The sequence below is a fragment of the Nitrospinota bacterium genome (genome assembly GCA_027619975.1).
In the GTDB taxonomy this organism is placed as follows: domain Bacteria; phylum Nitrospinota; class Nitrospinia; order Nitrospinales; family VA-1; genus JADFGI01.
Genome location: JAQCGX010000009.1, coordinates 1 through 94,376, shown reverse-complemented (window position 1 = coordinate 94,376; position 94,376 = coordinate 1). Strand labels below are relative to the sequence as shown.

86 protein-coding genes and 2 pseudogenes are annotated in these 94,376 nt (G+C 46.6%); 41 read left to right on the top strand and 47 right to left on the bottom strand.

Translation table 11 applies throughout. The annotated features are described in order from the left end of the window. Positions 1–50: 50 nt before the first annotated feature. From O3C58_04995 to O3C58_04960, 8 genes are all read right to left on the bottom strand, one after another. Positions 51–2,234, bottom strand: a complete 2,184-nt coding sequence (locus O3C58_04995) for a Na-translocating system protein MpsB (GenBank protein ID MDA0691220.1) — start codon at positions 2,232–2,234, stop codon at positions 51–53. Between the two features lie 514 nt (positions 2,235–2,748). Then, positions 2,749–2,931 carry a hypothetical protein gene (locus O3C58_04990; GenBank protein ID MDA0691219.1) on the bottom strand — a complete coding sequence of 61 codons (183 nt, stop codon included), beginning with the start codon at positions 2,929–2,931 and terminating at the stop codon, positions 2,749–2,751. Positions 2,932–2,959: 28 nt separating this feature from the next. Continuing rightward, on the bottom strand, positions 2,960–6,352 hold the full coding sequence (locus O3C58_04985; GenBank protein ID MDA0691218.1) for a UvrD-helicase domain-containing protein: 3,393 nt from the start codon (positions 6,350–6,352) through the stop codon (positions 2,960–2,962). Beyond that, positions 6,349–9,057 (bottom strand): PD-(D/E)XK nuclease family protein, encoded by a 2,709-nt coding sequence (locus tag O3C58_04980; protein MDA0691217.1) that lies wholly within the window; start codon positions 9,055–9,057, stop codon positions 6,349–6,351. Before O3C58_04980 ends, O3C58_04985 begins: the two co-directional genes overlap by 4 nt. A 57-nt stretch (positions 9,058–9,114) precedes the next feature. After that, positions 9,115–9,552, bottom strand: coding sequence for a molybdenum cofactor biosynthesis protein MoaE (locus tag O3C58_04975; protein MDA0691216.1), 438 nt, complete (start codon positions 9,550–9,552; stop codon positions 9,115–9,117). Positions 9,553–9,562: 10 nt separating this feature from the next. Then, a complete protein-coding gene (gene moaD, locus O3C58_04970) occupies positions 9,563–9,817 on the bottom strand; it encodes a molybdopterin converting factor subunit 1 (GenBank protein MDA0691215.1) in 255 nt (84 codons plus the stop codon). A gap of 13 nt (positions 9,818–9,830) precedes the next feature. Continuing rightward, positions 9,831–10,328, bottom strand: a complete 498-nt coding sequence (moaC, locus tag O3C58_04965) for a cyclic pyranopterin monophosphate synthase MoaC (protein ID MDA0691214.1) — start codon at positions 10,326–10,328, stop codon at positions 9,831–9,833. Positions 10,329–10,462: 134 nt separating this feature from the next. Further along, a complete protein-coding gene (locus tag O3C58_04960) occupies positions 10,463–10,819 on the bottom strand; it encodes a VOC family protein (GenBank protein ID MDA0691213.1) in 357 nt (118 codons plus the stop codon). 140 nt (positions 10,820–10,959) lie between these two features. On the opposite strand from O3C58_04960, the gene O3C58_04955 reads away from it, so the two are divergent. From O3C58_04955 to O3C58_04940, 4 genes are all read left to right on the top strand, one after another. Continuing rightward, a complete protein-coding gene (locus tag O3C58_04955) occupies positions 10,960–11,859 on the top strand; it encodes an EamA family transporter (GenBank protein ID MDA0691212.1) in 900 nt (299 codons plus the stop codon). A gap of 182 nt (positions 11,860–12,041) precedes the next feature. Next, positions 12,042–14,876, top strand: coding sequence for an insulinase family protein (locus tag O3C58_04950; protein MDA0691211.1), 2,835 nt, complete (start codon positions 12,042–12,044; stop codon positions 14,874–14,876). Continuing rightward, on the top strand, positions 14,873–16,420 hold the full coding sequence (locus O3C58_04945) for an AarF/ABC1/UbiB kinase family protein (protein MDA0691210.1): 1,548 nt from the start codon (positions 14,873–14,875) through the stop codon (positions 16,418–16,420). Before O3C58_04950 ends, O3C58_04945 begins: the two co-directional genes overlap by 4 nt. A 115-nt stretch (positions 16,421–16,535) precedes the next feature. Beyond that, on the top strand, positions 16,536–17,180 hold the full coding sequence (locus O3C58_04940) for a CDP-alcohol phosphatidyltransferase family protein (protein MDA0691209.1): 645 nt from the start codon (positions 16,536–16,538) through the stop codon (positions 17,178–17,180). A 139-nt stretch (positions 17,181–17,319) separates the two neighbouring features. Here O3C58_04940 and arsB read toward each other — a convergent pair whose 3' ends face one another. The 4 genes from arsB to O3C58_04920 form a co-directional block, all read right to left on the bottom strand. Next, positions 17,320–18,363 carry an ACR3 family arsenite efflux transporter gene (gene arsB / locus O3C58_04935; protein MDA0691208.1) on the bottom strand — a complete coding sequence of 348 codons (1,044 nt, stop codon included), beginning with the start codon at positions 18,361–18,363 and terminating at the stop codon, positions 17,320–17,322. 32 nt (positions 18,364–18,395) lie between these two features. Then, positions 18,396–18,887 carry an arsenate reductase ArsC gene (locus O3C58_04930; GenBank protein ID MDA0691207.1) on the bottom strand — a complete coding sequence of 164 codons (492 nt, stop codon included), beginning with the start codon at positions 18,885–18,887 and terminating at the stop codon, positions 18,396–18,398. Between the two features lie 159 nt (positions 18,888–19,046). Further along, a complete protein-coding gene (locus O3C58_04925) occupies positions 19,047–19,385 on the bottom strand; it encodes a metalloregulator ArsR/SmtB family transcription factor (GenBank protein ID MDA0691206.1) in 339 nt (112 codons plus the stop codon). A gap of 313 nt (positions 19,386–19,698) precedes the next feature. Further along, a complete protein-coding gene (locus tag O3C58_04920; protein ID MDA0691205.1) occupies positions 19,699–21,093 on the bottom strand; it encodes a class II fructose-bisphosphate aldolase in 1,395 nt (464 codons plus the stop codon). 552 nt (positions 21,094–21,645) lie between these two features. On the opposite strand from O3C58_04920, the gene O3C58_04915 reads away from it, so the two are divergent. From O3C58_04915 to O3C58_04895, 5 genes are all read left to right on the top strand, one after another. Further along, positions 21,646–23,640: a universal stress protein gene (locus O3C58_04915; GenBank protein ID MDA0691204.1), complete on the top strand. Its 1,995-nt coding sequence runs from the start codon at positions 21,646–21,648 to the stop codon at positions 23,638–23,640. Between the two features lie 343 nt (positions 23,641–23,983). Next, on the top strand, positions 23,984–24,121 hold the full coding sequence (locus O3C58_04910) for a hypothetical protein (protein MDA0691203.1): 138 nt from the start codon (positions 23,984–23,986) through the stop codon (positions 24,119–24,121). A 204-nt stretch (positions 24,122–24,325) separates the two neighbouring features. Continuing rightward, a complete protein-coding gene (locus O3C58_04905) occupies positions 24,326–25,372 on the top strand; it encodes a 3-oxoacyl-ACP synthase III (protein ID MDA0691202.1) in 1,047 nt (348 codons plus the stop codon). Then, positions 25,366–26,259 (top strand): alpha/beta fold hydrolase, encoded by an 894-nt coding sequence (locus O3C58_04900; GenBank protein ID MDA0691201.1) that lies wholly within the window; start codon positions 25,366–25,368, stop codon positions 26,257–26,259. Before O3C58_04905 ends, O3C58_04900 begins: the two co-directional genes overlap by 7 nt. Continuing rightward, entirely contained in the window at positions 26,256–26,570 is a 315-nt protein-coding gene (locus tag O3C58_04895) for a DUF2703 domain-containing protein (GenBank protein MDA0691200.1), read from the top strand. The genes O3C58_04900 and O3C58_04895 overlap by 4 nt, the downstream gene beginning before the upstream one ends. 21 nt (positions 26,571–26,591) lie before the next feature. Here O3C58_04895 and O3C58_04890 read toward each other — a convergent pair whose 3' ends face one another. The 3 genes and pseudogenes from O3C58_04890 to ahcY form a co-directional block, all read right to left on the bottom strand. Further along, positions 26,592–26,741 carry a plastocyanin/azurin family copper-binding protein gene (locus O3C58_04890; GenBank protein ID MDA0691199.1) on the bottom strand — a complete coding sequence of 50 codons (150 nt, stop codon included), beginning with the start codon at positions 26,739–26,741 and terminating at the stop codon, positions 26,592–26,594. Between the two features lie 115 nt (positions 26,742–26,856). Next, positions 26,857–27,587: pseudogene (locus O3C58_04885) on the bottom strand (formylglycine-generating enzyme family protein). 463 nt (positions 27,588–28,050) lie between these two features. Beyond that, a complete protein-coding gene (ahcY, locus tag O3C58_04880) occupies positions 28,051–29,358 on the bottom strand; it encodes an adenosylhomocysteinase (GenBank protein MDA0691198.1) in 1,308 nt (435 codons plus the stop codon). Positions 29,359–30,220: 862 nt separating this feature from the next. Between ahcY and flgB the strand changes: the two genes are divergently transcribed. The 3 genes from flgB to O3C58_04865 all read left to right on the top strand — a co-directional run bounded on the left by flgB (position 30,221) and on the right by O3C58_04865 (position 31,898). Further along, the gene (gene flgB, locus O3C58_04875) at positions 30,221–30,646 is read left to right on the top strand and encodes a flagellar basal body rod protein FlgB (protein ID MDA0691197.1); all 426 of its coding nucleotides are present in this window, start codon (positions 30,221–30,223) and stop codon (positions 30,644–30,646) included. Between the two features lie 102 nt (positions 30,647–30,748). Then, entirely contained in the window at positions 30,749–31,069 is a 321-nt protein-coding gene (gene fliE / locus O3C58_04870; protein MDA0691196.1) for a flagellar hook-basal body complex protein FliE, read from the top strand. A gap of 463 nt (positions 31,070–31,532) precedes the next feature. Then, positions 31,533–31,898 (top strand): hypothetical protein, encoded by a 366-nt coding sequence (locus tag O3C58_04865; protein ID MDA0691195.1) that lies wholly within the window; start codon positions 31,533–31,535, stop codon positions 31,896–31,898. Positions 31,899–32,642: 744 nt separating this feature from the next. On the opposite strand, the gene O3C58_04860 is transcribed toward O3C58_04865, so the two are convergent. Next, positions 32,643–33,077, bottom strand: coding sequence for a PCP reductase family protein (locus O3C58_04860; GenBank protein ID MDA0691194.1), 435 nt, complete (start codon positions 33,075–33,077; stop codon positions 32,643–32,645). Between the two features lie 8 nt (positions 33,078–33,085). Next, positions 33,086–33,976 (bottom strand): P-loop NTPase, encoded by an 891-nt coding sequence (locus O3C58_04855; GenBank protein ID MDA0691193.1) that lies wholly within the window; start codon positions 33,974–33,976, stop codon positions 33,086–33,088. Positions 33,977–34,211: 235 nt separating this feature from the next. On the opposite strand from O3C58_04855, the gene O3C58_04850 reads away from it, so the two are divergent. Further along, positions 34,212–36,347: a UvrD-helicase domain-containing protein gene (locus O3C58_04850; GenBank protein ID MDA0691192.1), complete on the top strand. Its 2,136-nt coding sequence runs from the start codon at positions 34,212–34,214 to the stop codon at positions 36,345–36,347. A gap of 674 nt (positions 36,348–37,021) precedes the next feature. Beyond that, the gene (truA, locus tag O3C58_04845; protein MDA0691191.1) at positions 37,022–37,768 is read left to right on the top strand and encodes a tRNA pseudouridine(38-40) synthase TruA; all 747 of its coding nucleotides are present in this window, start codon (positions 37,022–37,024) and stop codon (positions 37,766–37,768) included. Positions 37,769–37,819: 51 nt separating this feature from the next. On the opposite strand, the gene O3C58_04840 is transcribed toward truA, so the two are convergent. Next, positions 37,820–38,458 (bottom strand): hypothetical protein, encoded by a 639-nt coding sequence (locus O3C58_04840; protein ID MDA0691190.1) that lies wholly within the window; start codon positions 38,456–38,458, stop codon positions 37,820–37,822. Positions 38,459–38,566: 108 nt separating this feature from the next. Next, positions 38,567–39,334: a glycosyltransferase family 2 protein gene (locus O3C58_04835; GenBank protein MDA0691189.1), complete on the bottom strand. Its 768-nt coding sequence runs from the start codon at positions 39,332–39,334 to the stop codon at positions 38,567–38,569. 271 nt (positions 39,335–39,605) lie between these two features. Here O3C58_04835 and leuB point away from each other — a divergent pair, with 271 nt between their 5' ends. From leuB to O3C58_04790, 9 genes are all read left to right on the top strand, one after another. After that, positions 39,606–40,697, top strand: coding sequence for a 3-isopropylmalate dehydrogenase (leuB, locus tag O3C58_04830; GenBank protein ID MDA0691188.1), 1,092 nt, complete (start codon positions 39,606–39,608; stop codon positions 40,695–40,697). Further along, positions 40,687–41,709: an aspartate-semialdehyde dehydrogenase gene (locus O3C58_04825; GenBank protein ID MDA0691187.1), complete on the top strand. Its 1,023-nt coding sequence runs from the start codon at positions 40,687–40,689 to the stop codon at positions 41,707–41,709. The genes leuB and O3C58_04825 overlap by 11 nt, the downstream gene beginning before the upstream one ends. 158 nt (positions 41,710–41,867) lie before the next feature. Then, a complete protein-coding gene (locus O3C58_04820) occupies positions 41,868–42,440 on the top strand; it encodes a hypothetical protein (GenBank protein MDA0691186.1) in 573 nt (190 codons plus the stop codon). Continuing rightward, positions 42,412–44,163 carry a hypothetical protein gene (locus O3C58_04815; protein MDA0691185.1) on the top strand — a complete coding sequence of 584 codons (1,752 nt, stop codon included), beginning with the start codon at positions 42,412–42,414 and terminating at the stop codon, positions 44,161–44,163. Before O3C58_04820 ends, O3C58_04815 begins: the two co-directional genes overlap by 29 nt. Before the next feature lie 40 nt (positions 44,164–44,203). Further along, positions 44,204–45,046 (top strand): S-methyl-5'-thioadenosine phosphorylase, encoded by an 843-nt coding sequence (gene mtnP, locus O3C58_04810; protein ID MDA0691184.1) that lies wholly within the window; start codon positions 44,204–44,206, stop codon positions 45,044–45,046. Between the two features lie 2 nt (positions 45,047–45,048). Further along, on the top strand, positions 45,049–46,338 hold the full coding sequence (hemL, locus tag O3C58_04805; GenBank protein ID MDA0691183.1) for a glutamate-1-semialdehyde 2,1-aminomutase: 1,290 nt from the start codon (positions 45,049–45,051) through the stop codon (positions 46,336–46,338). 40 nt (positions 46,339–46,378) lie between these two features. Next, positions 46,379–47,668 (top strand): phosphopyruvate hydratase, encoded by a 1,290-nt coding sequence (gene eno, locus O3C58_04800; GenBank protein ID MDA0691182.1) that lies wholly within the window; start codon positions 46,379–46,381, stop codon positions 47,666–47,668. 23 nt (positions 47,669–47,691) lie between these two features. Further along, positions 47,692–47,997, top strand: a complete 306-nt coding sequence (locus O3C58_04795; protein MDA0691181.1) for a septum formation initiator family protein — start codon at positions 47,692–47,694, stop codon at positions 47,995–47,997. 584 nt (positions 47,998–48,581) lie between these two features. Beyond that, positions 48,582–48,866 carry an integration host factor subunit alpha gene (locus tag O3C58_04790; GenBank protein MDA0691180.1) on the top strand — a complete coding sequence of 95 codons (285 nt, stop codon included), beginning with the start codon at positions 48,582–48,584 and terminating at the stop codon, positions 48,864–48,866. 40 nt (positions 48,867–48,906) lie between these two features. On the opposite strand, the gene queA is transcribed toward O3C58_04790, so the two are convergent. Next, positions 48,907–49,953, bottom strand: coding sequence for a tRNA preQ1(34) S-adenosylmethionine ribosyltransferase-isomerase QueA (gene queA, locus O3C58_04785; protein MDA0691179.1), 1,047 nt, complete (start codon positions 49,951–49,953; stop codon positions 48,907–48,909). Positions 49,954–50,124: 171 nt separating this feature from the next. On the opposite strand from queA, the gene O3C58_04780 reads away from it, so the two are divergent. Next, positions 50,125–50,961 (top strand): cytochrome c family protein, encoded by an 837-nt coding sequence (locus tag O3C58_04780; protein MDA0691178.1) that lies wholly within the window; start codon positions 50,125–50,127, stop codon positions 50,959–50,961. A gap of 91 nt (positions 50,962–51,052) precedes the next feature. Then, positions 51,053–52,435 (top strand): nucleotide sugar dehydrogenase, encoded by a 1,383-nt coding sequence (locus tag O3C58_04775; GenBank protein ID MDA0691177.1) that lies wholly within the window; start codon positions 51,053–51,055, stop codon positions 52,433–52,435. A gap of 104 nt (positions 52,436–52,539) precedes the next feature. On the opposite strand, the gene O3C58_04770 is transcribed toward O3C58_04775, so the two are convergent. The 7 genes from O3C58_04770 to O3C58_04740 all read right to left on the bottom strand — a co-directional run bounded on the left by O3C58_04770 (position 52,540) and on the right by O3C58_04740 (position 57,399). Beyond that, entirely contained in the window at positions 52,540–52,788 is a 249-nt protein-coding gene (locus tag O3C58_04770; protein ID MDA0691176.1) for a hypothetical protein, read from the bottom strand. 24 nt (positions 52,789–52,812) lie between these two features. Then, the gene (locus O3C58_04765) at positions 52,813–53,196 is read right to left on the bottom strand and encodes a RidA family protein (protein MDA0691175.1); all 384 of its coding nucleotides are present in this window, start codon (positions 53,194–53,196) and stop codon (positions 52,813–52,815) included. A 23-nt stretch (positions 53,197–53,219) separates the two neighbouring features. After that, positions 53,220–53,978, bottom strand: a complete 759-nt coding sequence (recO, locus tag O3C58_04760) for a DNA repair protein RecO (GenBank protein MDA0691174.1) — start codon at positions 53,976–53,978, stop codon at positions 53,220–53,222. 1 nt (position 53,979) lies between these two features. Next, entirely contained in the window at positions 53,980–54,510 is a 531-nt protein-coding gene (locus tag O3C58_04755; GenBank protein MDA0691173.1) for a methylated-DNA--[protein]-cysteine S-methyltransferase, read from the bottom strand. A 1-nt stretch (position 54,511) separates the two neighbouring features. Next, on the bottom strand, positions 54,512–55,420 hold the full coding sequence (locus O3C58_04750; GenBank protein MDA0691172.1) for a hypothetical protein: 909 nt from the start codon (positions 55,418–55,420) through the stop codon (positions 54,512–54,514). A 215-nt stretch (positions 55,421–55,635) separates the two neighbouring features. Further along, positions 55,636–56,910, bottom strand: coding sequence for a TRAP transporter large permease subunit (locus O3C58_04745; protein MDA0691171.1), 1,275 nt, complete (start codon positions 56,908–56,910; stop codon positions 55,636–55,638). Then, the gene (locus tag O3C58_04740; protein ID MDA0691170.1) at positions 56,911–57,399 is read right to left on the bottom strand and encodes a TRAP transporter small permease; all 489 of its coding nucleotides are present in this window, start codon (positions 57,397–57,399) and stop codon (positions 56,911–56,913) included. A 166-nt stretch (positions 57,400–57,565) separates the two neighbouring features. Here O3C58_04740 and O3C58_04735 point away from each other — a divergent pair, with 166 nt between their 5' ends. The 4 genes from O3C58_04735 (at position 57,566) to O3C58_04720 (ending at position 62,420) form a co-directional block, all read left to right on the top strand. After that, positions 57,566–58,351: an SUMF1/EgtB/PvdO family nonheme iron enzyme gene (locus O3C58_04735; protein ID MDA0691169.1), complete on the top strand. Its 786-nt coding sequence runs from the start codon at positions 57,566–57,568 to the stop codon at positions 58,349–58,351. Between the two features lie 52 nt (positions 58,352–58,403). Then, entirely contained in the window at positions 58,404–59,321 is a 918-nt protein-coding gene (locus O3C58_04730; protein MDA0691168.1) for a hypothetical protein, read from the top strand. A gap of 21 nt (positions 59,322–59,342) precedes the next feature. Further along, complete coding sequence (gene sppA, locus O3C58_04725; protein MDA0691167.1) at positions 59,343–60,317, top strand: signal peptide peptidase SppA; 975 nt, start codon at positions 59,343–59,345, stop codon at positions 60,315–60,317. 150 nt (positions 60,318–60,467) lie between these two features. Further along, positions 60,468–62,420 (top strand): diguanylate cyclase, encoded by a 1,953-nt coding sequence (locus O3C58_04720; protein MDA0691166.1) that lies wholly within the window; start codon positions 60,468–60,470, stop codon positions 62,418–62,420. 44 nt (positions 62,421–62,464) lie between these two features. On the opposite strand, the gene O3C58_04715 is transcribed toward O3C58_04720, so the two are convergent. Genes O3C58_04715 through O3C58_04705 form a run of 3 tightly spaced genes read right to left on the bottom strand, consistent with a single transcriptional unit; the run spans position 62,465 to position 65,933 of the window. After that, positions 62,465–63,961, bottom strand: coding sequence for a carboxypeptidase M32 (locus tag O3C58_04715; GenBank protein ID MDA0691165.1), 1,497 nt, complete (start codon positions 63,959–63,961; stop codon positions 62,465–62,467). 34 nt (positions 63,962–63,995) lie between these two features. Continuing rightward, positions 63,996–65,543 (bottom strand): D-alanine--D-alanine ligase, encoded by a 1,548-nt coding sequence (locus O3C58_04710; GenBank protein ID MDA0691164.1) that lies wholly within the window; start codon positions 65,541–65,543, stop codon positions 63,996–63,998. A 45-nt stretch (positions 65,544–65,588) separates the two neighbouring features. Further along, on the bottom strand, positions 65,589–65,933 hold the full coding sequence (locus O3C58_04705) for a hypothetical protein (GenBank protein MDA0691163.1): 345 nt from the start codon (positions 65,931–65,933) through the stop codon (positions 65,589–65,591). A gap of 121 nt (positions 65,934–66,054) precedes the next feature. On the opposite strand from O3C58_04705, the gene O3C58_04700 reads away from it, so the two are divergent. Beyond that, positions 66,055–66,273 (top strand): hypothetical protein, encoded by a 219-nt coding sequence (locus O3C58_04700; GenBank protein MDA0691162.1) that lies wholly within the window; start codon positions 66,055–66,057, stop codon positions 66,271–66,273. Beyond that, positions 66,195–66,401: pseudogene (locus tag O3C58_04695) on the top strand (acetylpolyamine amidohydrolase). Before O3C58_04700 ends, O3C58_04695 begins: the two are co-directional and overlap by 79 nt. Before the next feature lie 447 nt (positions 66,402–66,848). On the opposite strand, the gene cynS reads toward O3C58_04695, so the two are convergent. The 4 genes from cynS to O3C58_04675 are packed head-to-tail and all read right to left on the bottom strand — an operon-like array spanning position 66,849 to position 70,605. After that, entirely contained in the window at positions 66,849–67,301 is a 453-nt protein-coding gene (cynS, locus tag O3C58_04690) for a cyanase (GenBank protein ID MDA0691161.1), read from the bottom strand. A gap of 38 nt (positions 67,302–67,339) precedes the next feature. After that, entirely contained in the window at positions 67,340–68,248 is a 909-nt protein-coding gene (locus O3C58_04685) for a nitrate ABC transporter ATP-binding protein (GenBank protein MDA0691160.1), read from the bottom strand. A 20-nt stretch (positions 68,249–68,268) separates the two neighbouring features. Further along, the gene (locus O3C58_04680; GenBank protein ID MDA0691159.1) at positions 68,269–69,174 is read right to left on the bottom strand and encodes an ABC transporter permease subunit; all 906 of its coding nucleotides are present in this window, start codon (positions 69,172–69,174) and stop codon (positions 68,269–68,271) included. A 24-nt stretch (positions 69,175–69,198) separates the two neighbouring features. Then, positions 69,199–70,605: an ABC transporter substrate-binding protein gene (locus O3C58_04675; protein ID MDA0691158.1), complete on the bottom strand. Its 1,407-nt coding sequence runs from the start codon at positions 70,603–70,605 to the stop codon at positions 69,199–69,201. Positions 70,606–71,113: 508 nt separating this feature from the next. Here O3C58_04675 and O3C58_04670 point away from each other — a divergent pair. The 5 genes from O3C58_04670 to O3C58_04650 all read left to right on the top strand — a co-directional run bounded on the left by O3C58_04670 (position 71,114) and on the right by O3C58_04650 (position 74,734). After that, a complete protein-coding gene (locus O3C58_04670; GenBank protein MDA0691157.1) occupies positions 71,114–71,794 on the top strand; it encodes an MOSC domain-containing protein in 681 nt (226 codons plus the stop codon). A 7-nt stretch (positions 71,795–71,801) separates the two neighbouring features. Then, positions 71,802–72,392, top strand: coding sequence for a hypothetical protein (locus O3C58_04665; protein ID MDA0691156.1), 591 nt, complete (start codon positions 71,802–71,804; stop codon positions 72,390–72,392). 75 nt (positions 72,393–72,467) lie between these two features. Beyond that, positions 72,468–73,862 (top strand): dihydrolipoyl dehydrogenase, encoded by a 1,395-nt coding sequence (lpdA, locus tag O3C58_04660; protein MDA0691155.1) that lies wholly within the window; start codon positions 72,468–72,470, stop codon positions 73,860–73,862. Positions 73,863–74,201: 339 nt separating this feature from the next. Continuing rightward, positions 74,202–74,417 carry a hypothetical protein gene (locus O3C58_04655; GenBank protein ID MDA0691154.1) on the top strand — a complete coding sequence of 72 codons (216 nt, stop codon included), beginning with the start codon at positions 74,202–74,204 and terminating at the stop codon, positions 74,415–74,417. Positions 74,418–74,443: 26 nt separating this feature from the next. Then, the gene (locus tag O3C58_04650; protein ID MDA0691153.1) at positions 74,444–74,734 is read left to right on the top strand and encodes a BolA family transcriptional regulator; all 291 of its coding nucleotides are present in this window, start codon (positions 74,444–74,446) and stop codon (positions 74,732–74,734) included. Positions 74,735–74,763: 29 nt separating this feature from the next. On the opposite strand, the gene O3C58_04645 is transcribed toward O3C58_04650, so the two are convergent. From O3C58_04645 to rlmN, 7 genes are all read right to left on the bottom strand, one after another. After that, positions 74,764–75,243 (bottom strand): hypothetical protein, encoded by a 480-nt coding sequence (locus O3C58_04645; protein ID MDA0691152.1) that lies wholly within the window; start codon positions 75,241–75,243, stop codon positions 74,764–74,766. Between the two features lie 141 nt (positions 75,244–75,384). Further along, positions 75,385–76,680 carry a c-type cytochrome gene (locus tag O3C58_04640; GenBank protein MDA0691151.1) on the bottom strand — a complete coding sequence of 432 codons (1,296 nt, stop codon included), beginning with the start codon at positions 76,678–76,680 and terminating at the stop codon, positions 75,385–75,387. A gap of 17 nt (positions 76,681–76,697) precedes the next feature. After that, positions 76,698–78,806 (bottom strand): cytochrome ubiquinol oxidase subunit I, encoded by a 2,109-nt coding sequence (locus O3C58_04635; GenBank protein ID MDA0691150.1) that lies wholly within the window; start codon positions 78,804–78,806, stop codon positions 76,698–76,700. 325 nt (positions 78,807–79,131) lie between these two features. Further along, a complete protein-coding gene (locus tag O3C58_04630; protein ID MDA0691149.1) occupies positions 79,132–79,347 on the bottom strand; it encodes a hypothetical protein in 216 nt (71 codons plus the stop codon). Next, positions 79,340–79,630 (bottom strand): lipid-A-disaccharide synthase N-terminal domain-containing protein, encoded by a 291-nt coding sequence (locus O3C58_04625; protein ID MDA0691148.1) that lies wholly within the window; start codon positions 79,628–79,630, stop codon positions 79,340–79,342. The genes O3C58_04630 and O3C58_04625 overlap by 8 nt, the downstream gene beginning before the upstream one ends. Further along, a complete protein-coding gene (locus tag O3C58_04620) occupies positions 79,631–80,365 on the bottom strand; it encodes a glycosyltransferase family 2 protein (GenBank protein MDA0691147.1) in 735 nt (244 codons plus the stop codon). It abuts the gene before it with no gap. A 30-nt stretch (positions 80,366–80,395) separates the two neighbouring features. Then, positions 80,396–81,430, bottom strand: a complete 1,035-nt coding sequence (gene rlmN / locus O3C58_04615; protein MDA0691146.1) for a 23S rRNA (adenine(2503)-C(2))-methyltransferase RlmN — start codon at positions 81,428–81,430, stop codon at positions 80,396–80,398. Positions 81,431–81,740: 310 nt separating this feature from the next. Here rlmN and O3C58_04610 point away from each other — a divergent pair, with 310 nt between their 5' ends. Next, positions 81,741–82,589: a DnaJ domain-containing protein gene (locus O3C58_04610; GenBank protein ID MDA0691145.1), complete on the top strand. Its 849-nt coding sequence runs from the start codon at positions 81,741–81,743 to the stop codon at positions 82,587–82,589. Positions 82,590–82,613: 24 nt separating this feature from the next. On the opposite strand, the gene O3C58_04605 is transcribed toward O3C58_04610, so the two are convergent. Continuing rightward, on the bottom strand, positions 82,614–83,396 hold the full coding sequence (locus O3C58_04605) for a hypothetical protein (GenBank protein MDA0691144.1): 783 nt from the start codon (positions 83,394–83,396) through the stop codon (positions 82,614–82,616). A 99-nt stretch (positions 83,397–83,495) separates the two neighbouring features. On the opposite strand from O3C58_04605, the gene rdgB reads away from it, so the two are divergent. Then, positions 83,496–84,056, top strand: coding sequence for an RdgB/HAM1 family non-canonical purine NTP pyrophosphatase (rdgB, locus tag O3C58_04600; GenBank protein ID MDA0691143.1), 561 nt, complete (start codon positions 83,496–83,498; stop codon positions 84,054–84,056). A gap of 2 nt (positions 84,057–84,058) precedes the next feature. On the opposite strand, the gene O3C58_04595 is transcribed toward rdgB, so the two are convergent. Next, a complete protein-coding gene (locus O3C58_04595) occupies positions 84,059–84,463 on the bottom strand; it encodes a nucleotidyltransferase substrate binding protein (protein MDA0691142.1) in 405 nt (134 codons plus the stop codon). A 219-nt stretch (positions 84,464–84,682) separates the two neighbouring features. On the opposite strand from O3C58_04595, the gene O3C58_04590 reads away from it, so the two are divergent. Continuing rightward, a complete protein-coding gene (locus O3C58_04590; protein MDA0691141.1) occupies positions 84,683–85,108 on the top strand; it encodes a DUF1566 domain-containing protein in 426 nt (141 codons plus the stop codon). A 39-nt stretch (positions 85,109–85,147) separates the two neighbouring features. Further along, positions 85,148–87,142: an acetate--CoA ligase gene (gene acs, locus O3C58_04585; protein MDA0691140.1), complete on the top strand. Its 1,995-nt coding sequence runs from the start codon at positions 85,148–85,150 to the stop codon at positions 87,140–87,142. Positions 87,143–87,384: 242 nt separating this feature from the next. Here the strand turns inward: acs and O3C58_04580 are convergent, their stop codons facing one another. Then, complete coding sequence (locus tag O3C58_04580) at positions 87,385–89,781, bottom strand: tetratricopeptide repeat protein (GenBank protein ID MDA0691139.1); 2,397 nt, start codon at positions 89,779–89,781, stop codon at positions 87,385–87,387. Positions 89,782–90,029: 248 nt separating this feature from the next. Here O3C58_04580 and O3C58_04575 point away from each other — a divergent pair, with 248 nt between their 5' ends. Then, complete coding sequence (locus O3C58_04575; protein MDA0691138.1) at positions 90,030–90,932, top strand: formylglycine-generating enzyme family protein; 903 nt, start codon at positions 90,030–90,032, stop codon at positions 90,930–90,932. A 340-nt stretch (positions 90,933–91,272) separates the two neighbouring features. Here O3C58_04575 and O3C58_04570 read toward each other — a convergent pair whose 3' ends face one another. The 3 genes from O3C58_04570 to fbp all read right to left on the bottom strand — a co-directional run bounded on the left by O3C58_04570 (position 91,273) and on the right by fbp (position 94,207). Then, entirely contained in the window at positions 91,273–91,701 is a 429-nt protein-coding gene (locus O3C58_04570) for a transcriptional repressor (protein ID MDA0691137.1), read from the bottom strand. Between the two features lie 106 nt (positions 91,702–91,807). Continuing rightward, entirely contained in the window at positions 91,808–93,091 is a 1,284-nt protein-coding gene (gene hisS / locus O3C58_04565; GenBank protein ID MDA0691136.1) for a histidine--tRNA ligase, read from the bottom strand. Between the two features lie 96 nt (positions 93,092–93,187). Beyond that, on the bottom strand, positions 93,188–94,207 hold the full coding sequence (gene fbp, locus O3C58_04560) for a class 1 fructose-bisphosphatase (GenBank protein ID MDA0691135.1): 1,020 nt from the start codon (positions 94,205–94,207) through the stop codon (positions 93,188–93,190). Positions 94,208–94,376 lie beyond the last annotated feature (169 nt).

The following is a 94,376-nucleotide window of genomic DNA, read 5'->3' as shown; positions in this document are numbered from 1 at the left end:
GCTCATCATGAATGAGTCTTTTATTCCGGGTTATTAGGGCGCGAAACCCTTCAGGGTTTTAGTGTTCCAGCCAGCGGGAGGGGTGCTCCCCCGCAAGCCCCGCAATCCAACGCCCCATAATAGGGATTGTTGTCTGTCTCACTTCCATGGCCACAGAGGCACACCAACCGCGCAAAATTTCTGGTGAGCCCCATGGCACGCAAACCATTTTCGATAAAAGTCGCCCGTTCCGAAAGAGAAAATCCCCGAGAAAGCCCGTCAGGAATCCCATCCGCATTCACTTCTCCGATCCTGGGATTTTGAGGATCAGATGGCGTGGAAATTGAGATCTGGGTTGGAACTCTATGCGTCAACCAACTCTGGATCGTAGAGGTCAGTTTACGAAATATTTTTTGAAATAAGGTCTTGCCCACCAAACCCAGGCTAAAAAAGAAACCAAACACATCAATTACCATCATCGACCCAATAGGATGATGCTTCAGATCGTGGAAAAGATGCTGTCCCAGTTGGCTCCAACGAGTACCCGAAGAATATTTTTCTAAGGCCGTCCATTCGCCCAACCGAGGAGTTTCCCTCACCGCATGGTTGGGAGTCAATAACACCGGACATAAATCGGCACGTTGATTGCTATCAAAAGCTTGATGGTTAATGGAAATGCCAAAAAATCCTGCAAATCCAAACGTTTCATAGGGACCTTGGGCTTCAATATGGCGACGAAATGATTCAGAACGTACATCAATACAAAAAACCAGTTGTGCATGGGGACGGATTTTCAATTCCGGTACCGTTCCACGATGCGCTGAAATATTTCTAAGTATCTTCTCTCGAAAGGAATCTTCGTACGCCTCAATCCATACCCTTCCATGCTGATCGGCAGGAAATTGATCTATCCATTGCAACAACATCTGGGCATCGGTAAGCGAGAGATTGTGAACTTCCCCTGGAGTTAACTCAAGAAACTGTGCCAAATGGAATAATCGCCAGGCATGCCGACATTTCATTTGTTTGGTTGGATCCCCAGATTGTCCTCCATGCCCCATTCGTTGGTGGTATTCTTCGGGTCGATCATTCCAATATGCAGTCAGGGTAGAAACCGTCCCATCAATTCCCCATTCTTGTTGGCACTTGATGTTGGTCAACTCCACTTCATAGAATAAACGCACGGCCAGATATTGTGTGGTGTCAATGGGGTGTTTTTGTTGCGCATGGTATGCTGGGTGTTCCCCAAGCCACCGTATGTATCGCGTCCAGCCTGGCAATAATGATAGTTGCCTTGAGAGATAATCTTTCCATTGTTCCTGGGGAATTTCGAGTTGGTGCAAGCTGGACCAAATCACGTCCTCTGGAGCGGCAGAAAGGCTATGAACCTTTTGGGCGAAATCTTTAACTCCGAGAAGCTGCCCCGAAAAATCTTTCTGCGCCAGGTTCCGCCATACTTGATAGAAACCTTCTTTTCGGCCAGGCATTTCCCAGCCAGCTAATCCTTCATCAAGGAACGCCGCGACCCATTTGATGAGTTGATTATTGATTTGCTCGACCACGCCACCCTCGGTCAAATCATCAATCCAATCGCTGATGGTCCGTTGAGGCGGCAAGGAAATGGGTGCAGACATTTGCGAATGCGAAACCTCAAAGTTTTGAGATGACGCATGAAAATCAGATAGCTCGAATGTGGCTAACACACTCTTCCATAAATTCGTCAGGCAGGCCTCTTCTGGATGCTCAAGGCACAGCTCATTTTCTTTGATGGTTTGTTCAATAATTCGTTTTCGGGATTCCTCGGAAAGATCTTGCCGAAACTGTTTTGTAGCTCCACCACCGCTTAACTCCCATTCCAGGAGGGATAGTGGCAATTCCTCGAAGCCAAAAAGCACGTGTAATTGCCAAACACCTTTGGGGGAAACCTTTCGACCTCCAACATCAATAGAAACTTGTTCATCCGGGCGAGGTCCAACCCTGGTAAAAGCACGCTCAAAACTTTCTTGGGTAATACGGCCATTTCGGTAAAATTGACGATACTCCCCATTCGCGAGATACCCATTTCCACCCAGGAGGTCCTTGCCTTTTCGAACAGCTTGATCAAACGGCAGATATTCCAATCCATGAATGGGATTTTGCGAGACCATGGTCCGCATGGGCCAAAACGGTGCAATTGGCTCACTGGCGTTCAATACAATTTGCCGGACCTGATCACGATCTTCAGGGGAAAGGGACTTCAATGAAATAGTACTCATATAGAGCGACTTATACCTGTCTTTAACATAAGGGCATCTCTAAAAATTGACAACGACGCCGAATCGCCAATTCAAAGACGCGTCTTTTGTTTTAGTAGGACAGGCTTTCCTGCCTGTCCGCACGGGCTGGAAAGCCCGTGCCACTGATTTAAGTAAATTTTGCACACGAGTCTATTTTCTGTGAAAACTAATTTTTAGAGATGCCCATAAAAAAGACCAACCACTTCACGGTTGGCTTATGCTGCGGTTGATCTCAAAAACTGAATGAGTCAAACACCCACAGCCTATGAAAAAAATGAAAATCAAGCCTGGAATGACTATCCCTTTCAGTTTGCAAAAAAGAAAGCAGAAGTTTAATCTTTACCTGGGGAAAACAATAATTTATACCATATAGCTTTTACTTTTCCAATCATCTTTCGGTCTCCCCTAATAAATTTGTTTTTTTGAAAGAATGATTTGCAACCCATTGATTTTAATTATACTTTTTATAAAAAAATAATTCGAATTAACGGAATCATTCAAAAACGATTTCCGGGGGAATCCGTGAGCCGGCAGAGCTCAAGATACCGGCAAAAGGTTGTTGTCCGCCTGCCAAATCACCGCGCCGCTCTTGGGTTTGGTGGGGATATTCGAGATTACCCTCCAGGTAGCGTTTGTTTCCTGCCATCAGTTTATTTAGTGAATCCTGTCCGGTCATGGTATTGAATCCATTTGAGTTAGTGGTTCTATACTATCGGAACCAGCCTTTTATGTAGTGGGTAATACAGCGCTTTTTTAATGGGCCGTGATTCATCCTTAAACTTTATCAGTTCTTCATACTGATCCAGCTGCGGTTTATAGCGTTTGATTTCTTCTTCTAAATAATGCTCCAGTCCCGCGCCCTGGTGTTCCCCGGTTTTGTAATCTATGATCCAGCGCACGCCATGTTCATCAATGAAGGTACGGTCGAGAATTTTATTGATATAATTATTTTTGCTAGTTCCTGTCAACGGGTATTCGGAATGACTGTCTTCGTGTTGTCTCAGTATCCATTGCCCCGTTTCATCTTCAAGCGTATTTTTAAGAGCCCTCATGCCTGTTCGGACTGTTTCCTTCATTTGAGCCGGAGACAGCCCCTCTTCAAGGAGGGCGGTTTCAAGCATGTGCTCTTGAGTGTTTGTGGTGGATGACGACCAACGACCCGTGTCGCCATCGGCTATGTCTTTGAAACACCGATGCAGAACATTTCCAAGACAGCGAGCCTGATTTCCGGCCCAGACATATTCTGGGTGCAGATCTTCATTATCTTCAGTTTCCGGTGCTGTTTCAATTTCAATATTCGGAAGAATTTGTGGTGTTTTATAAATACTTGGTAATCGATTCAGGGAGTGTGAAGGCTCTTTTTTTTCTTTGGAGACCTCTGGCACTGAGGCCTCATCGTCCGACCCTGAAAGACCCCGTGTCCATTCATCTTCTAGGTAGGGCCAAAGTTTGGATAGCAACGTATTTTTGGCAGGGCAGGGAGGGGCTCCATTTTTTTGCGCCACATGTCCAAACAGGTGCAGTTGTTTTTTTGTCCGCGTGACGGCAACGTAAAGGATACGCAGGGATTCGAACGCGTCTTTTTTACGGTCCATGCGGGCCAGGAAATCATAGATCTGAGAATTGGCGCCCCCGCTTTCTTCAATGGGGGCCAGGAGTAATTTGTCTCCATGAGAGATCCAGTAAACGAGTCTCTTTTCCTCGGCCTTAGATGTGTTTCCCAAACCGGGAAGGATTACATAATCGAATTCGAGACCTTTGGCTTTGTGCATTGTCATGATCTGCACCGGATTCGAGGAAGACACCGTAGGGCTGGCGTACAAATGTTCAAGGACTCGTTGAAATTGATGCAATTTGAAAAAATCACCTGTTTCAGTGACTTTTACCACCTCATCGAAAAATACGTTAATGTCCTCCCTCGTGGTTTTATCTACACAGGCGGGGCCTCCCAGTTGAATCCAGCATCCTTCCAATAAATCGCGAAAATTTGCATAAGGAAAAGACTTTAGTGTTGGCGTCATCACCTCGATGAATCGCGTCAGGCGGGTTTGTCCGTCCTGGCTTAAAGAGGATGTTCGCTCTTTGTCGTTGAGAAGTTGCCAAAGGGTGGATTTTTCGTCTGAATCGCAAAGTCGATGCAGGTCCTTGAGAGCAAGACCACACCAGGGCGCACGCAGAATGGACAGCCAGGAGATGCGGTCCCACGGGGAAAGTAGAGCACGCATTAAAGCCAAAAGATCCTGAATCGCCGGACGGGTAGTGAGAGGGTCTATCTCCTCAGCCTTGATGTCGATTCCAGTTTCCTTGAAGCGCCGAATGATCGCAGACAAATGGCTCCGCGCCCGGACAAGAATGGCAATGGTCTTTTCAGGGTCCCTGTTCTTAATCTCTTTAATCAAGTCGGCAATTTGATCGGCTTCCATCGTTTGCCGAGCCTCTTTATCTCCCATATCCTGAATAGGGTGAATGACGGTGCCGGGAAGCTCGTCCTCGTCGAGGGCGGCGGTGGATTCGGAATAGGAAACCGCTCCCAGATCCTGATCGTCAAAATTAGGAAACACGATTGAAAAGCAGGCGTTCACCCAGTCCACGACTTTTTTCTGCGATCTAAAATTGCATTTTAATTTGAGGGGGACGAGAATGATCTGGCCGATTAGTTTGTTCTGTTGGGTGCGCAGAAAGAGTCCGACCTCCGCGTCCCGGAACCTGTAAATGGATTGCATGGGATCGCCGACAATAAAAAGGGATCGGCCATCACCACGTTCCCAACCTGCGGTGAGCAATTTAATAAGTTCGTGTTGCTTGAAAGAGGTGTCCTGATATTCATCGACCAGGATGTGCTGAAATTTTGTGTCCAGATAAAGCAGTAAGTCCGTGGGGTTGTCCTCTTCTCCCAGAGCGTTCAACGCCGACAAGGAAATTTCCGTAAAATCCGTCTTTTGCTGTTCTGCAAATACTTTGCGTAAAATGTCTGCGATTTCCGGAAGCAGATTCAAAGTCGCATCCAATACGTTCCATTCCTCGTCGGTGAATTGAGGCGGAGGCAGGCATTGGATCTCTTTAAGTATTTCCGGCAGTTCTGGGATTTGAGAAAATAATTCGAGAAGTTCCAAAAAGTCATTCTTATTTTCCTGTGCCTCCGACCCTTTTTTCCCCGGTGGGAAACCCATTCCTATATTGATTGTTTTGCGGAACTCACCCTGTTGGGTTAAAAGAAGGTTCGCGAGAGCCTTCCAAGGAAGAATATTATCTATGGAAGGGGTGGGCAGAGCACTTAAACCCTGAAGGCAGGCATTTTGATGATTCGGAGATTTATCCGCCAGGTTGCGACCACTGTAATCAGCGAGATGTACAAGTTTCTCAACCGTCTGGGTGGAAATCGACTGCCACGCGTCATTGAGCACAGTTCCAATCAATCCCGCCAATGTGTGCTCCAGGGATGTCCTGGTAATCTCCATAGAAAATTCAGTGGCCTGGGATTTTTTGAAAAAAGGAATCATCCATTGATCCCGTTTCCTCAATAATTGTATGATCCGTTTTAGAAACGCCGACTTCAAATTATCAAGGTGGCTGTGGATGGTTCTTACCGACTTGCCGATGGCTGTCGTTGACTCGATCAGATTTAAAACCCTGTGCGCGGTTTCCTGGTAAAGCTCCTGGGCGTTTTCTTCAATGGACAGGCTCCCGCCTGTTTGTGAAAGAATGGGCATTTGCTTTGTCAGTGCTGAACAAAAGGAATCAATGGTCTGAATTTTTAATCGAGACGGATTTTCAAGCAGACGCCAGCCGTGGCGGTCGTTTTGCGCTAGAACCGTTCGTGCGAGGTGCCAGGTTTTTTTTCCGTGCGGAGTTTCTGGAGGAGAGTCGTTGCATGCCCGTTCCAAAGCGTCGAGGATTCTCAGTTTCATTTCGCCTGCGGCTTTGCGCGTAAACGTCATCGCCAGAATTTGTTCGGGCTGTTGCACGGTCCCCAGCAGTCCGAGATACCTTTGAATCAGGAGTTCTGTTTTTCCTGAACCCGCAGGGGCCTGAACAATGAACGACTGACTCAGATCAAGAGCCTGCTCACGGGCTTCCGCATCCGCGATGGGATTCATTCTTCGTCCTCCATATCATAGGAGCCCTGAGTTTTTTCACTGATCCGACAAAGAGTTTGCAGATCGCAATGCTTGCAGGTTGCCTGACCTTTCAATGGGCTCACTTCCGTCTGTCCCTCTATGAACTCATCGGCTAAAGCTTTTAAATTAAATCGCCAACTTTCCAACTGGTCATCCCAGGTGGAACACTGAGAAAAATTTTCAAAATTAACCCGTATCAATCCCTGATCTGAAAATGAGGTGTCTAAAGCCCCCTGCAACTTGTGGCTTCCCTTTTTCACTTGCGCAAAAGCGATAGCATCTGGTGAGGTTTGGAAAGCGTATAAGGGAAGCTGAGGCTCTTGAATCCTTTCTCCAAACCAACCCGCCGGCGCGACAGTGCCGGTTTTATAATCAATCAATAACACCTTGCCGTCTGCTGTTTTATCCGTGCGATCAATTCGCAAGCGGAATTTCAATCCAGAAATTTCGAGATGATCTTCTTTCTCCAGGTCAACCACCTCGAATGGAGACCGCTTCATTTCTACACTCAACCATTCCATAATCAGGTTGTGGACCCGTTCCAATTCCAATTGGTAAAACAAGCCCTGGCGTGAAACTTCGCTGGCATTCCTTTTCAGGGCTTGTTGAATTGAATCCTTGACAGACACTTCTAGGAGATTCTCCTGGTGCAATTTAAATAGAGCCTCTTGAGTGCGGGTTTGTTTCCAGAAGATTTCCAAAGCTTTGTGAACCAGAGTACCGCGTTCCTGATGGTCGAAATCCAATTCGGGGAATTCTTCCTGTTGAGCATTAAGCCGGTGGCGGGCAAAGGCGCGAAAGGGGCACTCCGCCTGATCTTTTATGAAACTGTATCCGCCTCCCGGTCCGGTTTCTTTATAGAGGTTTCTTTCGGATTCGGTGATGGACAGAATAGTGGGTTCTTCAAAAATCTGTAGGTTGGGTTCCAGTGGAAATTGATCTTTTAAACAATGAGAAACCAGTTCGCTGGAATCCTCCGTCGATTCGAGGGCCAGTGGAGGGAACGTTGTGAGTAAAGGGCTTATTTTCAACTCAACATTTTTTTCCTGGCCGGGATAACTGAAAACAATATTATTGGAAGATGCGACCAAGCGGCGCACAGAGTTTTCTGCAAACTCCAGTTCCCGCTGGGCAGTGGAATGTGGTAAGTCATGCCTTTTTCTAATTTCTATGGGAAGGAAAGGATTGGGTGAGGGCAGGGCGGGAAGGGCCTCTGCACTGCATCCCATGACCCATAGATGGTCAAAACGCATCCCCGATGATTCCAGCAGGCCCACCACTTGAATGGGATGATCGCTTGTTTTCGTTTGGAACTCCTTGGTCTTGAGCATTAACAGTAAAGTGTCAATGGCTTTGTGTCTTGAGACGGCTTCCAATATCGAGTCCAGAGTGGCGAATTCATCCAGACAGCTTTTCCAGGCTTCATAAACCTGAAACTCTCTGCTGGTTAAGGTTCTACCGGCTAGCGGCCAGCCGAAAGTTTTTAAAAATTCAGAAAAAAATTGTCCCCATTGGCTGGGCAATCGACTTTCATTTTCTTTGAGATGGTTTTTCCATCCTACAAGTAGATGGGCAAGAGGACTGGAATCACTTTTTTCAAACCATTCCATCACCTCAGAAAAATAAACTGTCAGGGATTTTCTTCGACATAGTTTGCGTTCCAGAGCATGAACCTCAGTGGACCGGGTTTGCCCCACATTTAAATAAGGGCTATTCAATATCGAGGTGAACGCTTGTAATGGCACGTCAGGAACATGAATGGAAAGAATTTGAGCGGCAATATTTATCATCGGTTGCTCCCAAAGCGTTGGACCCAGGGAGATATTGAATGGAAGTTCCTTGTCCATCCAGGGACAAACCGAAGCAGGGGCCAGCTCGGCGCTCAACTCTCTTTTGAGAAGAGATCGGTAGGATTGCAGGTCGATGACCACGACGCCGACTTTCTGTCCGGGTTGATAATTGGCGCGAACCCATCTGGCGCAGTGGACGGCCTCTTCTTTTTTATCCGCGTATTTGCGGACTGCAATACTTTTACCTGATGCCAGAGATTTTAAAGGTAGAGGGTTTGGGTCCTGAATTTCTGGGCTGAACCGGATTGTAACCTGCTGGTCTCTCAAAAAATCGAGCCATGCCTGAAACTGGGGAGTGATTTCTTCGAACCCGGCAAATAAAATTTCCGCTGGAATTTTAATTTCTCCTTTAAGCATGGCCTCGCAAACTTCGTCCATCGCCGATGCAGGGTCGAGAGCGCCCAATTGTTTTAGTCGGCTTTCATAAAGGGCTTTCCATTTATTGAATGCCTTGGATTCCTCGGTCGGGAAATAACCAGCCTTGTCAATTGGTAGTCGATGCTCCCGGATCAGGGTGTTGGCCTCGGTCGCCATTTTGGCGGTCTCCTTCAGGTGCAGGAGGTCTTGAATATTTTGTTTGGGGTCCTGTTGAACGATTTTTCCCCAGAGTCGTTCCGATTGCAGTTCCGTGAGGATGTATTTCTCCGGCCAGGACTGCATCCATACCTGTTTCAACCAGATGGTCAGGGGCAGGATCTCTGGAGTGGGCCATACGTGGTAGCCCAGGGCCTTTTGCTTTTCATTGTGTTCTAGAAGGAGCCAGCGGGCGAGACGGGAGTTGACAGTGAGTGTCAGAACGTCCTCGTCCTTGGGGAGTTTTTGGAATGGGCTCATCGACTAAAAAAAATGTTGAGGGTGAGGACGGGTGGATTCCCTGTGAAGCAGGAAAGATCAGGGAGTGTCCTGCACCCAGACCTCGCCGGTGGAGGTGGTCTCTCTTTTCCAGATGGGCGTGGTGCGTTTGAGTTCGGCAATTGCCCACTCGCAGGCTTCAAAAGCTTCCTTGCGATGTTCCCCGGCGGCGACGATCAAGACAATATTTTCGCCGATATCTATTTCACCGATGCGGTGAATGATGCTCATATCGATGATTTTATAATCTTCGATGGCTTTCACACGGATTTCTTCCAGTTTTTTTTCTGCCATTTTTGGGTAATGTTCAAAATTCAATTTGGTGATGTTTTCACCTTTGGACAGTTCGCGCCCTGTGCCAAGAAAAACGACGATGCCGCCGATGTTCTGGGAACTTTTTTTAATGGCTTCAATTTCGTCTGTGACGGAAAAATCTTCACGCTGAATTCTTACTTTTGATTCCATGACTGTGCTCATAATGGCTTCCTTATAGTGACCCGCCGGAAAATGGGGGGAGAAAGGCGACCTCATCTCCATCGTGAATGATTGTGTCCAGGGCGGCTACATCCTGATTGACGGAAACGAGAATTTTTTTCCCCCGAATCATTTCGCTGATTTGCGGCGCTGTTTTTGACAGGGTTTCTGATAACGCCTGAACCGTAGTTTCACTTCCAACATCCAATTGCTCTTCCTCTTTCCCGGCGATGGTTTTTAAACTTGCAAAATATTTCAAAGTAATCATTTTAAACTTTCGATTAAGCCCTGTTATAGTCTCCCGATTTTCCACCGGATTTATGGAGAAGACTGATATCAGTGAATACCATTCCTTTGTCCACGGCTTTGCACATATCGTAGATGGTGAGAGCGGCGAGAGAAACTGCCGTCAAAGCCTCCATTTCCACTCCGGTTTTTCCGGTAAGTTTTACGGTCGCTTGAATCGAAATGGAACACATCCCCGTATGGGGGTTCGGGTTTGGGTGGTCCTTAAAACTGATGTCAATATGCGTTAAGGCCAGCGGATGACACATGGGAATCAAGTCCGAAGTTTTTTTGGCTCCCATGATTCCGGCCACCTGGGCCACTGCCAGAACATCGCCTTTTTTGATCTGGCCTTCCTGAATCAGAGCCAGGGTCTCCGGTTGCATGTGGACCGTTCCCGTGGCTATGGCGATTCGCTCGGAAACGTTTTTCTCGCCAACGTCCACCATGTGAGCGCGGCCTTCTTCATTGAAATGTGTCAGCGGATTGTTCATCGGTTAATAGTACAATAGTTCAATTTGGAGTCAAGCCAAACACAGTCCTGGTTCTTGAAGCAACGGCATGATGCATGTGTTTCATTTTAGCAAAATATTACCATCTATGCATGAACTTGCGGTAATTATATAGTTTATTGTTTTTCCGGCGGTGGCTCGTAAAGCCCGAGAATATTGCCGTCGGGGTCTTGAAAGTGGGCTAGTTTACCATAAGGATAAACCTTCAATGCCTCGATAAAGGTCACCCCTTTGCCGGAAAGAGACTCGATAACCTGTTCAATGGGTTGGGCCATGAAGGAGATACCGGGTGAAGTTATGCTCGGGTGAAGGGCATCCACTTTACATAAAGCCAGTCGCTGACCGCCGATTTCAAATTCCGACCAGTCCCCTCTTGTAAAAAGTAGTTTAAAACCCAGCAGGTTCTTGTAAAATTCGACAGCTCGATCCATATCCGTTGTTGGAACCCAGAGGTAGGCAATTTTATTGATCATAGTTCGTTGTCTTTATTTTGGAATTGATGATCCATTTGCTATTTTAGGATTTCAACGAAGTTTTCCGCTCAACTCATAAATTCAACGCAAGTTAACATGGAATCCAGCTTCTGGCTGGCCGCCTTCAGGAGATCCACCTTTTGTCCCTAGTCAATATCGGCCTGATTCTTCTTTCCAGCCTCTCGCATGCTCTGTGGAATGTGCTCACGCAGACCAGCAGCAACTCACGGTATTTCTCCGGTTTGAAAGGGCTGTGGATCCTCGCGATGGGTTTGGTGTTCCTATCCGTTTTTGATTTTAAATGGAATCATCCCGATTTGCTGTTCTGGGCCGGACTGTCCGGTGTTCTGCATGGAGTATATATCCTCTGCCTGTCGCGTGCCTACAGCAATCAGGACATTTCCTATGTGTATCCCATCGCCCGTTCGGCTCCGGCACTTGTCCCTTTTTTTGCTTTTTATTTTCTGGGCGAGAAACTGAACGCATTTACCTTTCTTGCGATCGGGCTTATTTTGCTGGCCATTTATATTTTACATTTCAAGGGACATCTGATCCGGGGATTCAAAAACCTGTGGGATGCTGTCCTCCACAAGGATCTGCGCTGGGCATTTTACACCCTCGCCTTGGTAGTTGCTTACAGTCTGGTGGACAAGCGCGGGATGGATGTTTTTTTTGCGCATTTCCCCGATCAGGCCTTTACCAATGGCATTCTGTTCTTTTTTCTGGAATCTCTGGTCGGGTTCACTTTATATCTCGTTTACCTTTTCTGGGTGGAACCTGCTCAAAACATTTTTGCTGTCTGGAAGATGGAGTGGAAAAAAGCGCTCCTTGCCGGGGTCGCCACTTTAGGTTCCTACGGCCTCATATGTGTGGTTCTGCAATTTGAAGGCGTCAGCGCAGTGGTTTCTCTTCGGCAGACCAGCGTGCTCATGGTGGTGTACTGGGGGTGCTGGAAACTGGGTGAGCCATTCGGGAAACAGCGCTTTCTGGCGGCGGGGCTGATGGCTCTGGGCATCGGGCTTCTCGGCTGGAGTCCTTAAAACCCTTGTAATTTCGACTTTTAGTTCTATAAGGTTTTTATTTTTTATGAAAAAAATTTAATAATGGGAAGAGAGTTTAATGGTTATACTAAATTAACGACTTATGTCTCGTTTTCTTTATTTCCTATAAAAATATTCTCCCTTCTTCTCTATCCTGAGAGTTGGGTCTTTGGAGGTGTCTTGTGTTGAGGATCAACCATTCTAGAATCGTTCAGTGCTTTCTTGTATTATTGTTGCTCTTTACCTGGACCACGGTGGAAGCGGCCAAGCGGGAAACGAAAACCCTGACCTTGAAAAACGGGTTGGACGTTTTGCTGGTGTATGACCCTGAGGTGCATCGAAGTGCGGCTTCTCTTTCTGTAGGCGTGGGTAGTTTATATGATCCACCGGAAAAAATGGGGCTTGCCCACTATCTGGAACACATGCTGTTTCTGGGAACCGAAAAATTTCCCGAAGCAGGAAGTTATAAAAAATATTTAGGCGAGAACTCAGGAAGCAGTAATGCCTATACGGGTGGAGATATCACTAATTACTTTTTTGAGGTGTCGCACGGCGCTTTTGAAGGCGCGCTTGACCGGTTCAGCGATTTTTTTAAAGCCCCCCTTTTCGATAAAAAATATGCCGAGAGAGAAGTCAACGCGGTTAACAGCGAACACGATAAAAATAAACGTAGCGACTCGTGGCGAGCCAACTATGTGACCACCCAGATTGCTGAAAAAGGTCATCCGATCAGATCCTTTGGAACAGGCAACAAGGACACGCTCGCAGGGGACAATCAACCTGCACTCCTGGATTTTTATAATAAGTATTATTCCGCATCCATTATGAAAGTGGCGATGCTTTCCAGCTTGCCTCTGGCAACCCAGGAGTCACTTGTCCAAAAATATTTCGAGGGAATTCCCAGTCATCCGGTGAAACTTCCGTACATCGACCCCAATTTTCGCAAACCTCTCAAAGACAAATACCGGCTGTTAAAAATAAAGATGATCAAGGATGTCCGGTCAATGGAAATTGAATTCCCCACCATTCATCTGAACGATCACCTGGACAGCAAACCGGCTTCGATCGTCGCTTCGGTGATCGGGCATGAGGGTAAGGGATCTTTATTATCTAAATTAAAAGAGGAGGGTCTTGTTTTGGGCTTGAGCGCCGGCGGCGGGTCGGGTCATCCCAACATCAATTCCATGAGCATTAATGTTTCCCTGACTAAAAAAGGGGTGGAGGAATACGAGCGCATTCTGGAAATGATATTTTCCTATATCCAAAAAATTAAGAGCCACGGAATCGAAGAATACACTTTTAAGGAAAGCCAGACCATGGCGCAGATTAATTTTGACTGGAAAGACCCGGATGAAGGCATGGGCTATGTTGCCGGTCAAACTGCCCTGATGCAAACCTATAAACTTGAAGATTTAGAAACCCTGCCTTTCCTGTTCAAGAAATATGACCCTGCTGTTTATCAGGAAATTTTAAATACCATGACCCCTGGGAACGCTTTGGTTGTACTCAAGACCAATGCTGTCGAAACCGACAAGACGGATCAATTTTACGGAGCGGAATATTCCATCAGTGAAATCGGTGGTGAAAAAATTGAAAAATTGCGGTCGCCCATGCAGGTGGCTGAACTGATCTATCCGGAGGTGAATGATTTCATTCCCTACAACTTGAAGCTATCTGAGGAAGACCCTCATTTGGTAAGGGATGATGATCTGGCCAAAATCTGGTTCCAGTTCGATAGCAAATTCAAACAGCCGAAAGTATATATGAGTCTCCGTATCGAAACTCCTCGTGTTTACGACACGGTTGCGCATTCTCAACTTGCCGGATTGTATTCCGCCGCCGTGAGCGAAGGGTTGAACGAAATCGTCTATCCTATCCAAATGGCGGGCTTATCTTATAGCCTTGGAACAGAAAAGAAAGGCGTCAATCTGACCATCGGCGGATATTCTGAAAGGGTGGGAGAACTCCTGCGTCTCGTGACCCGGAACCTGAAAAGCATTAAGATCGATCAACAAAAATTTGATAACATCAAAGAGGCAATGGTTCGGGGACTGCAAAACAACCAATACGGCCAGGCGTATTCCAGGGGAGGCTATTACCATGGGTTGATGTTGCTGGACAGGCAATATACCGAAGAAGAGGCCCTTGCGGCGCTAAAGCCCTTGACGCTGGATGACGTTAGGACTTACGCGAAGACGCTTTATGAAAAAGTTTACATCACCGGCATGGCTTATGGGAATTGGACAGACGAAAAAGTGAAGGAAAGTGTTCAGGTTGTGTTGGATGAAATCCAAAGCCAGCCTTTGCCGAAAGAAGAGAGGTTTGAGCAGGTGGTGGAGGTTCTGGACCCTTCGGAAAATATTGTTTTTTCCCGGAAAGTTGAGGACAACAATAATTCCCTGGCTTATGGACTGCAAATTGGCGAAAAATCACTGGACCGTTCGGCAACCGCCCAACTGCTCGCTTCCATCATTGAAAGCGATTTCTATACGCAGATGCGGACCCAGCAACAGCTCGGCTACATCGTTTGGAGTTTCAATCAAACCATTGAGAACCGCATGTTCATGAGATTCGTCATTCAATCGGCGAATCACAGTCCGTTTGAACTCAAGCGAAAGGTCGATGCCTGGTTGCAGGGCACTGGAGAGCTTCTCGATAATCTGACCGATGAGGAGTTTGAGCGGCACCGCGCCAGCCAGATCGTTTCTCTGGAAAAAGAGGGAGAAAGTATCGGTGAGGTGATGGGTGATCTCTTTTATCTGGCGACAGAAGAAAAAGGTGATTTTGACTACAAAAAGAAACTCATTCACGCGGTTAAAAATCTTAAAAAAGAAGATGTCATCGCTGCCGGCAAAAAATGGCTAACGGATCAGGCCACTTCCCGGTTGGTGATTCTTATGCGGTCCAACAACAATGAAGAACCTTTACCCGAAGGAGTGTTATCCGAAGTGAAACAATTCAAAGACAGAAGAGGGATTGAAGCTCAGCGGATGGTCCCAGCAAAAACCGGTTCATGAAATTTATTGCTCTTTTAAAACGTGGGGTGAATCTGATCAAGGTCGGTCATGCGGTTCGCTCCTTGAAAAACGCCACCGATGAGGACAAGCGTCGCTGGGCGAAAAACTATTTGGTAGAGGTTCTCGGGCAATCCCGGGGGCTTCCTGCAAAAGTCGGGCAGTTCATGACCCTGGGCAAGGAGGATCAGGAATTCAAGGACACTCTGGACTCGGCCCTCGTGCCCATGCCTTTTGACCAGGTCGTTTCTCTTCTAGAAGAGAAATATCAGTCTCCCTTGAAATCGGTTTTCAGTCATCTGGATGAGGAGTGTCGACCCGCTTCTCTGGGGCAGGTTCATTTTGGAAAACTCATAGATGGTAGTAAAGTTGCGGTGAAGGTTCAGTACCCTGAGATTGCCCAAAATGTCGAGGCGGAAATGGATCTCATGGGCTGGATGCCGAAAGTGGGACCGGTCGTCAAATGGGGATTTTCAATGGACGGCTACCGCGACGCCTTCTGGACCAATTTTAAAAAAGAGCTTGATTACCGTCAGGAGCTGGATCACCAGAAAAAATACGCCGAACTGGCCGCGCCTTTAAAAAATGTCATCATCCCCAGGGTTTTTCCCGACCTTTGTCACCCAACCATTCTCGTGCAAGGTCTGGAAGAAGGCATCAACCTGGAAAAGGCCGAAATGCTGAAGCCGAGTCAACGGCAGTCGATGGGCCGCGCTTTGCTGGAACATTATGTCCATATGTTGTTCCGGCACGGGTTTGTCCACGCCGATCCGCATCCGGGGAACTTCGCCTTCCGGCAAACGGGGAAGGAAAGTTTTTCCCTGATCGTTTATGATTACGGCTGTATTCTGCACCTTCCCGATGAAGTTCGCCTGGGATTGTTGCGCATCATTCTGGCTCTCCAGAGACACGAGCCTCTCGACCCGGTGGCCTGCCTGAGCATGATCGGATTCGATCCGGAAAAACTTCAGGATCTGCGCTCGACGCTTCCCGCCCTGCTTCATGTCCTGTTTGAACCGTTTCTCATTGAAGCGCCCTACGATATTAAAGATTGGCAAATGAGCGAACGGTTTGACCAGATCGTAGGGGAGCTGAAATGGTGGTTTCGGGCGGCGGCTCCTCCCGGTTTGATCTTTCTGATGCGCACCCTGCACGGGATGTCCGTCTTTTTAGAGCGCCTGGATGTTAAAATTTCCTGGCGGTTTATTCTGGGTCGTTTGTGTTCCGATCTGTATCCCGAGGCCGAGGCCATAAAAATTCCCGAAGTGACTTCCGCAGACGGGAAAATCCTGCGCCTGGATGGGATTGCTAAATATCTCAAGGTGAACGTGGTCAAACCCAATGGCAATAAAGTCAAACTCACCATGCCCGCGCGAGTGGCGGACAATCTTGAAGACGTGATCGACCCTCCAGTCAAAGAATCCATCGACCGGCAGAACATCGATCTTGTCGCCATCCAAAAGCGTGTCCGCGAAACTGGCTTCATCCCGCAGAAGCTTTTCGACCTGAAAGACCCCGAACGCGAAGTCCTCGTTTGGCTCGAGTAGTGAGGTTCCCTTAACATTTAAGGTCTGGTAGTATTGGCCTGGTCTTTTGGCCAGGTTTATTTTTTATATGGAGTCGCATATCAATTCAGGCAATTCATATCAATTTGAAGTTCCGGTGGCTCCATTGCCTCTGGTACGGCATTTCTCTTACCCGGTCACGCGAATGCTGGTGCGCACGCCGTTGACGCCCAATCAAATCACGACGATTTCTCTGGTGTTCGGGTTGGCGGGGGGGATCGCCTGCCTGCCGGGGGATTACCTTTCTATCCTGATTGGTTCGATCTTGTTTTTAATTTGTTATGTTCTCGATAACTGTGACGGTGAAATCGCCCGTTTGAAAGATATGCGAAGTCGTTTCGGCATGCGCTTCGACACGTTCGTCGATTGGCTGGTGCACGCGGTTTTCTTTGCTTGTCTGGGGTGGGGGGCGACGGCGACCACGGGACAGGAGTGGTGGTTGTGGCTGGGCGTTGCCACCTCGGCGGGAGGTTGTATCAATTACGGCATCGAACTCTACAAGAATATATCCGAACCGCATTCTACGGAGTTGGCTCCAGACGAATCGGCACAGAAAGACGATGACACCAACATGGATCGGTTCGTATTGAACGCGCGCACCGTCCGCAGTGATTTTTGTTTCATTGCTCTGGTGCTGGCTATTTTGGGAGTGTTGCCGTATCTGCTTGCACCTGCCGCCATCGGTTCCCAGGTCTATTGGGGATTGCAGTTTGCCAAAGCCGCCCGGCGCTGGCACGTTTAGCCCCACTACGTGGGAAGGATAAGTTTAAGGCTCCTTTCGATGTGCTTGTGATATCCTTTCCTTTGTCTTCATTCCCCGCAGGGGTACACGAGCCCCCAAGGGCCCATAAACCCATCGCACGTTTATATTGGGTCCAGCGTTACGCTGGCGCTTCAGTCACTTTATAGCTTTCATACCAACCGCGCGTTTTGTTGACCAGCCGGACCACGGACAACATCACCGGAACTTCCACGAGCACGCCGACCACGGTTGCCAATGCGGCGCCGGACTCAAAACCGAACAGGCTGATGGCCGTCGCCACCGCCAGTTCAAAAAAATTGCTGGCGGCAATGAGAGCCGAGGGTCCCGCCACGGAATGGGCGACCCCGAACCGGCGGTTCAACAGATAAGCCAGCCCGGAATTGAAATAAACTTGAATCACTATCGGAATCGCAAGGAGCACGATGATCATCGGCTGGTCGATGATCTGGCTTCCCTGAAAACCGAAAAGTAAAACCAGAATCGCAAGGAGGGATAGTAGCGAAATGGGGTGCAGGGTTTTGAGAGTTTTTTCCAGGGCCGCCTCGCCTGCACCATTTGTTATTTGGTTTCTCCAAAAATGCGCGGCGATGACCGGCACAACGATATAGAGCGCCACAGACAGGAACAGCGTTTCCCATGGGACGGTGATTGAGGACAGGCCCAGTAACAGAGCAACGATGGGGGCGAAGGCAAAAATCATGATCACGTCGTTTAAGGCGACCTGGCTCAAGGTGAAATTGGCATCGCCTTTAGTCAGATTGCTCCACACAAACACCATTGCCGTGCAGGGAGCGGCGGCCAGGATGATGAGTCCGGCGATATAGGAGTCGATTTGCTCGGCGGGTAAATAATCGGCGAACAGGTTGGCGATGAACAACCAGCCCAGAAAGGCCATGGAAAAAGGCTTGACCGCCCAGTTGATAAATACCGTGACGGCGATGCCTTTCCAATGCGAACGCACCTGGTGCAAAGCGCGGAAGTTTACCTTCAACAGCATGGGGATGATCATGACCCAGATCAATATGGCGACCGGAATATTGACGTTGAATATTTTGGCGTTGCCGATAGCCTGAAACGGTTGCGGCAGGAAATGGCCCAGCGTGATGCCTGCCACAATGCAGAGAAAGACCCACAGCGTCAAATAACGCTCAAATCCTCCCATAGAGGCACTTTTTTGCTTTCCACAAGCCGCGCTCATTTTGCAATTTCCTTAAGACTTGTTTGCAATTCACCGGGGCTGAGTTTATCTGGGGGCAGGGCGATAAGTCGCTCGACGTGCCGCTCCAGTTCCCGATAGACCTTCTCGAACAGGCTCATTTTTTCGTGAAACGGTCCTTTAAACGCCGCAGGGTCTTCCATGCCCCAATGGGCGGTAGCGGGGTTTCCCGGCCAGACCGGGCAAACCTCGCCTGCCGCGTTGTCGCAAACGGTGATGACTGCGTCTATCGCCGGTGCTGAGTCCAGTGTGAACTCGTCCCAGCTTTTACTTCTCAGATGGTCCATCGGATGGCCATACGCTGAAAGTAATTCGACAGCCACGGGATTGACCTTGCCCACAGGGTGACTTCCGGCACTGTAGGCGCGAAACCGTTTGCCGCCGTATTTATTGATGAGGGCTTCCGCCATGATACTGCGCGCAGAATTACCGGTGCAGAGGATGAGAATGTTCAAGGGGGTGGTTTTCATTCTGTGGCCTTACTCCAGATGAGCGTTTGGAAAATATGTAAAATTATCAAGATCCCTCCTCACCTCAATCCCTCTCCTCCAATAGAGGAGAGGAGGACACCCCTTCTCCCCTTTGGGGAGAAGGTTGGGATGAGGGGCTTCCGTTTTTTTATAGAAATCTCATTTCCCTTTGCCTTCAGGAGCGCACATGGCAGAAACTTCGCAGTCCTCCGCCTGACCCTGACAGCAGTTTTCAGTGAGGTAGGCCATCAGGTCGTTCATGGATGAGTAATTGGCGGAATAGAATAGAGTCCGCCCCTCGCGGCGGCAGAGAATCAACCCGGCCTGCTTTAATTGATTGAGATGAAAGGACAGGGTAGAAAGCGGCATATCCAGCCGTTCGCCGATTTTCCCGGCAGGGACCCCGTTCTTCCCGGCCTGCACCAGGAAGCGGAATATTTCCAGACGACTCTCCTGAGCGAGAGCGGATAGGGCTGATACTGCGATATATATTTCCATACTTCTAGAAATATCAAATTATAGGGGATTTGTAAAGGGTTTTTTGGGCTGATACATTGTGGTTTATTAATAGGCAGCGGTGAGAAAAGGGTTTGCTTTTATTAGGTGATTTTTTCAAATCCCCCAAACTCCCTTCTCGTCAGAGACCTTTGCATAACCCGTCATTGCGAACGAAGTGAAGCAATCCAGAATCCTGGATCGCCACGCCGCTTTGCGGCTCGCGATGACGTATAGAATAGTCTCAGGGCAAACTCCATGAAGATTCTCGACTTACGCAAAGTTCTCCTTCACGGAAGGGAGAGCCTGAATGTTGCTAGCAGGCGGCGATTTCGGCTTCCAGATCAGGTGCAACAGGTACCGGCTTTACAGTTTTTTTCACCATCTCTACGGTGTTTTGGACGTTCAACTTTTCAAACAGGAAATCGAACTCGGCTTCCAGTTCTTTGCCGATTTCGGTTTTGACTGCTTTTGGTAAATCCCAGAACTTGCGCTTGAACTCGCCGAATCCTTTTTTACGGGTTTTATAGATGAATTGTTCGTCTGTCATGCCGTCTTGCATTTCGTCGGCAAATTTAATCCGCAGGTGTTTGTAGATTTCCTCCTTGAAATCAGCGGGGAAATGATTGCTGTCGTAGATCATATTCTGGAAACTCGTCGCCAGATGGATCTCACAGGTTTCAAGCTCGGGAAATCGGTTGAACATGTCTTTGGGCAGGGTGGACGCGCCATGCTGAACCGCTCCGGCGAGGCCGTAGTCTTCTCTTGAGATTTTCGATAATTTTTCCAGGGTATCGAAATCCAGGTTCACATCCGCCACTGTTCCATCGGGCAGGGGAACGCCGCCGTGACTGGTGCCGGTCTGAATGGAAATCTTGCTGATACCCTTGTCGCCGCCTTTTTCAATCAGCTTTGCATTGAAATTATCCAGATAGGCGCGCAGTTCTTCCGCGGTGCTGTTTTGCTTGCCGACTTCACCAATTTCGCCGCCGACGGAGATGGTGATTCCTTCCGGTTCCAGTTGACGGATATAGCGGGTCAATTTCACTCCCACTTCAAAATTCAGCCGTTGTTCTTCCTTTACATTAGGCTGGCTGAGATCCACGAGGGTGGAGGTGTCGATATCGATATTGTAAAACCCTGCACCGATGCCTTGGCGGATGAGGTCCTTTAACTCATTGATTTCTTTATCCGGGTCCAAAGCGTAATTTTTTGGGTTGACCTGGAAATGGTCCCCCTGGATGAAGACGGGGCCCTTGTGGTTTTCTTTAATGGCCGCCGCCAGGATCACCGGCACCACTTCGTGAGGGAGTTGGAAGGTGTATCCGATTTCCGATTTGGCGATCTCGAATATCAACGCTCCGCAATTGACCTTATGCGCCGACCTGAAAATGGCGCGACACATGTCGTAAGACATCCCGCGAACGTTCAATGCGGGCATTGTGTACCCTTTATTTTCCCCACGGCCTCTGGCGTCATACAGCTCCTGAATGGAGGCGGGGACGATGCCCATCTGCAATGCCGCCGATTTGATAAGGTATCTTGCGACTCCCTTGGTTTCTTTATCTTCATTAAAGATAGCGTTTTCCACCAGCATTTCGATGATGTCTCCTCGGAGCTTGTCGGCATTTTCCAGTTTGACCCTGCCGTTGCTCTGCTCCAAAACGCCTTTTAATTGACTGGTTATTTCATCTTTACTGGCAAATAACATCAAACCCTCCTCAAGGAGTTATACGATATCCGGTTTTTTTTTGAATGATTTCCGGAGAACAAGTTTCTATTGTTTTAAAGTGTACGGTTTTTGTGTAGCTGGGGTATTTAATTTTTCATGAAGTTGGAGAAGCCGGGGTATTTTAGCTAAAATTTATGGGGGAGGCAAAACATCTTTGCTCGGGGTGAGCCGATATTGCCGTTCGATACAAACTTTCAATGAGTTTGAATATTTCGGCGGAATGTAAAAGTTTTTAAAAAATTGGGACTTATTGCTAAATATTAGTCTCTTAATCAAAACAAGTTCCCTTTTCAAGTTTTCAGGATGATTTGGAATGCCAGTAAAGGTTTGGAAATACAGTGCTAACCAACAGTCTTTTATCATTGACAGAGTGGTATAATTTGTTAGAATCCGTCAACAAGTAGCGACCGAATTTCCAAGTTTATATTCTTTGCTGTTAGAAGAATTAATCGTATATACAACGACTCTATTCTGTCATTTGACGAGCAAACGCCTTATTTTTATGGAAGTTGTGAGGGAGAGATAAACCAAATGTTTAAAAATATTTATTTGCCCGTAGACAATTCTGATTATTCAAACGAATGTATTGAACTGGCTCTGGGATTTGCAAAACAAGGCGAAACCACCATCACCGCCAGCCACGTGTACGCGGCGAAAATGCATGATGTCCGTTTCCGGCAAATGGAAAGTGGTTTGCCAGAAGAATACCAGGATGAACAGGAGCTCGAAAAACAGCGAAACATTCACGACCAGTTGATCACAAAAGGTATGGAAGTCATCACCGATTCTTATCTGGAAGTCCCCAAGAGAAGGTGTGCGGAAGAGAAATTAAAATTCGTGGGGAAATCGCTTGAGGGCCGGAACTGGATCGAACTGGTTCGGGATATCAAGGAGTCGGATTACGATCTGGTGATCATAGGTGCCTTGGGATTGGGAGCCATCCGGGACAGCCAGATGGGTACAGTTACCGAACGGGTCATCCGCCGCATTCAAACGGATACGCTTGTCGTCAAAAATCTTCCTGCATTGCATGGGGAAAAAGCGACCAGCGGAAAAATCGTGGTTGCCGTCGATGGTAGCGGTCATGCCTATGGCGGATTGAAAACAGCTATCGATTTGGCCAAACAGTTGAATCGCCCCCTGGAAGTTATTTCCACCTTTGATCCTTATTTCCACTACGCGATGTTCAACAGTCTCACCGGTGTTCTCACTAAGGAAGCTGGAAAAGTCTTCAAGTTTGAGCAACAGGAAAAACTGCATGAGGACATCATCGATAAAGGGCTGGCCAAGATCTATCAGGCTCATTTGGAAATCTCTAAAAAACTCGTGGAAGAAGAGGGGCTCGAATGCACCATCCGTCTGTTGGATGGAAAGGTTTTTGAAAAAGTTTTGCAATATGCCCGTGAGGAAAACCCGTACCTCTTGATCCTGGGTCGCATCGGAGTGCACAGTTCCCCTGACATGGACATTGGCGGAAACACAGAAAATCTTTTGCGTCTCGTTCCGTGTAACGTTTTTCTGTCCAGCAAGGTGTTCAAGCCACCGATCGAAATGGAGGCTGAGGAAAGCATCGAATGGACAGCGGAAGCCAAGGAACGCTTGCTAAAGATTCCCGGTTTTGTTCGTCCCATGGCCACCAGTGCCATCCTGCGGTATGCCCTGGAAAGAGGACACAGCATGATCACGTCCAGTGTCATCACAGAAGCGGTGCAAAATATCCTGCCCGCCGGAGCCATGCAGGCCATGCGGCAAATTGGGGAAAACATGCAGAAGGAAGGCATGGACCCCGGCAGCCCTGAAGTTCTTGGTAAATTGAAAGAACAAATGATGGAAGCTCATGCTGGGAAAAGCGCTGAGGAAGTCACTCTCAAGTGCACCAGTTGTGGATCTATTTTGAGGGGAGATGTTGTCAAGTGCGGAGTTTGCAGCGCGACATCAGAGAGATTTTTACCGATCGACAAGGAAGAGTTCAAGCCCGATGAAGCCGAAGAGAAGGAAGTCACCACTTTCACCACTTTCGATGACGTGGAAGTCAGCTGGACGCAGGAAGCTTTGGCTTATCTGGAAGGGTTTCCTGAAGGTCATGTGCGGCGCAGAGCTCAGGCCAGGATCGAGAAGAATGCACGCATCCAGAAAATTTCCGCTGTCTCTGTCGCGTTTGCCAGTAAAATCGTCAATGAAAAAGCCATCAAGGAAAATGTTAATGGCAATGGCAAGACCAATGGCAAGACCAATGGCACTCCAAAAACGATTCAGGAAGTCATGGAGTTTGGCGGTACTTTTCTTCCGGAAGATTTTAACTGGTCCAAGGAAGCTTTGGAGCGGTTGGAACGGGTTCCTAAAGGCTTCATGCGTGACAATACTGAAACACGGGTCATGGGCTATGCAGGAGCCAATAATATTAAAGATATTTCCCTGGAAGTTTGTGAAAAGGGAATCGCTGTATCGGTCAAGTTGATGGAAGACGCCATTGCCGGTGGCGCTGGGTTGGAAGATTTTCTACCCAAAAAAAAGGTAGAGGCCTAGAAAAGCAGGTTTATATTGTTTAAGAAATTTAAAAGCCCCTTGGCTGTTGATAAAAATCAACGCCAGGGGCTTTTTTATTGGTAACAGGCAAACGACCTCGTTATTAGGATAAAATTAGATTTCCCGCAGAAAAGCCTTAAAATAGGTTGTCACTTACTGTTTTTCAAAGGCTGATTAATGAAGTTCATAATCACTCTATTGGGTTTTCCCATCCTGATTTGGGCCTACATTCAATATCCCCAGTTGAACCAGTTTGACTGGAAATGGTTGGTTTTAGCTTTTTTTATATATTGTGTTTTGTTGCTTCGGTTTTTAACGGATATTGTGAAGTCGCCACGGCAATATGGTTTTAGTAAAAGCCGCTCTGGAAGTGGGGGAATGGACAGCGGTGGAAGTGATTTTTATGACAATGATGCAGGCGGCGGGGACTGTGGTGGCGGTGATTGATCGGAGTATTGATTTGTCCCTCCGCACCATTTGATTAATTATTAAAGTTATCTCAGATTATTTCCCCCTCTATGTTTTTCGAAAAATAACTGGATTTTCCCATTCGCTACGGAAAGAATCCTTCCAACGGTAACTCATAAGTAAGTCCTCATGTCCTTTTATTTTTATAACCGACTAATTCAAAGTATAAAACCTTGCCTTGTTGAAGACTTGAGGAGGAAAATGGAAATGGGAGAGCATGCGATTTAATAACGTTAATGTTGAGGCGTTGGCCTACCATTTGCCGGATAGCGTGATCACTTCTGAAGATCTGGAAAACCGGATGGCGCCCTTATACGAAAAATTAAAACTTCCCTTGGGTCGTCTTCAGTTGATGACGGGAATTCGTGAGCGCAGGTTTTGGGATGAAGGAGTGATGCCGAGCGAAATCAGCACGCTTGCCGGAGAGAAGGTCCTGGCGAAATCCGGAATCGACCGTTCGCTGATCGGGTGCCTGATCAGCGGTTCGGTTTGCAGGGATTTCCTGGAGCCTGCGACCGCTTCCCTGATCCACCATAATTTGCGATTACCAGAAGAATCGCAGGTATTCGACATATCCAATGCCTGCTTGGGAGTTCTCAACGGCATGGTGCACATTGCCAATATGATTGAGCTTGGGCACATTCAGGCAGGATTGGTGGTGGCCGGAGAAAATGGCGGACCCCTGGTTTTCAACACCATCGAAACTCTTCTTTCAACCCCTGGGGTGACGCGCAAAGATATTAAAAAGTCTTTCGCTTCCCTGACCATAGGCTCTGCGGCGGTTGGTGTTCTGCTGACGCACAAAAACATATCACAAACGGGCCATCGGTTGTTGGGAGGAGTCTCCTTTGCCGCAACCCAGTTCAACGATCTGTGCAGGGGAAGTGAGAGCAGCGGAAGCAGTTTTAAAGGGGCCCCTTTAATGGATACCGATTCCGAGACTTTGATGAAGGAAGGCTGTGCTTTGGCCGGGGAAACCTGGCAATCTTTTAAGCGCACTATGAACTGGAAAAATGACGATGTGGATCGTGTGTTCTGCCATCAGGTCGGAACGATGCACCGAAAACTCCTTTTAGAAACTATTGAAATGGATCTGGCAAAGGATTTCACCACCCTGGAAACGTTGGGGAATACCGGGTCTGCCTCGCTTCCCGTCACCCTGGCAATGGGAGAAGAGCAGGGCGTTTTGCAGAAGGGGAGTCACGCGGCTCTTCTGGGGATCGGCAGTGGACTCAATAGCCTCATGTTAGGTATCGAGTGGTGATCCGGTTTCAACAATTCGAAGAACTCTATCCTTTTCAGGCCCGGTCACTGAATCTTGGGGCACTTCGTTACAATTATCTGGACGAAGGCCAAGGGGAGGTTCTGCTGATGTTGCATGGCAATCCCACGTGGTCATTTTATTATCGCAATCTGGTGCTTGGATTGAGAGATAAATACCGCTGTGTGGTTCCAGATCATATCGGTTGCGGATTTTCCGAAAAACCATTTAAATACAATTACACACTTTCCCAGCATATTGAAAATCTGGAAACCCTGGTCGATTCCCTGCAATTAAAAAATATCACCCTGGTTCTGCACGACTGGGGTGGGGCGATCGGGATGGGGTTTGCAGTTCGCAATCCTGAAAAAATTGCCCGAATAGTTGTTTTTAATACCGCCGCCTTTTTGTCCGACCATATTCCCGCAAGTATCAATTTCTGTCGGCTTCCGGTATTGGGCCCGATAGCGATTCTTCTGTGCAATGCGTTTGTGCGGGGGGCTTTTGCCCGCGCCTGCGTACACCGCGAACGATTGACTGAAAAAGTCCGAGAAGGTTATCTGGCACCGTATAATACATATGCCAATCGTATTGGGATTTTACGGTTCATTCAAGATATTCCCATGCATCCGGGAATCCCTAGTTACCCGGTCGTTAAATCCATCCAGGAAAATTTACACCAGTTCAACGACCGGCCCATGTTGATCATCTGGGGCAAGCAGGATTTCTGTTTCAACGATCATTTTTTACAGCGCTGGAAGGAATATTTCCCTGAAGCAGAAGTGCATGAGTTGCAGGATGCCGGTCATTACGTGGTGGAAGATGCGCACGAGCGTATTGTTCCTTGGATGCAAGATTTTATACAAGAGCACCCTTTATTAAAAAAATGAAAATTGAATTTTTATATTTTGATGGATGTGCGAGTTACCAACCGGCTTTGAATCTTCTTAAAATGATTCTAAGAAAAGAAGGAATTGAATCGCCGGTTAAAATGATTCAGGTCGAATCGGATGCAATGGCAGAAGGGTTAAAATTCCCCGGTTCCCCAACCATTCGTATAAACGGAAAAGATATTGATGATACACACGAATCCACATCAGAAGGATATAGCAAAAAATGTAGAGTATACGATGAAAATGGGATGCTAAAGGGCGTTCCACCAGCAGAATTGATACAAAGGGCGATTGGCGAGGTAAAATGATGATGAATTATGATTGGCAGTTTATGGAGGCGATCCCGCTTCTTCAACAATGATCACGCCGCGCATGATGGCCTGATGCAGTTCGCAAAAATAATCGTAAAAACCTGGTTTGTCGAGGGTCACTTCGAACTCCTTTTTTACATAGGCGGCGTTGAATTTTTTGTCATGCATGGGGGATTTTCCGCTCGTTATCGTGTGCAGAAGTTCCTCCGTTTCCGCCCAACCCACTTGTGAACACAGAAGGAAGGCTAAAAAAAGGCCGTCAGGAAAAAAACATTTTTGACGGTCATTGCAGATTCCCCTCTTTGATTTCCATGGGGTTGGCGGCGCACCGAAACCCCAGGTTGTGGTGCTTCAAGGTCGGCGGGTACCAGTAGCGGGAGGCGGATCTGAGAAAATATGCTTCATCCTCGAAGGAGCCGCCGCGAAGGATGACAAATTGTCCGGTGGTTAGGCCCAGCGGGTTGTCCACCGGTTGGGCTACGGCGCTCGTCTCAAAATAATCTTCGCGGTACCAGTCGCCAACCCATTCCCAGACATTGCCGTTCATATCGTGAATGCCTGCAGAGTTCGCTTTTTTTGCCCGACGGGATGCGTCATATTTTTGGAATTGCCCCGGTGCCAGGCGAATGTATCGTCCATGTCCCAGCCCCATGAATAAGCGGTGGAAGAGCCCGCCCGGGCAACATATTTCCATTCCGCTTCGGTTGGAAGTGGGCCGGCGAAAGTCCGGCAATAGGCGTCTGCTTCAGGCCAGGAGACATTTTCAACCGGCAGGTTGGGTCCCTTGAAATGAGATGGGTTGCAACCCATGACTTTCTTGAATTGTTTTTGAGTGACTTCGTAAACCCCCAGGTAAAAAGAATTGAGGCATACTTTATGCTCTGGTTCCTCGCCACGAACTCCTCGCTTCCCATCGTGAAACAATTTACTTTGATCAGAACCATGTCCGGTATGATTGCAGTTTTCGGTTGTGCCGGAAATGAGACGGTAAGAAAGAATATAACGGCGAACCACCCAATGCGCTTTTTGAATATATGATGTCGCGGCCAGACCGGACTCATAATATTCTTTGGCAAAGGTGACGACCCATGTTGTTTCCTGTCAGTGATTAAAAAAAAGTAATTCTTATGGGCACCTCTAAAAATTGACTAAATGTTCTTATATTGTCAATTCAAAGAAGTGTCTTTGTTATAGTGGGACAGGCTTTCCAGCCTGTTCGCACGGGCTGGAAAGCCCGTGCCACTGATTTAAGAAACTCTTTACAATGTTCAATTCCCTTTTAAAAACTAATTTTTAGAGGTACCCTTATATTAATGGCATTTGATACGGAAGAGCTATTTCCGTTTTACCTGAAAAAAGTGGAGATTGAAAACAGGTATAAAAAAACGGCGCTCCTTAGGAACGCCGTTTTAGTATTAAACAGATTCAATTTAAAGTCAGCTTTCGACAAACTCAGCGCGACTCCCAGTACAAATTTCTAGTACCGGTACGTATCCGGTTTGTACGGGCCTTTAAGCGGGAGATTCAAATATTCCGACTGCTCCTTTGTCATGGTGGTTAACTTGACGCCAAGCTTGTCCAAATGCAACCGGGCGACTTCCTCGTCCAGTATTTTTGGAAGGGTGTAAACGCCAACTTCGTATTTATTATTGTACAACTCCATCTGCGCCAGCACCTGGTTGGTGAAGGAGTTGGACATGACGAAGGAAGGGTGTCCGGTAGCGCAACCGAGGTTGACAAGTCTTCCTTCGGCCAACAGGATGATGCTGTTCCCCTTCGGAAAGGTATATTTGTCCACCTGCGGTTTGATTTCGATTTTTTTGATTCCGGGGAATTTGTTCAGTTGTTCTACCTGAATCTCAATGTCGAAATGACCGATGTTGCAGACAATAGCATCGTCTTTCATCGCTTCCATATGTCCAATGGTGATGATATCTTTACAGCCAGTGGTGGTGACGAAAATATTTCCCTCCTTCACGCCTTCTTCCATGGTGGTCACTTCGTATCCTTCCATGGCGGCTTGCAGGGCGCAAATGGGGTCAATTTCCGTCACCAGAACGCGGGCTCCGAGATCGCGCATGGCCCTGGCGCAACCCTTACCCACATCCCCATAACCTGCGATCACCACTACTTTTCCCGCAATCATGATGTCTGTGGCCCGTTTGATGCCATCCGCCAGAGATTCGCGGCAACCGTAAAGGTTGTCGAATTTGGATTTGGTGACGGAGTCATTGACGTTCATTGCCGGAAGCTTTAGAGACCCGTCCTTCAACATCTTGTATAGGTTGTGTACGCCGGTTGTGGTTTCCTCGGTAACGCCTTTTAGATCGGCGAGAAATTCCGGGTGATTTTTATGCACGTAGCAGGTCAAATCGCCGCCATCGTCTAGGATCATGTTAGGGCCCTGGCCATTATCAAACAACAGGGTTTGCCCGGTACACCACCAATACTCTTCTTCGGTTTCACCTTTCCAGGCGAATACAGGAATACCTGCTTTAGCAATTGCCGCTGCAGCGTGGTCCTGCGTAGAAAAAATATTGCAGGATGCCCATCGGACCTGGGCACCAAGTTCGATCAGGGTTTCTATCAGAACGGCGGTTTGAATGGTCATGTGCAGAGAGCCCGCAATCCTTGCTCCTTTAAGAGGTTTGGATTTTCCGTGTTTATCGCGCAGGGCCATCAATCCGGGCATTTCCTTTTCAGCAAGAATCATCTCCTGCCTGCCCCATTCAGCCAGTGAGAGGTCTTTTACCTTAAATTTTTCAGCAGCAGTGGCTGTGGACATCTTTTTCTCCTAAATAGGGTTAATTGAAAGTGGGTCAATAGATAATGAATTAAATTTAGTGGGTTAGGGAAGGTTTCCAAAGTTCGGGTCTGGTATATGCTGAATACCAGCGAACAAGCAATCATTTCTTCTTAATTCAACACTGAAATAGTGTCATAGAAGACAGGTAATCGGCGAGGAAAAGTCCTCATTTTTGCCATTCTAAGGGGTTTTTACCCGTTCGTCCATAATAACTTTTCTGGGTTGTAAGGAAGTCTTTATTTGTTACAGTTTAGCTGATATTATAGGGAAGGTAAAGGTAATATTTGCTATACGGATATTTATTGCTGTTTCAAGGGGTGAAGGTTGCTGTAAGGATTTATCCAGAAATTATGGGCACCTCTAAAAATTGACTAAATGTTCTTATATCGTCAATTCAAAGAAGTGTCTTTGTTATAGTGGGACAGGCTTTCCAGCCTGTTCGCACGGGCTGGAAAGCCCGTGCCACTTAAAAACTAATTTTTAGAGGTGTCCTTATGTGACTCCAAGGTTTTTAGTCATACGATACTTTAACGGTCTTAGAGATGAATTTCACAAAACTAATAAGTTTCATTTTTGTAATCGGTGTCGGTAACCAGGTTTTTTTGTTAATGCATTTCGCTTAATTGCAAGGTAGGAAGATATTTCTCTCTATCATCCTGAGGTTGGGAAATAAATTCCCAAAAATTTGTGGCACGCAAATTCGTGGTTCCGATAATGCCGATTTCATGATATAAATCGTTAATATTCAAATGAATTTTTTTAGTAAAAAATAAGTAGGGTGGCGGCCGATATGGCGCGTATTTTGCTTTGTATATAGCGACTAAACAATAATGAGGATGCCATGCTGATTGATAAACTATTATTTTCAGATACCGTTCCTGCAATGATGAAAAAGAGTCTGGATTTCAACTCCAGTCGACATCTTCTGATTTCCAATAATATCTCGCAGATGGACACTCCCGGTTATAAGGCGCACGATGTGGATTTTAAAAGTCAGTTGCGGGACGCCATCGGCAGTAGCTCTCAACTCAATTTGCGCACAACGAATGAGAGACACTTCGGGCCGGGTAAGACAGCGGTCCAGGGTATTTCTGCTCTTCCTTATGAAGAGGGGCACCTGGCAAAATCAAACGGCAATAATGTGAATATCGATTATGAAATGGCTAAGCTGGCAGAGAACCAGATCGACTTCAATGCGGTAACGCAAATGATGATGAAGCGAGGATCGTCAGTTAGAAGCGCCATCACCGAATCGGCGTCGCAATAATTAGTTAATTGATTTCGGTGAAACAGCCGAAACAGGTATAGATTGACAAAAACAGGTTTAGGGATTAACTTGGTAGCAACCATTTATATTAGGTAAGAAGTCGTGAAAGATATCACCATCCAAAGCAATCTGAAGGCTCTGCAAGGCCCCGGCGCGGTCGGCAAGATCGAACTGCGAAGTGATTCTCAAAACGGGCAGAACGGTCCCTCGTTTGCGGATACCCTCACCCAATCGCTGGAGAAGGTGAATAATCTGCAAAAAGAAGCTGATGCGGCTATCAAGGACTTTGTTTCCGGTGAGACCCGGAATATCACCGAAACCATGATCGCCGTCAACAAGGCCGATCTGGCGTTTCGATTGACCATGCAGGTGCGCAACAAAATAGTCGAAGCTTACCAAGAAGTATTGCGTACCCAAGTGTAAAGTTTTTGAAAAGAAACCATTCAAAAAGCCTCTGGAGATTTTTCTCCGGGGGCTTTTTTTGTTGCCCAGCGTGACGCTGGACCCAACCAGCCTGGGGCTGGACTCAATATGAACGTTCAATGGGTTTATGGACAGTACTCGCCATCGTTAAGGATTTCTTCCTCACCCCCTTGAAGGAGCACTTGCCAAGTGACGGATTGAGGTGAGGGGGGTAGGCTCCAAATCCCCCAAACCCCCTTCTTTAAAAGGGGGCTTTATTGTCTCCCCTTTAAAAAAAGGGGGGGATTGAACAAATTAGAGTTTGTTATATTTCAATTTTGGTCGAGGGGAGGATTTTTATATACAACCGTTATGCAATCCTCGGCTCTCACTGAATTATTTCCTCTTGCGAACGATGACTCAAACGCGGTTAAATAAAGGTTATTAAAATCAAACATAATATTCCTTATACAGGGGATGAATCATGAATAGAACTTTGCAACGTGGGTTGATTGGGGTAGCGGGTATTATTTTTTCCTTATCAGTGGTGTCGATGAGTTGGGCGCAAGCGGGAGCTCACGCCAGCGTTGGTTTAGGTCATGGAGAAGAAGGCTATCTCCACCTTCAAGAGATGGTAAAACATTTGGAATTCAGCTTGAAAATGCCGGATGCCAGCGAAGAACTGAAAACGCACGCCGAAGAATCCCTGAAACATGCGAATGAGGCGTTGAAGCATTATAACGAAGCTCTCAAACACGCCAATGAATCACTCGGACGACCGGCAGAAAATCCTATGATGAGCGGCAGGGAAGAGGGGTCTCAGCACGAGAAGGAGGAAGGCTCGCATTGAGCCTTTTGCCGTAGATGATGCGCGTGGCCAGCCCTTCAGAACGGTTTCTAAAATGATTGGTAAAGAGGGCGAGGGTTTCATCAGGGTGCATTTCATATGTGTTTAAATGGCATATTTTAAGGCGTTGCGCTGTTCCAACTGTGAAAAGAGGTTCATAAAATAAAAAGGCGAGGCCACGAAGCCCCGCCTAATTCATTTCATGGAACCCGTATATTACGAGGACTCGTCCCGCCTCAGAGTATTTTTTCCTCGGATTGTTCCGGTTATTTCTGTTTTTCTAATGTCCTGTTCCAAACTGTTCCTTAGGTTTTCCAGACCCTGGTCAAGGATGGCCCCTGCAAAAGGTTCCATTTTTTTATGGCCCTGTAAAGAGGAACTAAAAAGGGGGGCATTATATGAACTACAAGGGGAATTAGCAGGTTGCTGAAAAAGAGAAAAATCCGTCAGCGGGTTAAGTTTTACAGGTTTTTGCTTTTAAGTAGCACAGCCTTTCCAGGCTGTGCTACTGGTTTTCTTAAATTAACAGTAAACTTGAAATTAACATTTTAAGGTCCCAAAAATAGTTTTTCAGCAACCTGTTAGAGAATTTACTAAGGTGCTGAACGATGGTTTATTTTTCATCTGTAATGCCTTCAAGCAAAAAATGTTGCATCGGTCGCCCAAAAAATACTGCGCGGACTGGTAACGGTTTCGCCAGGACGTTTTGATTACAATTCCGGGCGAAACCGTCGCATGTGTAAGCTGTTACATTCCCACTTTTTCACGGACTTCATCCATTAACTTGGCGTCGATCAGGGTGACACCTTTTTCGAGGGCAAAGTTGATCACGGTTTTCTTCGCCATGTTGCGGACGAAAAACGGTACTTTTTTGATCCGTAGCTGAGCTTCCTCCGACCACACGAGATTGTCTTCCGGTTTGCCCTTATCGAGTTCTTTTTTAGCCTGGGCCAGTTGCGAGCCAACCATGCTGAGAGGTCCCGTTCCCACACTGGAAGCGCCGCCAACTTCGACCCCCAGTTTGCTGACAAACTCGGTTTCAAATTTATTGGTCAGCATGGCGATCATATGGCCGCATTTTTTGCACTTAAATTTCATGGACAGATTTTTAGACTCATCCGGCATGATGCCGTCGGTTTGAGTTTCCATCTGTGCATCGCAAGGTATACAAAGAAATTTCATCGTTCCCCCTAGGATTTATTTTCTATAAAATTCGTTATGTAGTTGACTGCCGAGGCGATGGCTTTCCCCGTTATGGAATCCTTGTTCTCGGCATAAAATAATGTTCCTGAATCTGTTTTTCTGGACACTCGGGTATCGAAAGGAATCTTTCCGATATAGTTGATCCCCTTTCTTTCCGTCAGCTTTTCAACGTCCTGGCCCTCAAACAGTTTTCCTTCCTGATCGCAATGCGGGCACACGTAGGTGGCCATGTTTTCGATCAGCCCGATGATGGGAACGCCCATCGTATTGTTCTTGGTGATGGACTTGGAAACGATGTGCTGAGAAAGCAGAGAAGGGATGGTGATTTCGACCACACCAGCCAACTCAGGAATCAAGTCGCGAATATTGTCGATACGATCGCTTCCCGGCGGCATGTCTATCAATAGATAATCGAGATCTCCCCAGTTGGTATCGGCCAGAAGTTCACGCAACGCGGTCGATTCCATGGTACTGACCCAAGTCGATGTGGCTCCTCCATCCTCGGTCCACATAACCGGAGTGTCCGGGCTGGCCACCAGCATATCCATAGACATGATTTTGATACCCATAGCTCCCGCTCCGGGTTGAATCCCTTGCTCGTCAATTTCAAGTTTCCGCTCATTTCCCACCCCAAGCAGATGACCGATACTAGGGCCGTTCAGGTCCGCGTCTAAAATTCCGACGCTGTGACCCTGATCTGCAAGACAAGCGGCAATATTGGCTGTTATTGAACTTTTACCAACGCCGCCTTTGCCGCTCATTAAAGCGACCTTGTGCTTTATTTTGTCCAGCCGGGAGCGGAGTTTCTCCCTTTGGGACACCACCTGGCTGATGATGTTGGAACCGCCATCTCCCGCCAGATCTTCATAGGTTTTCATGATTGCTCCTGAAAAGCGATAAGTGTTTGGGCTTAAAATACATACAAAAATTCCCTTTTATCATATAGAACTCTGGCAGAGTTTGAAAGGGCAAGTTTCGAGGATAGGGGGGCGATAAAACTAACCCTTAAAATTTCGACTTTTCCATTGACCGCACGGGAGTATCTAATCTACATTAATGGGTTCAGGTCTTGGAATTTACAGGATTTTTGCCTATCACGTGACAGGAATTAGAATGGAACTATCGGAAGACGAAAAAAAGCTTATTGAAGAAGAGGAAACTCTTTTTAGCAGGACTATAGAATCATTGTGCAAGGAACTCCCTCAGGTGCAGGCTTCTAAAATATCAGCCAATATTCTGGCGCGGGAGTTGACGCAACAAATGGTCGGCGAATGGAATCATGAGGAAAGACAGCCGTTGGTTTCAGATGAGGCCGTGGCCCATAGGATTTCCGATATTCGCAAGGAAAGCGATCAAACGTTGTTAGAGTTGATCCGCGAGCCCTATTTTGGCCGGGTGGTGACCTCCGAGGATGACGGTAAGGAAGTGGCTTTTCTGATCGGAAAAAAGAGCAACATTGAATCGGGGATAGTCGATTGGCGTAACGGTCCGATCTCCGCTCTCTATTTCAATTACAAGCAGGGAGAAGAATTTTTCGAGGAAATCAATGAAAGGGAGCGTAGCGGTAAAATCAAGTTGCGACGTTCTTATCAGATCGAAGGAGGAAAACTGGTTCAGATAGATACTCCGGAAGCCGTGTATCACTGGAGTGATAACGGGTGGCTAAAACTGGATGTCGATGCGGAAATTGCCGCGCACCGGTCACGGAAAGTCGGTTCTTCGGATAAAAAGCTTCCCAACATACTGTCTCTAATCACCAAAGATCAGTTTGAACTCATCACCACCGATCCCGATCGTCCGGTGATTATTCAAGGTTCTGCGGGGTCTGGAAAAACAACGGTCGCCCTGCATCGCCTCGCCTGGTTACTGCATGAGGAAAATTCTTTTGCCAGTCCCGAAAAAACCCGCGTCCTGGTGATGAATAAGTCTTTGCAGATATACGTGGATTCAACGCTTCCTTCCATGGGAATCCATAATGTGGAAACTTCGACCTTCAACGGTTGGGCGCTTTCGATCATTCGCAGGTTAACCAAGGGGAAGGCATTATTTAAATTCCACCAGCTCCCTGATTTTGTTGAAAAAATAAAATTCTCAGAAGAAATTCTGTCGGCCATTGCCGGGCAGGTGAAAAAACAAACGCAGACAACCGATCACTGGATTAGAGAGAATTCTTCCCGTTGGACCAGCCTCATTAAACATTGGGACCAGGGGCGGGATGACGCCGTTCTCCCCCGGATCAGAAACTTTATACATGAGGTCAAGGGCGCGAAAATACCCGATAAGGATAAAAATGATCTTCTTATTTCCTTGCGCTCCCTGATGGGCAAAATGGAAGACTATATAAACGATATTTACGATCTGTTGGCCGATTCAGATCATTTGCGCTCTCATCTCAAGCCAGATCAAAAGCTTGATTACCACCTGGAATATTTGCGGGACCGAACGGAAAAAAATCGCAAAAATAAAAACCTCGATTATTTCGACATGTCCTTGATTTTGTATAATATCCAGCTTAAAAACGGTGGATTGCCTGGCAAAAACGATGAGATCACTTTGCTGGATCATTTGGTTATTGATGAAGCTCAGGATTTTGGCCCCGTTGAATTCGCCATCATGGTGCAAGCGGTCAAGGACCGGCGCAATTTGACAATCGTTGGCGATGTCAGTCAGAAAATATTATTTGCCAGACGATTTATCGGCTGGGAAAAAATCATCGACAGTCTGAACCTTGAGGAAAGCGATTTGATCCGTTTGGAAATCTCCTTCCGGTGCACAGCCCAGATCATGACGCTCGCCAGCCGAGTGGCAGGCGATAATAAAGTTGTGGAGGGTCGGCAGGGGACGAAACCGCTCTTTCAAAACGTAGAAGATAAGGACGAACTGCTGGAAACAATCACTCATTGGGTAGAGACGGTTCAAGCCGGTAAACCCAACAAGCTGATAGCTCTCATTTGCCGTTCTCCCAAGCAGGCGATGGAGTTAAAAGAAGATCTGGATGAAATGATTCCCGAAGGGCTTCGCCTGGGCCACCGGGACCAGTTTTCCTTTGAGCCCGGAATCATAGTCACCAATGTTCATCAGGTGAAGGGCCTGGAGTTTGATGCGGTCTGTATTGTCGAGCCTACCGAGGAAAATTATCCCCAAACCCGGCCCGAAAGCCGAAATATGCTGTACGTAGCCATCACCCGTGCCGAAGACGATTTGATGCTGGTGGGCACAAAGCCATTCTCCCGGATGATTAAGGGTTAAGATATTGATTATATTTATGTTATATGGATTATTATTTTATTTTATTTTCATAAAAAAAGGTTGCGAAATCGGTAGACAGAACTATATTGGTTAGTGAAGAGTTTAAGGCTAACTTGAACCAGGAGGTGCTTATGGAAGAAGCAAGTCCACCATTCAAGGTTGTAAAAAATTAAAATAGAAGTTAAAAAATAAAATTAAAAGGTCCATCTATAATCCTGGACATACCCGAGTGGGAATTGGCCTCGGGGCTTAAAAAGAGAAAAAACGCGTTGCCGGGCAGGTAGCGCGTTTTTTTTTAGGATTTCCCTCTGAAAGAATTGTTTTTGATGTGGAAATTTAAACCCATTTTTTCCAGGTGAAATTTACATAAAATATTGAATTTAAATAAGTTATTTGTATTTTTAAGTTTCTTCAACTTGTAAGAAAAATAAGTTGCCAAATTTCAGAATGGAACTATATTAGAGTTGAGGGTTTGGGATAAACTTGAAGCAGGAGGTGCTTATGGTAGAAGCAAGTCCACCTTTCAAGGGAGTTAAAAAATAAAATTAAAAAGTCCATCTATAATCCTGGACATACCCGAGTGGGGATTGGCCTCGGGGCTTAAAAAGAGAAAAAACGCGTTACGAAGCATGTAACGCGTTTTTTATTGCATATTTTCCGGGAAGGAATAATTTTTGACCAGGAAATTTAAACTCATCATCGAATATGACGGGACCCGTTACCACGGGTGGCAGGTACAGCTCAACGGCATCACCATTCAGGAAGTTCTCCAGAATTGCTTAAAAAAGATAACCGGCGAAGAACGGCCGGTCATCGGATCAGGCAGAACCGATGCCGGAGTTCATGCGGAAGCACAGGCGGCTCATTTCGAGACCATTTCAAAGATGACAGCGCAGCAATTCCTGATGGCCTTTAATAGTCTGTTGCCCCACGATATCGTCATCAAACAGGTGGATGAGGTTCCAGACACCTTTCACGCACAAAGATCAGCCAAACGAAAAATATACCGCTACACGATATTAAACCGGCAATATCCCTCTGCCCTGCAACACAACCGATGCTTGTTCATTCAATATCACCTAAATATCGAAGCCATGCGCCAGGCGAAAAATTATCTGGAAGGCAAACACGATTTTACAGCGTTTAGGGCCTCCAACTGTGAAGCCAGGAACCCGGTGCGCGAAATCAATTCAATCGATATTGAGCAGGATGGGGATTTTATAATTATCCATTGCGATGGCAACGGATTTCTAAAATACATGGTCCGTAATATTGTCGGAACCCTGGTGCAAGTAGGCCGAAATAAGATCAAACCCGAACAGATCAAAACCATTCTGGAATCCCGCGACCGGAAAAATGCCGGACCCACAGCCAGACCTTATGGGCTTTGTCTGGTCAAGGTTTTTTATGATGAGGAATAAGAAAGGAGTAGTTCCTAAAAGCCGGACTGCCAGAGATCTTTATTTTAATCTTTACTTAACAAATAACGCCACGATCCACGCAAGAATCTGATCCGGATCGGTGAAAAAAACGTCTTCCAGGCTTCCTGAACTGGAACACCAGAAGCCGCCCAGTTTTGCCAGATCTTCCTTGATCAGTCCGCCGTGGCAACCACCCGGTTTTTTATCGGCGATTTTATTCAGGAACAGGTATTTAGCTCCCCAATGCAATTCCAAAGAACCCTTTTTATCATTGGCGATGACTTCAAAATCGACGAGGGAATTTCTTTCATCTTCGATGGTTCCCGAAATCGTCAATTTCGGTCCGTCAAATTCCGCTTGCGCGGAAATTCCCCTTTCGTCCTGAATGACGCCGCCATAACTGATGTACTTCCCCAGTTCCCAGCGCTCAATAGTATAGTCCTGCTCCCCAATACCAATTTTTAGATATTTAGGTTGCTGGATGAATTGTAGGGGTGTCAGGACGGTGAGGCCTTCCCGGATGTCACCAAAATAACGGCCCTCTTCTTCAATGAGCGATATTTTGACTTTGCCGTCCTCCGTTTTGGCGATCAGCGTCAATTGACCAAAAGCCCAGGCTTCTGCGCCCATGAGGGTGGAAAAAAACAAGACGAGCAGGATGATTCGGGAGTTTGAAAAAAACTTAGTCATAAATTTCACCTTATTGCAGATTGAATATTGAAACTTAAAAAGAAGACTATCTTAATAACTAGGAGAACAGGGAGGGCGTGATTATTCCTGGTTTCTGGTAAATTACCCTTATAGATCAGTTGTCAGTTTTCGCCCGTTGGGGTCAAAAATAGGAAAGGATTTCAATCCCCTTTTCGCAAGAAAATATTTTGTCGCAGTTTTAAGAACTTCTAGACCGTATTTAACGCTTCTTCTAAAACTGATGGATGAGGCTTCTTCGAAATACTTAGCGGGGCAGGAGACTTCCCCGACGTTAAAGTCGAAATATAAAGTTTGTAAAAGCATTTCATTGTCGAAAACGAAATCATCCGAATTTTCCAATAGAGGAATAGTGGTCAATACTTCCCGGCTGAATGCCCGGTAGCCGGTGTGGTATTCAGATAATTTCTGATTGATGATAAAGTTTTCAACACCGGTTAAAAATCGGTTCGAGAAATATTTGTAAACCGGCATGCCTCCCGCCATTGCCTTATTCCCGAGGATTCGGGACCCGATCACCACATCGAACACTCCCTCAGCGATCATGGAGGCCATGGCCGTTATGAGTTTCGGCGTGTACTGGTAGTCCGGGTGCAACATGATGACGATATCGCAATTTCTGCGAACAGCTTCCTGATAGCAGGTTTTCTGGTTGGCCCCATAGCCCATATTTTTAGAATGAGCCAAAGTGGTTATATTGAGTTCCTCGGCGACTTTAACGGTATTGTCCTGGCTGGCGTCGTCGGTGAGGATGACTTCGTCCACCACGCCTTTGGGAATTTCCTGATAGGTTTTCAGGAGCGTCTTTTCGGCGTTATACGCCGGCATGACCACGGCGATGCGTTTTCCATTTATCATTGGAGACGAGGGAGGAGAAAAATTATAGGGGTGGAAAGGGTTTCAAATCGTGAAAATTTCCAATAAAACTACGCTCCGAGGAGAGTATAATAAGGCAAAAAAAAATATTTACAATGAGTTTAATGCCGCTATACTTGCCGGGGTTCACCCCCTTTGACGGCCAGTGTGGTTGCCGTTAGACAGGACTCTTGCCATTCACCCTTGATCGAGGGTAGGGGAGAACCCTTTAATCCCAGGAAACAATCAATAACAAGGACGGGGAATTGTACCGATGAAGGAAAAATACAAAATTGCTCTTTTACCGGGGGATGGTATCGGCCCGGAAGTCGTGCGGGAAGCGGTAAAAATTTTAAAAATTCTGGAGTCCAGGCTGGATTTAACAATTGAGATGGACTCTGTTCCTGTAGGCGGCGCAGGATACGAGGCTACCGGTCACCCATTGCCAGAAGAGTCCTTAGCAGCCGCTAAAAATTCAGATGCGGTTCTGCTTGGCGCGGTGGGGGGACCCAAATGGGAAAAACTGGACTTTTCCCTGCGTCCGGAAAGAGCCTTGCTGGGACTGCGATCTTCTCTGAAACTTTATGCCAATCTGCGTCCTGCAAAAATATTTCCAGCCCTGGTCGAGGCTTCCACCTTGAAGCGGGAAGTCGTGGAAGGGCTGGATATTCTCGTGGTGCGGGAATTGACCGGAGGCATTTACTTTGGCGAGCCACGGGGCATCCAAACCCTGGCCGATGGCACCCGCGAAGGAAGGAATACCCTGGTTTACAACGAAATGGAAATCGAGCGCATCGCCCGCATCGCCTTTGAAGTGGCGCAAAAAAGAAATAAGAAGGTCATGTCCGTGGATAAAGCCAATGTCCTGGAAGCCACCGGATTGTGGCGTGAAGTCGTCACCGAGATCCATAAGGATTATGCGGATGTCGAGCTACAGCATATGTACGTGGATAATTGCGCCATGCAGCTGGTTCGCAATCCCAAACAGTTTGATGTCATCGTCACCACCAACATGTTTGGAGATATTTTGAGCGACGAAGCCTCTATGCTGACAGGTTCTATAGGAATGCTGCCTTCCGCCAGCGTGGGTGGAGACACCGGGATGTATGAGCCCATTCATGGCAGTGCCCCGGATATTGCAGGGCAGGGCAAAGCCAATCCACTGGCCACGATTCTTTCTGTCGGGATGATGTTTAAATATTCCTTCAATCAGGAGGAACCCGATCAATGGATAGAAAGAGCCGTTGAATCGGTTTTGAACCAGGGATACCGGACGGCGGATATCATGTCCCAGGGAATGAAGGAAGTGGGGACTTCGGAAATGGGTGACCTTGTGGTCAAGGAAATGGAGAGCAATGGCTTTTAAGAAAAAAGATAAATATAACATCGGTGTGGTGGGCGCCACCGGTGCCGTTGGGCGAAGAATGATTTCCATATTGGAGGAGAGAAAATTTCCGGTGGATCGATTATCGCTTTTGGCCTCCGCTCGGTCGGCAGGGCAGGTTTTGCCCTTTAACGGTCAATCCATCGAAGTGGAAGTGCTGACGGAAGATTCATTTGCGGGTCTGGATTTTGCCCTGTTTTCAGCCGGAGCCTCCGTCAGCCTGCAGTTCGCCCCCAGTGCGGTCAAAGCCGGTTGCATTTTGGTCGATAATAGCAGTGCGTATCGGATGGATAAGGACGTTCCTCTGGTCGTTCCAGAAGTGAACCCCCACGCCATCGGCGACCAGCCCGGAATCATCGCTAATCCCAATTGTTCAACGATTCAAATGGTCCTCGCGCTTTATCCGATTCATGCCAGATACCAGATCAAACGGGTGGTGGTCTCCACCTATCAATCGGTTTCCGGTTCGGGGCAGAAAGCCATTGCCGAACTGGTGCAACAAACCCGGAATATTTTGGATGACAAGGAAATTGACAAGCAGGTGTATCCCCATCAGATTGGTTTTAACTGTATTCCGCAAATAGATGTTTTTATGGAGAACGGTTACACAAAAGAAGAAATGAAAATGGTGAACGAAACCAGAAAGATTCTTGGGGACGATTCCATTCAGGTTTCGCCAACCACCGTTCGCGTTCCCGTTTTTTATTCACACTCGGAATCCGTGAATGTCGAAACCGAAAAACCCATCCGGGCTGAAGACGTTAAAAAATTATTGGCCAGTTTTCCAGGAATTTGTGTCGTGGATGACCCGCAAAAAAACGAGTACCCATTGGCAATTGATGCGGAAGGAAAAGACGCTGTGTTTGTGGGCCGGTTGCGTAACGATATTTCCAAAGAAAATGCGATCAACTTCTGGGTGGTATCGGATAATTTGAGAAAAGGGGCGGCCCTGAATGCGATTCAAATTGTAGAATTGATTCTTGGACGGCCGTAGTTCACTGTAAATCAAAAAATCAGGGGGCAGCCATCCCCTTTTCCCGCCTGACTTAATCTTGACATTAAGCAAGCACTAATTGTATATATAAAAGCCACTTATTGAAGCAAGTCACTTAATTTTTCCTCGACTCGAATCTACCTTCAAGGAATCCAACCATGTCAGAAGATGCCAAGCAAAACCGGCCGGAAGGCGCATCCGGCCAGGAAAATCCAGCCAGCCCCGCAAATTTTAATGTGACAGAGTTTAAAGGTTTATTGGAGGTTGCTGCGCACGAACGCAAGAACCTGCAATTGCTCGTGGAATACTTTGAGCGTAAAAGCGAGGAATTGGAGGATAAAAAACACTTTTTTGAAAAAATTGAAAGCCAGGTTCCAGACACCCTGAATAAACTCAGTATGTTTAATGACCGTTTTCAGGAAGTCAAAACCATTGATGTGCGGGTCAGGGACTTTCAGAAGGTTTCCAAGGAGCTGGAGTCCAACTACAACGTCTTGAAGCGGGAGTTGGATGAGTTGCATTTGCTCAGCGAGCATGTCGATCATAAGATCAAAAGTTTGCATCAGCAAAGAGGGCTTGTGGAAAAAGCCAATGATGATGCCGGGCGGCTCAATGTCCTCATCTGGGACATGGACTCTAAAATCAAAAAGCTCAAGGATAAAAATAAGCTGATCAAGGGCGCAGACCGGGAGCATCAACCGGTTGGAAAACATGCTAAACAGCGTGTCTGACAAGGTGGATGAAGTTGTCAGTTTTAAAGAGATGATGAAAACCGGCTCGTTAAAAGTGTCGGAAATGAAAACCGCCCTGGTGGAACTCGATTCCCGCTTTGCCACCATTCTCCAGGAAAAAGAGGCAATTAAAAATTACACAAGAGATACGGAGGATTTGAAGCGGACGTTGGAAGTGGTGAAAGATGATTATGAATCCCTGCTGGGGAAGAGCCACATTGTCCGTGAAACGCATGATTCTTTAAACAAGCTCAGTCAGGAAATCAGCGACCTGAAAGTAGAATCGAAAAACATATGCGTTAAAAATGAGATGATCCGTAGCATAAGCGGTCGATTGAGAGATCTTGATGCTTTATCCGTTGATGTCGAGACTAAAATTTCCCGAATTTTGGATGAGAAAGTAGTTATCGAAAAAACGGAAGAAAAAATCAACAAGCTGAATTCTTTCCTCATGGACAATCTGAGCAACAAAATGATTCTCCTGAAAGAGGAAATGAGAAATATTGATGTCGCTAATGAAAAAATGAACCGGTTCAACCAGATGCCCGATGAAGCGGAACAAAAGGTCAAACGTTTGGATGGCGAAATTGAAAAACTGGACTCTGTCGGCGCCATTCTTCAGCAAATTGAGTCCGTCAGCGAATCCACTCGCCTGCAGATGGATGAGATCATTCGCAAGCAAAACCTCGTAGATCAAGTGGACAAGAAAATCAATGATCTCAGCTCTATGGTCATCAGTCTGGATGTCAAGATGGAAACTCAGATGCAAAGAAAGGCCTTGATCGAAAAGCTGGAGAAAAAAGTGGATGGACTGGATTTCTTCATCGAAGAAGCCAATATCAAAATCGCCAAAGTCAGCAAGAAGATCGATTTTCTGGACAAATTGGACACCAAGCTGGAGAGTTTGAAAGCGATGTCCAATACGGTGGAGGAAAAGATTCTGGACATTGCCAAGGAAAAATCCGCCATTGATGCTCAAGAAAAGAGAATGAACAGCCTGGCTACCAAACACAGCATATTGGAAACTGAATTGCGATCCAGGTTTAAAGACCTTACGGATGCAAAAGAGGAAAACAACCAAATCAGCCAGATTAGGGAAGAGCTGGGAGAGGTGTCCAGCAACTTTGCAAGTAAGGTGGAAGATCTGAGCCAGGAAACATTAAAGGTTCTGACTGTAGAAAGTAAGCTTTCGGAGCTTGACAATGTTTTAAAAGATCTGAAATTGCGACAGGAAGTTTTGGACGATAAAGAGGAGCTCATCGTCCGAGCGGAACAGAAGATAGAGCACCTTAACAATTTGACGGCCCAAGTGGAAAAAAGGATCAAACAGGTGGTCGCCAGTGAAGATAAAGTCCGGGAAACCGAGGTGGCTCTGGCTAAACTGGATAATGTCATTGCCCGAGTCAACTCGGAAAAAGACCGGATTGACAAAGAACGGGAAAACATGAACAAGATCAATCTCAATATAGACAAGCTGAACTCGGTCACCGAGGAAGCTGAGATCAAGATTGATATTCTGAACAATAAGATTGGGTTGTTGAATGATGTCGATAAGCGGTTGAGTAACCTGAACCTGATCGCTGAAGACGTGAACATGAAAATTCAAAGTTTGAACAAAGAAAAAGCCACCATACGGGTGGCAGGTGAGCAGATCGCTGAATTGAAATTTCTTTTGAGCCAGGTGAACAAGGTCAAACAAAGTTCAGAGGAAGATGACAGTTAATAACGGCGTTATATAAAGAATATTTTTTGAGTGAGGCGAAATGCTTGGAATTATAGGCGGGAGCGGTCTGTATCACATGAAGGAGTTGAAAGTTCTGGAAAAAGTAAAGGTGGAAACACCGTACGGCCCTCCTTCGGACGATATTATTTTGGGAGAATTGATGGGGGTGCGACTGGCATTTTTGCCCCGCCACGGGACGGGCCACTTCATTCCACCTTCTGAGATCAACTTTCGCGCCAATATTTTTGCCATGAAGAAAATCGGCGTGGAGCGCATCCTGTCTGTGAGTGCGGTCGGTAGCATGAAAGAAGAATTAAAGCCGGGTCACTTTTCGGTTCCCGATCAATTCATTGATAGGACGACCCGCCGAATCAGCACGTTTTTTACTCAAGGCCTGGTGGGACACGTGAGTCTGGCAGATCCCATTTGCCCGGACCTCGCCAAGGTATTGACCGATTCCGCAAAAAAAACCGGTACTGAAGTGCATGCAGGCGGCACTTATATTTGTATCGAGGGTCCACAATTTTCCACCCGCGCAGAATCGAATTTGTATCGGTCATGGGGCGTAGACATCATCGGTATGACCAACGTGACCGAAGCCAAACTGGCGCGCGAAGCGGGGCTCTGTTATGCCACGTTGGCTCTGGTCACCGATTTCGATTGCTGGCTGGTGGAGGAGGAGCCGGTCACCCTGGAAGCGGTCTTGCAGATCATGGGTGAGAATGTGGAAAAAGCCCAGATAGCGGTCAAGGAACTGGTGGCAAATTTGACAGGTTCTCCTTCCTGCTCGTGTGCGTCTGCGGCAACTCATGCCATTGTTACCGACAAAAAGCTGATCCCCGAGAAACTTAAAAAAGATTTATCAATTTTATTTGAGATGTGACTTTGAATCGATCCAAATCTGAAGAATTATTTTCGCGCGCCCAGAGTGTAATGCCAGGAGGCGTCAACAGCCCGGTTCGTGCGTTTAAAGCGGTCGGGGGGCATCCCCTGTTCATTAAAAAAGGCCAAGGCGCCCGAATAACAGATGTCGATGGCAGTGAGTTCATCGACTATGTTTCATCCTGGGGGCCCTTGATTTTTGGCCACGCCCATCCTGAAATTGTGGAAGCGATCCGCCATCAGGCGGGGTTGGGAACCAGTTTTGGCGCACCGACAAAGCTGGAAATCATCTTGGCTGAAAAGGTCGTGCAGGCGGTTCCTTCCATGGATGTGGTGCGTATGGTGAATTCCGGTACGGAAGCCGTGATGAGCGCCATTCGCCTGGCCCGTGGGATCACCGGGCGAGACAAAATTCTGAAATTTGAAGGCTGTTATCACGGTCATGCCGACAGTATGTTGGTCAAAGCCGGCTCCGGCCTGATGTCTCTGGGAATTCCAGAATGTCCGGGTATTGTGGCTGATCTCGCCAAAAATACTTTGACCCTTCCCTATAATGATTCCTCCAGTGTGGACAATCTGTTTGCCGAACAGGGCGATGAAATCGCCTGCATCATTGTTGAGCCGATTGCCGGCAATATGGGAGTGGTTCCCCCGCAACCGGGGTTTCTGCAAACCCTCCGCGATGTGACCCGTCGTTCTGGCACCCTGTTGATTTTTGATGAAGTGATTTCCGGGTTCAGGGTGGGCCTGGGAGGGGCTCAGGAGCTTTACGATATCCTGCCGGACCTCACTTGTCTGGGGAAAATTATAGGCGGTGGATTGCCTGTGGGAGCCTATGGTGGAACCAAAGAGATCATGGATCAGGTTTCCCCAACGGGTTCCATCTACCAGGCGGGAACGCTTTCGGGCAATCCTCTGGCCATGGCCGCAGGCATTAAAATGCTGGAGCTTCTGTCCGCTCCAGGGGTTTATGAGGATCTCGAAGCAAAATCTGAAAAGTTGTGCGCCGGGTTCAAGGATAATGTTCAGAAACTGGGGATTCATGCCCGTTTCACCCGCGTGGGGGCCATGTTTTCCATGTTTTTTACCAGCGAAGAAATTGTTGATTTCCATTCCGTAAAAACATGTGACACTGAATTTTTCAAACGCTACTTTAACGCCATGCTGGATGCGGGGATTTACATTGCTCCTTCACAGTTTGAATCCGGATTTATGTCCGCCGTACACACACAAGATGATATAAATCAAACAATTGAAGCTAATTTTGTTGCTTTGAAAAAGGCCAGGGGATAGAGTAATAATCTATGATACGAGTAACCAACAGGGATAACTTATGAGTGATATTTCCGGTGTATTTGCAAGACAAATTATCGACTCGAGAGGAAATCCGACCATTGAAGTTGAAGTGGTTCTGGAAGATGGCACCATGGCCCGTGCGGCGGTTCCCTCGGGGGCGTCCACCGGGTCCCGCGAGGCTGTAGAATTGCGCGATGGGGACCCCAAAAAATACCTTGGTAAAGGTGTGTTGAAAGCGGTTCAAAACGTTAATAGTAAAATCGCTCCCGATTTGGTTGGAATTGAAGTCACCGAACAGGTTTTGATCGACAATCTGATGATCGAAAAGGACGGCACTAAAAATAAGGAAAAGCTGGGAGCCAATGCTATTTTGGGAGTCTCCCTGGCGGTTGCTAAAGCGGCTGCCCAGGAGCTGGATCTGCCTTTATTTCAGTATCTTGGTGGTACCAACGCCAAGCAATTGCCCGTCCCCATGATGAACGTGATAAACGGCGGCGAGCATGCAGACAATAATGTTGATATTCAGGAGTTCATGATCGTTCCTGTTGGTGCGAACTCATTTTCCCATGCCTTGCGCATGGGGGTGGAAATTTTTCACCATTTAAAAGCAGTATTAAAGAAGCACAAATTCAGTACCGCTGTTGGGGATGAAGGGGGATTTGCCCCGAATCTGAAATCCAACGAGCAGGCCATTGAGGTGATTCTTGAAGCCGTAAAAGCCGCAGGGTACAAGGAAGGGAAAGATATTCTTCTTGCCCTGGATATAGCGGCCAGTGAATTGTATAAAAATAAAAAATACGTTCTTGCTGCGGAAAAGAAGTCCAAACTCAGTTCCGATGAAATGATCGACTATATCGCACAGCTTGTGAATAAATATCCGATAATCAGTGTTGAAGACGGGCTTGCCGAAAATGACTGGAGTGGATGGAAACGGCTTACGGAGCAACTGGGCCAAACAACCCAGATAGTCGGCGATGATGTGTTTGTCACCAATACCGAAATTTTAGCCAAGGGAATTAAAGATAAAGTTGGCAATTCCATTCTTATCAAAGTCAACCAGATAGGGACTCTCACCGAAACTTTGGATGCTGTGGAAATGGCCAAACAGGCAGGATATACGGCGGTAATCTCCCATCGTTCGGGGGAAACGGAAGATACCACTATTGCCGATATTGCAGTGGCTGTCAACGCCGGCCAGATAAAAACCGGCTCCTTGTGCCGGTCCGATCGCATCGCAAAATATAACCAGTTGTTGCGCATAGAGGAAATATTGGGAGAAACGGCTCAATACAAAGGAAAGAGTGTTTTTTATAATCTGAATCTCTAATTTAGCGGTTAGCAGGGGTACTTATGGCGCGTTATCATCAAATTCTATTGCTGACCTTCTCATTTTTTGCGTTGTTGGTGTTGGTTGCCGTATTTCATGATGAAGGCATTTTACAGGTATTTAAGTTGCAGGATCAAATGGCGGAAATGAATCAAAGCAACAAGACGCTGCACGAAAACAACCTTAAAATCCGCAAAGAAATAGAAGGCTTGAAGTTTAACTCTCTGGCGATTGAAAAGATCGCTCGTGAGAAATTAAACTGGGTCAAACCAGGAGAGACCGTTTATCAAATTGTACGTAATACCGCCCTCCCTCAAAAAAATAACTGATCTCAGAATTTCTCCCCGTTAAAATCTTTTAAATTTCCCTCACATAGCTTTTTCTTTAGATTTAAAAAAAACAAAAAAACTCATTAAAATTCAAATAGTTAGTGTATAATGGTTGTATACGGTTAATCATTGAAGGGCCTTTAACAGAAGTTACGGTTTACCAATACTTTAGGGTGGGTAGTTTCTGTTTACTTCATTAAAGGAATTTAATGATAATTATTTGAAAAATAATCGGTAGGGTGAAAACTGAATAAAAATGTCAATAAGGTATTGATATTTTTAATATAAGTGGTAAAGTAGCTACATCGCATCTTAATTTAATCTTAAAGCAGAACCGAGCCGACGGGGCCAAGAAGCTATTGCTGATAAGGTTCCGTTCTTTTTAAAACGGGATGGAATTCGGAACTCAGATTTTTCTTGTTTTTCTTGTAAATTGCAAGGGGAAGCTACTTATCCGAAGAGGTTAAAAGTAGCATAGCCGTTTGAGTGTCAGAGTACGCTGAAACTTTAAAATATTTTTTTTCCGTTCGGCCATAAGTGATTCAAGAAAATTAAAAAATCGTTTTTTTTCGCAAGGAGGAGTCATGACCAAGCAAGATATTATTAATCAGGTTTCTTCCAGGGCAGATTTGTCCAGATCTAAAGCAGAAGAGGCTGTTGAAACTGTAATCGAATTGATCAAAGAATCTCTTGGTCATGGTGAGCCTGTGATTTTGCGCCGATTTGGAACGTTCCAGGTCAGAGCTAAAACCAGCCGCGTTGGGCGAAATCCAAAAACCGGTGAAGAAGCAGAAATTACCGCACGAAAAGTGGTTCGCTTTAAATCAGGAAAGCATTTTAAACAAGCTGTTAACGACGAAGACGAATAAAAAAACCTCTGTCGTGGGAGGGGGGTAGGGAGAAGCCATCTTAAAGAATCAGCATGGCATCACCATAGCTGAAAAACCGATATTGTTTGCTGATGGCTTCTTGATAGGCTTTGCGCATCAGGTCTGTACCTGCAAATGCACAGACCAGTAGGAAGAGTGTTGACTTGGGCAAGTGAAAATTGGTTAATAACTGGTCTACCATCTTGAACTTTACTCCCGGATAGATAAATATATCAGTCTCTCCCGAGACTTCTTTTTGAGTGGGAGCATCAAAGGTTAGCGACTCCAGCACGCGAGTTGCCGTCGTTCCCACCGCCAGCACCTTTTGCCCCTTTTTCCTGGCTCCAGTGACTTGATTCCATGTCTCTCTTGAGAGTATAAAACGTTCCTTCTCCATTTGATGATCGCGCACATCCTGAACGCGAATGGGTAAAAAAGTCCCGATTCCGACATGAAGGGTTAAAAATGCCAGATCGGCTTTTCCTGCGCCTATTTCTGCCATCAACTCAGGGGTGAAATGCAATCCCGCCGTAGGAGCCGCAACAGCCCCTTCATTGGCAGCGTAAACGGTTTGGTAGCGCTCTCCATCCATTTCACGGGTTTCTTCGTTATCATGGGGTTCCCGGCGGATATAAGGGGGGAGGGGCATTCTTGCTGATTTGTTTAACAGAGACCGAAGATCTCCCTTATAGTTTAATTTGAACATTCCTCGGTTGTCATTCCGACCCTTAAAAATAGCGGTGAGGGCTCCTCCGCAAAGGATAAATTCTGCGCCTGGTTTCATTTTTCCCAGCCCCTTTACCAGGGCATCCCAGACGTCAGGTTCCTGCTCACGGATCAGGATAATTTCTACTTGCTTGCCAGTATTCTTTTTGAACCCGGATACTTTTGCTGGAATGACCCTTGTATCATTGAATACCATGAGAGGATGATGGGGCAGGTATTTGCATATATTTTTAAAGACATCGTGAATAACTGTGCCCGTTTGTCGGCTCACAACCATCAGCCTGGACTGGTCTCGTCGCAACGCCGGTCGCTGGGCGATCAGTTCTTCGGGCAATTCAAAATCGAAATCGGTTAACTTCATGGAAACATTTTTCCTTCTAATGAAATTTTATGAGATGCAGGAAATTTGGCGTCAAAATAGCATTTACAATTACTTACCTAAATTGTGGTTGACCCCTTTAAGTAAATATATTATTCTTCGACAGTTAACCTGTAAAAGGAATTATTTTTGGAAAGTGGATTGGAGGAGATAATGGGGAAGACGTTAAAGTTTTTAAGTTTGGTTGTGCTCTCTTTTGCCTTGATAATCAGTGCGGCCGGAGAAGCGGATGCAAAAGGGAAAAGTAAAAAAAAGAAAGTCCCTGCGCAGCCATCCTATGTGGGAGCTGTCAAATGTAATGGAAGTTGCCACGACGCCTATTACCAGGGTTGGAAAAACTCTCCTCATGGTGGCACCTTTAACCTGCTGAAACCTGGAGTCCGTGAAGAAGCTAAAAAAAGGGTCAAGCTGGACCCGCAAAAGGACTATACCACCACTCCGCTATGTTTGCGATGCCACACTACCGGTTATATGCAAGCAGGGGGATTCAAGCCGGCTGGCACTAAGAATAAAAAGGGCAAAGTAGTCGCCACAAAGATAGACCCGGATGAACCAAATTTAGAACAGGTTGGCTGTGAAATGTGTCATTCGGTTGCCGGCGGAGCCCAGTTCCGGGTTGTCATGAAAAACACCAAGGGAGATTTTAAAAAGGCCGACATTGAAAAGTATGGACAGAGATGGGATTACGCCAATGTCTGTACGCGGTGTCATACCCACCCAAATACTCCCTTTAAGCCTGAAGTCCATGACAAGTATAAGTTCAACTTTGAAGAACGCAAGTTGAAGGTTCACGACAAGGACAAGTACTGGAACGAAGATAATATGGACCAAAAGCTTGAAAAAGTTAAGGATCGCAAAAAAGAGGTGGCTATATCAGAAAAGAAACCTCTCTTGATCGAAGACTTTGCTGTAAAGAAGGATAAACTTTTGTTTAAATCTAAATCCATGCCTTACACAGCAAAGACAAAAACTTACAATTATAAGGAATGATTATTTTTCCTTACTGAATTTGAGGTCTGACCTTTTTTCAAGGTCAGACCTCTTTTTTTTATCCATTTAAAATTTCCTGACGTGGTCGCTGATGAGCAATGGTAATTTTTACAAGAAAATCGTATGCATTGGTGCGGGGTATGTAGGCGGTCCAACGATGACCATTATCGCCAATAAATGCCCGGATTATAAAGTCACGATCGTCGATATTGCCAAACCTCGAATTGATGCCTGGAACTCAGATAGTCTTCCTATTTATGAGCCTGGCTTAAAAGAACGGGTTTTAAAGTCACGAGGGAAAAATCTATTTTTTTCCACCGAAGTTGACAAGGAAATTGCCGAAGCTGATATTATTTTTGTTTCGGTCAACACCCCGACCAAAACATTTGGCGAAGGCGCGGGCAAGGCGGCAGATCTGCAATTCGTGGAACTGACTGCACGGCGCATAAAGGAAAACTCAAAGTCCGACAAAATCGTCATAGAAAAAAGCACCCTTCCTGTCCGCAACGCAGAAGCACTGGAAGCGATTTTGCACTCAGGAAACAATTCCGTGCATTTTGAGATTCTTTCCAATCCGGAATTCATGGCCGAAGGAACGGCTATCAACGACATGGAGAATCCGGATAGAGTATTGATTGGTTCAAAAGATACTCCAACGGGAAGAGTTGCAAGGGATGAGTTGATGAAAATTTATTCCCACTGGGTTCCAAAAGAAAAGTTAATCACTACCAATCTATGGAGTAGTGAACTGTCTAAATTGGTATCCAATGCGTTTCTTGCGCAACGCATATCATCCATCAATAGTATTTCCGCCATTTGTGAAGCTACAGAAGCGGATGTGAGTGAAGTGGCTTTTGCGGTGGGCAAGGACAGCCGCATCGGCGAAAAATTTCTCCAGGCTGGAATCGGATTTGGCGGTTCGTGTTTTCGGAAGGATATCCTTAACCTGGTTTATCTTTGCGAATATTATCGCTTGAATGAGATCGCCGATTTCTGGCGGCAGGTGGTATCAATCAATGATTATCAGGTCAAACGGTTTGTCAAACGAATACTCAGAGCCATGTTCAATACTTTGGTGGGCAAGAAAATCGCAGTCTTTGGATTTGCTTTCAAGCCGGATACCGGAGATACCCGTGACACCCCTGCGATTTACTTAAGCCAGCAATTAGTGGAAGAAAAGGCGCACCTCAGTATTACCGACCCGCACGCTTTGGAAAATGCAAAAAAAGATCTTGCTGGACTTAATAATATAGATTATGTGGAAGATCCTTACGAAGCGGCCAAAGGCGCTCATTGCATTGCCCTGATGACGGCATGGGAGGAGTACAAAACCCTGGATTACAAGAAAATTTTTGATTCTATGGAAAAACCAGCGTTTCTTTTTGACGGAAGAAATCATCTGGACCATCAAAAACTTCATGAAATCGGGTTCAACGTTTTTCCGATTGGAAAACCTCCACTGCAACATTTTTAAATCCCACAAGTAGGTTTTATCTCCCGTGGTTTGCCAAGCATTATTAAAAATAACTTTGTCGGACACCTCGCCCGCTTGTGGCGAGGTCGTTTATTTCGAAAATGCTATTGCTCCTTGGGCCGATGACAGAAGGTGCAGGAACCCATGGGACGGTGAGGCATGATGGGGGCCTTATCCACATTTCGTACATGACATTGAAGACAGGTTTCCGTGGATGAAGGAGTTTTGTGGTATTCCGAATCATTCAATTTGGGAGCGGCCACTAAAAAGCTGTATCCCAGCCCACCAATAACAACCACTCCGATCAAGGTCATGACCCGGAAAAAATTTCTTTGTCCTGTTTTTTTTGCCATAAAATAAGGAGCTCCTGGGAACTATTAGTGGGAAACGGCGATAGCTTCGATTTCAACTTTGGCCCCTTTGGGAAGGGCGGCCACCTGAACACAAGCGCGGGCGGGTTTGCTCTCGGAGAAAAAGTTTTCATAGATCGTATTCATCCGGGCGAAATGATTCAGATCCGTAAGGTACACCGTCGTCTTGATAACATGCTTGAGTGACAATCCCCCCGCTTCCAAAATAGCCTGGATATTTTTAATGGTCAGTTCGGTTTCCTCTTCGATTTCACCTTGTCGAAAATTTCCTGTCCCTGGTTCGAGGGCAATTTGCCCGGAAGTGTATAAAAAACCATTTGCGGCGATTCCCTGTTCGTAGGGGCCAATAGCCGCCGGCGCATTTTCTGTTTTGATGATTACTTTTGCCATGACGTTCCTTTTTAGTAAAATGGTTACCCGATTGCAGCCATTTGTTTGATGAAGGGATAGGACTTCAATTCTCGCCCAACATGCGCCCGAATGAGCCGATGAGTGACCTTCTCAATCTCTTCATCCATTCCCTTGGGAAACTTAAGCCTGCCCGAACATTTGATATCCAGAGTGAGCAATTTCTTTAAATAATTCAACGTTCCCGTCGTGAGCTTTATCTCAGATTCATTTGTCTTCATACAGGTCGCGCAAACGATGCCGCGTCTGTTATAGCTGAATCCTATCCATCCATCGACACTTTTGGAGCGGCATATTGTACATTGGTTTAATTCCGGTCGATATCCTGAAAGTGACAAAAGACGTATTTCAAACATCCTGCACAGAGGCTCCAGATTGGTCTGGCTTTGCAGGGCTCCCAGCGAATCCAGAAGAAGATTAAAAATGTTTACTTCCTGATGGCCCTCGGGAGCCATGCAGTCCACCAACTCATTCATATAGATTCCAGTATACAGTTTTAGAAAATCCTCGCGAACCGTTTGGAAGGATAGAATGATATCTGCTTGATTGAGGCGATGGAGTTGCTGATTTTCCTTGCCGAAATAGATCAAGTGAACATAGGACATCGGTTCCAGAGAACCGATGAGTCGGCTTTTGATTTTTCGTGCCGCTTTGGCAACACACTTGATCTTGCCGTAACGTTCGGTCATGAACGTGACGAGTTTGTCCGTTTCAGAAAGGTTGAAGCTGCGTAAAACGATTCCCCGGGTCCGATATAATGGCATTTCAGGTACTTTCTAAATCCAGCAGAAACTTTTTAATAGACAATCCTCCGGTATATCCTCCCAGCGCTCCATTTTCCCGGATCACTCTATGGCAGGGGATGATGAGTGGCAAGGGGTTTTTCCCATTGGCATTGCCAACCGCCCGAAACGCCTGTGGGTGGGCGATGGCTTCAGCCAGAGTGCGGTAACTATGAGTTTTACCATAAGGAATGGTGGACAATTGCCGCCAGACCGTTTGTTGAAAGGGTGTGCCGCCGGTTAAATCCATCCTGCAGGTAAAGCTCTTCAATTTTCCCGCAAAATATAGATTCAATTGTTTTACTATATTTTCGAAGAAGGGTGGGTCCGATACGAAGTTGCCCAGGTGGGATTTTTGTAAATATTTTTTAAAATCGGATTCGCCGGGCAGTTTCAGGATAATTTTTGAAAGCCCTCTAGGGGAACCTGCAATTCCCGTCAAGCCCAATGGGGTGGATATAATTGTGTAGCGGATCGGGTCAGTAGGGGAAGGTTTTAAAATCCGTTTTGTCATTTCATAAAATTATTCGTGCCATGTCCATGAGATCATCGAGAGAATCATTCACTTTGATGGCCTGGGTGTCACGGGCTTTGACGGCAGACAGGAAATTTTTGTGGCGGCGGGAGTCATACCCGGTCACCGTTGTTCCAATGATAAGATTGAAATGGTCGTCACTGGAGCCGATGGAGGCCATTCCGAGTTCCTTTGAGTAATTTTCATCAAAACCGTGCCCCGTTGATATGTCTTCAATGGCGTCCACCAATCCCGTCAGGTTTTGCTTTGCAAACGAGATGGGAACCCCAAACGGGTAGCTCCGTTCAATATCTGGGTGGGGAATGATTGAAACCCCTCCAAATGGCTCAACCATTTTAGCCGCTTTTTCCATGGAAACCATTTTTTTTTCGCATGAAGAAAATTGAATTCTCAGATCGCTTAGATTATGGGGTTTCAGGTAATCCTGATCCATCACCAGAATCAAATGACCCTGCTCCGTACTCACTTCAAAGGCCGGATATACATCTATGGGAGACAGTTTCGGATTTTTCCACTCCTGGCAGCAGCGCCAGCGCTCCTGGATAGATGTCAGGCTATCCTCAAGAGGGAAGTATTTGGGCGTGACATGCTCTGTGATGATTAAGAAATCCAGTCCTAAATTTGCGGCCCGGTTCATGATCTGATCTACCGTAAAGGTACCGTCTGAATAAATGGAATGGCAATGGGTTTCTCCGATTTTTAACCAGGGATTGGCCTGTTTCAGTTTGGCGATATTATTCTTGATTCGTCGATCCAAAAAAGTTTTGCCGACAATTTCCGTAACCGGAGCAAGCATTTTGCATTTTGCTGTTATAGGAAGCGCCAGATGAGCTCCGGCTATTCCAACCGTAAATCCAGCGATTGATTTTAAAAAACTTCGTCGGTTCATGGATTTAGATCTATCCCGTTGATTTTTATATTAGTGGAGTGGAACTAATAATATTGGCGGGTGAAGTCAATTTTGTCAAATCTATTGATCAAAGCCTTTGAGAAACCGAGATTAACAGAACCCTTTAGAAATGGTGGTTTAGAGCTTGCCTATTGGTAGCCCGATATTGTGGCAAAGTTGGCTGAGGGGGCCGAGCTTAAATTTTTAAACGATTCTTAATTTTTAAACCAATCCAGTAGAAACAGGCTGAGGAAGGGGAAATAGGTGATGGCCAAAAGACCCAGAATTCTTAGGCCTAGAAAGGGGAGGGTGGCTCGATAAAGTTTGACGATGGGTTCATGGAACCTGGATGCTGCGATGAACAGATTAATGCCTACAGGTGGCGTCGAGTATCCGATTTCGAGGTTGGTCAAAAATATGATTCCCAGATGAATCATATTGACGTCAAAATTCTTGGCGATGGGGATGATCAGCGGAACCACCACGATGATGGCTGAAAATATATCCATCATACAGCCCACGATCAGCAGAAACACATTCAGTGCAATGAGAAAGGTCAAGGGGTCGTGGATGTAAAGCTTCATGGTGTCGAGCAGTTGCATGGGAATCTGCTCGTCAATCAGGTAATTGGTGAACCCCATTGCGGTTCCCAATATAATAAGAATGGAGCCCACCAGCACCATGCTCTCCCGCATGATTCGCGGCAGATCGCGGAGGGGATGGAGATCCTTGTAGATGAAAGATTCTACGACAATCACGTACACCACCGTGACCGCCGCCGCTTCTCCCACGGTGATGATGCCCCCATAGATTCCAAATAAAATAATAAATGGCAGGGGGACTTCCCAAATGGCTTCGCGTAACGCGCTGATGGCCTCATTCCACTGGAACGCCCTTTGCTTAATTTGCAAGCTTTTGCTTTTGAAGATGCTGTAAGCGCCGATGATGGCAATCATCAAAGTACCGGGAACGATCCCCGCTAAAAATAATTGATCCACGCTCACCTGGGCGATGAGACCATATAGAATTAAGGGGATGGAGGGCGGAAATAAAAGACCCAAACTCCCGGAGGAAGTCATCAACCCAAGGGAAAAATTCTTTGAGTACATTTCCTTTATCATCAAGGGATAGAGAAGCCCGCCGAGAGCAATGATGGTTACGCCGGAGGCTCCCGTGAAGGCGGTAAAAAATGCGCAGGCAACCAAGACGACCAAAGGCACGCCGCCGGTCAGTCCGCCCAAAAAAGCCTGCGAAAGCCGGGTCAGCCGGTCGGGAGTTTTCCCATTGGCAAGGATAAACCCGGCAAAAGTAAATAGTGGAATCGCTACAAGAGTGGGATTGCTCGTCACCCGGTACAATTCGATAAATATGGCCGCCGGATCAATTTCGGCGGAATGAAACGCCAGCAGGGCGGCAAGACCGAGGATGGCATACAAAGGGGTACCCAGGAAGGCCAGAAAGACAATGCTCGCAATAAGGAGAAGGGTCATTTAATTAGGCTTCTCTGGTGATAGGATAACCTGCACTGTTTTTAGAAGGAACCGGACTGAAATAATTCCAAAGCTGTAAGGGAGGATGACTTGAAAAACCCATGCAGGTGTATCGAGGAAAAGCGTGGCCTGTCCATCCATCTCGAACTGCACAAACCGCCAGGCTGCAAAGGCCAAAAAACCGCTGACAATTCCGGCTGTCAGGTTGACGGTAAACTGAATAAAATTCCCCCAGGATTTGGGTAGAATATTTGGGAGGAAATCAATGGAGATATGCTTGTTTTCGCGGACGGCAAGAGAAGCGCCCAAAAAACCGACCCATAATACCAATTGCCTGGTAAAAATATCCGCCCACAGAATAGCATCATTAAAAAAATTACGTAGAAGGACCTGTGTGAAGGAAAAGAGAATCATCAGAGAAAGCAATAATGTAACGGAGAGGGCTTCGATTCTTCCCAGAATGTTTTCAATTTTTTTGATGAGTCTCACAAAAGTTTCTGTAAAAGGGTTGGCCTGACCGAGAGGGAAATATAAATCAGGAGTAAAGATCACCCCTGGAGATAATAAAAAATTTTCTCCTGACGAAGGCGATATCACTGTTTATAATAATACCTCTGCCAGAGAGGTACAATATTTTTAATTGGAGTTTGAACCCATGCCGCGGATGTTAATTTTATGTTTAATTCTGGCCATCACTCTTGTAATGGCTCCATTGATAGCGGCGGCTGAAAGAGGGTCAAAAATGGTTCTGATTCCCGCTGGAGAATTCATCATGGGGAACCAGGAGGAGAGTGGGCGGAAAGATGAACGTCCCTCTCATTCAGTGACACTGGACGCCTATTATATGGATCAATATGAAGTGACGGGCAAAGATTTTGAGGCCTACATGGACGATCAACCCAAGGTGCATCCTACTATCACGGGTTGGTATGGACGAAAGGTGCGTCCGGATATGACTCATAAACCTGTATTTGGCCTGACTTGGAAACGCTGTCAAAATTATTGTGCCTGGGCAGGAAAACGACTTCCTACGGAAGCGGAGTGGGAAAGAGCCGCTAAAGGCCAGGAAGGTCGGCTTTATCCTTGGGGAAATGAACCCCCAGATCCTTCCAAAGCCAATTTCGGGCGTTGTTGCTTCGTCATGAAAGGGCAGGTATTTAAGGAGGTAGGGGAACTGCCAGCGGGTAAAACTCCGGACAATATTTATGACCTCGCTGGAAATGTTGCTGAATGGGTATATGATTGGTATGATAAAAATTACTACGAGATCAGTCCATCCAAAAACCCCAAAGGCCCTAAGAATGGAAAATACCATGTGATTCGAGGTGGCGCCTGGAATAGCCTGTCGGGATATATGCGGTCGAGCAGTCGTTACGGATATAATGATGCCAAGGATTTTTATGGAATAGGGTGTCGGTGCGTCAAATCAGCTTCGGATTAATTCGATATATAACCAATCATATCATTTTTACTGGAAAGAAAGAACGAGTCCTATGGAGGATCTAGATGCCAAAATTGACACAATGTGCCGGGAACAACTATTTACCCTGATTCAGGAAAATTCTGTCCGCTCTAAGAAAATAAATATTCGTCAAACTAAAAATAATAAAAAAAACTCCATAGAACATCTGGATGAACTTTATGCTTCTTATGAAAAATTGCTACGGGGGATATCGAAGGAACTTTTAAATATAGAAAAAAAAATCAGACTTAAATTTCTACTTACCCTGAATGAAGATCGTAAAATTCGTGTTCTTTCTACAATAAATGAAGAAATGGATTTGATCATTCAGGAAATGGTTACAAAATATCAACAGTTGTATACCCTGAAGGGCAATAGCGAAGAATTTAAAGCCAGAATTGAACAAACGGCATTAAAGCATAAAGAAAATCTTGAGACTATGATGGACAAACTGGTTCAAACTCTGGATGTAGAGATGCAAACCACAAATTCGATCAGTCCTGACCAGCTGCAGGAAAAATATGGCATCGACAGAGAAACCCTCAATCAAATGCATTTGGTAAAAGTGTTACAGGAAATCCATATTATGTTTGACAAAATGAATGAAAATCATATCGATGAGACTGTTACAAATGGAGTGCATGAAGGAATCATCGAACGGGTAAAATTTGCAAAAAAAGTGGAAAATCAAATTCCCTCATCGCATGATGTTGTCGCCCGGAAAGCATGGAGAATGCGGGTGGCCAAAGAAACCGTTAAAACGAAGGAAATGATTTACGCTCTCCATTCACTGGCTGAATCTGTTCAGAAACCGAAAGAGCAACGCAATTACGACATCATTCAAAAAACATGGAGCCGCATCGAAGAAACGTTTGATGAACACCCTAAAGAGGAAGCCGAAATTATTTTAACAAGTTTAAAACCCTTTTATAGTCTTTTAGATAATTAAAACCATTAAATCGAGGGAAGCGTGGCTAAATCAATGAGGCTGGGTTTTAAAAACATTATTATTTTAATGCTGATGATGACAGCTAGCGGATGCGCGTCGTTTAATCTGGGCCCCTCAATAAAGCCGTTTGAAGAAAAAGTCATTATGGGCAAGGGGGCCGATAAGGTTCTTTTGATGGATATCCAGGGCCTCATAAGTAATAAGTCGGAGCGCTCTCTCACGGGATTTCCGATAAAAATGGGAATGGTTGAAAGAGTTCGTGAAAGTTTGATGAAGGCTGAGGAGGATGACAATATCAAAGCCCTGCTTTTGCGAATTAACAGCCCCGGCGGCACGGTGACTTCCAGCGATATTATTTATCATGAGATTAAGAGATTTAAAGAAAAGAAAAAAATAAAAGTTTACGTATCGATTGTCGATCTTGCGGCTTCAGGTGGATACTATATTGCGATGGCTGGCGACACCATCATGGGGCATCCAACGTCGCTGGCGGGGAGCATCGGGGTCATTGCCATGAAGGTCAATGTTGATGGATTGATGAAAAAAATTGGCGTTGATTGGGAAGTCGTTAAATCGGGTGATAAAAAAGATTTCCTTTCTCCTCTGCGTCCTCTGACTGAAGAAGAATTGAAGTTGTTTCAGTTTACCATCGATAGTTTTCACAACCGTTTTGTAGAAGTGATCGCCGAGAATCGACCGGGCCTTGAGTTGGCGCAAGTGAAACCGCTTGCAGATGGCAGGGTCTATAATGCGAAGCAGGCTTTGGATGCAAAGTTGATCGATAAAATTGGCTACCTTGACGATACTTTGGATCTCATCAAGAAGGAGCTTGGAGTGTCCGAAATCAAAGTGGTTACCTATCACCGGCCCGGAGAGTACAAGTCTAGCGTCTACTCCGCATTGCCTGCGTCCCCGACTGTCAATTTAATAAATATCGACCTGGGCCTCAATCTGGATAAGTTATCCCCGCATTTCATGTATTTGTGGATGCTTTGAAATAAAACTCAATTAGAAGACAAGTGGTGTTTTTTCAATTGCTTTGCTTGTTGTCAAAGGCTCCATCATTTTGGAATTAATTGATTTTATTTCAAATAGTAATTAACATTAAAGAAAGGCTCTCCAACTCAAAATTTAATATCCCCACATATGCAGTTTCCAAATCTAAAAATATTACTCGCGGAAGATGATGAAGACGATGTCATCCTGATCAGAGAATTCATTCGAGATGGATTCCCCGCCACAAATCTACATTTTGACTGGGCTTCTTCCGCCTCCGATGCTTTATCCCACCTTGAAAATAACGACTATAATTTTTGCTTTTTTGATTTCCGGCTGGGGGAAAAGAATGGGTTGGAGTTGCTACGCAGTGTCCGGGAAAAGGGTTATACCCTTCCCATTATCTTCCTGACAGGCCAGGGGGATGAAGAAATAGCCGTTGAAGTTATGAAATCCGGAGCCACCGATTACCTTGGAAAGTCGAGTTTGTCTGCTAAATCTTTATCCCATGCGATTCATCAGGCCCTCAGAATTCATGAGGAGGCCGACCAGCGCCGTAGGGCTGAAAATACCTTAAGCGTACAGGACCAGTTGTTGCAAGCCATTTCAGACGCTACAAATTGTTTATTGATTTTAAAAAATCATCAGGAGGCAATTGCAAAAGCTCTGGATATTCTGGGTAAGGCATTGAAAGTAAAAATTGTTGAAATTTACCAGGGTAATGAAGGCGCCAATGGATCGAAAAAATTTGTAAAATGTTTTTTCTGGAATCAGGGGCCCGTTCGCAAAGAAAACCTTGAGGGTTCCTTTCATAACCAAACGGTTCAAAATTTACAAATGGAAGACTGCTTTAATTCTTTGAAGGCGGATAATTTTGTTCAAATTCTGGTAAAAGACTTACCCCAAAAAATTGCGGAAACTATTCAACAGCGGGGCATTTCATTGCTCTCATTGGTTCCTGTAATTATTGATGAAGCATTTTGGGGATTCATCACCTTTGGAGATTCTCAATCCGAAAGGAAATGGTCCAAGAATGAAGAATCTCTTTTAAAAGCTGTGGCGGCGAATATTGGGTGTGAGATTCGGCGTCACAATGATGAGACGGCCTTCCATTCCATTATAGAAGGGACCTCCTCGCGAGTGGGAGATGATTTTTTTCAGTCCCTTGTTAGCCATCTCGCGACGGCGCTCCGGGTTAGTAAAGTTTTTGTGTCTGAAATGTTGGGTTACAACTCATCGGAATGTTCTATTGTAGCGGGTTGGAATGACGGCGAATTTTTAAGAGATCAAATGTTTACCATTAAAAATACTCCTTTTGAAGATGTGCTGGCAGGAATGGTTTCTTTCAATCCTGATTCCACACAGAATAATTTCAATGGTCATTTGAGTTTCTCAACCGGAGACATCAGAAGTTATGCGGCGGTTCCCTGTTTTGACTCCAAGTGTAAGATCATCGGGCATTTGTCGATCATGGACGAAAAACCCATGGCCGATCGACAACGGACCCTGTCTATTCTGAAACTATTTGCGGCCAGGGCAGGGGCGGAGTTGGAGCGGAAGCGAACGGAGGGTCTGATCAGGAATATGGCCTATCACGATGCATTGACGGGACTTCCCAATCGTATTTTGCTTAATGACCGACTCGAAATGGCATTGGCCCAGGCGCAACGCAGTCAGAGCCTGTTGGCGGTTTTATTTCTTGATTTTGATCATTTTAAAAAGATAAATGATAATTTGGGGCATGGAGTGGGGGATCAGGTGTTAAAGGGGATCGGGGCACGATTAAAAAATTGCCTTCGTAATCAGGACACCGTCGCACGATTGGGAGGCGATGAATTTATTCTCCTGTTACCGGAAATCAATTCTCCAAGCGATGTCGACCAACTGGCAAAAAAGCTCCTGCATGCGGTGAGCCAGCCTTTGCATATTCAGGAGCATGAACTCAGGATCACCCTCAGTGTGGGGGTCGCTCTTTATCCCAGGGATGGGGAAAACAGCACCACCCTTTTAAAACATGCAGACGATGCCCTGTATCTCGCCAAAAAACAGGGAAAAAACTGTTATCAGTTTTTCAATCCTCAGGAAATGGGTGGGGGCGAATAGAATAATCCAATCTTTAATTCTTGTAAGATATTAAAGGGATCATTTTATGCACCGAGATATTTTTCCCGTAAATATTTTAAATATGAGGTGGGATTCAATTGTTCCCCAGTGGCTTGTTGCAAGAGTTCCTGGCTCGATAATTTTGCACCATGCTGATAAACTTTACTGTTCAACCAACTGAATAAGGTCTCAAAAGTTCCTTGTTGAATTTCGGACATGATATGGGGCTGCTCTTTTTTCAGGGTGCTGAAAAGCTGTGCCGCCATGATGGCTCCCAGGGCATAAGTTGAAAAGTACCCGAAATACCCCGCCGGCCAGTGTGAATCCTGCAAGCACCCTTGGTTGCAGTTGTCGGGAATGATGCCCATCCGTTGTCTGAATTTTTCATTCCAGGCTTCGGGTAAATCCTTTATACGCAGCGATCCTGAAAATATTTCCTTTTCCAATTCATATCTCATCAGAATATGCAGGGGATAGGTTACCTCGTCTGCGTTCATCCGGTTAAAACTTCTTTTTACCTGGGTTGCAATTCGAAACAGGTTTTCGGGTTCCCAGGCAACCCCGGAAACTCCAAAAATTTTTACCAGGCTCGGGGCGGCGAAGATCATAAATTCCTGAGTTCGCCCTATCATCATTTCCAGAAGCAGTGCCTGGCTTTCATGCACGGTCATTCCACGATCGCGACCCACCGGTTGAAAGAACCATTTAGAGGGCAATCCAAAATCATACATGGCATGGCCGGTTTCGTGAAGGATCCCCATCAACCCTGGCAGGAAGTCGTGTTCCGCAAACAATGAGGTGATGCGGAGATCTTCCGAGGTGCCTTCGGTGAACGGGTGCAGGCTTTCATCCAGCCTGCCTTTGTCAAAAGGGAAACCCATTTTCTTCATCAGATGCTTGCTGAGGTCTTTTTGTTTTCCTTTTGAAATTTTTTCACGAATGACTTGCGGGGGATTTGCGGCCTGTTTATTTATTATCTGGTCGATTAATGGTGGCAGGTGCAAGCCCAGTTGCTGAAATATGGATTCTATTTCGGACGTATTTCTGCCGGGATCATGTTCTTCAAGCAGGGCATCGTAAGGCAGACAGTTCAAGGCATCTCCCATCGAGTGAGCCTTTTCACGAACAATTTCAACTACTCTATCAAGATGTGGAGATAATATTTTGAAGTTGTTTTCCTGACAGGCCTGTCTCCAGACCACCTCAGCTTTGGTGGTGGCCCGGTGCAGGGAGTTGGTCAGCCGTTTGGGAATGGCATTGGCGTGCTGCCAATGGCGGCGCATTTCCCGGACATTGGCCTCCTGCCAATCATCCAGGGAATAGGTGATGGACTCGACCCGATCCAGGAGCACGGCAGTTTTTTTGGAGAGGAGAATAGCCGTGCATTCCGTATCCAGCAACGCCAATTGTTCCGCACGAATGCCTGTACTGCCCAGGGGCATCAGAACTTCGGCATCCCACCGCAAAAGGTGAGTGATGCTGCGGAGAACCTCAACCCGTTTGAAACGTTTTTCAAGGTGCTGGTAGGGAGTGAAACTCATTTTCCGACACTATGGAGAAAATACCGGGTCAACATCAACTCCCAGCAATTCTTTCTCTCGCGGCCTGGAGAATCATCTCAAGAAGTTGCCAGTATTCCATACCCGCAAACCCGGCCATGAGGTTCAATTTACCGTCCCAGCACCAGCCCGGGTTCGGATTGACTTCCAGAAGTTTGATGTTTCCCTCCGCGTCGGCGCGGTAATCGAAGCGGGCATAATCCTTGCACTCCAATCGTTCGAACAACCGGCTCGAAAAGTTCATCAGCTTGCGATAGTTCTCCTCGTCCAGTTTCGCTTCCTTGTAATGGATGCGATTCCAGTAAGGCGAATCCGGGAGCCATTTGGAATCGTAAGACAAAATCGGCGGTAAATTCGGGAGCAAATCGCTGTAATCTACTTCCAGTATGGGCAGAACCTCAAACTTATCTGCATTGCCGATCAGGCTGACGCTGTATTCAGCACCCTGAAGATATTCCTGTATGAGGATGGGAACGCCCGGAAGGATTTCCCGTAAATAATCCAGGTAACTGAGCAATTCCTCTGCGTTATGAACCACTGCTTTAGGGGTGATGCCGATTGAGCTGTCACCGCAATTGGGCTTGAGCAACGCGGGAAAATACGAAGGCAGGTTGGCCGCATGATCGTTAGGGTCAAAATACGTTTCCATCGGAACGCTCACGTCCAGACTCTGGGCGAGAGCTCTGACGTTGGCCTTGTTGTAGCAAAGCCAGAGGCATCCTGGCCCCGCCCCGGTATAAGGGACATCCAAAAGTTCCAGAAGGGCGGGGATATGCAACTCCCTGGTGGGATCATTGTTGTAACCTTCATCGCACAAATTCAGGACCAGTCCGGGAGACTTGCTGGTGATTTGCTTGATAATTGATTTATGATCGTCGAGATAGGTGAATTTATATTCCGAGAGTTTCTCAAGATTGCGTTTAAGAATATTGATGGTCTCTATGTCCTCTTCATTGAACTTGCCGTCTTTTTTAACGGTATCGGGAAGACGTGGATCCCCCATGAGAACAGTGACGAGACGGGTTTCTTTTTTTGCCGGGGGTTTGGCGGCGATTTTGACCGGGCCCATGGCGGTGATGAACAGCCTGTTAGCCATCATGCCCAGATCCTGTCCGCGCGTGGACTCCGAAACTAGGTTGCCGTGGGATTGTATGTGGGTGAAACCCAGCTTCGTAAGAAGTTGGGTGATTTCATCAAAGGTGTAAAGCCGCTCTGCGTAAAACTGGTCGGCCAGGACGCCGATCTCGGAATTTGTGATCACCTCGCGCGAAATGATGCGCTTTCGGTCCTGAGTCAAGGACCGTTCCCGGTTAACGAAGTGGGTTTTGTCGATCCACTCCCAGGACCGGGGTTCAAAATTCGTTGCCATCCATACCCCGTCGACGATATCGAGTACCAGCCTGCCTTCCGATTTGAGGCTGTGCTTGATGGACTCCAATATTGAAATGTCATCTTCTTCACGCTCAAAATATCCAAATGAATTGCCCATCACGATGATGCAGTCTTTGGAGCTTTCCAGACTGCTGAGTTTGCGTGCGTCGCCTTCGGAAAACTGGACTTTCAACCCGCGCCGTTTGGCCCGTTTGCGTGCCAGCCGGACCAGATACCGTTACCGGTCCAGTCCCGAAACATTCAGATAACCCCGGCCAGAAAGTTCCAGCGAATGCCGTCCCTGTCCGCAGCACATGTCCAGAATATGGTCTGTTGGTTGAATCCCCGTGGTTTTGATGACCCAGTCAATATCGCGGACTGTGTTCAAATCGTTTTCGACCACGTCGCCGTCAGTTTTCAAATACAATGAATTGAAAATGTCTTTCCACCATTCCGGAGGGAGATGGCGTTCCAGATCCGAAACAGGGCCGAGGGTCCTTACGGGAGTGAGTTTGGTTTTTTTTGCGGGGGAACTGGTTTTTGCGGAATTTTTAATCGGGTCCTGCGGCTTTTGCCTCTCCACTTATATTTTCACCTGAGAAATATGGAAATTGATCATGACTATCTTATCTGTAGATAGTTTCTATGAAGATATTATATTATTCGCTGTTTAGGAAAGAAAAAATATCACACGGGAAAAACTCATGATTCAGTTTCGCAGATTGTATCAGGTCTCGACGCTCGGGGACAAAGAAAGACTGGGCGCGGTATTAGAATTATATCAGGATTCTCTTCCTTATTCTCCCGAATATGCAGCGCAGATAGGAAAAATTTCCATCAGGCCCAGGATCTGGTTTATGTGCTGTGCCGCCCGCCGGGCCACCATGCCGAGCGAAGAGTGTTCGGAGGATTTTGTTACCTGAACAGTACCGCCATAGCCGCGCATTATTTATCGAAAGAAAACCGAGTGGCTGTTCTGGACATTGATTATCATCATGGAAACGGTACCCAGAATATTTTTTATGAAAGAAAGGATGTTTGCTTTGTCTCCATGCTTGTGCAGGAAGGAGGATACTCCCTGCCCAATTTAAAAGCTGGCTCCAGAAATTTTATCACCGGAATCAGCTGGATATAGCATTTCCCCTCATCAATAAATCCAAACCTTTTTTTAGAGACGGCTCTCTTCCTTTCTGGGAAAAGGAGTTGAAACAGGCATTGAGTTTCGGGTGCTTTTGGTGAAAATTTAAGTGTGACCGGATTGACAGAAACCGAGATTCATATTGGCGACGTTTTCCCCCTCGGGTCCACCAGCGTGCAGCTGGACCTAATATTAATGTGCGACGGACTTTCTACCCATTTTTTCCTCCCCAATCATTGGGTTTTTGATCCAAATCTTGTATATGATCTTGATCTGTTTTTGAGAGCGGATCAGGGGGAGGAATTTTTTCTTCTTTCGCCCGCTTCGACTAAGGGTTGAATCCGTTAGACCCGCGGTCGCCTACATAGTTTGGATGATGTGAGGCAGGAATTTGCCGTTCATGGTAACGACCATGCGATCCTCCCCTTTATCTCCCTTGACCTTGTCAATTGTCAGCCGGAAATCGATTGCGGACATGATACCGTCGCCGAATTTCTCGTTCATGACGGCTTTGATGCCTTCGCCATAGTGCAGGCAAACTTCAGTCATGCGGTAAACGTTCGGTTCCTGAAGGAGCGTGGGATTGTAGGACCGCATGGGGCATTTGGACATTTCCTTCAACAGGTCCTTGGTCAAACCGGGGACCACCCTACTAAGTTTCTTGTCCAACGGCGGTGTCAATTGCGCTTGCGCCTGAAACAGTTGTGCCACGTAACCGTTGGCCACTCCCAGCTTGTCCGCGATCTGATCATAGGTTTTCCCGGATTTCTCCTTAGCTTCCAGAAGTTTTTTTACCAGTTCTTTTTTATCCATCGGTGAGTCTCCTTTGATTGAAAATGACGTTTAAAACCTTATTGAATTGCCCGAAGATGGGGTTCAGACTCCGAAGCTTCATCCCTAAAATGCACCACACGCGAACCCTCAGACGGCGGTGGTGCCTGCTCGGCATCGGCATCGGATTTGGCGGCTCCGGACATTTTTTGCGAACGTTCTATAAGAAAATGAATGATGTGGTTCCGGATCTTGTAATAGTGGGGATGGTCGATAATGGTCGTGCGCTCCCTCGGACGCGGAATATCGATCTCGATGATTTCTCCGATGCGGGCGTTGGGCCCGTTCGTCATCAAGACCACCCGGTCGCTTAAAAGAATGGCCTCGTCCACATCATGAGTGACCATGAACACCGTATTTTTCGAGGCATTCCACATTTCGACAAGTTCATCCTGGATGACGCCCCGAGTGAGGGCGTCGATCTGAGCGAAGGGTTCGTCCAACAGCAGGACCTTGGGGTTGATGCAAAACGCCCTGGCCAGCCCGACTCGCTGTTTCATGCCACCTGAAAGCGCGGAGGGCCGCTTATTGGCCGCTTGGCGAAGATTGACCAAGTCGATGTACTTGTAGGAGTATTCCCTGATCTTATCCTTGTTCCAGTCAGGATTGGCGGCCTTCACGGCTAGGCGGATATTCTGATAAACCGTCATCCACGGGATCAGCGCGAAGTTTTGAAACACTACGCTTCGGTCCAACCCAGGGCTGTTCACTTCTCTCCCTTCCAAAATCACCCCACCCTCGGAGGCTTCGTCGAGTCCCGCGATGATATTGAGCATGGTGCTCTTACCGCAACCCGAATGACCGACAACGGTGATGAACTCGCTTTCATTGATTTTCAAATCGACATCTTTGAAAACACAGAGCGGTTCGCCCTCACCTTCTGGATTGTTAAAGTACTTGGAGATTTTTGAAAGTTCAAGATAACTCATGGTTCGATTTTTACCCTTGGTTATTCCGAATAGGTTAATGAATTAGCGACGCTATTGAAAAGCATGTCCAAGGACCAACCAACGACCCCTATAACCCCGATGGCAAAGAGAACCCCCGAGATGTCCAGGTTGTTCCACTCGATCCAGGTCAGGTATCCAACTCCCAGTTCGCCCAACAGCATTTCCGCCGGCACCACGGCTACCAGTGCCGCGCCGAACGAAATGCGTAACCCCGCAACAATGGCCGGCGCCGCGCCGGGCAGGACGACCTTGAACAACTTGGTAAACCAGGAAAGTTGCAAAATGCTGGCGACATGAAGGTACTCTTTCTTGAGCGACTTAACGCCAAAGGCGGTATTGGCCATGGTCGGCCAAATCGCCGCCATGAATACCACCAAGATCGCCGTGATTTTAGGATCCTTAACCGTGTACAGCAACAGGGGCATCCAGGCCAGCGGAGAAATGGGTTTCAGAATTTGAAAAAACGGATTGAGCGCCTGATAGATCACGGCATTGAGACCGATGATCACGCCGATGAAAATGCCTATCACCGAGGCGATCAGAAATCCCGAGAAAAACCGTTTGATGGTATAGGTGACCAAATGGCCGATACCATGATCATTGGTGCCGTTCTTGTGGAACGGGCGTGAAAATTGATCGATCGAGTATTTCAGAACAGCAAGGGGGCCGGGGATCCCCTGGGTTTTCGCTGGGTTGTTCTCGTAACCGCCATCCTCGGTACGAATGATATCGCCATTAAACTCCATGACCGTGAGTTGATCTTCGGAAAGCCCGGCCGAAACAAACTCCTTTGTAAGCGTATTTAGATGCCACACCCCAATGAAGAACGCCAGAATCGCCAAGGAGACCAGCATGTAAGCATAGGACGCACCTTTTTTTTGGGAGACCTGTATTTTCTCTGCCATTTTCTACCCCTAAATTATTACTGTTTATGTCATGCTGTGAATCGGAAAACTCTTTAGATATTCTTCCGGTTTGGAAGGATCAAACACCTTTCCTCCCATAAGGACATGCTTTGCATAGGTATCACCATGGGTTTCGTATCCTAACTCCTTGGCGATATTGTCACATTCCGCCGCCAGGTAAACCTCCTCAGCGACACTTTTGTAATCGATGTTGCCCTTGGCGAAGCCCCATCGCTTCATCTGAGTCAAAATCCAAACCGCCATCGAATGCCAGGGGAAAGGATCGAAATCGATGCGGTCCGGCTCGTTCTTAATGTTTCCTAAGCCATCGGCATACCGGCCCGTCAACACCTGTTCGACAACGGTGAGCGGCTGGTTCAAATAATTCTTTGGAGCGATCGCTTTGGCGATATCTTTCCGGTTGGCCGGATTCGAGGCGAAATGCGTGGCCTCGACGATCGACCGGAACAGCGCCAAAAAGGTGTTGGGGTTCTCCTTGGCGAACTCTTGTGAAATTCCAAAGGCGCAACAAGGATGCCCCGGCCAGATTTCCTTAGAAAGCTTGTAGATGAATCCGGCATTTTCATACACCGCACGCTGGTTGAACGGTTCCGGAGCCAGGTACCCGTCCACGTTGCCCGCCTTCAAATTGGCCACCATCTCCGGCGGCGGAATCACACGAATCTGAACGTCCTTGTCCGGATGGATGCCTCCCTCGGCCAGATAATAGCGTAAAAGAAAGTTGTGCATGGAGTAATCAAATGGCACGCAGAACCGGAAACCCTTCATGTCCTTCGCGGATTTTACTCCTTTGTGCTTGTTGGCCAGGGTAATCGCCTGACCGTTGATATTTTCTATTGCTGGCATGAAAAAAGGAACCTTCTTGGATCCCTCACCCATGGTAATCGACAACGGCATCGGGCTCAGCATATGCGCGGCCTGCACTTCCTTGTTGATCGCCCAGTCGCGCACCATGGCCCACCCTGAGGCCCGGCGCACCTTCGCGTTCAACCCGTTTTTTTTGTAAAATCCCATGGGCTCGGACATGATGATGGGCGTAGCGCAAGTGATGGGGATGAACCCGAGTGAAAGGTTTTTCATCTCCAGACCCCCCTTCAGCCCCTCCTTGGCCAATGCCTTTGCGGCACCTAAGGGAAATATGCTGGCAATGATCGCCGCCGCGGTCCCGGAGCCCACCAACTTCATGAATGACCTGCGGGACACGTCATTGTTATTAAAGATCGCTCTCACCACCGCGTTTTCCACCACCCGGTCGATTATATCCTCTTCGGTGGAAGGGTTATCTTTTTCACAGGAATCCTTCTCATTCAAGCACTCCGACTGAGGTGTATGAGAACCGTCATGCGTCAAATGGGTCTCGGGATCGAAAGCGTTACCCAGTGCATTGTGGCAATTTTCTTGTTTGCTCATGCTGAATTTCTCCATTCTTGGCCGGAATTGTAATTAAAATTTCTTATTCTTTTTCGGAATACTGGTTTCTAAGGGCGCAAAACCCCTAAAAGCAAGAAATATACCAAACTAGAATGAAACCGGAGAAAGCCCATTTGAACAAGTCGTTAATGAACCAAGCGCTCCCTAAGACTTCTCCCCAATAATTTAAAAAACTGAAAACATGCTATAGTTGCGGGCAAATCCGGATTGATTTGATAAAAAATAAGGCAGACTCAATTTTTTCGGGAAGATCCTCAACCCTGGAAGTGGGTGACGTTAAATTAAGTAAAGAAAGCGCGAGGAATGTGCTCCATTCCTCTAGGACTTCGAATAGTTGGTTTGAGCTATTTCGCCGAACCTCCACCTCTGATTCCCCTTCTCAATAATTAAATTCAATCACATCGCCTACGAAAATTTGATAAAGTGTGACCGAGCAACTTTTGGGAATATTTTTATAATCTCCAAACTAAATGTCAAAATTAGGCTCATGGCGACAATTCAATCGATAAATATTGCAGTTCCTGGAAATGTGCTTGTTTCTGGGGACAAAAAAATATTCTCTGGAATCCTGAAAAAACCCGTTCAGGGAAAAATTTTTCTCGATAATCTTGGTTTTCAGGGCGATGGCGTTGCCGATCACCGCTTTCATGGGGGCGGCGATAAGGCGGTGTGCGTTTATTGCATTGATCATTATCCTTTCTGGGAAAAGGAGTTGAAACAGGCATTGAGTTTCGGGGCTTTTGGTGAAAATTTAAGTGTGACCGGGTTGACGGAAACCGAGGTTCATATTGGCGACGTTTTCCGCGTTGGCGAAGCGGAGGTGCAATGCACCCAACCCCGGCAACCCTGCCACAAACTCAATAAGGTATTTGATTTTCAGGGAATGGCCTGCCGGGTGCAAACCACGGGATTCAGCGGCTACTACCTGCGCGTCCTCAAACCGGGGTGGGTGGAGGCCGGTGAGAAAATTGTTCCTTTGCAAGCTGACCCCAAAGGGATTTCTGTTGAAACCGCCAATGACCTCATGCATAAGAACAAAAAGGACTGGGACGGGATTGGTGAAATTCTATCGGTTGCGGCGTTGTCGGATAGCTGGCGGGAAACGTTTCAAAAGCGGTTAAACGACGGGACTACAGAAGACACGCAACTTCGCTTGAAGGGAGTTTAAAGGTGAAATGAATTTGGATATGGCCGCGGATCAACCCTACGAGCTTGACCAGTGGTCTGCCTGGTTCAAATCGGAATTGGCGCCCTCGGATTTGGATGCCCCCGGAGTCCTTGCATTTATGCATCATTTCGCGGATCTCGGAATCCTTGAGCCTGCGGGAGGGGACCTTTGGAAACTTTGCGGCATGGAAAATAATCACTCTTCAGGCCCGTTGCGGGACGTGGTTCGAGATCATCTCGAAGCGTTGACCCGCACGGAAGCGGGTTTTGCCATCTCATATTTTCTGGGACAACGACCCCGGGTTTCACCGCTACCTCTGAAAGGTTCGCACAATCAACAACCTCGCTCGATTCCAGATGCAGGTAAAACTTCTAATCGGGAAAATGCTTCGGATTTGAGTAATCTACAAATCGTCAAAAAAGTTGGCCGTCAGCTGAGACCTTTTCTTGATTTTGAAAAGGAGACTGTGGCTCGCTTGCTGGGAACCCATACCCAACAAAAAGATGCCCGAATAATTTTTAATTTTATCCTTCGTAAAACCCAGCAAAAAGCCGAACCCAAAAAATGGGAACAACTCAGCCGCAAGCGGCATAAATAGCCGTTTCTTGCCGGTCTCCATCAGGAATCATAAAAATTGAAACCCGCCGGACAATAATTCTTCAAGGATAATTTCATGGATCAAAAACATCTTTTGGTTTTGGGGGCCGGGCCGGGAGGCTACGCCGCCGCTTTTCTGGCCGCGGATATGGGAATGAAGGTGACGCTGGTGGATTCAGACCCAAACCTCGGCGGTGTCTGTCTTAACCGCGGTTGCATCCCCTCCAAAGCTCTGCTTCACATTGCCAAGTTGATTAACGAAGCCCACGAGGCCAAAGGCTGGGGCCTGGATTTTGGTGAACCAAAAATTGATCTCGAAAAGCTGAAATCCTGGAAAAATGACGTGGTCCAAAAAATGACCGGCGGGTTGATGACACTCTCTAAACAAAGAGGGGTCACCCTTATTCAGGGGCGTGGCGTGTTTCTGGACTCACACAATCTTGAGATTTCCGGAAAAGAAAAAATAAGTTTTGATCACTGCATTCTGGCCACGGGTTCGCGGCCTGTAATCCCTGAAATATTTTCCGGTCTGGGGTCTCGGATGATGGACTCCACCTCGGCCTTGGAGATATATGAAATACCAAAGAAACTTTTGGTGGTCGGCGGCGGGTATATCGGTCTGGAAATGGGAACGGTTTATGACGCCTTGGGAAGCCGGGTGACCGTTGTGGAAATGACCTCCGGGCTTCTTCCAGGAATCGACCGCGATCTGGTTCGTCCTCTGCAAGCCAGGCTGAAAAAAACATTGGCAGATATTTTGCTGGATACAAAAGTTATTAATGCAAAAGAGACTCCGGCAGGCATCACGGTTGTTTTGGAATCTTCCACTGGAAAAACAGAAGCCACTTATGACCGCATTCTGGTTTCAGTGGGCCGTCAGCCCAATTCCAATGGAATCGGACTGGAAAATACCCAGGTCAGAATGGATGGCAGAGGATTCGTGCAAATAGATGACCAGCAGAAAACTGCCGATCCCGCAATTTTCGCCATTGGCGATGTGATCGGTGGGGCCATGCTGGCCCATAAAGCTTCAGCGGAGGCGCATGTCGCGGTGGAAGTCCTTGCCGGTCAACCGGGTAAATTTGATTACCGGGCCATTCCCGCTGTGGTATTTACCGACCCCGAGATTGCCTGGTGTGGGCTCACGGAAATGGAAGCGAAAGAAAAGGGGAAGGATATTAGAATTGCCAAATTCCCCTGGGGGGCTTCGGGCCGGGCGCAGACTTTGGGACGACCCGATGGATCGACCAAACTGATCCTGGCCGCTGATTCAGACAAAATTCTTGGAGTGGGCATCGTTGGAACCGGAGCCGGAGAATTGATCGGGGAAGCGGTTTTAGCCATTGAAATGGGGGCGATGGCCGGGGATATTGCCTTTTCCATTCATCCGCATCCGACGTTATCAGAAACGCTGAAAGAGGCCGCAGAAGCCCATTTGGGGAAATCGCCCCACGTATACAAAAGAAAATAAACGGCTATACGTCGATCACGTTGTCATTATCCTTGGAAGGGGGACGATGATAGGGTCTGGGTTGATTTGGGGGCATATTTGGGTTGAAACCGAGATTTTTCTGGGTCCTTTGGAAAAGATTGATGAAAAACAGAACCACCCCCGAAGCAACTGTTATGATAAAAAATGCGAAGGCAAAAAAGAACAAAAGACTTAGAACCAATATCGCGCCAAGGGCCAAGGATATTTTTGTCTTCAGGGGAATGGCTTGGAATGGGGAAGATTGGTATTGTGTCATTGTCACAACCTTTCTTGTTCAGAAAGAGTATTTTTTAATCTGGCAGTTTGCTAATATGGAGCATGGAAAATTCAACCTTCATTATTCTACCTTGTCCTAACTGCCAGGTCAAAAACCGAATTAAGGGTTATAACGCCGAGCAGACTCCGGTGTGCGCAAAATGCAAAACCCCTCTGGTAAAACAGGAAGAAAATGATGTGCATGCCAAATACGGTCAATCTCTCAATAGTTTTTTCAATTTACCGGATATCGGACTGCGTTCCGACTCTGACAAATAACGCCAACCAAGTTCAGGAAATTATCAATGGATACCACTGAAGTCATAGAAAAAATAATGAAGGAAAAACTGGAAGCCCAGCATGTAGCCATTGTTGACGAAAGCTATCTCCATCGCGGCCATAAAGCGGCGGGCGGGGGAGGGCACTATCACCTGACCGTGGTTTCCTCCCAATTTGAAACCGTCAACGCGATCGACCAAAGACGGCTGGTATACAGCGCTCTGGACGATCAAATCAACGGGACTCCCAAACTCATCCACGCCCTGCAGATAAAAACTTTGACTCCAGAGCAATGGAAAGCGGCTAGCGGAAATTGAGGGCGTATACTGTAGATGCCTCTGGCTTCTTAGTCGCGATAGATTTCCAGTTCCTCGCAGTTTTTTAAATTTTCAGATTCAGTTAAGGCTCTGTACCCCTCGCTTCCAAACTGGTTTTTGTAGAGATCCAGCTTGATGTATTTTTTGCTGTGCGGGGAATCCGCAAAAGCTTTAGCCCCCACATCGCCAACAGCATTTCCAAACATGGACAAATCTGTGAGCTTGGGGAGTTTATCGGAGTTTGCCAGGGCAATGGCACCGTCATCCCCAATTTCATTGTGGTTTAAATTGAGATGCTCCAAGTTTCCCAGGTAAGGCGAGTTTGCCAATGCTTCTGCGCCTTCGTCGCTGGCCTGATTTGCGGGTAGAACCAGTTTTTTTACTGTAGCCAGTGCCGGGTGTTCGGCTAATTTCATTAAACCACGTACACCCAAAAACTTTTCCCTAAGGGTTAAAACCTCTCCATCCGGGGTCAGGTTTTCTTTTATCAGGTCATCAAGTTTGCTCATTAAGTTCTCCAAAATTGTCTTTAAGTCTTTATAGGTTTTTATATTTTAACAGAAAAGCGGCGAAGGAAGGATTTAAAGCAATAAAAAAGCCGGCCCCGATAAAGGAACCGGCTAATGATTCGAGTGAGACTTATATCTTTATTAAATAAGCGGATCGAGGAACAATCCATTCGTTTTCCAACTTTCAACCTCTTCCTTGGTGGGAACAGGTGGAACAGGCCGTTTTGCGGCTCTCTTATCCAGAGGATCGTGAAATGTCCGCGCATAGGCTTCGGCTTTCCACAAATACAGATGCTGAAATATCATGCCCCAGGGAGCCATAGGCGTAGCGTCGACGCCGCGAGTGACCCTTTTGTACCAAAGAGCATCCGGCCAGTCTTTGAGTAACACATCAGGGAGCCTATCGGGCATTTTTAAGGTGTCGGGATTGTCTTCTTTTCTGAAGTCCAAAGCACCGGTCATCATGGGAGTTCCATCTTTACCATGACAGACCGCACAGTTGAGACCCTCCGTTGCGGGTTCGGCTCCCTCAAAAACCTGCTGGCCTTCGGCAACTATAGTCGCATCGTCCCACCAGGTCCATTGATCGGGGAATTTTCCCTCCACCGGCATATGGGTGGGATCTCTCAGAGTCTTTAAGTAAGACACAAGAGCGGACAGTTCATCCTCGCTGAGATCCTCCCCATAATAAGTCGGCATGGCTTTTTTCGACTTGGGGTCATCAAAGCCGGGCGATTGTTTTTTTCTGGGTTCCAAAATTTGTTCTTTAATGTAGTCATCCGAGTAAAGGCCAATTTGCTTGGTGCCTAAATTGGGGCCTCGATCGGAATTGCCTTCCCAGAAAACTTTATGGCAGTTGAAACATTTGTTATTTTCGAACACTTCCCGGCCCGCAGCGATGACTTCAGGGCCTGCCAAGCCAGATAGTTTCACCGGCGGCTTGTTGAGCTTATCCAACTCAAATTGTGGATCGAACTGGGGGAGCTGGGCGGTGATGACAATAAAAAGTATGGACGGTAGTGCATACGTGCCGATCAGGCGAATCGTGGTTTGAACCTGGCCTTTTTCCGGTTTCATGGCCCGTAAGTCCAGCAACACGAAATAGGTCAGGCCGACCAAAGCAAAAGCCACAAACTCAATCTGCCACCAGATGGGAAAACCAAATTGCCCGGAGACAACCCAGATAATGACTGCAATAATGGTGATGACCGGAATCTTAAACTTCAAATTCTGGAAAAAGGTCTTTTCCTTAAATTCTGATTTTGGAATAGCCAATAAAAGGGCATAGGTCATCGCCACCAGAACGATTCCCGCTAACCGTTTTACAACGGCGGGGGAAAGGCCGATAGCGTTCCCGCCAATCCAGAATACGGCTATTAAACCCAGAGATATGGGTACAATTTTGGTCGCTTTTTGTTTAAAAGTTTTTTCCTGCATTCCTTGCTCCTAAACGGTTATTCAGCCATTTGTGGCGTAGCTGTAGCCGGTATTGCCGGTGTTTTCTTGGTTTTTGGGTACTTAATGGCAAGCCAGATCGTGGCCGTCATAATAATAAAAAACGTCCAAACGATGGTGGTGACATGGAACCCGGACTCAGCAAGCGATGGGGCAAATTTCTCCGGCGTCACGTCTTTAAAGACTTTATAGATATGCCAGTTCATTCGCGATAGCTCACGAATGGTCCCCATCCAGCTCATCAGCCAGATATCCGCAAATCCGAGTAAAATCAGAACATATATTCCCAGCGGGTTGATTTTTCCGTAATGCACCTTCCCGGTTTTCGTGGCAATGGTGTAAAAGACGTAATTGATGAAAGTTACCGTGACCAGGGCAAATGCCGCTGTGTTCTTGGATATCATGAGAGCCAGGAACGCCAGGTTATCCGGTAGCACCATATTGGGGTCCATTCCCGGTTCCGGCATCATCGTGGCAAAGAAGCGCCTGGGTGTGAACCAAATGGTTGCGGATATGACAATCAGGATGAATCCGAACTTCATGGCCGGGAAAAACCGTTGTGCATTTTCAATACGCTTCATACTCACCCACATATAGATATTACTGGCGCTGAACATGGTTCCGACCAGTAAACCCTGCACGAGCATGAACATTGATTCCCGGTCCGACATGATGTACATGCCGATGGTGGCATCGTATTGGTAAATTTCGCGGACGAAGATATAACCCATGGCTGGCAGGGGAATCATGATGGCGACGCCAATGATGTTGCCGATATACCCGACCCAGTCGTAATATTCCTTTTCTTCCTTTTTATCCGACCAAAGATACATGTACGCGCCGATGATGCCGACCATATAACCGCCAAAGGTGCCATTGCCCACCAGACGATGGTAATTGAGCGGCATCCAGGTGGAAGTGGCGATTCGCGACCATTCATTGATGTTCATCAGTTCATCAAGGGGTTTTGGAGGTGTCTGCATGAAAGTAGCCGGACCGTCGAGCGCACAAAGCAGAGACAGACCTAAAACATTCAAGACAACGCCACAAACGATGTGTCGGCCTTTCTTATTCTGTTGATTGAGTGGATCCCAGGAGTACACGTAAATGTACATGACGATGGTTTCCAGGATGAACAGCGTCGGGTAGGCCACCATGAACAGAACCGGGAAGGATTGCACCAGATAGGTGATGAAGTCCTGGTAGAGCACGATCATCACAAAAAGAAACAACCCGCCGGTGAGAGCGGTGAAGCTGTAACACATGCCGATGACTTTGGTGATCTCGTGAGCCAACCGCTCAAACTTGAAGTCGGACTTGGCAAACATGATCATATTTGCCAGGGTGCCACCCACCGCGCCATTAATGACGGCTAAGATGATGCCCGATGTTTCAATATGTTCGACAGGGGTCAGTGGAATAGCGATGAGTGTCCCAAATACGGCGCCAACCAGAGCTGAAACTCTGACGTCCATCAATCGATGGAAATAGTTCAGGAAACTCACGATAAATGCGCCAAATGCACACGCCCATAGACCATAGAGAACGCCATGGTGAATACCGACGATAATTTCTCCGGTTATCCCAATAACAACGCCGATCAGCACGCCGAGAAAAACATTGGAAAGAATGATCGCCTTACGAACCCCCTGAGTCCTTCGGGCCCCCATGACCTCCATGATGACAACAAACATGGGACAGCCAAGAATGAACGAGGCAAACAGAATATGTAATTGGGCGGCTACCCAGGTGATCTTGCGGTTACTAAATCCCATGAAGGAGAAAGGTTTAAATTCATGGTCTTTAGCGGGTCCGATATCTGTCAGGTAGGATAAATCTTCCTCTTCTTCACCCGCAACGGCGGCATCTTCACCATCTGTAGAACCTTCTTCTGCACCAGTTTCCTCGCCTTCAGCAGGGGCTTCCTCGCCTTCTTCAAACTCATCTTCTTCCTGAGCAAATACCTTGTCAGGACCACCCACGAAGCTGAATTTTGAGGACGACGAAAAAGGTTCAGGCGCCAGGTGAACCAGTCCGTAAACCAGAATCAGGGCGAAAAGAACTTTAAGTGAAAATGACTTGTATTTCAGGTTCCGAAAACTGTCCATCAGGGCTCCCTCTAACGCCAGATGATTGGAAAATTTGACACGTTATAAATCAATACGTATTTCAGAGAAAAATTTGGTAACTTCGACCCCCTGATTGTGAGGCCTTATTCTCCGAATGGTGTTTTTTTCTGTTCATGAAATAAGGGTAACTCATTGAAAATTAAACCCTTAAATCTTACCCAAAAAATACCGGACACATTAAAATAGGGTAGAGAAATATCATAGGGTTTTTGTAAAGTCAAGAAATTAAAGTCTAATGAAATTGGTTAGTTTACGGAAATTACAGGGCCTTACCGTCTGAAAAAAGTACGAGCCTGCAATTGGATTAACCGGTATTCGAGTCATCTCCGGGACTGTTTTTGTCCAGAGAGTCGAGGGGCATGATAAGAAGCCCAAATCCCATGGCCGAAAATAATACGGAAAGTAGCCCCACAAATATTTGCGGCCATTCGGCGGCGATGCTTTTCACCGAAAAGACAAATAAAACTCCACCCAATATCAAGCTTGCCAGGCCTACGATGCGGATGGTCAACTTATCCATTTTGGATTTCGGCGTTTGCCATTGCCTTTTTCTTGCGGGAAATCAGAATGAGATTGCGGATATAGATAACAGATCCCAAACTCTGCCCGAGAATAAATACGGGGTCCTGTTTGTGTATGGAGTAGGTCAGCAATATGATACTGCCGCCAATGCTGAAATACCAGAAGGGCAGGGGGATTATGCTTTCTCCATGCTTTTCTGAAATTATCCATTGGATGATAAACCGCATGGCAAAAAGCGCTTGCCCTATAAAACCGACTACGAGCCAATAAGTTGCGGTCATCTATTCCTCCTCAATGACATAGTAATTCAATCTCCTTTTTTTCAACCAGCGGACCCCAAAGAGATCCTTCAGTGAAGACCATAGCCGATTGCGGATGTTGTATTTGGATTTGCCGTGAAGTCTGGGATGATGGCTGACCTTGACCTGAGTGACACTGAAGCCTTCCATTTTAATCAGGGTCGGGAAGAAGCGATGCATCCCGTTAAACAAAATAATATTATCAAAACATTCCCTGCGAAATGCCTTGAGAGAACAGCCGGTGTCGGCAATGGTTTCGTCACTCAATTGGTTGCGCACTGCATTAGCGACTTTAGAGGATATTTTTTTTATCCAGGGATCATTGCGTTTGTGCCGCCAGCCACAGACCACATCAAATTCCTTGATTTTTTCCAAAAGAGCAGGAATATCCGCTGGATCATTTTGAAGATCAGCATCCATCGTGACAATGATTCGACCGCGAGAGGTTCGAAACCCAGCCACAAATGCGGCTGACTGGCCAAAATTCTTTGCAAACCGGATCAATCGCAAATGTGGATTGTGTTTCTGAAGAGTGCGGATCAATTCATCACTGCCGTCCAGACTGCCATCATCTACAAATACGACCTCATAATTGAAATCGAGTTTTTGAAGGGTTTCGTTTAACCTTTCTTCCAGGGCTACTAAATTTTCCCGTTCATTGTAAATGGGAATGACCACCGAAAGATCGAGGCTTGCATCAGGCTGGGGTTGGCTCATCTGAATAAAAATTGAATGGGTTTAAAAGAATTATACGTAGGACACAGCTTGGGCGGCAAGTTGTCCGCAGGCTCCCATAATATCAGTTCCGCGGTTTTTTCGAACAAAAACCGAATAATTTTTGGATAGTAAATAATTCTGGAACGATGCAATCCTGTCCTCAGACGGCGGATAATAGTCACTGGATTCATAGTGGTTGAATGGAATCAGATTAATTTTACTGGGAATGCCTTTCAGTAACCGGGCCAGGCGCTTCGCATCTTCATCCGTATCGTTGATACCAGCCAGGAGAACATATTCAAATGTAATCATCCGGGTGGGTTTTAAGGGATAACTCCTGAGAGTGTCCATTAAAACTTCAATGGGATATTTCTTGTTGATGGGCATGATTTTATCCCGCACTTCATCAAGGGTTGCGTTCAATGAAATGGCCAGATTCACATGGATGTTTTCTTCCTGGAAATTTCTTATCTTATCGACCAATCCTGATGTCGAAAGAGTGATTTTCCGCGTAGAAATTTTCAGAGCCTGCGGAGACACCATCAACCGCAACGCATCCACCACCGGCTGATAATTATCAAGTGGCTCTCCCATTCCCATGATGACCACGTTGGTGATCCTGTCCTTTTCTGGAAGGTCTTCGTTTACTTTTATGAACTGCCCGATAATCTCATCGGCGGTCAGGTTACGTTTTAACCCAAGTGTCCCTGTTTTGCAAAAGGTACATGCCAATCGGCACCCAACCTGTGTGGAGATACACAATGTCTTTCTCTGCTCTGAAGGCATCCAAACGCTTTCTATGGTGGATCCATCCTCCAGTTCAAATAAATATTTTATGGTCCCGTCCACGGATGAAAGTTTTTTAAGAATGCGAGGCAGGGAAATATAAAACTTTTCACTCAAAAGCTGGCGCAGAGACTTGGAGAGATTGGTCATGAGATCAAAGTCTCTCACTCCACGATGATAAATCCAGGTAAAAACCTGATGCACGCGGTAAGGCTTCACATCCCATTGAACAAAATAGTCAGTTAATTTTTTTTCTGTAGTGCCTAGTAAATTTTCCATTTCAATTGCAAATTAAAGGGAGTAGTATTCGGTTGAAATTTTTGATTGTTCCCATGCGGGGCGATTCGGGATATAAAACCGTTAGGTTCTTGGAGGAGGCCGACAGGTGAAATTTCTTGATTCCCACCCTCCTTCTGTATCCGCGGCCCGCGACAATCTTTTGCGATAAAACCAAAGTTTGTTTTTTCCACCAAGTAGTTTTCAGATCAAACCAAATAAACAAATTCCAGCCAGTCAGTATTTTTTTTAAGCAAAAGAAGAAAACCCGCAAACTTGTTTTCCGGATGAGCTGATGAACTATCTTACCACAATGGAACTCTCGCAGTGTTTCAGGGTTTTAAATATATCTCCCCGTGAGAAATGGGATGCTGTCAGGAAATCCTATCACTTGTTGGTTAAACAGTATCACCCTGATCGGCATCCCAATAACCTTATCTATGAAAACAAACTGAAAGAAGTCATCAGTGCTTTCAAGGTCCTGGAAAAACATTATAAGTATCAGGAGAGCCATCAGGAAAAAGATGCCCAGGTTTCCCCTGCTACTCGTTTTAGCCCATCGTTTATTGATGCCAAAGCCCCAAGCCTGGATAAATCCCCTTTCATTGAAAGTAGTCCGGTCCGTCCATTGGATGGGTTAGTCGAGACCCGGGGAAAAAGGAACCTGTGGAACAAGTGGGTCCAGAAGTTTCAGAAAAACTTAACAAAATATGATAGAAAAATTTTCTTACTGGATATTCGAAAAAATATTCGGGTCCATCCCCACACCGCGGCTCAAGGCGGGGTCATTCGGATGCGTAAAGGAAAAGAAACCTTTCAGATAACGATTCCTTCCGGCACCTGGAACCGAATGACATTACGCATACCTGAAAAAGGAGAGTCCAGCCTGTTTGGAAAAAAACGGGGAGACCTTCTTTTGAATATTGAGGTGGTCAATTCACAAAACATCAATGCCGACGAAACGAGGTTCTATTATGAACTCCATATTCCTCGCGAAAATGTTAAATCGTCTAAAGTGCAGACCTTGGATTCTGTTTTCGGTCCCATAAAGTTTGTGTTACCGCGTAACATAAAACAAGGACAAAATTTTGTTCTGAAATCTAAACCCAATGAGAAAAGCAAAAGTTCCTCAAGCCATGTGGTAACAATTCATTTCGCTTGAAAAATGTCCCGCCCCGCCTAGAGTTCAGGAATACCCCAGAAACGTATGTATCATCACGCCGCCGCTGAAAAGAGCAATGATCAAGGTCATTGCCAGTAAACTAAACAGGGAAGCAGATGTGTCGTATATATTTTGCCGTTTGAACCACCATCCGTCGATCACTAGTATCAAAACAGCAATGGCAAAAGCCGCGACTGAGACTCCGCTTAAAGAACTGCTGAAGACAATATCCTTCGACATATAGTTTAAAACAGAAAATGACCAGGTGAGCGGGATCAGGCTCAGGTAGAACGCCGCGAAGACCGGCTGGTTTTTTGATTCCTTAAAGCGGGCTTGCAAGCGAACGCCTAAAACGAATAATGTGGCAAGCAAAAGGTAGAAAGCATTGGCGCTGATGCTTTTGTCTGACTGCTCTTTTCGAATATGTTTTAAAGCGCCCAAAACATATTGAGACACTTCAATTTCGTCCATTTCATAGAAGCCCCCCTTACTGGTATCGAAGGCAAAAACCCGAGCGGTAGTGGATTCAGCGGGAAGTGAGATCGCCCGGTACTGGTCCTTACCTGCCGATTCAATTTCAAGATAAACGAGGCCATTATGGTATTTTAAATTATATTTTTCTATCTCAACCAGATTGTGGGCGTAGCGTTGATTTTCTGCATAGAAGGATTCCTGAATTACCATAAGGTCCTGCAAGGCCTTTTTGGCCTGGAAATCCAGATTATTTTCAAAATGCTGGGAACAGGAAGCTGTGAAAATGAGCAGGAATAATGAAATAAACAACCGCGAAATGTTAAACTGGGGCATGAAGTTGATAACCATAATTTATTGATTTGAAAGGTCCAGATTTATATCACAGTCCCATGACACGTGCAAGGGCAGTCCTGAGGAAGTCTAAGGTAATCTATGAACTCGCAATCTATTTTTGAAAATATTAAATTTGTAACTGGCAATATTAATAAAGTCCGCGAAGCCGGGGAAATCCTGGGAGTATCTCTGCAACAGGTTGATATCCCTGATTTATATGAACTTCAGACCCATGACCCCGAAGCAATTGTTCGCCATAAATTGAGCCAGGCGTACGAGATTGTCAAGGGGCCTGTTTTGGTGGAAGATTCTGGCCTGATATTTTCGGCCTGGAACGGATTGCCTGGAGCGCTGGTAAAATGGTTCGAATTGACCGTGGGCTGTGAGGGGATGCTCAAAATGCTCGAACCGTTTGATAACAGGGAAGCATTTGCGTTGTGCTATGTCGGCTTCCATGATGGTGAAAACATCAAAATCGCCAAGGGCGAGGTCCGGGGGAGGATAGCGCCACAATTGAGCGGAACCAGTGGTTTTGGCTGGGACGTGCTTTTCATTCCCGGGGGTCACGCTCTCACCTACGCAGAAATGCCGGCCACCGAAAAAAACGCCATTTCCCACAGGAAAAGAGCTTTTGAAAATTTGAAGAAAATGATGGGTTGACGCTAATTTTTATCGGCAACTCCGGTTAACTTGTCGCACAGGTGCTTCATCAGCAAACAATATGCCGCCAGCTTTTCGTATTCAAGGTCGGCTGCCTCCCCTTTAAGTTTCCGGGAGGCATGATTGAAGGACGTCTCCATCTCTTCCCAGGGCGCATCTTCTGCCAGCCATTGGTTTTCCGCGGCCCATTGGAGGCATTGCTGGAAGGACTCGCAGGGAGTTCCCTGTTCGGCGGCCAGTGAGCGAATGAACTTCAGGGCTATATCACAGGTAAAGGTGAAGCGTTGCAGGGCGGCGTCCCGGTAATAGTCGGATTTTTCGTTTTTGAGAATTTCTTCAAACCGATCGACCGTCCAGCGAAAATGGGTCAGTAAGATTTTTGCGGATGGCGTACTTGAGGAGTTCATTGTGATTAGATGGCTTGAAAACGGGAATCCGATGAAAGATTTTGGGTGGCACCCTGTATTCTCTTATAATTCATTCATATTACAACATCCGCTCAGGTTAACGTAAATATTTCATAACCTCTGGCAGTCCATCTAGTTTTGTAAATCTCAGCGAAAAATGGTAATTTCATTCAATTTTATTAAACTTCATTGATTTAAATTGAAAATTTAAGAGGTTCCGTGAGCAATAACAAGCGATTCATTGATAATGGCGATGGCACAGTCACAGATACCGAAAAAAACCTCATGTGGAAAAAAACGGACTCCATGAATGATCTGAAAAAATGGATCAATTATCAGGATAGCGCCGATTACGCCAGGGAACTCAACGAAAAAAAATTCGCCGGGTATGAAAACTGGCGACTGCCCACACGAGATGAGCTTGCTACCATTTACGACAAGGACTGGGCCATAAAAGACAGGTTTGACAAGGACATTCATATTAATGAATGTTTTGCCCCTGGCGGCGGGTTTTCCATGATTGCCGACCAGGTCCCGGGGCGGATGCGCACCTGGGTTTTAAACATACGGGATGGAGAGTACACGCAACCGGATGGGTTATGGACTCTGGCCGAAGCGGCCCGGGCGGTTCGTACCATTGGATGATAATCAATAATAACCGTTACTATCTAGGGAGACCCTGGAATGAGCGAGAATGAAATTTATACCCCTTCAAAAGCCGTCAGCGATGCGGCTTTTTTTCAGAATATGGATCAATATAAGGAAATGTATCAACGGTCTATTGATGACCCTGACGCGTTCTGGGCTGAAGAGGCGGAAAAATTCTTTTGGTTTAAAAAGTGGGATCAAGTCCGAAATTATAATTACAACGTAAAAAATGGCCCGATATCCATCGAGTGGTTTAAAGGTGGGAAAACCAACATCACTATGAACTGCCTGGACCGGCATCTGGAGAAAAAGGGCAACCAACCGGCGATCTTATGGGAGGGTAACGAGCCGGGGACGGATAAGACGCTTACTTATAGAGAACTGCACGCGAAGGTATGTAAATTTGCCAATGTGCTCAAAAAGCACGGAGTTAAAAAGGGCGATCGCGTCACCATTTACATGCCGATGGTGGTGGAACTGGCGGTGGCCATGCTGGCATGCGCCCGGATAGGAGCGGTCCATTCCATCGTTTTTGGCGGTTTCTCGGCGACGGCTCTAGGTGAAAGAATTCATGACTCATCATCAGCATTGCTGGTAACAACCGACGGAGCCTTTCGCGGGACCAAACCCGTTCCACTAAAATCCAACGCCGACGAGGCCATGGAAATTTCCCGTCAAAAAGGCATAGAAGTTACTAAATGCATCGTCGTCGAACGTGTCGGTTCCGAGATTCCGGTCACGATGAAACCGGGGCGGGATTTCTGGTGGCATGACGAGATGCAGGAAGCGTCCCCGGTTTGCGCCGCCGAACCGATGGATGCGGAAGATCCGTTGTTTCTTCTTTATACCTCAGGGTCTACGGGTAAACCCAAAGGGGTTCAGCATAATGTCGGCGGCTACATGATTTTTACGGCGTTGACCCATAAATATATTTTTGATTACCATGACGGCGATGTCTGGTGGTGCACGGCTGACATCGGTTGGGTCACCGGCCATTCTTATATTATTTACGGACCCCTGGCCAATGGGGCTCAGACGATCATGTTTGAAGGCGTTCCCACCTATCCCGATGCAGGACGCTTCTGGGAGGTGGTGGACAAATACAAGGTCACCCAGTTCTATACGGCGCCTACGGCAATCCGCGCTTTAATGGCTCATGGCGAAGAAATTCCGGGGCGCTACGATCTTTCATCGTTAAAAATTCTAGGTTCGGTCGGGGAACCTATCAACCCGGAGGCCTGGCGGTGGTATCACAAGAATATCGGGCGCGGAAAATGCCCCATTGTCGATACCTGGTGGCAAACGGAAACGGGCGGAATTCTAATCACCCCGCTTCCGGGATGCACGCCCTTGAAACCCGGTTCGGCGACGTTTCCATTTTTTGGAGTCAAACCAACCGTTATAAATTCTGAAACCGGAAAGGTGGCAGAGGGCAACGGCGTTTCCGGCGTGCTGGCCCTTTCAGAGCCCTGGCCGGGACAGGCCCGGACTATTTATGGAGATCATGATCGCTTTGAAGAAACTTATTTCAAACTCTACCCAGGGTATTATTTTACTGGCGATGGGTGTCGGCGTGATGAAGACGGATATTACTGGATCACGGGCCGTGTAGACGATGTGATCAATGTGTCCGGTCATCGTATCGGGACCGCCGAAGTGGAATCGGCACTGGTTCTTCACAAGGCAGTTTCCGAGGCCGCAGTGGTTGGCTTCCCTCATGAGATCAAAGGGCAGGGCATCTATGCCTATGTTTCGTTGATGGATGGGGTGGCGTACAACGATGCACTTGGAAAGGAACTCAAAAATTTTGTGCGCAAGGAGATCGGTCCCATTGCCGCACCGGATGTGATTCAGTGGGCGCAGGCGTTACCTAAAACGCGTTCCGGAAAAATTATGCGTCGCATCCTGCGCAAAATCGCCGCCGACGAAGCTGACCAATTGGGCGATGTTTCTACTTTGGCGGACCCTTCGGTGGTTGAGGAATTGAAAAGTTCGTATCAAAAGTTAAAACAGGATGGAAAGACTGGATGATCAAAAAAAACTGACAGGAAGCCACAGGACGGAAATATTTGCTGGTAATCACTGCAGGATCATGGAGTTGAAGCAAACTTCAACTCCATGACTTCCACTCGGCTGTGAAAAGAGAAAGGAACCCCCTCCCCCCCCTAAAGCGCAATATTCGAAAAGCTACAAGCTTGTTTTAATGTAGGTTTAAGAATAATTTTACCATCTTTGGGAAGGGTGTCAAAGAAAAAGTTTTGATTTTATTCATATTACTCGTTATTTAGAAATTTTGGACTCACTTTGGGCAGGGTGTTATTTGCAGAAATTTTGAGAAAATCAGGCTTTTTCAGGCGAATATTCCGGGTTGCCTGCAGTTGTTTAACTTCCCGCAACCCTCGATGCGACTGGCTATTCATGGGTTGTAATTTCACAGCCTGGGTGAAGGCCGCTCGGGACTCGTTCAGTCGATGCAACTGCAGATAAACCCAACCCAATCCGTCATAAGCATCGGCTTGATCCGGGTGATGACGCAAAGACTGTTGATAGTGCCGTATGGCCTCCGCATAATTCTCCAGGTTAAAATAGGCCCGTGCCAATCGGGTCCTTGCGGTGGTTTGGGTTTTAAAAGGACGCTTGCCGGTTTCATCGCTGATGGTCTCAGTGATCGGGTCGGGTTTGCTGTTAATTGACAAGGATTGCTCTAAATAGTTGATGGCGGCCTTATAATCTCGCAATCTAAACAGGCTATAGCCCATCCCCTTGTGTGAATCCGATTTATGCGGTTGCTCTTTCAAAGATGTCTGGAACATTTGCTTGGATTTTTCAAATTCTCCCTGTTGATAAAAAGCCCATCCCAGACGGTTATATACCTGCCAACCGAACCGCTGACTTCCAAGAAATTTGAAAAACTCTTCCGAAATAGCCGAATCCGGGTCCAGGGAGATTGATTTTAAAAAATGTTCCACTGCCAGGTCTGGTTTGTCTTGCTTGAGGTGAAGCCATCCCAACCCCATGTATAACGAGGGCCGCAAAGGATCTTTTTGTAACTCGCGGTTATAATATTGCCGCGCTCGGGTATTTTCCCAACTTCGCATCACGCTCCAGTCGAGTTTATAGGAGATCTGCTTTTGCTCGGGATAGACGGCATGGGCTATTTTCAAGAAATAGGAAGCGTCGGTGTATCTACCCAGATGATAATTTGAAAAACCGATGCCTTTAATGGCATCCGTTTCATAAATGACGTGCTTGCGGGATTTTTTAAACTTTTCCAGGGCTTGTTCGTACTGGCCTTTTTGAAACTGACTCCATCCCAGTCCATTGTAGGCGCGAGCGAGAGGTTCAGTCAGCGGCGCTTGGGGTTGTTGGCCTTCAATAAAACTGTGGTAATTGGATGCGGCTTCTTTGAAATCTCCATTTTTGAAATTTTGTTGGGCTTCGTATAGCTCTGGTTGGCGAAATTTTTCCAATTCTTCAAGACCTTTTAAACCTTTCTCATTGCCAGGGTCCAGTTGCAGAGAATTTTGAAAAAATTCACCAGCGGCGTCATAATTACCCTTCCTCAATTCAAGCATTCCCAATTGAACATTGGGGTAGGCCCAATCCGGAAACTCATTTTTAAGGGCTTTGATTTTTTTCTCTGCGATCCTGAATTTTTTTAAATCCAGATAATATTCAGCGTCAGCCGCTTTGACCATCTTTAAATTTTCTGACTCCTCTATTCCCTTAACAACTCCAATAAAATTGGGATGAGTTTGAGAAATATTCTTGAAAACCAATTCGGCTGGTATTATTTTTTGGGTTTTAAGCAGACTCCATGCGAGGCCGTTTTGTGCATCGAGGGAATTTAATAGAGGTTTCGGCAATTCTTGAAATGCTTGAATGGCTCTCCGGTATAGCTTTTTATTGTAATATCTCCAGGCCACCTCCAGGGCATCATTTTCAGCAGGGTCAAAAGTCCATAGAATGCTCCGGTAACGAGGGTGCTCTACAGGCAGGGAAAAGAGCGAAGCGGCGCCAGGTTGATTTGGAATGACCGGCAGGGAAGCCTCTTTCGTTTGGTCTCCCCGGGATTTCCAGAATGCTAAAATGGATTCAATTTCTTGCGAGCTATAAAATTTTTCTAGCTCAGGCAACGCCTTTTCAAGGTTTTTTTGTTTAAGATATATGATTGCCTTACCCTTGGAAATGTCATACAACACCTTCGAAAACTTTTCCGCCTTTAAAAATGTAATCAACGCCTGCGGGTCATTGTTCAAGGCTAAATAGCACCAACCCATTCCGGCAAGAAAATTTGGGTCTTTGGGGTGGATCGTGTGGTTGCGTTCAAATGCCAAAAGGGCCTTGTCGTATCGTTTCTGGAAGAAATAGGTCCAAGGGAGGAGCTTCAATGCCAAAGGTTCATCGGGAGACTGTAATAGGGTTTTTTTGAGATAAAATTCCGCCACATCATAATTTTGTAAATTGTATTGATGCTGAGCGAACTGCAAATCCTTTTCATGGGGAAGGGCAGGGGGCGCCTGCTCTCGCGGAATGACCAGGGCGGCGGCTTTTTTAAAAAACGAAGGCTCTGCGCTTGTCTCCAGGGGGGAACCGGCTGGCGCTTTGAATGATGCACAAGCGTAACAGGACGCTACAATGAGAGTTGCAAGCAGGAGTTTCCAGCGCATTAATTGTCTCAGGGGGATTGGTCCTATAATTTGTAACAACTTGTTAAGTATTGCATTCCTTTCTTTAACGGCACAAAACCGGGATTTTTGAGGAAAACTTTGATAATTTGTGAAATGATGCTTTTATTGTCAAATACATAGGGCTAACTTGAGTTTTTCAAATGGGTGTAAACCGCAAATTTATAGGATTGAATATTTCCTTGAACGTGGTAATATCCACCGTTTACCTAATACTACCTACTAAATCAATGCGTTCACTAACTTTAGCACTATTAAGCCTTCTGCTGGTTTTTGGAGCCGGGTGTTCCAAAGATGAGAATAAATCCTCTGTGGAAGAACCTTCGGTTCCGGAAATGGTTGAGTCTGTCCAGGAACCGGTAAAAAGTGTGGAAAAAGTGGTTCCGGTGAGCTTGTCGCCTGAAGACAAGGAAAAGGCAAAGCTGGCTCCTGAAGGCATGGTGTTCATCAAGGGCGGATGTTTCATGATGGGCAATGATTTTGCCCAGGAAGATGAAAAGCCCGAGCATGAAGTTTGCGTAGATGACTTCTTCATGGATAAATTTGAAGTGACTCAAGCCAAGTGGGAAAAAGTAACCGGCTATAATCCATCAAAAATAATTGCCCCGGACCTCCCTCTGGAACAGGTGAACTATATCGAGGTTCAGGAATATCTGGATAAATCCAAGTGCCGTCTGCCGACCGAAGCGGAGTGGGAGTATGCCGCACGAGGCGGTGCGGACGCCCGGTATTACTGGGGCAATATGATGGATGAATCGTATGCCTGGTATGAAGATAACGCGAAGAAGACCACGCATCCCGTCGGCCAGAAACTACCGAATCAGTACGGACTCCACGATATGATGGGAAATGTCTGGGAATGGGTCAATGACTGGTACGAGCCGTACTATCAGATCAGAGAAAAGAAAAACCCTCAGGGGCCAAAAACGGGTGAGTATAGAGTCATCCGCGGGGGAGCTTTCGATTCGTCGGCAGGGGCGTTACGCATCACCAACCGTATCTGGCTGCACCCCAAAAACCGGGTCTTCCCGAAAGTGACCACCTATGGTCAGGTAATCAACGAAATCTACAACTACATCGGCTTTCGTTGCGCCAAATCAATTCCTGCAACGGCTACAGAATCTGCGAAGTAATAAATTCTGGTTTTTCTGCTAATACCGCCCCCTCCTGCCCAAAGAAATAACAAAATCCTTATTACCGCAAAGACGCAAAGATCGCAAAGAAAACCAAAACCAAATTTGACAGGATAAAAGCTGATTTTTTTTAGAATAGTTGTCTGTTAAGCCGTCATTGCGAGGCCATAAGGCCGAAGCAATCCAGAAAGCCACAAAAGATTCTGGATCGCCGCGCCGCTTGACGCGGCTCGCGATGACGTTGCGGTCGATAGAATACCCGTTTTTTTTGCGATCTTTGCGTCTTTGTGATGGTGTTGGTTTTATCAGGAATTGAGGAATATTATAGAGAGGTAGCCAGTTAACGGCACTCGCTACAGATTCCGAACATGTCCAGTTTGTGAGAGGTGATGGTGAAGCCATTGCGGGCGGCCACTTCTTCCTGGAATTTTTCTATGAGGGGGTGGTTGAACTCGATGATCTTTCCACATTCGGTGCAAATCATGTGGTCGTGATGGCTATGCATGTATTTGTGCTCATAGCGTTTTTGACCGTCGCCAAAATTGAGTTCCGAGGCCAGGCCGCTTTTGGTCAGCAAGGCCAGAGTTCGATAGACCGTTGCCAGTCCCAGCTTTGGTTCCGTTGCTGTGACCAGATTGTACAATTCCTCGGCGCTGATATGCTCCTCCGAGTCAAGAAACGCTTTCAGCACCGACCGCCTTTGCCGGGTGATCTTTAAATTGTTCTGAGAGATAAAATCTTCCAGAACTTCTAATTCCTTGCTGGCCATATTCGATAATAGTGAGAATAATTTTCAGAGTTAAGTATCTGTTAATCTACCATGAGGCTTTGACGGGGTCAACGGTTGCATTTTCAAGGATGAAGATGGGGGCTACTTAGGAGGAAGCTGGTTTCTCGTGGTTGTTCAACTGGTTTTTGATGGTCTGGATAAAGTTTTCGGCGGGAACCTCTATTTGCGAACCCGTTTCCATATCCTTCATCAAATAAACTCCTGCCTCGATTTCATTTTCGCCAACGATGAGGGCGAACCGGGAAAGTGATTTATTGGCTTTTCGCATTTGGCTTTTCATGCTGCCACCGTCGTAATCCTGGTCCACAGTGAATCCTTCCTGTCGCAACTGATGCGCCATCTTGAAACTGAAATTTTTAGCTTCATCACCCAGGCTGATAATAAAAATATCGGGTCGTGATTCGGAATAATTTTTATTTTCAAAGGGGATGATCGAAATCAAGCGTTCCATTCCCAGAGCAAATCCAAAACAGGGAGTGGATGGCCCTTCAAACTCTTCGACCAGGGAATCGTAGCGGCCTCCGCCACAGATTGCATTTTGCGCTCCAAGGCCTGTGGAGAGGACCTCAAACGTCGTCCGCGAATAATAATCCAACCCACGCACCAATAGCGGGTTCAGAAAGTAGGGAGTTTCTGTGGAATCCAGAAGCGCTTGCACCTGAGTGAAATTGGTCTTGCAGGTTTCACACAGATGGTCGCAGGTTTTGGGCAAGTCTTTGGCGATTTGACGATCACGTTCCACTTTGCAATCGAGAATTCTCAAGGGATTGCGTTCATAACGCTGGTTGCAATTTTCGCACAATTCGTCCAGATGTCCGCGAATCGCTTCCTTCAATGTTTCCCTGTATTGCGGGCGACAGTCGGAGCATCCCAGACTGTTGATTTGCAACTCCAGGTCCGTCAGCCCCAGTTGGCGAAAAAATTCCACCAGCAGGGTCATGACTTCGACATCGATGACCGGGTTGTCGGTTCCCATGGCTTCGATGCCAATTTGATAAAACTGCCGAAACCTGCCCGCCTGCGGGCGTTCGTAGCGGAACATAGGGCCGAGATAATAGACTTTCACAACCGATGGCGGATTGTACATTTTATGTTCGATGTAGGCACGTACTACGGAGGCTGTACCTTCTGGACGCAATGTTATTTGCTCACCGCTCCGGTCGGTAAATGTGTACATTTCTTTTTCTACGATATCCGTGGCCTCGCCGATGCTTCTTGAAAAGAGCTGGGTTTTTTCAAAAATAGGCAGACGAATCTCTTTGAATCCGTATTTGTGAAAAACGCTACGGGCAATTGTCTCCACCCACTGCCACTTTTCTATTTCTCCAGGAAGAATGTCTTTAACGCCGCGGATACTCTGAATTTTCATTTTGGGTGGAGTTTCTTGCAGGGTTCGTATGAAAAGTGAATTGTCGGTTGGGATGAGTTAAACTTGCGCAACTCCCGTGCTCGGCGAAGTCCCGGTTCAGGCCGGATTTTTTTCGTCGCAACGGGAGGCGAGATGTTTCTCCGCCAGTTCTACATCGTGCAAGCTGCCAATGTAAAGCGGTACCCGCTGATGGATTTCAGTAGGAACAAGATCAAGAATGTTTTTCTCTCCGTTGGACGCCCGGCCTCCGGCATCCTGGACAATGAATCCCAGAGGAGCCGCCTCAAACGCAAAACGCAATTTACCGTTCAGGTTTTTCTTGTCTTTGGGATACATAAAGATTCCACCCTTTAGCAGAGTTCGGTGGAAATCAGAAACCAGGGTGCCAATGTACCGAAGAGCGTAGGGTCTGCCTGTCGCGGTATCTTTTTCTTTTAAGTGGGCGATGAAATTCTTTTGCTCTTTGCACCAGTTTTCCGTATTGCCTTCGTTGATGCTATAAGTAGAACCCTGTTGTGGAATCTTGATGTTGGGATGTGAAAGAAAAAATTCACCCAGAGATGGGTCCAGTGTGAAGCCATACACCCCCCGGCCTGAGGTATAAACAAACATGGTGCTGGAGCCGTACATGATATAACCCGCCGCTACCTGCTGATCTCCCTTTTGCAGAAGATCCTCATCGGTAACTTTTTTCCCTGTACTCTTTTTCTTGTAAACAGAGAAAATGGTGCCGATACCGACGTTAACGTCTATATTGGAGGAACCGTCCAGGGGGTCCATCATAAAAACATATTTTCCCGGATTTCTCTCTAGAGGGATGATCACCGGGTATTCCAGCTCTTCCGAAGTAATGGCGCAAACCGTACCCGATTGACCGATGATTTTGATGAAGGTCATGTCGGCGAATTCATCAAGCTTTTGGACTTCCTCCCCCTGCACGTTAATTTTCCCGGTCAAGCCCAGAACATCTTCTCCAATACCTGCCCTGTTCACTTCCAGAGAGACGATCTTGGCGGCCACCATGATCTCGTTCATTAAGCTGGTGAATTCCCCAGTGGCTCCAGGAGTAATTTTTTCCTGTTGGCGCACGTGCTGAACAAGTGTTGTTCTTTCCATAAAAATTCAATCTTTCTGAAAAATAGAAGGTAAACTGCGGTGATTCAGTCGGAAGACGCAGAGATTTTACCTTATTTTAAAAGGTGCGGCAATTAATTACAGGGCATCTCTAAAAATAGACTAAATGTTCCTAATCGTCAATTTAAGGAGATGGCTTTGTTTTAGTGGG

What these genes read in the sequence shown, in the direction of transcription:
- O3C58_04755 (MDA0691173.1), bottom strand. Translation starts at nt 54,510, where the DNA reads ATGACAAAACGGATTTTAAAACCTTCCCCTACTGACCCGATCCGCTAC.
- O3C58_04780 (MDA0691178.1), top strand. Translation starts at nt 50,125, where the DNA reads ATGGGGAAGACGTTAAAGTTTTTAAGTTTGGTTGTGCTCTCTTTTGCC.
- O3C58_04895 (MDA0691200.1), top strand. Translation starts at nt 26,256, where the DNA reads ATGAAAATTGAATTTTTATATTTTGATGGATGTGCGAGTTACCAACCG.
- O3C58_04580 (MDA0691139.1), bottom strand. Translation starts at nt 89,781, where the DNA reads ATGCGCTGGAAACTCCTGCTTGCAACTCTCATTGTAGCGTCCTGTTAC.
- O3C58_04635 (MDA0691150.1), bottom strand. Translation starts at nt 78,806, where the DNA reads ATGGACAGTTTTCGGAACCTGAAATACAAGTCATTTTCACTTAAAGTT.
- O3C58_04890 (MDA0691199.1), bottom strand. Translation starts at nt 26,741, where the DNA reads ATGCATGACAAAAAATTCAACGCCGCCTATGTAAAAAAGGAGTTCGAA.
- hisS (MDA0691136.1), bottom strand. Translation starts at nt 93,091, where the DNA reads ATGAAAATTCAGAGTATCCGCGGCGTTAAAGACATTCTTCCTGGAGAA.
- O3C58_04570 (MDA0691137.1), bottom strand. Translation starts at nt 91,701, where the DNA reads ATGGCCAGCAAGGAATTAGAAGTTCTGGAAGATTTTATCTCTCAGAAC.
- O3C58_04750 (MDA0691172.1), bottom strand. Translation starts at nt 55,420, where the DNA reads ATGAACCGACGAAGTTTTTTAAAATCAATCGCTGGATTTACGGTTGGA.
- O3C58_04855 (MDA0691193.1), bottom strand. Translation starts at nt 33,976, where the DNA reads ATGAAAACCTATGAAGATCTGGCGGGAGATGGCGGTTCCAACATCATC.
- O3C58_04630 (MDA0691149.1), bottom strand. Translation starts at nt 79,347, where the DNA reads ATGGATAAGTTGACCATCCGCATCGTAGGCCTGGCAAGCTTGATATTG.
- O3C58_04860 (MDA0691194.1), bottom strand. Translation starts at nt 33,077, where the DNA reads ATGAAATTTCTTTGTATACCTTGCGATGCACAGATGGAAACTCAAACC.
- arsB (MDA0691208.1), bottom strand. Translation starts at nt 18,363, where the DNA reads ATGGGAGGATTTGAGCGTTATTTGACGCTGTGGGTCTTTCTCTGCATT.
- leuB (MDA0691188.1), top strand. Translation starts at nt 39,606, where the DNA reads ATGAAGGAAAAATACAAAATTGCTCTTTTACCGGGGGATGGTATCGGC.
- O3C58_04825 (MDA0691187.1), top strand. Translation starts at nt 40,687, where the DNA reads ATGGCTTTTAAGAAAAAAGATAAATATAACATCGGTGTGGTGGGCGCC.
- O3C58_04850 (MDA0691192.1), top strand. Translation starts at nt 34,212, where the DNA reads ATGGAACTATCGGAAGACGAAAAAAAGCTTATTGAAGAAGAGGAAACT.
- O3C58_04575 (MDA0691138.1), top strand. Translation starts at nt 90,030, where the DNA reads ATGCGTTCACTAACTTTAGCACTATTAAGCCTTCTGCTGGTTTTTGGA.
- O3C58_04675 (MDA0691158.1), bottom strand. Translation starts at nt 70,605, where the DNA reads ATGAGCAAACAAGAAAATTGCCACAATGCACTGGGTAACGCTTTCGAT.
- eno (MDA0691182.1), top strand. Translation starts at nt 46,379, where the DNA reads ATGAGTGATATTTCCGGTGTATTTGCAAGACAAATTATCGACTCGAGA.
- O3C58_04645 (MDA0691152.1), bottom strand. Translation starts at nt 75,243, where the DNA reads ATGAGCAAACTTGATGACCTGATAAAAGAAAACCTGACCCCGGATGGA.
- fbp (MDA0691135.1), bottom strand. Translation starts at nt 94,207, where the DNA reads ATGGAAAGAACAACACTTGTTCAGCACGTGCGCCAACAGGAAAAAATT.
- recO (MDA0691174.1), bottom strand. Translation starts at nt 53,978, where the DNA reads ATGCCATTATATCGGACCCGGGGAATCGTTTTACGCAGCTTCAACCTT.
- ahcY (MDA0691198.1), bottom strand. Translation starts at nt 29,358, where the DNA reads ATGTCCACAGCCACTGCTGCTGAAAAATTTAAGGTAAAAGACCTCTCA.
- O3C58_04985 (MDA0691218.1), bottom strand. Translation starts at nt 6,352, where the DNA reads ATGAATCCCATCGCGGATGCGGAAGCCCGTGAGCAGGCTCTTGATCTG.
- O3C58_04765 (MDA0691175.1), bottom strand. Translation starts at nt 53,196, where the DNA reads ATGGCAAAAGTAATCATCAAAACAGAAAATGCGCCGGCGGCTATTGGC.
- rdgB (MDA0691143.1), top strand. Translation starts at nt 83,496, where the DNA reads ATGAACTCGCAATCTATTTTTGAAAATATTAAATTTGTAACTGGCAAT.
- O3C58_04700 (MDA0691162.1), top strand. Translation starts at nt 66,055, where the DNA reads ATGATTCAGTTTCGCAGATTGTATCAGGTCTCGACGCTCGGGGACAAA.
- cynS (MDA0691161.1), bottom strand. Translation starts at nt 67,301, where the DNA reads ATGGATAAAAAAGAACTGGTAAAAAAACTTCTGGAAGCTAAGGAGAAA.
- O3C58_04915 (MDA0691204.1), top strand. Translation starts at nt 21,646, where the DNA reads ATGTTTAAAAATATTTATTTGCCCGTAGACAATTCTGATTATTCAAAC.
- O3C58_04735 (MDA0691169.1), top strand. Translation starts at nt 57,566, where the DNA reads ATGCCGCGGATGTTAATTTTATGTTTAATTCTGGCCATCACTCTTGTA.
- queA (MDA0691179.1), bottom strand. Translation starts at nt 49,953, where the DNA reads ATGAAGTTAACCGATTTCGATTTTGAATTGCCCGAAGAACTGATCGCC.
- O3C58_04795 (MDA0691181.1), top strand. Translation starts at nt 47,692, where the DNA reads ATGGCGCGTTATCATCAAATTCTATTGCTGACCTTCTCATTTTTTGCG.
- O3C58_04775 (MDA0691177.1), top strand. Translation starts at nt 51,053, where the DNA reads ATGAGCAATGGTAATTTTTACAAGAAAATCGTATGCATTGGTGCGGGG.
- moaD (MDA0691215.1), bottom strand. Translation starts at nt 9,817, where the DNA reads ATGATTACTTTGAAATATTTTGCAAGTTTAAAAACCATCGCCGGGAAA.
- O3C58_04770 (MDA0691176.1), bottom strand. Translation starts at nt 52,788, where the DNA reads ATGGCAAAAAAAACAGGACAAAGAAATTTTTTCCGGGTCATGACCTTG.
- O3C58_04975 (MDA0691216.1), bottom strand. Translation starts at nt 9,552, where the DNA reads ATGAGCACAGTCATGGAATCAAAAGTAAGAATTCAGCGTGAAGATTTT.
- O3C58_04835 (MDA0691189.1), bottom strand. Translation starts at nt 39,334, where the DNA reads ATGATAAATGGAAAACGCATCGCCGTGGTCATGCCGGCGTATAACGCC.
- O3C58_04685 (MDA0691160.1), bottom strand. Translation starts at nt 68,248, where the DNA reads ATGAGTTATCTTGAACTTTCAAAAATCTCCAAGTACTTTAACAATCCA.
- O3C58_04840 (MDA0691190.1), bottom strand. Translation starts at nt 38,458, where the DNA reads ATGACTAAGTTTTTTTCAAACTCCCGAATCATCCTGCTCGTCTTGTTT.
- lpdA (MDA0691155.1), top strand. Translation starts at nt 72,468, where the DNA reads ATGGATCAAAAACATCTTTTGGTTTTGGGGGCCGGGCCGGGAGGCTAC.
- O3C58_04925 (MDA0691206.1), bottom strand. Translation starts at nt 19,385, where the DNA reads ATGGAAATATATATCGCAGTATCAGCCCTATCCGCTCTCGCTCAGGAG.
- O3C58_04665 (MDA0691156.1), top strand. Translation starts at nt 71,802, where the DNA reads ATGAATTTGGATATGGCCGCGGATCAACCCTACGAGCTTGACCAGTGG.
- O3C58_04905 (MDA0691202.1), top strand. Translation starts at nt 24,326, where the DNA reads ATGCGATTTAATAACGTTAATGTTGAGGCGTTGGCCTACCATTTGCCG.
- rlmN (MDA0691146.1), bottom strand. Translation starts at nt 81,430, where the DNA reads ATGGAAAATTTACTAGGCACTACAGAAAAAAAATTAACTGACTATTTT.
- O3C58_04720 (MDA0691166.1), top strand. Translation starts at nt 60,468, where the DNA reads ATGCAGTTTCCAAATCTAAAAATATTACTCGCGGAAGATGATGAAGAC.
- O3C58_04980 (MDA0691217.1), bottom strand. Translation starts at nt 9,057, where the DNA reads ATGAGCCCATTCCAAAAACTCCCCAAGGACGAGGACGTTCTGACACTC.
- O3C58_04930 (MDA0691207.1), bottom strand. Translation starts at nt 18,887, where the DNA reads ATGAAAACCACCCCCTTGAACATTCTCATCCTCTGCACCGGTAATTCT.
- acs (MDA0691140.1), top strand. Translation starts at nt 85,148, where the DNA reads ATGAGCGAGAATGAAATTTATACCCCTTCAAAAGCCGTCAGCGATGCG.
- O3C58_04680 (MDA0691159.1), bottom strand. Translation starts at nt 69,174, where the DNA reads ATGGCAGAGAAAATACAGGTCTCCCAAAAAAAAGGTGCGTCCTATGCT.
- O3C58_04865 (MDA0691195.1), top strand. Translation starts at nt 31,533, where the DNA reads ATGAATAGAACTTTGCAACGTGGGTTGATTGGGGTAGCGGGTATTATT.
- O3C58_04990 (MDA0691219.1), bottom strand. Translation starts at nt 2,931, where the DNA reads ATGACCGGACAGGATTCACTAAATAAACTGATGGCAGGAAACAAACGC.
- O3C58_04745 (MDA0691171.1), bottom strand. Translation starts at nt 56,910, where the DNA reads ATGACCCTTCTCCTTATTGCGAGCATTGTCTTTCTGGCCTTCCTGGGT.
- O3C58_04620 (MDA0691147.1), bottom strand. Translation starts at nt 80,365, where the DNA reads ATGAGCCAACCCCAGCCTGATGCAAGCCTCGATCTTTCGGTGGTCATT.
- O3C58_04960 (MDA0691213.1), bottom strand. Translation starts at nt 10,819, where the DNA reads ATGATCAATAAAATTGCCTACCTCTGGGTTCCAACAACGGATATGGAT.
- mtnP (MDA0691184.1), top strand. Translation starts at nt 44,204, where the DNA reads ATGCTTGGAATTATAGGCGGGAGCGGTCTGTATCACATGAAGGAGTTG.
- O3C58_04605 (MDA0691144.1), bottom strand. Translation starts at nt 83,396, where the DNA reads ATGCCCCAGTTTAACATTTCGCGGTTGTTTATTTCATTATTCCTGCTC.
- O3C58_04670 (MDA0691157.1), top strand. Translation starts at nt 71,114, where the DNA reads ATGGCGACAATTCAATCGATAAATATTGCAGTTCCTGGAAATGTGCTT.
- O3C58_04730 (MDA0691168.1), top strand. Translation starts at nt 58,404, where the DNA reads ATGGAGGATCTAGATGCCAAAATTGACACAATGTGCCGGGAACAACTA.
- O3C58_04995 (MDA0691220.1), bottom strand. Translation starts at nt 2,234, where the DNA reads ATGAGTACTATTTCATTGAAGTCCCTTTCCCCTGAAGATCGTGATCAG.
- moaC (MDA0691214.1), bottom strand. Translation starts at nt 10,328, where the DNA reads ATGAACAATCCGCTGACACATTTCAATGAAGAAGGCCGCGCTCACATG.
- O3C58_04650 (MDA0691153.1), top strand. Translation starts at nt 74,444, where the DNA reads ATGGATACCACTGAAGTCATAGAAAAAATAATGAAGGAAAAACTGGAA.
- O3C58_04610 (MDA0691145.1), top strand. Translation starts at nt 81,741, where the DNA reads ATGGAACTCTCGCAGTGTTTCAGGGTTTTAAATATATCTCCCCGTGAG.
- flgB (MDA0691197.1), top strand. Translation starts at nt 30,221, where the DNA reads ATGCTGATTGATAAACTATTATTTTCAGATACCGTTCCTGCAATGATG.
- O3C58_04595 (MDA0691142.1), bottom strand. Translation starts at nt 84,463, where the DNA reads ATGAACTCCTCAAGTACGCCATCCGCAAAAATCTTACTGACCCATTTT.
- O3C58_04655 (MDA0691154.1), top strand. Translation starts at nt 74,202, where the DNA reads ATGGAAAATTCAACCTTCATTATTCTACCTTGTCCTAACTGCCAGGTC.
- O3C58_04910 (MDA0691203.1), top strand. Translation starts at nt 23,984, where the DNA reads ATGGTTTTAGTAAAAGCCGCTCTGGAAGTGGGGGAATGGACAGCGGTG.
- O3C58_04640 (MDA0691151.1), bottom strand. Translation starts at nt 76,680, where the DNA reads ATGCAGGAAAAAACTTTTAAACAAAAAGCGACCAAAATTGTACCCATA.
- O3C58_04790 (MDA0691180.1), top strand. Translation starts at nt 48,582, where the DNA reads ATGACCAAGCAAGATATTATTAATCAGGTTTCTTCCAGGGCAGATTTG.
- O3C58_04945 (MDA0691210.1), top strand. Translation starts at nt 14,873, where the DNA reads ATGAAATTTATTGCTCTTTTAAAACGTGGGGTGAATCTGATCAAGGTC.
- O3C58_04820 (MDA0691186.1), top strand. Translation starts at nt 41,868, where the DNA reads ATGTCAGAAGATGCCAAGCAAAACCGGCCGGAAGGCGCATCCGGCCAG.
- O3C58_04715 (MDA0691165.1), bottom strand. Translation starts at nt 63,961, where the DNA reads ATGAGTTTCACTCCCTACCAGCACCTTGAAAAACGTTTCAAACGGGTT.
- O3C58_04625 (MDA0691148.1), bottom strand. Translation starts at nt 79,630, where the DNA reads ATGACCGCAACTTATTGGCTCGTAGTCGGTTTTATAGGGCAAGCGCTT.
- O3C58_04920 (MDA0691205.1), bottom strand. Translation starts at nt 21,093, where the DNA reads ATGTTATTTGCCAGTAAAGATGAAATAACCAGTCAATTAAAAGGCGTT.